This is a genomic window from Ruegeria sp. CDSB013, from assembly GCF_059611165.1.
Window position 1 is genome coordinate 1 of record NZ_JBXWPA010000005.1, and the last position, 113,097, is coordinate 113,097.

At 56.5% G+C, this 113,097-nt stretch carries 115 protein-coding genes, 2 tRNA genes and 1 pseudogene; 84 read left to right on the forward strand and 34 right to left on the reverse strand.

Going from position 1 to position 113,097, the window contains the following annotated elements; genetic code table 11:
* From AC2FJF_RS10235 to AC2FJF_RS10320, 18 genes and pseudogenes are all read left to right on the forward strand, one after another.
* On the forward strand, positions 1-77 hold a 77-nt coding region (locus tag AC2FJF_RS10235; RefSeq protein WP_211198660.1), incomplete at its 5' end, for an EF-Tu C-terminal domain-related protein.
* 562 nt (positions 78-639) lie between these two features.
* The gene (locus tag AC2FJF_RS10240) at positions 640-1,080 is read left to right on the forward strand and encodes a hypothetical protein (protein ID WP_496725235.1); all 441 of its coding nucleotides are present in this window, start codon (positions 640-642) and stop codon (positions 1,078-1,080) included.
* Positions 1,081-1,265: 185 nt separating this feature from the next.
* Positions 1,266-1,580 (forward strand): 30S ribosomal protein S10, encoded by a 315-nt coding sequence (rpsJ, locus tag AC2FJF_RS10245; protein WP_008756422.1) that lies wholly within the window; start codon positions 1,266-1,268, stop codon positions 1,578-1,580.
* A gap of 18 nt (positions 1,581-1,598) precedes the next feature.
* Positions 1,599-2,324: a 50S ribosomal protein L3 gene (gene rplC, locus AC2FJF_RS10250; RefSeq protein ID WP_058272361.1), complete on the forward strand. Its 726-nt coding sequence runs from the start codon at positions 1,599-1,601 to the stop codon at positions 2,322-2,324.
* Complete coding sequence (rplD, locus tag AC2FJF_RS10255; protein ID WP_050605826.1) at positions 2,321-2,938, forward strand: 50S ribosomal protein L4; 618 nt, start codon at positions 2,321-2,323, stop codon at positions 2,936-2,938. Before rplC ends, rplD begins: the two co-directional genes overlap by 4 nt.
* Positions 2,935-3,231 carry a 50S ribosomal protein L23 gene (locus AC2FJF_RS10260; protein WP_058272362.1) on the forward strand — a complete coding sequence of 99 codons (297 nt, stop codon included), beginning with the start codon at positions 2,935-2,937 and terminating at the stop codon, positions 3,229-3,231. Before rplD ends, AC2FJF_RS10260 begins: the two co-directional genes overlap by 4 nt.
* Positions 3,232-3,368: 137 nt before the next feature.
* A complete protein-coding gene (locus AC2FJF_RS10265; protein WP_496725237.1) occupies positions 3,369-4,379 on the forward strand; it encodes an aldose epimerase family protein in 1,011 nt (336 codons plus the stop codon).
* A 270-nt stretch (positions 4,380-4,649) separates the two neighbouring features.
* Positions 4,650-5,684 carry a fatty acid desaturase gene (locus tag AC2FJF_RS10270; protein WP_496725239.1) on the forward strand — a complete coding sequence of 345 codons (1,035 nt, stop codon included), beginning with the start codon at positions 4,650-4,652 and terminating at the stop codon, positions 5,682-5,684.
* Positions 5,685-5,689: 5 nt separating this feature from the next.
* Positions 5,690-5,770, forward strand: a pseudogene (locus AC2FJF_RS10275) (50S ribosomal protein L23); the annotation flags it as partial.
* Between the two features lie 164 nt (positions 5,771-5,934).
* The gene (locus AC2FJF_RS10280) at positions 5,935-7,569 is read left to right on the forward strand and encodes a sulfatase-like hydrolase/transferase (protein ID WP_496725241.1); all 1,635 of its coding nucleotides are present in this window, start codon (positions 5,935-5,937) and stop codon (positions 7,567-7,569) included.
* 226 nt (positions 7,570-7,795) lie between these two features.
* Complete coding sequence (gene rplB / locus AC2FJF_RS10285) at positions 7,796-8,638, forward strand: 50S ribosomal protein L2 (protein ID WP_008757664.1); 843 nt, start codon at positions 7,796-7,798, stop codon at positions 8,636-8,638.
* 3 nt (positions 8,639-8,641) lie between these two features.
* Positions 8,642-8,920: a 30S ribosomal protein S19 gene (gene rpsS, locus AC2FJF_RS10290; protein WP_010437056.1), complete on the forward strand. Its 279-nt coding sequence runs from the start codon at positions 8,642-8,644 to the stop codon at positions 8,918-8,920.
* Between the two features lie 3 nt (positions 8,921-8,923).
* Positions 8,924-9,304, forward strand: coding sequence for a 50S ribosomal protein L22 (gene rplV, locus AC2FJF_RS10295; protein ID WP_039538267.1), 381 nt, complete (start codon positions 8,924-8,926; stop codon positions 9,302-9,304).
* Positions 9,304-10,014, forward strand: a complete 711-nt coding sequence (gene rpsC / locus AC2FJF_RS10300) for a 30S ribosomal protein S3 (RefSeq protein WP_496725243.1) — start codon at positions 9,304-9,306, stop codon at positions 10,012-10,014. The genes rplV and rpsC overlap by 1 nt, the downstream gene beginning before the upstream one ends.
* A 12-nt stretch (positions 10,015-10,026) precedes the next feature.
* A complete protein-coding gene (gene rplP, locus AC2FJF_RS10305; RefSeq protein WP_058272368.1) occupies positions 10,027-10,440 on the forward strand; it encodes a 50S ribosomal protein L16 in 414 nt (137 codons plus the stop codon).
* A 163-nt stretch (positions 10,441-10,603) separates the two neighbouring features.
* Positions 10,604-11,152 carry an amino acid synthesis family protein gene (locus AC2FJF_RS10310; RefSeq protein WP_282120538.1) on the forward strand — a complete coding sequence of 183 codons (549 nt, stop codon included), beginning with the start codon at positions 10,604-10,606 and terminating at the stop codon, positions 11,150-11,152.
* A gap of 49 nt (positions 11,153-11,201) precedes the next feature.
* On the forward strand, positions 11,202-11,822 hold the full coding sequence (locus AC2FJF_RS10315; protein WP_496725571.1) for a 2OG-Fe(II) oxygenase family protein: 621 nt from the start codon (positions 11,202-11,204) through the stop codon (positions 11,820-11,822).
* 257 nt (positions 11,823-12,079) lie between these two features.
* On the forward strand, positions 12,080-12,286 hold the full coding sequence (locus AC2FJF_RS10320) for a cold-shock protein (protein ID WP_010437077.1): 207 nt from the start codon (positions 12,080-12,082) through the stop codon (positions 12,284-12,286).
* 120 nt (positions 12,287-12,406) lie between these two features.
* On the opposite strand, the gene AC2FJF_RS10325 is transcribed toward AC2FJF_RS10320, so the two are convergent.
* Entirely contained in the window at positions 12,407-12,679 is a 273-nt protein-coding gene (locus AC2FJF_RS10325) for a hypothetical protein (protein ID WP_496725246.1), read from the reverse strand.
* A gap of 299 nt (positions 12,680-12,978) precedes the next feature.
* Between AC2FJF_RS10325 and rpmC the strand changes: the two genes are divergently transcribed.
* From rpmC to rpmD, 11 genes are all read left to right on the forward strand, one after another.
* The gene (gene rpmC, locus AC2FJF_RS10330; protein ID WP_037311745.1) at positions 12,979-13,185 is read left to right on the forward strand and encodes a 50S ribosomal protein L29; all 207 of its coding nucleotides are present in this window, start codon (positions 12,979-12,981) and stop codon (positions 13,183-13,185) included.
* A gap of 4 nt (positions 13,186-13,189) precedes the next feature.
* Entirely contained in the window at positions 13,190-13,420 is a 231-nt protein-coding gene (gene rpsQ / locus AC2FJF_RS10335; RefSeq protein WP_058272371.1) for a 30S ribosomal protein S17, read from the forward strand.
* Positions 13,421-13,495: 75 nt separating this feature from the next.
* Positions 13,496-13,864, forward strand: coding sequence for a 50S ribosomal protein L14 (rplN, locus tag AC2FJF_RS10340; protein ID WP_008757934.1), 369 nt, complete (start codon positions 13,496-13,498; stop codon positions 13,862-13,864).
* 2 nt (positions 13,865-13,866) lie between these two features.
* On the forward strand, positions 13,867-14,178 hold the full coding sequence (rplX, locus tag AC2FJF_RS10345) for a 50S ribosomal protein L24 (RefSeq protein WP_058272372.1): 312 nt from the start codon (positions 13,867-13,869) through the stop codon (positions 14,176-14,178).
* Positions 14,171-14,731 carry a 50S ribosomal protein L5 gene (gene rplE / locus AC2FJF_RS10350; RefSeq protein WP_058272373.1) on the forward strand — a complete coding sequence of 187 codons (561 nt, stop codon included), beginning with the start codon at positions 14,171-14,173 and terminating at the stop codon, positions 14,729-14,731. The genes rplX and rplE overlap by 8 nt, the downstream gene beginning before the upstream one ends.
* A 19-nt stretch (positions 14,732-14,750) precedes the next feature.
* The gene (gene rpsN, locus AC2FJF_RS10355; protein ID WP_010437098.1) at positions 14,751-15,056 is read left to right on the forward strand and encodes a 30S ribosomal protein S14; all 306 of its coding nucleotides are present in this window, start codon (positions 14,751-14,753) and stop codon (positions 15,054-15,056) included.
* A 13-nt stretch (positions 15,057-15,069) separates the two neighbouring features.
* Positions 15,070-15,462 carry a 30S ribosomal protein S8 gene (gene rpsH, locus AC2FJF_RS10360; protein ID WP_008757119.1) on the forward strand — a complete coding sequence of 131 codons (393 nt, stop codon included), beginning with the start codon at positions 15,070-15,072 and terminating at the stop codon, positions 15,460-15,462.
* A gap of 12 nt (positions 15,463-15,474) precedes the next feature.
* The gene (rplF, locus tag AC2FJF_RS10365; RefSeq protein ID WP_058272374.1) at positions 15,475-16,008 is read left to right on the forward strand and encodes a 50S ribosomal protein L6; all 534 of its coding nucleotides are present in this window, start codon (positions 15,475-15,477) and stop codon (positions 16,006-16,008) included.
* 11 nt (positions 16,009-16,019) lie between these two features.
* Complete coding sequence (rplR, locus tag AC2FJF_RS10370) at positions 16,020-16,379, forward strand: 50S ribosomal protein L18 (RefSeq protein WP_496725248.1); 360 nt, start codon at positions 16,020-16,022, stop codon at positions 16,377-16,379.
* A gap of 114 nt (positions 16,380-16,493) precedes the next feature.
* Complete coding sequence (rpsE, locus tag AC2FJF_RS10375; RefSeq protein WP_058272455.1) at positions 16,494-17,063, forward strand: 30S ribosomal protein S5; 570 nt, start codon at positions 16,494-16,496, stop codon at positions 17,061-17,063.
* 12 nt (positions 17,064-17,075) lie between these two features.
* Positions 17,076-17,264: a 50S ribosomal protein L30 gene (rpmD, locus tag AC2FJF_RS10380; RefSeq protein WP_008757946.1), complete on the forward strand. Its 189-nt coding sequence runs from the start codon at positions 17,076-17,078 to the stop codon at positions 17,262-17,264.
* 101 nt (positions 17,265-17,365) lie between these two features.
* On the opposite strand, the gene AC2FJF_RS10385 is transcribed toward rpmD, so the two are convergent.
* Positions 17,366-17,797, reverse strand: coding sequence for a MarR family winged helix-turn-helix transcriptional regulator (locus AC2FJF_RS10385; protein WP_496725250.1), 432 nt, complete (start codon positions 17,795-17,797; stop codon positions 17,366-17,368).
* A 77-nt stretch (positions 17,798-17,874) separates the two neighbouring features.
* Here AC2FJF_RS10385 and AC2FJF_RS10390 point away from each other — a divergent pair, with 77 nt between their 5' ends.
* The 21 genes from AC2FJF_RS10390 (at position 17,875) to AC2FJF_RS10490 (ending at position 36,842) form a co-directional block, all read left to right on the forward strand.
* Complete coding sequence (locus AC2FJF_RS10390; protein WP_496725252.1) at positions 17,875-18,243, forward strand: antibiotic biosynthesis monooxygenase family protein; 369 nt, start codon at positions 17,875-17,877, stop codon at positions 18,241-18,243.
* Positions 18,244-18,264: 21 nt separating this feature from the next.
* Entirely contained in the window at positions 18,265-18,711 is a 447-nt protein-coding gene (locus AC2FJF_RS10395; protein WP_496725254.1) for a hypothetical protein, read from the forward strand.
* A 213-nt stretch (positions 18,712-18,924) separates the two neighbouring features.
* On the forward strand, positions 18,925-19,140 hold the full coding sequence (locus AC2FJF_RS10400; protein ID WP_496725256.1) for a DUF1127 domain-containing protein: 216 nt from the start codon (positions 18,925-18,927) through the stop codon (positions 19,138-19,140).
* Positions 19,141-19,318: 178 nt separating this feature from the next.
* A complete protein-coding gene (locus tag AC2FJF_RS10405; protein WP_496725258.1) occupies positions 19,319-20,179 on the forward strand; it encodes a hypothetical protein in 861 nt (286 codons plus the stop codon).
* 142 nt (positions 20,180-20,321) lie between these two features.
* Positions 20,322-20,795, forward strand: a complete 474-nt coding sequence (gene rplO / locus AC2FJF_RS10410) for a 50S ribosomal protein L15 (RefSeq protein ID WP_496725260.1) — start codon at positions 20,322-20,324, stop codon at positions 20,793-20,795.
* Between the two features lie 109 nt (positions 20,796-20,904).
* Positions 20,905-22,269, forward strand: coding sequence for a preprotein translocase subunit SecY (secY, locus tag AC2FJF_RS10415; protein ID WP_058276180.1), 1,365 nt, complete (start codon positions 20,905-20,907; stop codon positions 22,267-22,269).
* Complete coding sequence (locus AC2FJF_RS10420; protein WP_496725262.1) at positions 22,266-22,934, forward strand: adenylate kinase; 669 nt, start codon at positions 22,266-22,268, stop codon at positions 22,932-22,934. Before secY ends, AC2FJF_RS10420 begins: the two co-directional genes overlap by 4 nt.
* 201 nt (positions 22,935-23,135) lie before the next feature.
* Complete coding sequence (gene rpsM / locus AC2FJF_RS10425; protein WP_058272383.1) at positions 23,136-23,504, forward strand: 30S ribosomal protein S13; 369 nt, start codon at positions 23,136-23,138, stop codon at positions 23,502-23,504.
* Between the two features lie 14 nt (positions 23,505-23,518).
* Positions 23,519-23,908, forward strand: coding sequence for a 30S ribosomal protein S11 (gene rpsK, locus AC2FJF_RS10430; protein ID WP_037311698.1), 390 nt, complete (start codon positions 23,519-23,521; stop codon positions 23,906-23,908).
* A gap of 114 nt (positions 23,909-24,022) precedes the next feature.
* Positions 24,023-25,039 carry a DNA-directed RNA polymerase subunit alpha gene (locus AC2FJF_RS10435; protein WP_113791474.1) on the forward strand — a complete coding sequence of 339 codons (1,017 nt, stop codon included), beginning with the start codon at positions 24,023-24,025 and terminating at the stop codon, positions 25,037-25,039.
* A gap of 119 nt (positions 25,040-25,158) precedes the next feature.
* Complete coding sequence (rplQ, locus tag AC2FJF_RS10440; protein WP_058272384.1) at positions 25,159-25,581, forward strand: 50S ribosomal protein L17; 423 nt, start codon at positions 25,159-25,161, stop codon at positions 25,579-25,581.
* 105 nt (positions 25,582-25,686) lie between these two features.
* Positions 25,687-26,796: a TauD/TfdA family dioxygenase gene (locus AC2FJF_RS10445; RefSeq protein WP_496725265.1), complete on the forward strand. Its 1,110-nt coding sequence runs from the start codon at positions 25,687-25,689 to the stop codon at positions 26,794-26,796.
* Positions 26,797-26,875: 79 nt separating this feature from the next.
* Positions 26,876-28,264 carry a trypsin-like peptidase domain-containing protein gene (locus tag AC2FJF_RS10450; protein WP_496725572.1) on the forward strand — a complete coding sequence of 463 codons (1,389 nt, stop codon included), beginning with the start codon at positions 26,876-26,878 and terminating at the stop codon, positions 28,262-28,264.
* 4 nt (positions 28,265-28,268) lie between these two features.
* The gene (locus AC2FJF_RS10455) at positions 28,269-29,582 is read left to right on the forward strand and encodes a replication-associated recombination protein A (RefSeq protein ID WP_496725267.1); all 1,314 of its coding nucleotides are present in this window, start codon (positions 28,269-28,271) and stop codon (positions 29,580-29,582) included.
* Between the two features lie 106 nt (positions 29,583-29,688).
* Positions 29,689-30,732, forward strand: a complete 1,044-nt coding sequence (locus AC2FJF_RS10460) for an RluA family pseudouridine synthase (RefSeq protein WP_496725269.1) — start codon at positions 29,689-29,691, stop codon at positions 30,730-30,732.
* A complete protein-coding gene (locus AC2FJF_RS10465; protein ID WP_496725271.1) occupies positions 30,729-31,400 on the forward strand; it encodes an HAD-IA family hydrolase in 672 nt (223 codons plus the stop codon). Before AC2FJF_RS10460 ends, AC2FJF_RS10465 begins: the two co-directional genes overlap by 4 nt.
* Positions 31,401-31,404: 4 nt before the next feature.
* Positions 31,405-32,112, forward strand: coding sequence for an ATP12 family chaperone protein (locus tag AC2FJF_RS10470; protein WP_496725273.1), 708 nt, complete (start codon positions 31,405-31,407; stop codon positions 32,110-32,112).
* Between the two features lie 208 nt (positions 32,113-32,320).
* Complete coding sequence (locus tag AC2FJF_RS10475) at positions 32,321-33,337, forward strand: amino acid ABC transporter substrate-binding protein (protein WP_282153884.1); 1,017 nt, start codon at positions 32,321-32,323, stop codon at positions 33,335-33,337.
* Between the two features lie 126 nt (positions 33,338-33,463).
* Complete coding sequence (locus tag AC2FJF_RS10480) at positions 33,464-34,732, forward strand: amino acid ABC transporter permease (RefSeq protein ID WP_282153885.1); 1,269 nt, start codon at positions 33,464-33,466, stop codon at positions 34,730-34,732.
* Position 34,733: 1 nt separating this feature from the next.
* Entirely contained in the window at positions 34,734-36,038 is a 1,305-nt protein-coding gene (locus AC2FJF_RS10485; protein ID WP_496725276.1) for an amino acid ABC transporter permease, read from the forward strand.
* 12 nt (positions 36,039-36,050) lie between these two features.
* Positions 36,051-36,842 (forward strand): amino acid ABC transporter ATP-binding protein, encoded by a 792-nt coding sequence (locus tag AC2FJF_RS10490; RefSeq protein ID WP_058272392.1) that lies wholly within the window; start codon positions 36,051-36,053, stop codon positions 36,840-36,842.
* A 48-nt stretch (positions 36,843-36,890) separates the two neighbouring features.
* Here the strand turns inward: AC2FJF_RS10490 and AC2FJF_RS10495 are convergent, their stop codons facing one another.
* The 14 genes from AC2FJF_RS10495 to rpmH all read right to left on the reverse strand — a co-directional run bounded on the left by AC2FJF_RS10495 (position 36,891) and on the right by rpmH (position 49,288).
* Complete coding sequence (locus AC2FJF_RS10495) at positions 36,891-37,388, reverse strand: SixA phosphatase family protein (RefSeq protein WP_496725278.1); 498 nt, start codon at positions 37,386-37,388, stop codon at positions 36,891-36,893.
* Entirely contained in the window at positions 37,385-38,071 is a 687-nt protein-coding gene (locus AC2FJF_RS10500; RefSeq protein WP_496725280.1) for a ferredoxin, read from the reverse strand. The genes AC2FJF_RS10495 and AC2FJF_RS10500 overlap by 4 nt, the downstream gene beginning before the upstream one ends.
* A gap of 18 nt (positions 38,072-38,089) precedes the next feature.
* Positions 38,090-38,953, reverse strand: a complete 864-nt coding sequence (gene argB / locus AC2FJF_RS10505; RefSeq protein WP_496725282.1) for an acetylglutamate kinase — start codon at positions 38,951-38,953, stop codon at positions 38,090-38,092.
* A gap of 105 nt (positions 38,954-39,058) precedes the next feature.
* Positions 39,059-40,462 carry a PepSY-associated TM helix domain-containing protein gene (locus AC2FJF_RS10510; RefSeq protein WP_496725284.1) on the reverse strand — a complete coding sequence of 468 codons (1,404 nt, stop codon included), beginning with the start codon at positions 40,460-40,462 and terminating at the stop codon, positions 39,059-39,061.
* Positions 40,463-40,529: 67 nt separating this feature from the next.
* Positions 40,530-40,898: a DUF2946 domain-containing protein gene (locus AC2FJF_RS10515; RefSeq protein ID WP_496725285.1), complete on the reverse strand. Its 369-nt coding sequence runs from the start codon at positions 40,896-40,898 to the stop codon at positions 40,530-40,532.
* Positions 40,895-41,548 (reverse strand): ribosome biogenesis GTP-binding protein YihA/YsxC, encoded by a 654-nt coding sequence (gene yihA, locus AC2FJF_RS10520; RefSeq protein ID WP_058276193.1) that lies wholly within the window; start codon positions 41,546-41,548, stop codon positions 40,895-40,897. The genes AC2FJF_RS10515 and yihA overlap by 4 nt, the downstream gene beginning before the upstream one ends.
* On the reverse strand, positions 41,545-42,282 hold the full coding sequence (locus tag AC2FJF_RS10525; RefSeq protein ID WP_496725288.1) for an MOSC domain-containing protein: 738 nt from the start codon (positions 42,280-42,282) through the stop codon (positions 41,545-41,547). Before AC2FJF_RS10525 ends, yihA begins: the two co-directional genes overlap by 4 nt.
* Positions 42,279-44,108: a membrane protein insertase YidC gene (yidC, locus tag AC2FJF_RS10530; RefSeq protein ID WP_496725290.1), complete on the reverse strand. Its 1,830-nt coding sequence runs from the start codon at positions 44,106-44,108 to the stop codon at positions 42,279-42,281. The genes AC2FJF_RS10525 and yidC overlap by 4 nt, the downstream gene beginning before the upstream one ends.
* A 123-nt stretch (positions 44,109-44,231) precedes the next feature.
* Positions 44,232-45,719, reverse strand: coding sequence for a putative bifunctional diguanylate cyclase/phosphodiesterase (locus AC2FJF_RS10535; RefSeq protein ID WP_496725292.1), 1,488 nt, complete (start codon positions 45,717-45,719; stop codon positions 44,232-44,234).
* Positions 45,720-45,835: 116 nt separating this feature from the next.
* Positions 45,836-46,729 (reverse strand): tRNA 2-thiocytidine(32) synthetase TtcA, encoded by an 894-nt coding sequence (gene ttcA, locus AC2FJF_RS10540; RefSeq protein WP_496725294.1) that lies wholly within the window; start codon positions 46,727-46,729, stop codon positions 45,836-45,838.
* Positions 46,730-46,773: 44 nt separating this feature from the next.
* A complete protein-coding gene (locus AC2FJF_RS10545; protein WP_496725296.1) occupies positions 46,774-48,390 on the reverse strand; it encodes an acyl-CoA dehydrogenase family protein in 1,617 nt (538 codons plus the stop codon).
* Positions 48,391-48,466: 76 nt separating this feature from the next.
* The gene (gene yidD / locus AC2FJF_RS10550) at positions 48,467-48,706 is read right to left on the reverse strand and encodes a membrane protein insertion efficiency factor YidD (RefSeq protein WP_058272404.1); all 240 of its coding nucleotides are present in this window, start codon (positions 48,704-48,706) and stop codon (positions 48,467-48,469) included.
* On the reverse strand, positions 48,703-49,128 hold the full coding sequence (gene rnpA / locus AC2FJF_RS10555; protein ID WP_496725298.1) for a ribonuclease P protein component: 426 nt from the start codon (positions 49,126-49,128) through the stop codon (positions 48,703-48,705). Before rnpA ends, yidD begins: the two co-directional genes overlap by 4 nt.
* A 25-nt stretch (positions 49,129-49,153) precedes the next feature.
* A complete protein-coding gene (rpmH, locus tag AC2FJF_RS10560; RefSeq protein ID WP_005632162.1) occupies positions 49,154-49,288 on the reverse strand; it encodes a 50S ribosomal protein L34 in 135 nt (44 codons plus the stop codon).
* A 296-nt stretch (positions 49,289-49,584) separates the two neighbouring features.
* Here rpmH and AC2FJF_RS10565 point away from each other — a divergent pair, with 296 nt between their 5' ends.
* From AC2FJF_RS10565 to AC2FJF_RS10590, 6 genes are all read left to right on the forward strand, one after another.
* Positions 49,585-50,316 (forward strand): TVP38/TMEM64 family protein, encoded by a 732-nt coding sequence (locus AC2FJF_RS10565; RefSeq protein WP_496725300.1) that lies wholly within the window; start codon positions 49,585-49,587, stop codon positions 50,314-50,316.
* 4 nt (positions 50,317-50,320) lie between these two features.
* Positions 50,321-51,739 carry a dihydrolipoyl dehydrogenase family protein gene (locus AC2FJF_RS10570; RefSeq protein ID WP_496725302.1) on the forward strand — a complete coding sequence of 473 codons (1,419 nt, stop codon included), beginning with the start codon at positions 50,321-50,323 and terminating at the stop codon, positions 51,737-51,739.
* An 18-nt stretch (positions 51,740-51,757) separates the two neighbouring features.
* The gene (locus AC2FJF_RS10575; protein ID WP_496725304.1) at positions 51,758-53,140 is read left to right on the forward strand and encodes an ATP-binding protein; all 1,383 of its coding nucleotides are present in this window, start codon (positions 51,758-51,760) and stop codon (positions 53,138-53,140) included.
* A gap of 64 nt (positions 53,141-53,204) precedes the next feature.
* Positions 53,205-53,281, forward strand: a tRNA-Arg gene (locus tag AC2FJF_RS10580).
* A gap of 304 nt (positions 53,282-53,585) precedes the next feature.
* Positions 53,586-56,180 carry an AAA family ATPase gene (locus AC2FJF_RS10585; protein ID WP_496725305.1) on the forward strand — a complete coding sequence of 865 codons (2,595 nt, stop codon included), beginning with the start codon at positions 53,586-53,588 and terminating at the stop codon, positions 56,178-56,180.
* A 14-nt stretch (positions 56,181-56,194) separates the two neighbouring features.
* Positions 56,195-57,346 (forward strand): DUF2130 domain-containing protein, encoded by a 1,152-nt coding sequence (locus AC2FJF_RS10590; protein ID WP_496725307.1) that lies wholly within the window; start codon positions 56,195-56,197, stop codon positions 57,344-57,346.
* A gap of 143 nt (positions 57,347-57,489) precedes the next feature.
* Here the strand turns inward: AC2FJF_RS10590 and AC2FJF_RS10595 are convergent, their stop codons facing one another.
* Positions 57,490-58,005 (reverse strand): hypothetical protein, encoded by a 516-nt coding sequence (locus AC2FJF_RS10595; RefSeq protein WP_496725309.1) that lies wholly within the window; start codon positions 58,003-58,005, stop codon positions 57,490-57,492.
* A gap of 211 nt (positions 58,006-58,216) precedes the next feature.
* On the opposite strand from AC2FJF_RS10595, the gene AC2FJF_RS10600 reads away from it, so the two are divergent.
* The 6 genes from AC2FJF_RS10600 to AC2FJF_RS10625 all read left to right on the forward strand — a co-directional run bounded on the left by AC2FJF_RS10600 (position 58,217) and on the right by AC2FJF_RS10625 (position 65,357).
* A complete protein-coding gene (locus AC2FJF_RS10600) occupies positions 58,217-58,441 on the forward strand; it encodes a helix-turn-helix domain-containing protein (RefSeq protein WP_496725311.1) in 225 nt (74 codons plus the stop codon).
* A 176-nt stretch (positions 58,442-58,617) separates the two neighbouring features.
* On the forward strand, positions 58,618-59,391 hold the full coding sequence (locus AC2FJF_RS10605; protein WP_496725313.1) for a TnsA endonuclease N-terminal domain-containing protein: 774 nt from the start codon (positions 58,618-58,620) through the stop codon (positions 59,389-59,391).
* Complete coding sequence (locus AC2FJF_RS10610; protein ID WP_496725315.1) at positions 59,388-61,526, forward strand: TnsB C-terminal domain-containing protein; 2,139 nt, start codon at positions 59,388-59,390, stop codon at positions 61,524-61,526. The genes AC2FJF_RS10605 and AC2FJF_RS10610 overlap by 4 nt, the downstream gene beginning before the upstream one ends.
* Positions 61,519-62,511, forward strand: coding sequence for an ATP-binding protein (locus tag AC2FJF_RS10615; protein ID WP_496725317.1), 993 nt, complete (start codon positions 61,519-61,521; stop codon positions 62,509-62,511). The genes AC2FJF_RS10610 and AC2FJF_RS10615 overlap by 8 nt, the downstream gene beginning before the upstream one ends.
* On the forward strand, positions 62,508-64,313 hold the full coding sequence (locus AC2FJF_RS10620; RefSeq protein WP_496725319.1) for a TniQ family protein: 1,806 nt from the start codon (positions 62,508-62,510) through the stop codon (positions 64,311-64,313). Before AC2FJF_RS10615 ends, AC2FJF_RS10620 begins: the two co-directional genes overlap by 4 nt.
* Before the next feature lie 225 nt (positions 64,314-64,538).
* Positions 64,539-65,357 carry a nucleotidyltransferase domain-containing protein gene (locus AC2FJF_RS10625; RefSeq protein ID WP_496725321.1) on the forward strand — a complete coding sequence of 273 codons (819 nt, stop codon included), beginning with the start codon at positions 64,539-64,541 and terminating at the stop codon, positions 65,355-65,357.
* A gap of 100 nt (positions 65,358-65,457) precedes the next feature.
* On the opposite strand, the gene AC2FJF_RS10630 is transcribed toward AC2FJF_RS10625, so the two are convergent.
* Positions 65,458-65,715, reverse strand: coding sequence for a hypothetical protein (locus tag AC2FJF_RS10630; protein WP_496725323.1), 258 nt, complete (start codon positions 65,713-65,715; stop codon positions 65,458-65,460).
* 710 nt (positions 65,716-66,425) lie between these two features.
* Here AC2FJF_RS10630 and AC2FJF_RS10635 point away from each other — a divergent pair.
* From AC2FJF_RS10635 to AC2FJF_RS10655, 5 genes are all read left to right on the forward strand, one after another.
* Positions 66,426-66,620: a hypothetical protein gene (locus AC2FJF_RS10635; RefSeq protein ID WP_496725325.1), complete on the forward strand. Its 195-nt coding sequence runs from the start codon at positions 66,426-66,428 to the stop codon at positions 66,618-66,620.
* A gap of 345 nt (positions 66,621-66,965) precedes the next feature.
* Positions 66,966-68,987, forward strand: a complete 2,022-nt coding sequence (locus AC2FJF_RS10640; RefSeq protein ID WP_496725327.1) for a hypothetical protein — start codon at positions 66,966-66,968, stop codon at positions 68,985-68,987.
* Positions 68,984-70,231, forward strand: coding sequence for a type 2 periplasmic-binding domain-containing protein (locus tag AC2FJF_RS10645; protein WP_496725329.1), 1,248 nt, complete (start codon positions 68,984-68,986; stop codon positions 70,229-70,231). The genes AC2FJF_RS10640 and AC2FJF_RS10645 overlap by 4 nt, the downstream gene beginning before the upstream one ends.
* Before the next feature lie 107 nt (positions 70,232-70,338).
* Entirely contained in the window at positions 70,339-72,561 is a 2,223-nt protein-coding gene (locus AC2FJF_RS10650; protein WP_496725331.1) for a hypothetical protein, read from the forward strand.
* 30 nt (positions 72,562-72,591) lie between these two features.
* Entirely contained in the window at positions 72,592-75,966 is a 3,375-nt protein-coding gene (locus tag AC2FJF_RS10655; protein WP_496725333.1) for a D-Ala-D-Ala carboxypeptidase family metallohydrolase, read from the forward strand.
* 855 nt (positions 75,967-76,821) lie between these two features.
* Here AC2FJF_RS10655 and AC2FJF_RS10660 read toward each other — a convergent pair.
* The 4 genes from AC2FJF_RS10660 to AC2FJF_RS10675 form a co-directional block, all read right to left on the reverse strand.
* Positions 76,822-77,331 carry a nucleoside/nucleotide kinase family protein gene (locus AC2FJF_RS10660; RefSeq protein WP_496725335.1) on the reverse strand — a complete coding sequence of 170 codons (510 nt, stop codon included), beginning with the start codon at positions 77,329-77,331 and terminating at the stop codon, positions 76,822-76,824.
* A gap of 122 nt (positions 77,332-77,453) precedes the next feature.
* Positions 77,454-78,236, reverse strand: a complete 783-nt coding sequence (locus tag AC2FJF_RS10665; protein WP_496725337.1) for an ATP-binding cassette domain-containing protein — start codon at positions 78,234-78,236, stop codon at positions 77,454-77,456.
* Complete coding sequence (locus tag AC2FJF_RS10670; RefSeq protein ID WP_496725339.1) at positions 78,236-79,306, reverse strand: ABC transporter permease; 1,071 nt, start codon at positions 79,304-79,306, stop codon at positions 78,236-78,238. Before AC2FJF_RS10670 ends, AC2FJF_RS10665 begins: the two co-directional genes overlap by 1 nt.
* A gap of 115 nt (positions 79,307-79,421) precedes the next feature.
* The gene (locus AC2FJF_RS10675) at positions 79,422-80,441 is read right to left on the reverse strand and encodes a sugar ABC transporter substrate-binding protein (protein ID WP_496725341.1); all 1,020 of its coding nucleotides are present in this window, start codon (positions 80,439-80,441) and stop codon (positions 79,422-79,424) included.
* A gap of 186 nt (positions 80,442-80,627) precedes the next feature.
* Here AC2FJF_RS10675 and AC2FJF_RS10680 point away from each other — a divergent pair, with 186 nt between their 5' ends.
* Both AC2FJF_RS10680 and AC2FJF_RS10685 read left to right on the forward strand, forming a co-directional pair.
* A complete protein-coding gene (locus tag AC2FJF_RS10680; RefSeq protein WP_496725343.1) occupies positions 80,628-81,827 on the forward strand; it encodes an ROK family transcriptional regulator in 1,200 nt (399 codons plus the stop codon).
* Positions 81,828-82,249: 422 nt separating this feature from the next.
* Positions 82,250-82,639 carry a hypothetical protein gene (locus tag AC2FJF_RS10685; protein ID WP_496725345.1) on the forward strand — a complete coding sequence of 130 codons (390 nt, stop codon included), beginning with the start codon at positions 82,250-82,252 and terminating at the stop codon, positions 82,637-82,639.
* A 189-nt stretch (positions 82,640-82,828) separates the two neighbouring features.
* Here the strand turns inward: AC2FJF_RS10685 and gph are convergent, their stop codons facing one another.
* On the reverse strand, positions 82,829-83,488 hold the full coding sequence (gene gph, locus AC2FJF_RS10690) for a phosphoglycolate phosphatase (RefSeq protein WP_496725347.1): 660 nt from the start codon (positions 83,486-83,488) through the stop codon (positions 82,829-82,831).
* Between the two features lie 225 nt (positions 83,489-83,713).
* On the opposite strand from gph, the gene hemP reads away from it, so the two are divergent.
* Together hemP and AC2FJF_RS10700 are read left to right on the forward strand one after the other, a co-directional pair.
* The gene (hemP, locus tag AC2FJF_RS10695; RefSeq protein WP_081894606.1) at positions 83,714-83,881 is read left to right on the forward strand and encodes a hemin uptake protein HemP; all 168 of its coding nucleotides are present in this window, start codon (positions 83,714-83,716) and stop codon (positions 83,879-83,881) included.
* On the forward strand, positions 83,878-84,354 hold the full coding sequence (locus AC2FJF_RS10700) for a hypothetical protein (RefSeq protein ID WP_496725349.1): 477 nt from the start codon (positions 83,878-83,880) through the stop codon (positions 84,352-84,354). The genes hemP and AC2FJF_RS10700 overlap by 4 nt, the downstream gene beginning before the upstream one ends.
* Positions 84,355-84,404: 50 nt before the next feature.
* Here AC2FJF_RS10700 and AC2FJF_RS10705 read toward each other — a convergent pair whose 3' ends face one another.
* From AC2FJF_RS10705 to AC2FJF_RS10735, 7 genes are all read right to left on the reverse strand, one after another.
* Positions 84,405-87,470 (reverse strand): aminotransferase class III-fold pyridoxal phosphate-dependent enzyme, encoded by a 3,066-nt coding sequence (locus tag AC2FJF_RS10705; protein WP_496725351.1) that lies wholly within the window; start codon positions 87,468-87,470, stop codon positions 84,405-84,407.
* Between the two features lie 15 nt (positions 87,471-87,485).
* A complete protein-coding gene (locus AC2FJF_RS10710) occupies positions 87,486-88,502 on the reverse strand; it encodes an NAD(P)-dependent oxidoreductase (protein ID WP_496725573.1) in 1,017 nt (338 codons plus the stop codon).
* Entirely contained in the window at positions 88,456-88,845 is a 390-nt protein-coding gene (cueR, locus tag AC2FJF_RS10715) for a Cu(I)-responsive transcriptional regulator (protein WP_496725353.1), read from the reverse strand. The genes AC2FJF_RS10710 and cueR overlap by 47 nt, the downstream gene beginning before the upstream one ends.
* Positions 88,842-91,322, reverse strand: a complete 2,481-nt coding sequence (locus tag AC2FJF_RS10720; protein ID WP_496725355.1) for a heavy metal translocating P-type ATPase — start codon at positions 91,320-91,322, stop codon at positions 88,842-88,844. The genes cueR and AC2FJF_RS10720 overlap by 4 nt, the downstream gene beginning before the upstream one ends.
* A gap of 102 nt (positions 91,323-91,424) precedes the next feature.
* Entirely contained in the window at positions 91,425-91,586 is a 162-nt protein-coding gene (locus AC2FJF_RS10725; RefSeq protein ID WP_496725357.1) for a hypothetical protein, read from the reverse strand.
* A 42-nt stretch (positions 91,587-91,628) separates the two neighbouring features.
* Positions 91,629-92,249: a pyridoxamine 5'-phosphate oxidase family protein gene (locus tag AC2FJF_RS10730; protein WP_496725359.1), complete on the reverse strand. Its 621-nt coding sequence runs from the start codon at positions 92,247-92,249 to the stop codon at positions 91,629-91,631.
* Positions 92,250-92,260: 11 nt separating this feature from the next.
* Positions 92,261-92,725 (reverse strand): nuclear transport factor 2 family protein, encoded by a 465-nt coding sequence (locus AC2FJF_RS10735; RefSeq protein WP_496725361.1) that lies wholly within the window; start codon positions 92,723-92,725, stop codon positions 92,261-92,263.
* Between the two features lie 302 nt (positions 92,726-93,027).
* Between AC2FJF_RS10735 and AC2FJF_RS10740 the strand changes: the two genes are divergently transcribed.
* Together AC2FJF_RS10740 and AC2FJF_RS10745 are read left to right on the forward strand one after the other, a co-directional pair.
* On the forward strand, positions 93,028-93,591 hold the full coding sequence (locus AC2FJF_RS10740) for a TetR/AcrR family transcriptional regulator (protein WP_496725363.1): 564 nt from the start codon (positions 93,028-93,030) through the stop codon (positions 93,589-93,591).
* A gap of 126 nt (positions 93,592-93,717) precedes the next feature.
* Positions 93,718-94,875 carry an acyl-CoA dehydrogenase family protein gene (locus tag AC2FJF_RS10745; RefSeq protein WP_496725365.1) on the forward strand — a complete coding sequence of 386 codons (1,158 nt, stop codon included), beginning with the start codon at positions 93,718-93,720 and terminating at the stop codon, positions 94,873-94,875.
* A 144-nt stretch (positions 94,876-95,019) separates the two neighbouring features.
* Here the strand turns inward: AC2FJF_RS10745 and AC2FJF_RS10750 are convergent, their stop codons facing one another.
* The gene (locus AC2FJF_RS10750; protein WP_496725367.1) at positions 95,020-95,910 is read right to left on the reverse strand and encodes a LysR substrate-binding domain-containing protein; all 891 of its coding nucleotides are present in this window, start codon (positions 95,908-95,910) and stop codon (positions 95,020-95,022) included.
* A 96-nt stretch (positions 95,911-96,006) separates the two neighbouring features.
* Here AC2FJF_RS10750 and AC2FJF_RS10755 point away from each other — a divergent pair, with 96 nt between their 5' ends.
* The 4 genes from AC2FJF_RS10755 to AC2FJF_RS10770 are packed head-to-tail and all read left to right on the forward strand — an operon-like array spanning position 96,007 to position 101,731.
* Positions 96,007-97,173, forward strand: coding sequence for a pyridoxal phosphate-dependent aminotransferase (locus AC2FJF_RS10755; RefSeq protein WP_472722965.1), 1,167 nt, complete (start codon positions 96,007-96,009; stop codon positions 97,171-97,173).
* A gap of 23 nt (positions 97,174-97,196) precedes the next feature.
* Positions 97,197-99,389 carry a dehydrogenase E1 component subunit alpha/beta gene (locus AC2FJF_RS10760; protein WP_496725369.1) on the forward strand — a complete coding sequence of 731 codons (2,193 nt, stop codon included), beginning with the start codon at positions 97,197-97,199 and terminating at the stop codon, positions 99,387-99,389.
* Positions 99,386-100,420: an ACP S-malonyltransferase gene (locus tag AC2FJF_RS10765; protein WP_496725371.1), complete on the forward strand. Its 1,035-nt coding sequence runs from the start codon at positions 99,386-99,388 to the stop codon at positions 100,418-100,420. Before AC2FJF_RS10760 ends, AC2FJF_RS10765 begins: the two co-directional genes overlap by 4 nt.
* A 39-nt stretch (positions 100,421-100,459) precedes the next feature.
* A complete protein-coding gene (locus AC2FJF_RS10770) occupies positions 100,460-101,731 on the forward strand; it encodes an NAD(P)/FAD-dependent oxidoreductase (protein WP_496725373.1) in 1,272 nt (423 codons plus the stop codon).
* Positions 101,732-101,733: 2 nt separating this feature from the next.
* Here AC2FJF_RS10770 and AC2FJF_RS10775 read toward each other — a convergent pair whose 3' ends face one another.
* Positions 101,734-102,435, reverse strand: a complete 702-nt coding sequence (locus AC2FJF_RS10775) for an SDR family oxidoreductase (protein ID WP_496725375.1) — start codon at positions 102,433-102,435, stop codon at positions 101,734-101,736.
* Positions 102,436-102,538: 103 nt separating this feature from the next.
* On the opposite strand from AC2FJF_RS10775, the gene AC2FJF_RS10780 reads away from it, so the two are divergent.
* The gene (locus AC2FJF_RS10780) at positions 102,539-103,390 is read left to right on the forward strand and encodes a LysR substrate-binding domain-containing protein (protein ID WP_496725377.1); all 852 of its coding nucleotides are present in this window, start codon (positions 102,539-102,541) and stop codon (positions 103,388-103,390) included.
* Here AC2FJF_RS10780 and AC2FJF_RS10785 read toward each other — a convergent pair.
* On the reverse strand, positions 103,381-104,265 hold the full coding sequence (locus tag AC2FJF_RS10785; RefSeq protein ID WP_496725379.1) for a LysR family transcriptional regulator: 885 nt from the start codon (positions 104,263-104,265) through the stop codon (positions 103,381-103,383). The two genes, AC2FJF_RS10780 and AC2FJF_RS10785, sit on opposite strands and share 10 nt — an antisense overlap.
* A gap of 94 nt (positions 104,266-104,359) precedes the next feature.
* Between AC2FJF_RS10785 and AC2FJF_RS10790 the strand changes: the two genes are divergently transcribed.
* The 5 genes from AC2FJF_RS10790 (at position 104,360) to AC2FJF_RS10810 (ending at position 111,537) form a co-directional block, all read left to right on the forward strand.
* Complete coding sequence (locus AC2FJF_RS10790; RefSeq protein ID WP_496725381.1) at positions 104,360-107,572, forward strand: reductive dehalogenase; 3,213 nt, start codon at positions 104,360-104,362, stop codon at positions 107,570-107,572.
* 129 nt (positions 107,573-107,701) lie between these two features.
* Positions 107,702-108,568, forward strand: a complete 867-nt coding sequence (locus tag AC2FJF_RS10795) for an FAD binding domain-containing protein (protein ID WP_496725383.1) — start codon at positions 107,702-107,704, stop codon at positions 108,566-108,568.
* A complete protein-coding gene (locus tag AC2FJF_RS10800; protein WP_496725385.1) occupies positions 108,565-109,044 on the forward strand; it encodes a (2Fe-2S)-binding protein in 480 nt (159 codons plus the stop codon). The genes AC2FJF_RS10795 and AC2FJF_RS10800 overlap by 4 nt, the downstream gene beginning before the upstream one ends.
* Entirely contained in the window at positions 109,044-111,299 is a 2,256-nt protein-coding gene (locus AC2FJF_RS10805; RefSeq protein WP_496725386.1) for a xanthine dehydrogenase family protein molybdopterin-binding subunit, read from the forward strand. Before AC2FJF_RS10800 ends, AC2FJF_RS10805 begins: the two co-directional genes overlap by 1 nt.
* Positions 111,292-111,537, forward strand: coding sequence for a MoaD/ThiS family protein (locus AC2FJF_RS10810; RefSeq protein ID WP_496725387.1), 246 nt, complete (start codon positions 111,292-111,294; stop codon positions 111,535-111,537). The genes AC2FJF_RS10805 and AC2FJF_RS10810 overlap by 8 nt, the downstream gene beginning before the upstream one ends.
* On the opposite strand, the gene AC2FJF_RS10815 is transcribed toward AC2FJF_RS10810, so the two are convergent.
* Positions 111,534-112,241 carry a lysophospholipid acyltransferase family protein gene (locus AC2FJF_RS10815; RefSeq protein WP_496725389.1) on the reverse strand — a complete coding sequence of 236 codons (708 nt, stop codon included), beginning with the start codon at positions 112,239-112,241 and terminating at the stop codon, positions 111,534-111,536. The two genes, AC2FJF_RS10810 and AC2FJF_RS10815, sit on opposite strands and share 4 nt — an antisense overlap.
* A 143-nt stretch (positions 112,242-112,384) precedes the next feature.
* On the opposite strand from AC2FJF_RS10815, the gene AC2FJF_RS10820 reads away from it, so the two are divergent.
* Positions 112,385-112,460: transfer RNA gene (locus AC2FJF_RS10820), tRNA-Trp, on the forward strand.
* The last annotated feature ends 637 nt before the right edge of the window (positions 112,461-113,097 follow it).

Genomic DNA, 113,097 nt, shown 5'->3' on the forward strand with positions numbered 1-113,097 from the left:
AAAACGGCCTGCGTTTCGCCATCCGCGAAGGCGGCCGCACCGTCGGCGCCGGCGTCGTGTCGAAAATCGTCGAGTAAGGCGCGCTTGTCGCGCCTGGTTGCGGTAGGCGATTTTCCAAATGAAAATCTGCCGAGAGCAACTCGGTGAAGAACTAAAGAAGGCCGTTCCACAAGGGGCGGCCTTCTTTTTTGAAAAAAATAGGCCTGAAGTGCTAACAAATTTGAGGTCTTTTAAGCCAATGAGTAATCGGTGACGGTGAAGAGATAGTTCGTCGATAAATCTCGAACCCAATTGGTGAGCGAACGAACGTTTTCCCGCATCGGGGCAGATTTTTGGTTCGGACTTTAGGGTTAGGTTGTCTTGGGCGCGCAACTGTGGAAGTACTGATTTTGTCTATTTCACTTTAAAGGCGAAAGTATTGGGATGGGAATTTCGATTGACCGACTATCAATATTGACAATTATTGCGGTTCTCTGTGGGTCAGTGGCAATCGCACAAAGCGAAGGTTTCGAGGACATTCCCAAGTCTGTTAGTTGGGGCGGAGAACTTGGTCTCATTAGAAACAGTACTCTGAAAGTCGCTGATGAGGTTACGGACAATTGTTGGACAAATTCATCGTCGATACGTTCACGAGTTTACTTGACTTATGAAGCAAACGAAATTTTCGTGCCCGACTATGAACCAAAGTTTCTTAACTTCGAAACTGTTGTAACGACGTTGTCCGCATTTGGTTTTCGCACCTCAAACGGTATTTGTGCAATCAGCGCGACATTTGACGTCCAGACTCTGGTCAATTTAACGTTGGGTGGTGCCGAGGGCAAAAGTCGTTACAGTTTCAACTACGCGGCAACTGTTTTTAAACGTTCATCAATATTCACCAATAGCGCAAACGTAAATGCGCCAATCAGTGATTTTTTTGAAGGAGCCGCGTCCGAGTTTGTAGCCCAAACAATCGCGGCTAGACGGTCCAATGAAGTTCTTGAGTACCAGCAAGATTACCCTTCAGAGAACAAAAGGCCGATGTCGGTCGAAGAGTGGGACACGATGATTGAAGCATGGATGGAAAAGGAAAATAACTAAAGGTTACTTTTCGCTTCTGTCCTAGTAGAGAATTCTCTTGCCAACCCCTCCACACCGCTGTATTTCGCGCGAGTTCTCTACACGAACATCGAGGCGGGGTGATTCCCGCCTTTTGGGTTCGAAGAGGGTTGGCGATGCGCGTCCGTCCTCCTCTCAACCTCAACGCCTGATAAAAGGCTGTTAATATGCAAAGCCAAAACATCCGTATTCGGCTGAAGGCATTTGACTATCGCGTTCTGGATGCCAGCACGCAAGAGATCGTCAACACTGCCAAGCGGACCGGCGCGAACGTGCGCGGCCCGATCCCGCTGCCGAACAAGATCGAGAAGTTCACGGTTCTCCGTGGCCCTCACGTTGACAAGAAATCCCGCGACCAGTTCGAGATTCGTACGCACAAGCGTCTGCTCGACATCGTTGATCCGACCCCCCAGACCGTTGACGCGCTGATGAAGCTCGACCTCGCCGCTGGTGTGGACGTCGAGATCAAGCTGCAGTCGTAAGATCGGAGGGTATAGATTATGCGCTCTGGTATTATCGCAAAAAAAGTAGGCATGACCCGCCTGTTCATGGAAGACGGCAAGCAGATCCCTGTGACCGTTCTTCACCTGGACGGCCTGCAGGTCGTTGCACAGCGTACCGCTGACAAAGACGGCTACACCGCCGTTCAGCTGGGCGCAGGTGCTGCCAAGGCAAAACGCACCTCGAAGGCCATGCGCGGTCACTATGCCGCTGCAAAGGTCGAGCCCAAGCGTAAGCTGGCCGAGTTCCGCGTCTCCGAAGATGGCCTGATCGAAGTGGGCGCCGAGATTTCGGCAGAACACTTCCTGGAAGGTCAGAAGGTTGACGTTTCGGGTACCTCGATCGGTAAAGGCTTTGCCGGTGCAATGAAGCGCCACAACTTCGGTGGTCTTCGCGCCTCGCACGGTGTTTCGATCAGCCACCGTTCGCACGGTTCGACTGGCCAGTGTCAGGATCCGGGCAAGGTTTTCAAAGGCAAGAAGATGGCCGGTCACATGGGTGCTGCCCGTGTAACCACCCAGAACCTGGAAGTCGTCAAAACCGACGCCGACCGTGGTCTGGTCTTCATCAAAGGCGCCGTTCCCGGACCGAAATCGGGCTGGGTTACCGTCAAGGACGCCGTCAAGAAGAAAGCACCGGAAGGCCTGCCTTTCCCGGCAGCCGTAAAAGGTGCTGCAACTGAAGCACCTGCGGAAGAAGCTCCCGCGGAAGGTGGTGAAGCATGAAACTTGATGTAATCAAACTGGACGGCGGCAAAGCCGGCAACATCGAGCTGGACGCCGATCTGTTCGGCCTCGAGCCGCGCGCGGACATCCTGCACCGTGTGGTCCGTTGGCAGCGCAACAACGCGCAGGCTGGCACCCACAAGGTCAAGACCCGCTCGGAAGTGTCCTACTCGACCAAGAAGATCTATCGCCAAAAAGGCACCGGTGGCGCACGCCACGGCGCTCGCTCGGCACCGATCTTCCGGGGTGGTGGCGTTTACAAAGGTCCGGTCGTGCGTTCGCATGGTCATGACCTGCCGAAGAAGTTCCGTAAACTCGGTCTGCGCCACGCGCTGTCTGCCAAAATGGCAGCTGGTGAACTGGTTGTGATCGAAAACGCCGAAGCCGAAGGCAAGACCGCTGCACTGGCCAAACAGGTTGCAAACCTGGGCTGGAAACGCGCTCTGGTCATCGACGGGGCGACCGTGAACGAAGGTTTCCTGAAGGCGTCGCGCAACATCGAAGGTCTGGATATCCTGCCGTCGATGGGTGCAAACGTTTATGACATCCTCAAGCGTGACACTCTCGTGCTCACCAAAGCGGCTGTCGAAGCACTGGAGGCTCGTCTGAAATGAGCGCGAAGGCAGAACACTACGACGTGATCCGCAAGCCGATCATCACTGAAAAGTCGACCATGGCGTCTGAGAACGGCGCGATTGTCTTTGAAGTGGCGATCGACAGCAACAAACCGCAGATCAAAGAAGCGGTTGAATCGCTGTTTGGTGTCAAGGTGAAGGCGGTCAACACCACCATCACCAAAGGCAAGGTCAAGCGGTTCCGCGGCCAGTTGGGCAAGCGGAAAGACGTCAAAAAAGCATATGTGACCCTGGAAGAGGGTAACACCATCGACGTAAGCACCGGTCTCTGATCGGACCCGTCTTTGGGAAAAGAACAAAGGGCCCCTGCTGCTGCAGGGGCTCTTTTTTTGTTGGCGCAGCTCGTTTGGCCGCGTTGAACTTGGCCCGAACCTGCGCACAGTGACCTCTAGGCAGTGAGACGGGTGATATGCAGGCTGAACAGCAGGTTCGCGATTTCGGGAAAACCCGGGATGGTCAAATCGTCAGAAGCATCGAAATCGGGCAGGGGGCGCTTTCTGCGCGTATCCTGACTTATGGCGCAACGCTGCAGGATCTGCGTTTGCAGGATTTTGAGCATCCTCTGATATTGGGGTGGCCAGAGATTGCAGGCTATGAAGACAGCACGGCTTACCTAGGAGCCATGGTGGGCCGTTGTGCCAATCGGATCGCGCGTGCGTCTTACAGTCTGGATGGCGCAGGCTACAAGCTGGATCGCAATTATTTGGGTATTCATACGTTGCACGGCGGAACGCAGGGTATGGATTGTCTGGTCTGGGAAGTTTCCAGCGTCACACCGGGCGCGGTCACTTTGCAGCTGACCCTGCCTGATGGCCATATGGGCTTTGGCGGCGACTTGGCAACGACAGTGACCTTCCGAGTCGAGGCCGACGCTACATTGAGTATCGAAATGGAAGCGCGGACAACGTCGGCAAGTCTCTGCAATCTGACCCCGCATATCTACTTCAACCTCGACGGTGGCGCAGACATCCGCAAACACGAACTAATGGTGCGCGCTGAACGCTACACCCCTGTTGACGGGGACCTCATTCCCACAGGTGAAGCGCTTAGCGTTGAGGGCACGCCCTTTGACCTGCGGTCACCGCGACCTTTGGGAGGCTGGGCATACGATCACAATTACTGCCTGTCCGATCAGCGTCTGCCTTGTCGTCCTGTGGCGACGTTGACCGGCCTGTCCTCGGGTCTGACGATGCAGCTAGAGACGACCGAGCCGGGTTTGCAGGTCTATTCCGGTTCGTCTTTGGATGAAGGTCCACGCATTGGCTTGGGCGGCCAACCCTACGGCCCTTATTCTGGCGTCGCTTTGGAACCACAGGTCTGGCCCGATTCAATCAATCAGCAAGGGTTTCCCAGTGCGGTATTGCGCAAGGGCCAAACCTATCGCCATGTTTCACGATACGTGTTTCAGGGCGGGGGGTAAAATCAGGAGGTTCCGTGATCAGTTGGGCCGCCGCAAAACGTCAATAAAGCAAATTTGACCACATAAGAGGGTTACACCATCGACGTGAATACCTATCTCTGATCGGGTCCAACTGTGGATAAGTAAGAAGGCACCCGCGAAAGCGGAGGTTTCCCGAGCAACAACACCAAAGAAAATGAGCGCGACGCAATCGCCTCAGCCAGAATTCGCTTGCTATGCCGGAACGGTAGTCTATGCGGTTTCTACAAACAGAAGTGACATGGCAGGCGTATGACAAAACCCTATCTCTCGACCCCGGACAAACCGGATGTGACCGCCGCGCGGGATTGGGTTTCGACACTTGCCAAATACCGCGAACCGAACCAGTGGCGCAGCTCCTTTGAGCTGGGTGTCAGCATTATCCCCTTTTTCGTTTTATGGGCGCTGTCCTGGATGTCGCTTTCCGTCAGCTATTGGCTGGCTTTTGCGATTGCCGTTCTCAACGCGGCCTTCCTGCTGCGCCTGTTTGCGATCCAGCATGATTGCGGGCACGGAGCGTTCTTCAAGAACCGGTCGGTCAGCGACTGGGTTGGGCGGGTCATCGGTGTTTTGACCCTGACGCCGTATGACGTCTGGCGCCGTACGCATTCCAACCATCACAACAGTTCGGGCAATTTGGACAAACGGGGAATGGGCGATATCCACACGTTGACTGTTGCCGAGTATCAGTCAAAGACGCCCATGAATCGGTTTTGGTATCGCGTGTACCGCAACCCTATCACACTGTTTGTCCTAGGCCCCGGCTATCTGTTCCTGTTCCAAAACCGCCTCCCGCTGGGTTTGACGGGCAGCGTCAGGTTCTGGATCAGCGCGATGGGCACAAATCTTGCCATTCTGGCTGCCCTCGTCGCCGTTTACTATTTTGGCGGCCTGATGCCGGTGCTGCTGATCTTTCTGCCCTCAACCCTGATTGCCGCGACTGCGGGTGTGTGGCTGTTTTACGTGCAGCACCAGTTCGAGGACACACATTGGGATACCGATGAGGACTGGCAATTGCACGAGGCCGCCCTGCACGGAAGCTCGCATTACATCCTGCCGTCCGTGCTGCAGTGGTTCAGCGCCAATATCGGTATCCATCACGTGCACCACCTCTACAGCCGCATTCCGTTCTATCGCCTGACCGAGGTGCTGCGCGATCATGATGAACTGGCTAACAGCAACCAGATGACCATCCGTGAGAGCCTCGCCAACGCGCGCCTGCATCTGTGGGATGAGAAGGGCCGTCGCCTGCTGTCCTTCGCCGAGGCCCGCGCGCTTTATGGGTGAGGGGTAGGTTCCTCGACCAGCTGGGCCGTCGGAAAGGCGTCAAAAAAGCAAATGTGACCCGGGAAGAGGGTAACACCATTAACGTTCTACCGGTCTCTGATCGGATCCGTCTTTGGAGAGAGATAAGGGCCCCCGCGAAGGCGGGGGCCTTTTTTTTTGATTGACGGGGCTCTCTCCTTCAAATTGCTGAATGTTTGACTGGTGGGCTCAAACCGCTATCCTTGAGACGATAGTCAATTGGAGGGATTTGATGCTTTTTCGAACCATTTTTGCCGCGTTGGCTGCTGCAACAACTCTGCATGCACAAGGCCAACCGATTGTACATGACGGCGAGTACAAATTCCTTCGGGCGCAATTCGGTGATCAATGGGACGCGCAGGATCTCGAAGTCGATGCAAAGCTTGCAGCTATTCGATCTGCCAATAATGACCGCCCACCAAACATATTCTTTGTCCTGATAGACGATGTGAGTTTCGGCCTGATGGGCAGTCGGCCAATGAACTATGTGACGGGCTTTGATACCCCGGAAATCAACGATTTTGCCGCAGAGAGCCTTTCTCTTATGCGCATGTATACAGAGCCCTCTTGCACTCCGACGAGAACGGCTTTTTTGACGGGTCGCCACCCGGTTCGTGCTGGGCAGGAAGAAGTGAAAGTTGCCCTGGTTGGCGAAGGACTGTCGGCAGATGAGGTGACGCTGGCTGAGGTTTTAAAGCAATCCGGTTACAATACTGCCCATGTAGGTAAGTGGCATCAGGGAGATATTGAGCAGTCGTTCCCGCACAATCAGGGGTTCGATAACGCCTTTTTTCCTGTCCATCAGCAAGTGCAGCTGAGTTTGATGACACCTGAAGCTGCAGCAGCGAGCAATCTAAACGGTTGGCACCGATCTACCCAGTCCGGTGAATTTGCCGTTGACCAACTGTTTAAACCCTATGGGCTTGTGACGGGGTTGGAGGCTAAGGCGGGAGGATTGGCCCGAGAAGTTGACCTCGCTCCGGGTGAAGAATGGACGCAGGCGCATTACGAACGAATGAATGAACGCTACCAATCCCAAGCCCTGGAGCAGCTCGAACTATTGTCGAAAGAAGACTCTCCCTTCTTCCTGCAATATTGGCCGCTCTATCCGTTGAACTTCACCTATTCCGATCAGCAAACGAGTCGGAATGGTGGCTTCATGGCAGACAAGTTGGAAGTTGTAGATACATGGTTTGGTGAATTGCTGGCCAAGATTGATGACCTCGGTATGTCCGAGAACACGCTGGTCATTTTCATGGCGGACAACGGGATTTTCAAACAATACTCGCCGGATTCGGGGATGATGGAGTTGATATATCGCGGTGGTAAAGCCGAACACCTTGAAGGTGGTGTGCGGGTTGATGCTTTTGTCAGATGGCCAGCCGCCGTCGAAGCCGGAAGCTATGCCGGTGACATTATTCACGTCTCAGATCTATACACCACGCTGGCTCGGATCGCGGGAGGCAGTGAACATATTCCGCGCGATCGTGTGATAGATGGGATAGACCAGACCGCATTGCTTTTGGAGGGCGAAGGGAACTCACGCCGAGACTACGTCTATATCTACGAGGGCCCTGTTCTGCGTTCGATTGTTAAGCAGGAATTCAAAATGCACTTACCGCCGCCCGGTGTGCCCGGCGCTGCAGCGCCGGTTTATAACGTGTTGCGTGACCCTCGTGAATCCACGCCCGATATCGGTGGCTCACTCTGGTCCGGCGCGTCCTTTCAGGATATGATGAAACGGCACCAGAAGATGATCGAAAAGTATCCTCACCTGCCACTGGGCAAAGGTGTGCCCTATGGGGGGATCGAAAACCTGCGGCCCGAGAGTGAAAAGGCCCGCGAAGTGTTTTCAAGCTGGCAGTAGTTGCTGCTTGAGGCGATCGCATGTTTGGAAGATGAAATTCGGGTTTCTTCTATAGACACCCACCCCCAACACTGCTAAACGCTCCCAATCTTACGGCCTCGGATTCGTTCCGGGGCCTCTGATATTTGTAACCGGGGACCTTCGGGGCCCTATACCCTTGGCACCTACGGGGGCCTATCACATAGCGGGGAAATCCCCTGCACTTGCTAAACGGAAGACAGAAAGCATGGCACTCAAGTCGTACAAGCCGACGACGCCGGGCCAGCGCGGGCTGGTGCTGATCGACCGTTCGGAGCTTTGGAAAGGACGTCCGGTCAAGTCTCTCACTGAGGGTTTGACCAAATCGGGCGGCCGGAACAACACCGGACGGATCACTTCACGCCGCCGCGGCGGTGGCGCAAAGCGTCTCTACCGGATCGTTGACTTCAAACGGAATAAATTTGATGTCGCGGCAACCGTTGAACGGATCGAATATGACCCGAACCGGACCGCATTCATCGCACTGGTAAAATACGAAGACGGCGAGCAGGCATATATCCTGGCTCCGCAGCGTCTGGCTGTTGGTGATAAAGTCGTGGCATCCGCCAAGGCCGACATCAAGCCGGGCAACGCAATGCCGTTCTCGGGCATGCCCATTGGTACCATCGTCCACAACATCGAGATGAAGCCTGGTAAAGGCGGTCAGATCGCACGTGCGGCGGGTACTTACGCTCAGTTCGTTGGTCGCGATGGCGGCTACGCTCAGATCCGTCTGAGCTCGGGCGAGCTGCGCATGGTCCGTCAGGAATGCATGGCCACCGTTGGTGCCGTGTCCAACCCCGACAACTCGAACCAGAACCTCGGTAAAGCCGGTCGTATGCGCCACAAAGGCGTTCGTCCGTCGGTTCGTGGTGTTGCAATGAACCCGATCGATCACCCGCACGGTGGTGGTGAAGGTCGTACCTCGGGTGGCCGTACACCGGTTACACCGTGGGGTAAGGACACCAAGGGTAAGCGTACCCGCAACAAGAACAAAGCGTCCCAGAAGCTGATCATCCGCTCGCGGCACGCCAAGAAGAAGGGACGTTAATCTATGTCTCGCTCTGTTTGGAAGGGTCCTTTCGTCGATGCTTACGTGCTGAAAAAAGCCGAAGCAGCGCGCGAGTCGGGCCGCAACGAAGTCATCAAGATTTGGTCGCGTCGTTCCACCATTCTGCCCCAGTTCGTGGGTCTGACCTTTGGTGTGTACAACGGCCATAAGCATATCCCCGTCAACGTCTCGGAAGACATGATCGGTCAGAAGTTCGGTGAGTATTCGCCAACTCGTACCTATTACGGTCACGCCGCTGACAAAAAAGCGAAGCGGAAGTAAGTCATGGGCAAGGAAAAGAACCCCCGCCGCGTGGCTGAAAACGAAGCAATGGCGAAAACGCGCATGCTTCGCACTAGCCCGCAGAAACTGAACCTGGTTGCGCAAATGATCCGCGGCAAGAAAGTCGAGAAGGCTCTGACCGACCTGACTTTCTCGAACAAGCGTGTCGCGCAGGACGTCAAGAAGTGCCTGCAGTCCGCAATCGCCAACGCCGAGAACAACCACAACCTGGACGTTGACGAGCTGATCGTCGCCGAAGCATGGGTTGGCAAGAACCTGGTCATGAAGCGCGGTCGCCCGCGTGCCCGTGGTCGGTTCGGCAAGATTATGAAGCCGTTCTCGGAGATCACCATCAAGGTGCGTCAAGTTGAGGAGCAAGCCTAATGGGTCATAAAGTAAATCCGATCGGCATGCGCCTGCAGGTGAACCGCACCTGGGACAGCCGCTGGTACGCCGACACCAAGGACTACGGTGATCTTCTGCTGGAAGACCTCAAGATCCGTGAGTTCATCAACAAAGAGTGCAAGCAGGCCGGTATTGCCCGTGTGATCATCGAACGTCCGCACAAGAAGTGCCGCGTTACGATCCACACCGCGCGTCCTGGTGTCATCATCGGCAAGAAAGGTGCAGACATTGAAGTTCTGCGCAAAAAGCTTGCTCACATGACTGACAGCGAACTGCACCTGAACATCGTCGAAGTGCGCAAGCCCGAGCTTGACGCGCAGCTGGTTGCCGAGTCCATTGCTCAGCAGCTGGAACGTCGTGTTTCGTTCCGTCGCGCAATGAAGCGTTCGGTTCAGAACGCCATGCGCATGGGCTCTCTGGGTATCCGGGTGAACGTCGCTGGCCGTCTGGGCGGCGCCGAAATCGCACGGACCGAGTGGTACCGCGAAGGCCGTGTGCCTCTGCACACGCTGCGCGCCGACATCGATTACGCACATGCCGAAGCGATGACCCCCTACGGGATCATCGGGATCAAGGTCTGGATCTTCAAAGGTGAGATCATGGAGCACGATCCGCAGGCACGTGACCGTAAAGCACAGGAACTCCAGGACGGCCCTGCACCTCGTGGTGCTGGTGGCGGTCGTCGCTAAGGAGGGAAAGATATGCTTCAACCAAAGCGTACTAAATTCCGCAAGATGCACAAAGGCCGGATCAAGGGTGAAGCCAAGGGCGGCTCTGATCTGAACTTTGGCACCTATGGTCTGAAAGCTCTTGAGCCTGAGCGTGTAACTGCACGCCAGATCGAAGCTGCACGTCGTGCCATGACGCGTCACATGAAGCGTCAGGGCCGTGTCTGGATCCGCATCTTCCCCGACACTCCGGTCACTGCAAAGCCGATCGAAGTTCGTATGGGTAAAGGTAAAGGTTCGGTCGACCGCTGGGCATGCAAAGTCAAGCCTGGCCGCGTAATGTTCGAGATCGACGGCGTCAATGACGACATCGCCCGAGAGGCCCTGCGCCTGGCCGCGATGAAGCTGCCGATCAAGACCCGCGTCGTGATCCGCGAAGACTGGTAAGCGATTGGGCGAAAGCCCTTCGTAACAAGATTAACCCCCGTCGGGACACCGGCGGGGGTTTTCTTTTTCGTCAGCCTATTGTGATCCATCCCATCGTTTCGTGAAAGAAGTCGACGATTGTCCATGGCCCCCATAGGCTAACAATTGTGAATGGGAGGGTCATATGTTTCAGCTGCGCAAGAAGGTATTCATCAAAGAGGTCATAACCACCGACCAATTGGGGCAACTATGTGCTCCGGTCTGCCGGGTTGCAGCTTTGGCAGTCATACAGAACCCACTCGCCGGTAAATTTTCGGAAGACTTGTCCGAGCTGTTTGAAATAGGTGGTGCGCTCGGCGCTGACCTCGCGGCCGAGGCTGTTTCTCAACTCGACGGTTCTCCGATTTCGTACGGTAAAGCAGCGATTGTTGGCGCGAATGGCGATCTCGAACAAGGCGGCGCACTGATCCACCCGAAACTTGGCGCTCCTATGCGTGCTACAGCGGGTGGGGGCGAAGCTGTCATTCCGTCCAATGCCAAACTCGGGGCACCGGGATGTTCAATCGATCTGCCGCTTGGGCACAAGGACAACCCGTGGTCCTTTGACCATTTCGATACCATGACTTTGAATATTCCGGATGCGCCGAAACCGGACGAGATCGTCATGTGTCTGGCCTACGCAGATGGCGGACGCCCGATCCCGCGCTGCGGTTCGGGACCGGTCAAAAACTGAAGGCTGGCCGGGGCTGGTCTTGGGTCAGGGCTTGGGCTATGCCCGACCCATGGCACAGATTGAATCACTCTTCGTTACCCGTCTTTATCGCGCAGCCCTTTCCGAATTCGATCCCAAGATCGATCCCGATGAAATGGAAAACTCCTGTCTTGTTATCGCCGAGGATGATGAGGCCGGGCAGGAATGGTGCGAAGAAAACGGCTATCCCGGCTACACCAGCTATGCCTCGCTGACCGATCTGCCCTGGCGGTTCCCGATCTTTGCCGATCTGGTCAAGGCGTTGGATCAGCATGTGGCAGCCTTTGCCAAGGATCTGGAGTTCGATCTGGGCGAGGGTGAATTGAAGCTCGAAGACCTGTGGATCAACATTCTCCCCGAAGGTGGAATGCACTCCAGCCACCTGCACCCGCACAGCGTGATTTCCGGCACGACCTATGTGGCGATGCCCGAAGGGGCGAGCGCGCTGAAACTGGAAGACCCCCGCTCGGCCCGCATGATGGCGGCACCGACGCGGCTAAAGGGCGGGCGGCGGGATTTGCAGCCGTTCATCTATATGAAGCCGCAGGTGGGGGATGTCCTGCTGTGGGAAAGCTGGCTGCGACATGAGGTGCCGATGAATATGGCCGAGGATGAGCGGATCAGTGTCAGCTTTAACTACAAGTGGGAGTGAGCCGCGGGTCACGACACGGTAATTGTACTAATGTAGCGATTGCGGGACGAATGGGCGGCGCCCCCGCCAATCACTTTTCACTTCGAGTTGTCGAAAAACCTTGCAATATGTGTCGTCATGAACCATGTGAGGCACGCTTACGTTTTTCTTTTTCGACCACTGTCTCCCGAATCTTCGGCGTTCAGTCTCTCGATCCAGACCTACAACGCCGCGCTGTCGCAATTCCGCGGACAGCAATATAATAGGAGACTACGGATATGGCCAATGGCACCGTAAAATGGTTCAACACAACTAAAGGTTTTGGCTTCATCGCACCGGAGACCGGTGGCAAAGACGTGTTTGTACACATCTCTGCTGTTGAGCGCTCGGGTCTGACCGGCCTGGCCGACGACCAGAAAGTAACATTCGACATCGAGCCCGGCCGTGACGGTCGCGAGTCGGCTGTGAACATCGCTCTGGCGTAAGTCACTCAGACTTAGACAGTTGCAGACGCGGTCTCGTGAAAGCGAGGCCGCGTTTTGCGTTTGAAGTTCAATGGTACAAATTACGCGACTAGTATGATGGTTTAGAACGGAAGAAACGATCTAGTTGTCAGATTTGGTATCACTTTGCAGATTTGAAGAACTTCGCGCACGATCATCGTAGCTGTCTTCGTACCAATCCTTTGCCTCGCCCATTAAATTCAGGAATGCCATAGCGGCAATCGCAAGTCCCAGCGCGCCTGGATCACCTTTGTTTGCCACAAAGAGATACCAAGCATACCAAATCAGATAGACGATACTGATCACGTTAATTGCTACAAGAATTTCTAACGTTGTTGGGAGCCCCAAAATTTCAAGTATTGTTGATACACCCATAAGCAAGCCTTCAAATTTGGATATTGGTCAGGAGCACTTCGTACCATAATTGAGTAGGGTATCCAGAGCTCAACTCAAGGTCGCGGAAATTTTGTTTTGGTGGGGGATCGGTGTCATGTTGCGGTGGCTGGAAAGTTGGTATCAAACTTTCCCTTGCCACCCTCTGCTGAACCCCCTATAGAGCGGCATCTTGCGTTCCCCCGGCTGAGTCGGGGGATTCGTATGTCTATCATTCATCCACCAGGTCAAAGGTGACCCTGTAAGGGGCCTTCTGGTGTTTTGAGCAAAGGAAAAAGGCGATGAACGCCCAAGAACTGCGTGACAAGACCCCGGACCAGCTCCGCGAGGAACTGGCCAACCTGAAGAAAGAAAGCTTTAACCTGCGCTTTCAACAGGCAACCGGTCAGCTGGAAAGCACCGCCGGCATCAAAGCGGCCCGCCGCAACGCTGCCCGCGTCAAAACCATCCTGAACGAAAAGGCCGCTGCTGCGGCATCGGAGGAGTAATCCTATGCCCAAGCGTATCCTGTCCGGCACCGTAACCAGCGATGCAAACGCACAAACCGTAACCGTGTCCGTCGAGCGCCGCTTTACGCATCCGGTTCTGAAGAAAACCATCCGTAAGTCCAAGAAATACCGGGCTCACGATGAAAAGAACGCCTTCAAGGTCGGTGACTCTGTTCGCATCATCGAATGCGCGCCGAAATCGAAGACGAAACGTTGGGAAGTTCTGGAAGCGTAAGCTTTCAGGATTTTCCATTTGTCGAAACCCTGGGGGATCTAACCAGACCAGCCCCCACAGGTCGGGAGAAACCACATGATCCAGATGCAGACCAATCTGGATGTCGCTGACAACTCCGGCGCACGCCGAGTTCAGTGCATCAAGGTCCTGGGTGGTTCCAAGCGTAAATACGCCTCCGTCGGCGACATCATTGTCGTCTCGGTGAAGGAAGCCATCCCGCGCGGCCGCGTAAAGAAAGGTGACGTCCGTAAGGCCGTCGTCGTACGCACCGCCAAAGAAGTCCGTCGCGAAGACGGCACCGCGATCCGTTTTGATCGCAACGCCGCCGTCATCCTGAACAACAACAACGAGCCCGTAGGTACACGTATCTTTGGCCCGGTTGTTCGTGAACTGCGTGGCAAGAACTTCATGAAAATCATCTCGCTGGCTCCGGAGGTGCTGTAATCATGGCTGCTAAACTCCGCAAAGGCGACAAGGTCGTCGTGCTGGCCGGCAAGGACAAGGGTAAAGAGGGAACTATCACCTCGGTTAACCCATCTGCCGGAAAAGCTGTTGTTGACGGCATCAACATCGCCATCCGCGCCACTCGTCAGACTCAGAACTCTCAGGGTGGTCGTCTGCCTCAGGCAAACCCGATCGAGTTGTCGAACCTGGCTCTGCTGGACAAGAACGGCAAAGCAACCCGCGTTGGCTTCCGCATGGAAGGTGACAAGAAAGTGCGCTTCGCCAAGACCACGGGGGACGTGATCGATGCTTGATAACGCAACCTACACCCCGCGTCTGAAAGCTCAGTACGCTGAAACCATCCGTGCCGCTCTGAAAGAAGAGTTCGGCTACAAGAACGACATGCAGCTGCCCAAGCTGGACAAAATCGTTCTGAACATCGGTTGTGGTGCCGAAGCGGTCAAAGACTCGAAGAAAGCGAAAGCTGCCGTCGAGGATCTGACTGCAATTGCTGGTCAACAGGCTGTTTCGACCAAGGCGAAGAAGTCGATCGCTGGCTTCCGCGTCCGTGAAGACATGCCGCTGGGCGCGAAAGTGACCCTTCGCGGTGACCGGATGTACGAATTCCTGGATCGTCTGATCACCATCGCGATGCCACGGATTCGTGACTTCCGCGGCGTGAAGCCGTCTTTCGATGGTCAGGGCAACTTTGCCATGGGCATGAAAGAGCACATCGTGTTCCCGGAAATCGACTTCGACAAAGTTGACGAAGTCTGGGGCATGGACATCGTAATTGCCACCACAGCGAAAACCGACGCTGAAGCAAAGGCACTGTTGAAAGCTTTCAACATGCCGTTCAACGCGTAAGCGCCGGGAGGATTGAGACATGGCTAAAAAAGCAATGATCGAACGCGAGAAGAAGCGCGAACGCCTGGTGGCCAAATATGCCGCAAAGCGTGCCGAGCTGAAAGAAATCGCGAATGACGAGAGCAAGCCGATGGAAGAGCGCTTCAAAGCGCGTCTGAAACTGGCGAAACTGCCGCGCAACAGCTCGGCTACTCGTCTGCACAACCGCTGTCAGCTGACCGGTCGTCCCCACGCTTACTACCGTAAGCTGAAGGTCAGCCGTATCGCGCTGCGCGAGCTGGGTTCTGCTGGTCAGATCCCCGGCATGGTGAAATCGAGCTGGTAAGGGAGAGAATGATATGAACGATCCTATCGGCGATATGCTCACCCGTATCCGCAACGCGCAAATGCGTGGCAAGTCCACCGTTTCCACCCCGGCTTCCAAGCTGCGTGGTTGGGTTCTGGACGTGCTGGCGGACGAAGGTTACATCCGTGGCTACGAAGCGACGACCGGTGAAAACGGTCATCCGGCCATCGAAATCAGCCTGAAATACTACGAAGGCACCCCTGTCATTCGCGAACTGAAGCGGGTCTCGAAGCCCGGTCGTCGCGTATACATGGGCGTCAATGACATCCCGCAGGTCCGTCAGGGTCTGGGTGTGTCGATTGTCAGCACTCCGAAAGGTGTGATGTCGGACCAGAACGCACGCTCCAACAATGTTGGTGGCGAAGTGCTCTGCACCGTCTTCTAAGGAGGTCTGTCAATGTCTCGTATTGGTAAACGTCCGGTCGAATTGCCCAGCGGCGTAACTGCCTCGGTTTCCGGCCAGACCATCGAAGTCAAAGGCCCGAAAGGCGCCCGCAGCTTCACTGCGACCGACGACGTTACGCTGTCGGTCGAAGATAACGTGGTTCAGATCAACCCTCGCGGTATGTCCAAGCGCGCGCGCCAGCAGTGGGGCATGAGCCGCACAATGGTCGCAAACTTGGTGACCGGTGTGACCGAAGGCTTCAAGAAAGAGCTGGAGATCCAGGGTGTTGGTTACCGGGCTCAGATGCAGGGCAACACCCTGAAATTGAACCTGGGCTACAGCCATGACGTTGATTTCGTTGCTCCGGAAGGTGTCACCATCACCGCGCCGAAGCAGACCGTGATCATTGTGGAAGGTAACGACCAGCAGCAGGTGGGCGAAGTCGCGGCGAAAATCCGTGAATGGCGCCGTCCCGAGCCCTATAAGGGCAAAGGCATCCGCTATAAGGGCGAGTTCATCTTCCGCAAAGAAGGCAAGAAGAAGTAAGGACGCAAACAATGGCAAACAGCAAAAGAACCCTGTTTCTGAAGCGCCGCCTGCGCGTTCGGAACAAACTTCGCAAGGTCAACGCGGGTCGTCCGCGTTTGTCCGTACACCGTTCGAACAAGAACATCTCTGTTCAGTTGATCGACGACGTACGTGGCGTGACCCTGGCCTCGGCCTCAACCCTGGAAAAAGATCTGGGTGTTGTTGGCAAGAACAACGTCGAAGCGGCCACCAAAGTGGGCGCGGCCATCGCCGAGCGTGCCAAGAAGGCAGGCGTCAAAGAGGCCTATTTCGATCGTGGTGGCTTCCTGTTCCACGGCAAAGTGAAGGCTGTCGCCGACGCTGCGCGTGAAGGTGGTCTGAAGATCTAAGACTTGCGGGCGGGTTTCGATCCGCCCCGATGATCCGGGGGCCTTGGCAATGCCGAGGCCCACTTGGATTGAACAAACGACGCCGCAAGCGTCACCAAAAAAAGGGATGCCAAAATGGCAGAACGTGATAACCGCCGGGGCCGTGGACGTGACCGCGACGAAACTCCGGAATTCGCAGATCGTCTGGTTGCGATCAACCGCGTATCGAAAACCGTAAAAGGTGGTAAGCGCTTTGGCTTCGCCGCTCTGGTGGTCGTAGGCGATCAGAAAGGCCGCGTAGGCTTTGGCAAAGGTAAAGCGAAAGAAGTACCTGAAGCCATCCGCAAAGCGACTGAACAAGCCAAGCGTCAGATGATCCGCGTGCAACTGCGCGAAGGTCGTACCCTGCACCATGACATCGAAGGCCGTCATGGCGCCGGTAAAGTGGTTATGCGCAGCGCACCTGAAGGTACCGGTATCATCGCCGGTGGTCCGATGCGTGCCGTGTTCGAAATGCTGGGCGTGAAGGACGTTGTGTCCAAGTCGCTGGGCTCGCAGAATCCGTACAACATGATCCGCGCCACCATCAACGGCCTGCAGAAAGAGCAGAGCCCGCGTTCGGTTGCCCAGCGTCGTGGCAAAAAGGTTGCTGACATCCTGCCCAAGCGGGACGAAGCACCAGCTGCTGCTGAAGCAGAAGCATAAGGAGAGCGACCCATGGCAAAAACCATCGTCGTCAAGCAAATCGGTTCCCCGATCCGTCGCCCCGCTGAACAGCGCGCAACTCTGATCGGCCTGGGCCTGAACAAGATGCACAAAACCCGCGAGCTTGAGGATACCCCCTCGGTGCGCGGCATGGTCAACAAGATCCCGCATCTGGTTGAGATCATCGAAGAGCGCGGCTAAGCGCCTTGCTTCTAAGAGCTAGAAACGCCTCCGATCAGTTCGGGGGCGTTTTTTTGTCTAAGGGCAGTGTTGACTGTCGCCTCACCCGATGTGGTTTTAGTTCAACTTGTACGTATTCCGCTTATTACCCGCCGCATATAATCCATGAACTGCGCCCGCTCAGGCTCAGTCAGAACTTGCAAGGCTTGGGAATTCACGTTCTGGGCCGACTCATAGGCGCTGTTTCTAAGCGCGACGGCCTTTTCGGTTAACCAGATCAACTGAGCCCTGGCGTCAGCGGGGTTTTTCGTTCTTTTGATCAAGCCGTCGCGCTCCATACGGTTGAGCGTGTTGGCCAGGGTCGCCTGTTCGACGTCAATCTTGGCCAGCAGATCCTTTTGGGTGACTCCGTCTTTGAGCCAAAGCTCCAGTAAGACTGGGAACTGTCCAACAACGATGCCCAAAGGCGCAATGTGGTGTTGCAGCTCTTTCGCGAACAATCGCGCCATGTGATTGACCAGATATCCGGCCGAGTTCTCTTTTTCGAAATCCATGCTTGAGATTTACACTTGAATAGCAAGCTATGCAATAATATATAGCAAGCTATACAAGTGAATGAAGAGGAATCGAAATGGCTCATATCGAAGAGATGGATAAGGTCGTCACACTGGCTGATCAGATGCAGGCCGAGGAAGGCCCCGTGGTGCTGATCAACGTTTTTACGGTGGACGCGAAAGACGAAGAGGCGCTGTTGAAGGCCTGGGCACACGATGCGGACTTCATGAAGTTCCAGCCGGGATACATCTCGACCCAGCTTCATCAGGGGATCGCTGGCAGCTCGACCTTCGTGAATTATGCGATCTGGCAGGACGTCAAAAGCTTTCGCGACGCCTTCACCCACCCAGAGTTCCAGCGTCGAATTGCAGACTATCCCGAAAGCGCCGTGGCACGTCCACATCTTCTAAGAAAACTCACAGTCGAAAACCACTGCGTCGCCTGATGTCAAAAGCGGAGTAGGCACATGATAAAGTCAATTCACCCCATCGCCGGTATAATAGGATTCCTGACAATATTCATGTTCTGGACGTCCACTTTGTACAGCGAGTTGTTTGCGACCCATGCGACTGTCGCGGCCGTAAAGTCCATGATCGTCAGTGGGCTGTTTATCCTTGTGCCCGCAATGGTGATCGTGGGTGCATCCGGCATGTCCCTTGGGCGTCGACGCAAGGACGCGCGGGCGCTTGCCAAGAAAATGCGAATGCCGATCATCGCGATGAACGGCCTGTTGATCCTTGTTCCCGCCGCAATCTATCTCAGCGCAAAAGCAAACGCAGGGGACTTCGATGCCAGTTTTTACTCTGTGCAGGTCGTTGAGTTGCTCGCGGGGGCAGCCAACCTGGCGCTGATGGGGCTGAGTATACGCGACGGCCGGGCGATGACTGCCCGCAGAAGACGTGCGGGAAAGTAGCTGGACCGGGCTTTGACCGTAGCCGCCGTTTCATCGCATGCTATCGGGCTCGCAGCATCGATCCCTGCTGCTCAGCTATTCAATAGATGCATAACGGCTAGACCGAAACTTCGGTTGTTAGCGATATCGCCTGGACCTATCTCAGCCCTGTCCAAACAAGGAACGCAAACAGTATCCGGGGAATTCGCCCCGGGCAGAGAAAGGAAATAAACTATGGCACATACAGCAACATATTCCCGCGACGGCTTTGGCCTGAGCGCCCGCATCGCGAACTTTTTCCAGCGCGTCAAAGAGGCAAATGCCCTGCGTGCTCAGTATGATCAGACTTATTCTGAATTGCAGAGTCTGACAGATCGTGAACTGGACGACATCGGAGTCCGCCGCTGTGATATAAAGGACATCGCTCGGGACCACGTTTATTGTTCGTGATCTTCCCGACAACCTGACCAAGAGACGCCTGAGGGCGTCTCTTTTGATTCCGGGGTGCTCTTGGCACAGTCGACAGGAAATTAGCTCCAACCGTTGCGACCCTGCGGGAAATGGGCCAAACACGCAGTTGGGCGCCTGTCGGAGCCGCAACCAAGAACAACATGAAGGGTCGGATCCGGTGAAAGAGTATCAGGTTGGCATGCTTTGGATTGAAGGCCCTCTCAGCTTTCTCGAGCAGTTGTGCATCAAATCATTCCTGGATGTCGGTCAACATGTTCGCCTCTATACTTACGGGCCGGTCACAAACATCCCCGAGGGTGTCGAAGTGCGTGACGCGCGGGAGGTACTGGCGGATGATGAGGTGATCCTACACAAGCGCACGGGCAGTCCCGCGCTGCATTCCGACAAGTTTCGCGTGCAGATGCTGGCGAAAGTGCCGGACATAATCTGGGCCGATACCGACGCGTATTGCGTCAAACCCTTTACAACTGAAAACGGTCATTTGCATGGTTGGCTAGCCGCGCACGAAATCAACGGTGGGGTGTTGGCTTTGCCTGCGGACAGCGCAACGCTGTATGATTTGATCGATTACACCAATCACCCTTGTCGCATTCCGCATTGGCTGTCGCCCAAGCAACGGCGGCCGCTTATTGACATGGCCTTGGCTGGTGAAACGCCGCACGCAAGCGATATGCCGTGGGGCATTTGGGGCCCACGCGCCCTGACCTGGCTTTTGCGGGACAATAATGAGGCTCGATTTTCCCAACCCCAGGACGTTTTGTACCCTGTAACATACAAGGATCGGCGGGCAATGATGCGGCCCAACGGAAATGCCGAGCGGTTCCTTACTGAGAACACCATGTCGATCCATTTCTACGGACGGCGCATGCGTTCGTTCATACGCAATAGGTTCAATGGAATCCCGCATCCGGAAAGTATGGTTGGCCGGTTGGTCGAAAAGCATGAGATCGACCCGCACGCAGCGCCCTTGCAGACAAAAGCCGCAACAGACGTCCTTGTCGATGTGCCTGACGAATGACGTCTAGGGGCTGTGGGCTTGCCAACTTGTCCCAACAGTCCTATACGCCTGCGGTGGCTTTGCGCCATACGAATCAAAACCAAGAAATGCCGTGTCTGACCCATCACGCTTCGCGGGTCATTTCCGGCTTAGGAGAAGCGAAATGAAACTGAACGAATTGCGCGACAATCCTGGCGCCACACCGAAACGCACCCGCGTTGGTCGTGGTCCGGGTTCCGGCAAAGGTAAAATGGGTGGCCGTGGTATCAAAGGCCAGAAATCCCGTTCGGGTGTGGCCATCAATGGTTATGAAGGCGGCCAGATGCCTTTGTACCAGCGTCTGCCCAAGCGTGGCTTCAACAAGCCGAACCGCAAGGCATTCGCCGTTATCAACCTGGGCCTGATCCAGAAATTCGTCGACGCCGGCAAGCTGGACGCCAAAGCTGCGATCACCGAGGACGCACTGGTTGCATCCGGTCTGGTCCGTCGCAAACTGGACGGTATCCGAGTTCTGGCAAAGGGCGAAATCAGCGCGAAAGTGAACCTGGAAGTCACCGGTGCTTCGAAAGCTGCTGTTGAAGCAGTTGAGAAAGCGGGCGGCTCACTTACGGTCACAAAAGCTGCTGCGGCAGAGTAAGCGCTTGTGAGCGGGCCAAGACCCGCTTACATAGACCTCAGAGTTTTCCAAGACGCCGCCCGAGCCGGAAAACGGTTCCGGGCGGTGTTTTCATAAGAGAGACCGATTTATGGTATCAGCAGCAGAACAAATGGCAGCCAACACGAGCTGGTCTGCCCTTGGTAAAGCCACCGATCTGCGCAACCGCATCCTGTTCACGCTTGCATTGCTGATCGTCTATCGTTTGGGCACCTTTATTCCGGTGCCGGGGATCGACGGACAAGCACTGCGCGAGTTCATGGAGCAAGCGGGGCAGGGCATCGGCGGCATGGTTTCGATGTTCACCGGCGGGGCGCTGGGGCGGATGGGTATCTTTGCCCTCGGCATCATGCCTTACATTTCAGCCTCGATCATCGTGCAACTGCTGACATCCATGGTTCCCGCGCTCGAACAGCTCAAGAAAGAGGGCGAGCAGGGGCGCAAGAAAATCAACCAGTACACCCGTTTCGGCACCGTGGCCTTGGCCACTGTTCAGGCCTATGGTCTGGCGGTTTCTCTGGAATCGGGCGATCTGGCCACCGACCCTGGGCTTTTCTTCCGCATGTCGACCATGATCACTCTGGTTGGCGGTACGATGTTCCTGATGTGGCTGGGTGAACAGATCACCGCGCGCGGCATCGGCAACGGTATCTCTCTGATCATCTTCGTCGGCATTATTGCCGAGGTTCCGGCCGCTCTGGCGCAGTTCTTTGCGTCGGGTCGCTCGGGTGCAATCAGCCCCGCCGTGATCATCGGTGTGATTGTCATGGTTATCGTGGTCATCACCTTCGTGGTGTTCATGGAACGCGCGCTGCGCAAGATCCACATTCAATACCCGCGCCGCCAGGCCGGCATGAAGGTATACGAGGGCGGCTCCAGCCACCTGCCAGTCAAGGTGAACCCGGCGGGTGTTATCCCGGCGATCTTTGCCAGCTCGTTGCTGTTGCTGCCGGTGACGATCTCGACCTTCTCGTCGGGTGCCACAAACGGGCCGGTCATGTCTTGGCTGCTGGCCAACTTTGGCCCCGGTCAGCCGCTGTATCTGCTGTTCTTCGCGTCGATGATCGTATTCTTCGCCTATTTCTACACGTTCAACGTCTCGTTCAAACCGGATGATGTTGCGGACAACCTGAAAAAGCAGAATGGTTTTGTGCCTGGCATTCGCCCCGGCAAGAAAACCGCCGAGTATCTGGAATACGTGGTCAACCGCGTGCTGGTTCTGGGTTCGGCCTATCTGGCGCTGGTATGTTTGCTGCCTGAAATTCTGCGGAACCAATTCGCCATCCCGTTCTACTTCGGCGGCACCTCGGTTCTGATTATCGTCTCTGTGACCATGGACACGATCCAGCAAGTCCAGAGCCATTTGCTGGCGCATCAATACGAAGGGCTTATCGAAAAGTCCCAGCTGCGCGGTAAAAGCAAGAAACGCGGCAGGAAGGGACCCGCTCGTCGATGAACATCATTTTGTTGGGCCCGCCGGGTGCGGGCAAAGGAACGCAAGCGCGTCACCTGGTTGAAACGCGCGGCATGGTGCAACTGAGCACCGGTGACATGCTACGAGAAGCCAAGGACAGCGGGACCGAAATGGGCAACCGCGTGGCCGAGGTGATGGCCAAGGGTGAGCTGGTAACCGACGAGATCGTCATCGGCCTGATCCGTGAAAAGCTGGAACAGGGTACCAAGGGCGGTTTCATCTTCGACGGTTTTCCGCGCACGCTGGCGCAGGCTGACGCGTTGGGAGATCTGCTGAACAGCACCGGCGAAACGCTGGACGCGGTCATCGCGATGGAAGTCAACGATGACGCGCTGGTCGAACGGATCACCGCACGCTCGACCTGTGGTGGTTGCGGCGAGGTCTACAATGACGTCACCAAGCCGATCCCGGCGGACGGAAAATGCACCAACTGCGGCAAGGAAAACGACTTCAAACGCCGCGCAGATGATAATGAGGAAAGCCTCAAGACCCGTCTGATGGAGTACTACAAAAAGACCTCGATGCTGATCGGCTATTACTATGCCAAGGGCAACCTGTCCTGGGTTGACGGCCTGGGTGAAATTGACGCCGTTCAAAACGAGATTTCGCAGGTTTTGGATGGTGGCGTCGACGTCGGAAACGGCTGATCCATTTCTGCCCTTGACCTGAGCGGGAAAAGCCCATATCGACCCCCATCCCTAACGGGAATCACGACCGCATGCGGGATTCGTTCCGGATGCCCCGACCACCTCGAATAATACTGGATCCTCTGGCGTCACTGCCAAGATCGAGTGTTGTGAAAAAAGGTTCCGGAGCTACGGAACCGCAACAAAAAAGGAAAGTGACACGTGGCACGTATTGCCGGCGTAAACATCCCGACTGCAAAGCGGGTACCTATCGCCCTCACATATATCACCGGTATCGGAAACACCTCGGCCAAAGCAATCTGCGAAGCCGTAGGCATCGACGCGACCCGTCGCGTTAATGAACTGTCCGACGCCGAAGTTCTGGCCATCCGCGAACATATCGACGCAAACTTCACCGTTGAAGGTGACCTGCGCCGCGAAGTTCAGATGAACGTCAAGCGCCTGATGGACCTGGGCTGCTACCGCGGTCTGCGTCACCGTCGTAACCTGCCCGTTCGCGGTCAGCGTACCCATACCAATGCTCGTACCCGCAAAGGCCCCGCAAAGGCCATTGCCGGTAAGAAGAAATAAGGAGGGTCTGACTGATGGCACGCGAAAAGACTCGTACCAAGAAAAAAGAGCGCAAGAATATCGCATCGGGCGTCGCCCATGTGAATTCGACCTTCAACAACACCAAGATCCTGATCTCGGACGTGCAAGGCAACGCCATTGCATGGTCGTCGGCAGGAACTATGGGTTTCAAAGGGTCGCGTAAATCGACACCCTACGCCGCTCAGATGGCTGCAGAAGATGCAGGCAAGAAGGCGCAGGATCACGGTGTCAAGACGCTGGAAGTCGAAGTTCAGGGCCCCGGCTCTGGTCGTGAATCGGCTCTGCGCGCGCTGGCTGCTGTGGGCTTCAACATCACGTCGATCCGTGACGTGACACCGATTGCTCACAACGGTTGCCGCCCGCCGAAGCGCCGCCGCGTCTAAGCGATTTTGAATTGAGCTGGGGCTGTGTTTTCGCACGGCCCCAGCACGTCATTTTGAACCTCGGGCGTCTGCACCTTGTTGGTCATGGGGCGCGGACAGGAATGGAGGGATTACATGATCCATAAGAATTGGGCTGAATTGATCAAGCCGACACAGCTGGAAGGCAAGCCGGGCAACGACCCCGCGCGTCAGGCAACCTTGGTTGCTGAACCGCTGGAGCGTGGCTTTGGTCTGACCTTGGGCAACGCGCTGCGCCGCGTTCTGATGAGCTCGCTGCAAGGTGCGGCCATCACCAGCGTCCAGATCGACAACGTATTGCACGAGTTCTCGAGCGTCGCTGGCGTGCGCGAAGACGTCACCGACATCATCCTGAATCTCAAGCAGGTCGCCCTGCGCATGGAAGTCGAAGGCCCCAAGCGCCTGTCGATCAATGCCAAAGGCCCAGCAGTCGTCACCGCGGGTGACATCAGCGAAAGCGCTGGTATCGAGGTTCTGAACCGCGATCACGTTATCTGCCACCTGGACGATGGCGCCGACCTGTTCATGGAACTGACCGTCAACACCGGTAAGGGCTATGTTTCGGCTGAGAAGAACAAGCCGGAAGACGCGCCTATCGGCCTGATCCCGATTGACGCGATCTATTCGCCGGTCAAAAAGGTTGCCTATGACGTTCAGCCGACTCGTGAAGGTCAGGTTCTGGACTATGACAAGCTGACCCTGAAGATCGAAACCGATGGTTCGATCACGCCGGAAGACGCGCTGGCCTTTGCCGCACGCATCCTGCAGGATCAGCTGTCGATCTTCGTCAATTTCGACGAGCCCGAAGCGGCTGGTCGCCAGGACGAAGACGATGGTCTGGAGTTCAACCCGCTGCTGCTGAAGAAAGTAGACGAGTTGGAGCTGTCGGTCCGTTCGGCAAACTGCCTGAAGAACGACAACATCGTTTACATCGGCGATCTGATCCAGAAGACCGAAGCCGAGATGCTGCGCACCCCGAACTTCGGCCGCAAGTCGCTGAACGAGATCAAGGAAGTGCTGTCCGGCATGGGTCTGCACCTTGGCATGGATGTCGAGGATTGGCCGCCCGACAACATCGAAGATCTGGCGAAGAAATTCGAAGACGCGTTCTAAGCGCGTCTTCCCCAATGCCTGGGCTTTCCGGGGACAATACGGGCACTTCCGCCCCAAGGAGAGCCGGTGACACGCATCGCCGGCCAGACAAAGCAAAACGCTGAAGAAGGAACTAGAAAATGCGTCACGCACGTGGTTACCGCCGCCTTAACCGTACTCATGAGCACCGTAAGGCTCTGTTTGCAAACATGGCTGGCTCGCTCATCGAACATGAGCAGATCAAAACAACTCTGCCCAAGGCAAAAGAACTGCGCCCGATCATCGAAAAGCTGGTCACTCTGGGCAAGCGCGGCGACCTGCACGCCCGCCGTCAGGCCGCATCGCAGCTGAAAGAAGACAAAGACGTCGCAAAGCTGTTCGAAATCCTGGGCCCCCGCTACGCCGAGCGTCAGGGCGGATATGTCCGTATCCTGAAAGCTGGCTTCCGCTATGGCGACATGGCACCGATGGCGATCATCGAATTCGTTGACCGTGATCTGGACGCCAAAGGCGCGGCTGACAAAGCCCGCGTTGCCGCCGAAGAGGCCGCAGACGAAGAATAAGAAAGCCCGGCTTTCTGAATTCAAACCCCCGCGTTTCGGACGCGGGGTTTTTTTCTTTTTGGTCTCTTGGTGTCGCGGTTAGAGCATTTTCGGCGATATCCGTTGATGAATCCCCGAACCTCACGGATCATGCTGCACGATGAGCGTGGAGGACGGATGATGGCAATCCCAACTAAATTACCGAACGAACTCACGGGACCGTCTGTGTGGACCGGTCAGGACATGCGTACGCGTCGGAGTGAATGGATCATTGATCTGACGGCGGACGACGTCGAGGATCTTGAGCAAGCTGCCCGTCACTACCTGAGCCTCGAAAGAGATATCGGTGAGATCACAAAACCCGCTTTCCCTTTAAAACGGTTTGACCGGCATCTGGCAAGCCTGCGAGAGAAGCTGATCAACGGGATCGGTTTCGAAGTGATCCGTGGCCTTCCGGTGCAGAATTATACGCAAGAGGTCGCGGCCACGATTTTCTGCGGTGTCGGTGCTCATCTGGGCTCGGCCCGGTCACAAAACGCGCAGGGACACATTCTGGGGCATGTGCGCGACATCGGTGCAGATGCGAACGATCCGAATACCCGGATCTATCAAACGCATGAGCGCCAGACATTTCACACCGACAGCGCCGATATCGTCGGCCTGCTGTGCCTGCGCGAGGCTAAGGAGGGCGGAGATTCGCTGCTGGTCAGTGCCGAGACGATCTTTAATAGGATGCGGTCAGAATGCCCGGAAATGCTGGAACGGTTGTTTGACCCAATAGCGACCGACCGACGAGGGGAAGTGCCGGACGGCATGGAACCTTTTATGTCGATCCCGCCGTTCTCCTGGCACGATGGTAAGCTGACGGTGTTCTACCAAAGGCAGTATATCGACAGTGCGCAACGATTTCCTGAAGCGATGCGGCTGACACCGGATCACATTGAGGCGCTGGACCGGTTTGATGCGCTGGCGAATGATCCCGACCTCTGTCTTTCCATGCGGCTGCAACCGGGTGACATGCAGTTCGTGTACAACCATTCGCAACTGCACGACCGGACCTGGTTCGTGGACTGGCCTGACCCGGCAGAGCGCCGCCATTTGCTGAGGCTTTGGCTGTCGCCCGAAGGAGATCGCGAATTGCCCGAAGTCTTCAGGCAGCGTTATGGCACGATTGAAGTGGGCCAGCGCGGCGGGATCATCACGGAAGGCACGCGGCTGCACGCTCCGTTGGATTGACGCCTCCAACGCGCTGAACGGATGCTTGCATTACGGCCCGTGTAGACGCATATCCGATAGGCGATTAACCGACGGATGGATCATGCGGAAAGTTCTCTGTTCTCTGATGCTGGCGACACTTGCAGTGTCAGCAAATGCTGAAACAAAGGTGCCAACATCGCAGGCCGAAATCAGCCTTGGTTTCGCCCCGGTGGTGAAACAGGCCTCTCCGGCGGTCGTTAACATCTATGCCAAGATTGTTCGCCAGGGGCGGGCGAATCCTTTCTTCTCGGATCCGTTTTTTGAAGAGTTCTTCGGTCGGGGGTTCTCTGAACCGCGTCCACATGTGCAGAATTCACTGGGCTCTGGCGTCATTCTGTCAGAAGACGGTTATGTGGTGTCGAACTATCACGTTGTTGGCACGGCTACCGAAATCCGCGTGGTTACAACTGATCGGCGCGAGTATTCGGCGCAAGTGGTGCTGGGCGACAAGGAAAGCGATATTGCCATCCTGCGGTTGGAAGACGCCAAGGTTTTGCCGCATCTGAACTTCCGCGATTCCGACCAGATCGAAGTAGGAGAACTGGCGCTTGCGATCGGTAATCCGTTTGGTGTGGGACAAACCGTATCTTCCGGGATCATCTCTGGATTGGCGCGGACCGGGACGGCCACCGGCAACGCGCGTGGGTACTTTATTCAAACCGACGCCGCGATCAATCCGGGCAATTCCGGCGGGGCGCTGATCGACGTGAATGGTGATCTGATCGGGATTAACACCTCGATCCTGACGCGATCAGGCGGCTCCAACGGTATCGGGTTTGCGATCCCGGCAAATCTGGTGGCCGAATTTTTGCGCCAGGCCAAGGCCGGGAATGACAGCTTTGTCAGCCCTTGGGCCGGGGTCGCTGGTCAGCACATGAGTGCGGACATCGCCGAATCTCTGGGGTTGGTATTCCCTATGGGTGTTGTGATCTCGGACCTGCACGCCCTGAGTCCGCTGGGTGAGGCAGGGCTGCGCGTGGGGGATGTGGTGACCCATGTGGATGGGGATGAGGTGAATTCCCCAGCCGAGATGAAGTTCCGCATGTCCGTCGCCGGCGTTGGTGGCACTTCGGTGCTGACCCGGCTGCGGGGTCAGGACAGTGCGGATATCGAGGTTGCCCTGATCAAGGTCCCGGAAACTCCACCGGCTGATGAAACCGTTCTGAACGATGACACCGTGATGCCGGGCCTGAAGGTGTCGCGCATCAACCCGGCGATCATTACCCAGATGGGGCTGTTGCTGTCGCAAACTGGCGTGGTGATTGTGGATGCAGACCGGTACGGTGGACGATCTGGATTGCGCGCGGGTGATGTAGTCATAAGCATCAACGGAACGGAAGTTCGACATCCTAAAGACGTGGTGGATGCGATGACTGATCCGGGGCGCAGATTGAATTTGGATGTTCTGCGGGGCGGACGGGCCGTATCTCTGCGGTTCCGGCTGTAACCGCATGAGCGACCTGTTCGATACCCGGGCGAGCGAGCCTGCACCATCCCCGCACCGCCCGTTGGCGGACCGGCTGCGCCCGCAGTCGTTGGCCGAGGTCATCGGACAACAGCAGGTACTGGGCCCGGATGCTCCGCTGGGGGTCATGCTGGCCTCGGGCAGTCTGTCCAGTTTGGTTTTTTGGGGCCCGCCGGGCGTTGGGAAAACCACCATTGCACGCTTGCTGGCGCAGGAAACCGATCTGCATTTCGTTCAGATCAGTGCGATTTTTACTGGCGTGCCGGACCTGAAGAAAGTGTTTGAGGCGGCCAAGATCCGTCGGCAGAACGGGCAGGGCACGTTGCTGTTTGTCGATGAGATTCACCGCTTCAACAAAGCGCAGCAGGACGGGTTCCTGCCGCACATGGAGGATGGGACGATCCTGCTGGTCGGGGCCACGACCGAGAACCCGTCCTTTGAACTGAACGCCGCTGTGCTTAGCCGAGCACAGGTTCTTGTCCTTGAACGGCTCAGCCTCGCCGACCTTGAACGTCTGACACAGCGCGCAGAGAAAGAGCTGGACCGCGCCCTGCCGCTGACGGGCAATGCCCGCGAAGCTCTGCAGGAGATGGCGGATGGCGACGGGCGCGCGCTGTTGAATCTGATCGAACAGGTTGCGGCTTGGAAGGTGGATGCACCGCTGGACCCTGATGCGTTGTCGACAAGATTGATGCGCCGCGCGGCCAAATACGACAAATCCGGGGACGAGCATTACAATTTGATCTCGGCCCTGCATAAGTCAGTGCGCGGATCTGACCCGGATGCGGCGCTTTACTGGTTTGCGCGGATGCTGACGGGTGGGGAGGATCCGCGCTATCTGGCGCGGCGGATCACGCGGATGGCGGTCGAAGACATTGGTCTTGCCGATCCGCAGGCGCAGACGATCTGCCTGCACGCGTGGGAAACTTACGAACGCTTGGGTAGCCCCGAGGGTGAATTGGCCATAGCGCAGGCGCTGGTCTATCTGGCCTTGGCCCCAAAATCGAACGGTGCCTATGTCGGGTACAAGGCGGCGATGCGATTGGCCAAGCAGTCAGGCAGCGAACCTCCGCCAAAACACATCCTGAACGCGCCGACATCGTTGATGAAAGATCAGGGCTATGGAACGGGCTATGCCTATGATCATGACGCCGAAGATGGCTTTTCGGGTCAAAACTATTTTCCCGACGGAATGGAACGGCCCGAGTTGTATCAACCCGTGGAACGTGGTTTTGAGCGGGAACTAAAAAAGCGGCTGGATTACTTTGCCAAGCTTCGTTCGCAGCGGAACAGATCCTAGCGCTGGCTTGACTCTTGCCGTGCGGCACGCCACAGACGCGCATGTTTTCTAAGGCACCTGAGGGCACGCAATCCGCGCGGAACCGCCGCGTGAAGGGGATATCGGTATGAGTGGCGTACAATTGATCACCGTGGCAGAGGGGGATGGCGACCAGCGGCTGGATCGGTGGCTGCGCCGCCTGTTCCCGCATGTCAGCCAGGGCCGCATCGAAAAGATGTGCCGCAAAGGTGAGGTGCGCGTGGAAGGCGGGCGGGTCAAAGCCTCCACCCGGCTTGGTGTCGGGCAGGTCGTGCGCGTGCCACCCTTGCCGGATGCTGATCACAAGCCGGTTGCAGTCAAACGAGGCATCTCGGATGCCGACGCCAAGATGATCCAGTCTTGCGTGATCTATCGCGACGATCATGTTCTGGCCCTGAACAAGCCACAAGGTCTTCCAGTGCAGGGCGGCAGCGGCCAGACCCGCCACGTTGACGGTCTGTCCGAGGCGTTGCGCTTTGGCTATGACGAAAATCCGCGCCTCGTGCACCGCTTGGACAAGGACACATCGGGTGTATTGCTGATGGCCCGCACCCGCGAGGCCGCCAAGGGGCTGACAGCTGCCTTCCGGCATCGCGATACACGCAAGATCTATTGGGCGCTGGTTGCTGGCGTGCCGACCCCGTATCTGGGCGAGATCAAGACCGGACTGGTCAAGGCATCCGGTCACGGTAAACAGGGCGAGGGCGAGAAGATGATCGCCGTGCATCTGAACGAAATCAACGACACGCCGGGCGCGAAACGGGCGCATACGCTGTATGCAACGCTGTATCGCGTGGCAGGGCGCGCCTCGTGGGTGGCGATGGAGCCGATCACCGGCCGTACGCACCAGCTGCGGGTACACATGGCGGCAATCGGTCACCCAATCGTTGGCGATGGCAAATACGGTGGCTCGGGGCAGGAAAATCTGGGCGACGGTTGGGGCGCGCAACTGGGCGGGGTCATCAGCAAGAAGCTGCACCTGCACGCGCGGCAGGCCTCTTTCCAACATCCGGTCACGCGCAAGACCATAACCATTAAAGCTCCGTTGCCTGAGCATATGAAACACAGCTGGGACACGTTCGGCTGGACCGAGGATCTGGCCGCAGAAGACCCGTTCGGGGAACTGCAATGAGCGCACCCTTGCGTTTGGTGCTTTTCGATGTGGACGGAACCCTTGTCGACAGCCAGAGCAGCATTGTTGCGGCGATGACCGCCAGTTTTGGGGCCCTGTCACTGACGGTCCCCGACCGCACGGCGATTTTGTCCATCGTCGGTCTGTCCTTGCCCAATGCCATGGCCCAACTGGCGCCCGAGCAGAGCGAAACGGTTCAACACAATCTGGTTGAGGGCTACAAACAGGCCTATCACGCAAACCGTCTGGAGCAGGGGGCCGCAAGCTCACCGCTCTATCCCCGTGCGAGGGACGTAATCGAAACCCTGCATGCCATCCCCGAGGTGCTGCTGGGTGTGGCCACCGGAAAATCCCAACGCGGCCTGGATGCCTTGATCGAAGCACATGATCTGGAGCGCTATTTCGTGACTCGGCAGGTTGCGGACCATCACCCCTCGAAACCGCATCCGTCGATGATCGACGCGGCCCGTTCTGAAACCGGCGTTGATGCGGAAGATACGGTGATGATTGGCGATACCCGGTTCGACATGGATATGGCGCGGGCTGCCGGAGTAACAGGGATCGGCGTATCCTGGGGATATCATGACCGATCAGCCCTGAACGGCGCGGCCTGCATAATTGAAACTTTCGACCAGTTGCCCCGTGCGCTGGATAATATCTGGACCTGAAGACATGAGCGACTGGAAACCCAAGCGATTTTGGACCGCAAGCACGGTTGCCCAAGCGGAAGACGGATACACCGTCGAACTGGACGGTCGCCGGGTCAAGACACCGGCCAAGGCCGCATTGATCCTGCCGACGCAGGCAATGGCCGACGCGGTTGCTGCAGAATGGGATGCGCAGGAAAAAGAGGTCGATCCGACCCTGATGCCGTTTACCCGGTCTGCAAATGCGGCCATCGACAAAGTGCGTCATCAGCACGCCGAGGTTGCGAACATGCTGGCCGATTACGGCGATTCGGATTTGTTGTGTTACCGGGCGACACACCCGCAAACGTTGCAGCAGCGACAGGCAGATCAGTGGGACCCGGCCCTGGATTGGGCAGCTGAAACCCTAGCCGCGCGATTGGTTCCTGTGGTTGGTGTGCTGCATCAGCCACAGTCTGCAGAAGCGCTCAGCACACTTAGAGGCCGCGTACACGAATTCAACGACTTCCAGCTCGCCGCCTTTCACGATCTGGTCAGCCTGTCCGGCTCACTGGTACTGGGATTTGCCGCCGCCATGGACTGGCGCGCGGCGGACGAAATCTGGGACATCTCAAGGCTCGACGAGGCCTGGCAATCCGAACAATGGGGCCACGATGACGAGGCGCACGCGGTTGCCGAGATCAAAAAAGCTGCGTTTCTACACGCTAAACGGTTCATTGAAATCTCTATCTGAGCCTATTGGGCATTAATTTTTGACACAGATCCGGTCATCGCTGAATTGACTCATCGTTTTCCCTGATCCGACCCTTGACGTTTGTTTATGAATGCGAGCAAACTCATGCCCACTAAAGGGGAGACACCTTTGGAGTAACCTTTCTGGTGCCAGAGGTGCCGGACAGAGCCGTCCCGGAATAGGGGCGGGTAAACAGGAAGAGGTAAAAATGAAAAAATCCGTAATTTTGGGCGTGGCCACAGTTGCCGGTCTGGCTGCTGCGGCAGCGACAGCGGGCACTGTTGACGACGTCAAAGCGCGCGGCAAGCTGAACTGTGGCGTGTCCTCCGGACTGGCCGGCTTTTCGCTGCCTGACGCGAATGGCGAATGGCAAGGTTTTGACGTCGCAGTCTGCCGTGCCGTCGCTGCGGCCGTTCTGGGCGATTCCAGCGCTGTCGAGTTTGTGCCGACCACTGGTAAGACGCGCTTTACTGCGCTGGCTTCGGGTGAGATCGACATGCTTGCACGTAACACCACATGGACCTTCAGCCGCGATGTCGACCTGAAGTTCGAATTTGCTGGCGTCAACTACTATGACGGCCAGGGCTTCATGGTTCCAAAAGCACTGGGCGTAAGCTCGGCCAAAGAACTGGACGGCGCGACCGTCTGCATCCAAACCGGCACCACCACCGAGCTGAACCTGGCCGATTTCTTCCGTGCCAACAACATCAGCTACGAGCCGGTTCCGATCGAAACCAACGCCGAAGCGCAACAGCAGTATCTGGCTGGCGCATGTGACGTTTACACCACCGACGCATCGGGCCTGGCTGCAACCCGCGCCACGTTTGAAAACCCCGGTGATCACGTCCTGCTGCCTGAAATCATCTCGAAAGAGCCGCTGGGCCCGCTGGTCCGTCATGGCGATCACGAGTGGGGCGACGTTGTCCGCTGGACTCTGAACGCACTGGTTTCGGCTGAAGAGCTGGGCGTGACCTCGGCAAACATCGACGAGCTGAGCGCTGGCACCGACAACCCGGAAGTAAACCGTCTGCTGGGTACCGAAGGTACTCTGGGCGAGATGCTGGGTCTGAACGCAGATTGGGCAGCAAACGCCATCAAAGCGGGTGGTAACTACGGCGAAGTGTTTGCCAAGAACATCGGTGAAGAAACTCCGATTGGTCTTGCGCGCGGCCTGAATGCCCAGTGGACCGATGGTGGTCTGCTGTATTCGCCGCCGTTCCGCTAAAATCCACGGGAAAGGGCGCGGGGCAACCTGCGCCCTTTTTCCATAAATAAGAAACACTCCCGGATGGATTGAGCGAAGATCAACTTCGCCGGCAAAAAACGGGATGCACGGGGAAATACATAGGTCATGACGACTCTCACTGACCCGCCGAAGGAGCAGTTCCGGCTGTCCATGCTCCTTTACGATACGCGGTACCGATCAGCGACCATTCAGGTCATTGCATTGATTGGTTTCATGCTTCTGGCAGCCTGGATCATCTCAAATACCATTCAAAACCTTGAAGGGTTGGGAAAACCGGTCGAATTCGGTTTTTTTGCAGAATCCGCAAGTTATGACATTAACCAGCGATTGCTGGAATACACCTCACAGGACAGCCATCTTCGCGCCGCCTTCATCGGTTTGCTGAACACGCTGGTTGTTGCGGTTCTCGGGTGTATCACGGCGACGATAGTCGGCGTTTTTGTCGGCGTGCTGCGTCTGTCGAACAACTGGTTGGTCGCGCGTATCATGACCTTCTATGTCGAGATTTTCCGTAACGTGCCTGTCCTGCTGTGGATCGTTCTGGCCATGGCCATTTTGATCGAAGGCTTGCCCGCACCTAATGCGTTCCGAGGTGATAACCCCACGGCAACGATGGATCTGTTCAACACCGTCGCCGTTACCAATCGGGGTGTGTATATCCCGGAGTTCCTGTTCTCGCGTAGTTTGGGCGATATCCACTTGTTCGGAACATCAAGCCTTCGGTTTGATATTTCGCTGGATCTTGTCGCGTTTCTGGTCGTTCTGGGTGGCAGCATCTTTACCATGCGCAAAGTGTCCGCCTGGGCCGCCGCCACACAGGAATCAACCGGCGATCGTCCTAAGATCTGGCATATCCAGCTGGGCATTCTGTTCGTCCCGATGATCATCCTGATGACTGCACTGGGCTTACACCTTGGATACCCGGAATTGAAAGGATTCAATTTCAAAGGCGGCACGCATATGCGCAACTCTCTGATCGCGCTATGGCTGGCTTTGTCGCTATATACGGCGGCCTTCATTGCCGAGATCGTACGCGCCGGCATTCTGGCTATTTCCAAGGGTCAGACCGAAGCTGCGTCTGCGCTGGGCTTGCGTCCGGGTCGCACCATGCGGCTGGTTATCCTGCCTCAGGCGCTGCGGGTGATCATCCCGCCGATGATCTCGAACTATCTGAACCTGACCAAGAACTCGTCGCTGGCGATTGCGGTCGGATACATGGACATCACGGGGACTCTGGGTGGCATCACCATGAACCAGACCGGCCGCGAGCTGGAATGCGTTCTGCTGCTGATGCTGGTCTATCTGGCCATCTCGCTGAGTATTTCGGCGGTGATGAACTGGTACAACAACCGTGTCAAACTGGTGGAGCGGTAATATGAGTGATGTTTCATTTGTCCGCACGGAAATGTTGCCGGAACAAGCCCCGCCAGCGTCCGAAGTCGGAGCAATAGGGTGGATCAGGCACAATCTCTTCTCAGGCTGGTTTAACTCGATCCTGACGTTGGTTTCGCTTTACGCGATCTGGTACGTGTTGTCGGGCGTTCTGCCTTGGATCTTTCAGTCTGTCTGGAACGCCAACTCGCTGAACGAATGCCGCGAGATCATGATTGCCACCTGGGGTTCAACCCATGGCCATGCCTGCTGGGCGGTGATCAATGACCGCTGGTTGCAGTTGCTGTTCGGGTTCTACCCGAGCCACCTGTACTGGCGTCCGATTGTATCGCTGATCCTGCTGTTGGTCGCATTGGCGCCGGTCCTGTACTCGGATCGTGTGCCGTCCAAGATGCTGATCGTCACTGCGATCTATCCATTCTTGATGCCTTTCCTGATGTGGGGCGGCACCATTTGGGGACCGATCGCGGCAGCGTTGGGGTTTGTTGTCGGTTGGGGTGTCTACACCCTTGTTAGCAAACAACTGAGCGGTCTGTTTGGCATGATAGCGGGTGTCGCAGCGTCGGTTATCTGGTGGCTGTTTCTGTCCAGCTATTTCGTCGGTGCGCTGGACTCGATCCTGCCAATCGGTATCGAAGCCGTACAAAGCCGTCAGTTCGGTGGCTTCATGCTGGCGATCTTGCTGGGTGTCGTGGCCATTGGTGTCTCGTTGCCGATCGGAATTGTACTGGCGCTAGGCCGTCAGTCCGACCTGATGATCGTCAAGTACCTGTGCGTGGGCTTTATCGAGTTCATCCGCGGTGTGCCGCTGATCACGCTGTTGTTCGTGGCCTCGCTGCTGCTGAACCTGTTCCTGCCGCCGGGCACCAACTTTGACATCATCCTGCGGGTGATGATCATGATGACCCTGTTCTCGGCTGCCTATATGGCCGAGGTGATCCGGGGTGGTCTGGCTGCCCTGCCACGGGGTCAGTATGAAGGTGCCGACAGTCTCGGCCTGAACTACTGGCAAGCACAGCGACTGATCATCATGCCGCAAGCCCTGAAAATCTCAATTCCGGGCATCGTGAGCACATTCATCGGGATCTTCAAGGATACGACACTGGTGTCGATCATCGGATTGTTCGACGTGATCGGACTGGCATCTGCCATCCGCGCCGACACCGCCTGGAACGGCATCTACTGGGAACTGTTCGCGTTCATCGCGGCGCTGTTCTTCGTCGTCTGCTTCTCTATGTCCCGTTATTCCATGTATCTGGAGCGCAAGCTTCAGACTGGCCACCATTAAGGAGTTCAACATATGTCTGAACTTGCAATTGATCGTCAAATCGATCGCTCGAAGATGCAGGTGAGCGATGAGGTCGCCATCGAAATCAACAATATGAACAAGTGGTACGGATCTTTCCACGTGCTGCGCGACATCAATCTGACCGTCAATCAGGGCGAGCGGATCGTGATCGCGGGGCCTTCCGGTTCCGGAAAGTCCACACTGATCCGTTGCTTGAACGCGCTGGAGGAACACCAGCAGGGCACGATCATGGTGGATGGGACCGAGCTGTCGAATGACCTCAAGAACATCGACAAGATCCGGTCCGAGGTTGGCATGGTGTTCCAGCACTTTAACCTGTTCCCGCATCTGACCATTCTGGAGAACTGCACGCTGGCCCCGATCTGGGTGCGCAAGACGCCCAAGAAAGAGGCCGAAGAGCGCGCGATGCACTTCCTGGAAAAGGTGAAAATCCCCGAGCAGGCGGATAAGTATCCCGGTCAGCTTTCAGGTGGTCAGCAGCAGCGTGTGGCGATTGCCCGCTCGCTGTGCATGATGCCGCGTATCATGTTGTTCGATGAACCGACATCGGCGCTGGACCCCGAGATGATCAAAGAGGTGCTCGACACCATGATCGAGCTGGCCGAGGAAGGCATGACCATGCTGTGCGTCACGCACGAGATGGGCTTTGCTCGTCAGGTCGCCAACCGCGTGATCTTTATGGATGCCGGTCAGATCGTGGAACAGAACGAACCGGAAGAGTTCTTCAACAACCCGCAGAGCGAGCGGACCAAGCTGTTCCTCAGCCAGATTCTTGGGCACTGAACCCGGTTACCAATTCAGGAAAAGGCGGGGCTTTGGCCTCGCCTTTTTCTATTCCAGCAACTCGCGTGGAATAACAAACCCCTGCACATCGCCGCTGTGCCACCGGACGTCGGACCAATCCCCGATGTCAAAGCGGATCACAGTCGTTGCACAGGTCGGGTAGTCGTAGAACCGGGCGTGATCCGGCGGGTGCTTAACGATTTGGTTCGCAAAACCGGCAATGCCGGGATTGTGGCCCAGCATCAAAACGGTCTGTTTCGTCGCGTCCGATAATTCAAGCAGCATATCTGCGGGGTCCGCATGGTAAAGCGTTCGGTGAAAGCAAACGCTATCTGCCTTCAGGCCCATCCTTTCCCACGTCTCGCGGGTTCTGGCCGAGCTTGAGCTGAGAACTTCATCCGGCAACCAGTCGTTTTCACGCAGCCACGTCGCAATCGCCGGGGCCGACCTGCGCCCGCGCTTGTTCAGCGGGCGATCATGATCTTCAAGGGCCGGGCTGTCCCAACTGGATTTCGCGTGGCGTGTCAGGATCAGTGTGCGTGTCATGATGGGTGAAAGGCACTCATGTGATGCGCGGATTGTTCGGGATCACGCGCGGCACCCGAGCTGAGAGGACAGGATAGCCGCACAAGACAACCGCCGGTCATGCAGGTTTGCCCTTCAGGAGTGGACAGGTGTCCATGGCAGGTCGACACATCATAAAAGTCCCGACTGTTCAAAGCGCCCACGGGACATGTCTGGGCGCAGGGGGCGGCGCAGGTGGTGCAGGGGGACGAGCCAGGTGGTGCGGGTATGGGAAACTCACTGCTGAAATGCAGCGCGCCCCGGAATGAGATCATCATGCCGACCTCATCGTGCACCAAAGCGCCCACCGGGCTGCTGAACGTGCGTCCCGATTTCAATGCCCAGTCGATAAAGGGCGTATAGGGCGGACCGCCAAATGGAAAATAGGCGGTGGCGGATAAGTCCTGCGCCATTTGCCCCACCACACGCAGCGACCAACGGTCAACCGGGTCATCACCTTGCCATTCAGGCGAGGATTTCAGGGTGGGCCAGAACGCAGCTCCTGCGCCTAACAGGATCAGCGTGCCGCCTTCCAACTGCTTGGCGTCTGTAACGCGAGGGTGCAGCGCGCCCATGATGATCAGGCTAACGTCCTGTGCAGCCTTTTCGATATCAGCATAGCTATGCGCTGCCGGGTCAGAGGAGGGGGGATGGCGTTTGGTCATGTCTCCTCCGCCAAAGGCTCAGTCCGGTCGGATCAGCGATCCGGCACCGTGTTCTGTATAAAGTTCAAGCAAGACGGCATTGGGCGCGCGTCCGTCAAGGATAACCACGGCACGGACCCCGCTGTGCAGCGCGTCCAGAGCCGTCTCGGTCTTGGGTATCATGCCGCCCGCAATGGTGCCGTCCAGCGTCATCTCTCGGATTTGACCCGCCTTCAGTTCGGTCACGACGTCCCCGGCGGCATTCTTAACACCCGAGACATCGGTCAACAGTAGCAGTCGATCGGCCTTTAGCGCGGATGCAATAGCACCAGCGGCAGTATCCCCATTGACGTTGAAGGTTTCCCCGTTCCGGCCCGCACCCAGCGGGGCGATGACAGGAATTACATCATGGGCAAACAGGTCATGCAGGATTTTCGGGTTCATCTCTGCCGGGCTTCCGACAAAACCCAGGGATTCATCGGTCTGATCACAAGTCATCAACTGCGCATCCTTGCCCGACAGGCCCACGGCCGAGCCGCCCTGGCCATTGATCGCCTGCACGATGCGCTTGTTCACGAGGCCGGACAGCACCATCTCAACCACTTCAACGGTTGCTTTGTCGGTGACACGCTTGCCGTTCACGAATTCGGACTGGATATCCAGCTTATCCAGCATCGCGTTGATCATTGGACCGCCGCCGTGCACGATAACCGGGTTCACCCCGACCTGACGCATCAGGACGACATCGCGTGCGAAGCTTTCCATGGCTTCGTCACTGCCCATGGCGTGGCCGCCAAGTTTAATGACGACAATAGCGCCGTCGTAGCGTTGCAGGTATGGCAGTGCGCTGTTCAGCGTTGCGGCGGTGGCGATCCAGTCCCGGTTCATGTCTCTTGTCTTCATGGCTGCAGTCCCTCTGGGAACCCGTGTTAGGGCCTTTGCGCAGTTCTGCCAAGACCGGATCGCGCATAGGGCCGCGCCGGTTGCCCGGATGCGGCTGTCTGTGTGTCAGCTTATCGCGCGTTTCATCGCCGGGATGTTGCTGATCAGCAGCAGATCGACGGCCAGCACAGCCAGCAAGGTCAGGCCCACCAGCGGGAACGCCATCGCGGTGAACAAGCCGATCAGGACGGTCCCTTTCCACAATGGCAGTTCCGCTGGCATTGGCGGTGCAGCCAGACGTCCGGCCCGCTGAGGCCGGCGTTTTATCCACATTACAACGCCTGAGACGCAGACAAAGATGACCGACAGGCAGAACACCAGGTTCAGGACAAAGTTCCACATGCCCATCAGACCCATGTGAAACGGGATCCCAATAGCCATGGATTTTCCCATCAACGAGTAATCCTCATACCGGACATCCGCCAGAATCTTGCCGGTAAATTGATCCACGTGGACAGTGCGGTCGTTCACCGGATCGGTCGAGTCGCTGCTCATGCTGTCGCGGTTCAGGGTCCAGACACCATCCTCGCCGCTGGGATAGGCCACACGGAACCGGCCTGTCATGTCCAAAGCGGTGCCAAGGGCCACAAGCGCGTCGATATCGACCTGTGTGCTTTGTGGGACACCGCCTGTCCCGGCCTCGGACCCAGAGGCGGGCATGGGCGTTTGTTCCAACGCCCATGGGACGTCATTATGGTGGCCGTGGTTCATGCTGGCGTGGATGTCATCGGACAGGGGGACATTGTCCCATTTTTCGGCCGGAAAGCTGCTCCAGGGTTGGACGATCATGCCGCCCCAGACGCCCGCCCAGGAGAGGCCCGAGATCAGGAACACCACCAACAGCCCGGACATCCAGAACCCAATCACAGCGTGCAGCGACCGCCACAACGCGCGGCCGCGTGCGCGCAGATTGGGGACAAAGGCAGACAAGGTGTTTCCACGCGGCCACCACATGTAAAGACCGGTAAAGACCAAAAGCAGGCTCAGCCCCGCTGCGATTTCAATAATGCGGTCTCCGGTCGTACCAATCAGCAGGGTCGAATGGATGTTGTCGGCCAGATCATACCATCCGGCGCGGCGATCCCAGACCTGCAGAACCTCTCCGCCGTAAGGATCGACGGCGACAAGACGCTGACCTTCGTCGGTTTTGATGCGAAACACAGTGGCCAAATTATCGGCTTTTGGGCCGATCCATTCGACGACCGTGCCGGGCACCTCATCAAGCGCGATAAGGGCCTGTTGTGAGGCCGGTAGCGCTTGCCCGTGGACGTCCAAAGCGATTTTTTCGCCGTCGCGACCGTCGAACTGGGTGATGAACATCATCATTAGTCCGGTTACTGCCAGAATGATCAGGAACGGGATGACGAAGATCCCGGCATAAAAGTGCCACCGCCAGGCGGCGAAATAGAATTTTTGCGCAGCAATGTTCTGCGCCCGGGTATCCCCCAGGTTTTGGCTGTCCAGTGCCATTTTTGTTCTCCGGATTCGATTACTGCCCCGCGCAGCGCGCGCACGGGTTAAAAAGTGTTGAGGTGAATCAGGAAAAGAAGGGTGGCCCCCGCGCATCATAGCGGGCGTAGAACCCGGCACTGCGATGGGTGAAATCACGATGGATCCAGCGTGGCTGGATTTTCGCCGTAAAAGGGATAATCTCGCCGACTGACGGCAGGTGTGTATCCGCCGTCAGGCCCGCGAATGGGCACATTGCGCGCGAATCCGTGTCGTCGTGCACAGGATCGCCGGGGTTCAGGTCAACCCATTGTTCGACTGTTCCATCGCCAGTACAGATCACCAGCAGCACTTTCCCATCAGTGCCCATCGCGGGCATCCAGCCCTGCGGGATCGTTCCGGTCAGCACAATTGCCAGCAACGTAAGGATTGGGAAAATGCGGCCGATCCGGATCATTCCAGATGTGCGATGATCGAACGAAGGGTTGGAATACCGTCACCCTTTTCGGACGACGTCAGCACGATTTCCGGATATGCCGCCGGGTGTTTGGACAATGCGCCGCGTACCTGATCCAACACCTTCTGCCGGTCATTGGCCTTGACCTTGTCCGCCTTGGTCATCACGCATTGAAAAGTAACAGCGCTGGAATCCAGCAGCTTCATGATCTCCGCATCGACCGGCTTCACCCCATGGCGCGAGTCAATCAGGACAAAGGCCCGTCGCAAAGTCTGGCGGCCGCTTAGATACTGTTTCAACAGCCGTTGCCATTTTTCAACGACCTTCACCGGGGCGTTGGCGTAGCCATACCCGGGCAGGTCAACCAGATAGAGCTCGGGTCCTTGGGTGAAAAAGTTGATCTCTTGCGTGCGGCCCGGAGTGTTGGACGCGCGTGCCAGACCTTTGGTGCCGGTCAGCGCATTGATCAGGCTGGACTTGCCTACGTTCGAACGTCCGGCAAAGCAGACCTCAAGCCGGTCAGGGGTCGGCAGGCCGTTCATCGCGACCACGCCTTTGACAAACTCGGATTGTCCCGCAAACAATTTGCGGCCGCGTTCCAGCGCAAACTTGTCCGGGTCTTCGACCAGTGGGAAGGGTAGGGTGCTCATAACGCGTGAACCTTATCGCCAACTGAAATTGCGCCACCTCGGACAACCTCGGCGTAAACGCCGAAATCCTGATGGCCCCAACTGTTCAATGTGCCCAGGATATCCGCATCGCGCACGCCGGTTTTCGGATTTGCCGTTGTCGCCAAACATCGTCGGATGCGTTCTTTGACATGGAACACGGCCTCACCGATCTGTACCTCGCGACCCAGCCAGTCGAATTCTTCCCACAAGGGCAGGCCATCGAACCAGATGTTGCCACGCCAGCGCTGGATCGACAGATCGCTGCCAAGTTTTTGCCCGACCGCGCGGTGCGATGCCATATTGCACAGGCTGATCGAAGGGTAATCGCTGTCGGTCATGCCGCGACCCGGCACTCGGATGATCCGGGCTGACGCCGACCGATCCGCAGGCATCAACGGCTGGACCCAGTCCAGAAAGGCCTGCTGTTCCCGGTCCGGATCAAAGGTCAGATCCGGACGATCCGGATGTGTCAGAGTTATCGTGTCGCCGTTTAGCCGGGCCGAGATAGCCATAAGTTGCGGTGCTTTCGCCCCGCGACTGAAATTGGCGCAAGGCACCCATTGAGAGCCGTCCGCTTTCGACGCCTCATGCGCGACCGCCCAAACGCGATCCCCGGGCATGGTCTGCCCGGGGGTCACTGAAACAGTCTGGAGGGCCTCGCGACCATGACTTTTGATCGGATGCCGCCAGATATGGGTTACCTCAGCATTCATTTGTCGTCCGTTTTGGGCGTCCGCTTGAAGCCGGATTTGATGTTGCCGAACACGTCAGGCTTATAACCCTGACTGCGCATGATCAGGTATTGCTGCGTGAACGTGATCGTGTTGTTCGCGATCCAGTAAACGACCAGCCCGCTTGCAAAGCTGCCCAACATGAACATGAACACCCAAGGCATCCAGGCAAAGATCATCGCCTGAGTCGGGTCAGTTGGCGCCGGGTTCAGCTTTTGCTGCAACCACATCGAGATCCCCAATAGCAACGGCAGGATACCGATGAAGATCAGCGCCATGAAGGTTTCGGGCTGCGGACCGGCAAAGGGCAGCAATCCAAACAGGTTCATGATCGAGGTCGGATCAGGTGCGCTGAGGTCCTGGAACGGGCCAAACCAAGGGGCCTGACGTAGTTCGATGGTGACGAAGATCACCTTGTACAGTGAGAAGAAGATCGGGATCTGCAAAAGGATCGGCAAACAGCCCGCAGCCGGGTTTACCTTTTCCTTCTTGTACAGCTCCATCATGCCCTGCTGCATCTTTTGGCGATCGTCGCCTGCGGCTTCTTTCATGGCCTCCATCTGCGGCTGAAGCTCTTTCATCTTCGCCATCGAGACGTAGGATTTGTACGCCAGCGGGAATAGGATCGCCTTGATGATCAGCGTCAGGCCAATGATCGACCAACCCATGTTGCCGATCAGGGCATTGATGTTGTGCAGCAGCCAGAAAATTGGCTTGGTCAGGAAGTAGAACCAGCCCCAGTCGATGCTGTCGACGAACTTCTGTACACCGTCAGCCTGATACTCGCGGATGGTTTCCCATTCTTTGGCACCCGCGAACAGTTGGGTGGTGACTTCTTCAGTTGCGCCGGGCGCGACAGTCAGCGTCGGCAGAACCGTTTCGGTCTGATAAATCTTGCGGCGGGCGTCATATTTAGCCGCAGCCTTGAATGCCGATCCCTCTGCAGGGATCAGAGTGGTCATCCAGTAGTGATCGGTAAAGCCGACCCAGCCACCTTCCTTGACCTGAAAGACTTCGGCTTGCGCACGCTCATTCGGGTCAATGTCAAAGTCGCGCACATCGCCATAGTCGATCTCGTCCAGAACGCCGTCAGCCATGACCATAACGCCTTCATGTAGGATGAAGAAGTTTTTCAGATCGGGCAGGTCGCCGTCTTCGCCAATGCCGTGACGGGCCAGGATGCCATATGGGGCCATGCCGACCTCGGCCTGGGTATTGTTCTCAACCGACTGGGTGACGGTGAACATGTAGTCCTGGTCAACCTCAATAGTGCGGCGGAAGGTCAGGCCCTTGCTGTTGTCCCATTTCAGAGTGACCGGGGTATCGACCCCCAGGGTTTCGCCGTCTTCGACGGTCCACAGCGTATTAGGGCCGGGGACGTCAGCGCCGGCGACGCCTGCGCCCGGTGCCCAACCGTACAAGGCATAGTAAGCCGATTCCGAACCAACGGGCGACAGCAGCTCGACAATGGGCGCGCCTTCTTCGATCGAAACTTTGTAATCTTTCAGGAACAGCTCATCGATACGACCGCCGGACAGGGACAGGCTGCCTTTCAGGCGCGGTGTTTCAATCTCGACCCGAGGTGCTTGGGCGTCGGGCTCGATCTCGGTGGCGTCTGCGGTTGCTTCACCAACTGTATTGGTGCCAGCAGCGCTTGGGGTCTGAACCTCTGTACCATCAGTCGCGCTGATCTCGGCAGATTCCGGTGCGGTCGTCGGCTCGGGCGGTGGAAACAGCACGAACCAAACCAGGATCACGAGAAAGCTGAGCGCGGTTGCGAGGATGAGGTTCTTGTTCTGATCGTCCATCGGGGACAGCCACCTTAAGCAGTGAAAGACACCCGCTGGGTTCAACAGAGTGCGGGCCCAAAGGTCAAGCGGAATCGCCCTGTAATTCATCACCGATTGGGGTTCTGTGGCGTTAATTCGCGCCTAAGGACGTGCCTGACGCCCGATTTTTGGCATTCCGTTGAGTTTGTTTTGATGTGCGGCCATCCAGTCCAACGTCTTTTCAAACGGCATGGGCTTGCCAATTCCAAACCCCTGCACGTGGTCGCAGCCCAGTTGCGCCATCAGGGCATGCTCGCCTTGTGTCTCGACCCCCTCGGCCAGTGTTTCGACATTCAGCCGTTCCGCCATGGTCAAAATCGCGCTGACCAACTGTTGCTGGCTTGCGTCCCGATCCGCCTTTGCCACGAAGGACCGATCGATTTTAATGCGTGAAACGTCAAAGCGCTTGATCGACGCAATGGAGGCGTGGCCAGTGCCGAAATCATCGAGGTCAATGCAGCAGCCAAGCTTGGACATGCTTATCACGTTGCGGGTGATTACGTCATCGGGCCGCCTGGAAAACACTGTTTCAAGAATCTCGACGGTCAATCTGTCGGGCGTCAGGTCATTTTGATCCAGCTCCCATTTCAGACGGTCGATCAACGCCGGGTCGCGCAGCTCTTCTGACGAGAAATTCACGCCAATCCGGGGCACAACGACACCGGCAAGGTTCCACTGGCGCATGGCGGCGAAAGCGTGATGGCGCATCACCTGACCCAAGCGTTCCATCAGATCGGCTTGTTCTGCAAAAGGCAGGAAAACCGGCGGTCCCAGCACGCCTTTCTGTGGGTGTTCCCAACGGGCAAGCGCCTCGAACCCGGTAACGTGGCCGGTGTCGGTGGAAATCTGCGGCTGAAACCATGGGCGGATTTCGCCACTATCCAAGGCCGCAATAAACTCGTTGCGCAGGTTGGCACGCACGCGTGCCCGCCGCTGCGTTTCAGATGAAAAGGCGCGGATGGTTGCAGGACCGTTCCTTTGTGCTTCGGCCAAGGCCGCGTTGGCGGCATCGATCCACTCGGCAAAGGTGATGTCGGGCAAAGTGGATTGCAGACAAAACCCGATTGAACATGACATGTAAACGCTGGTGCCATTTAGCATGATTGGCTCATCGACGGCGGCCTGAATGCGCCCCGACATCTGAATGCAGGCCTCCAGATCCAGATTCTGCGCGGCGTGCAGGCCGATTGCGATCTTGCCCTGGTCCAGCCCAGTGGCAATGTCATGTGAGCGTATGACCGAAAGTACCCGGCTGCGGAATTGGTCAGCCATTACGTTCCCGGCCGCATTTCCGTGCAGATCAAGACATTCAGAAAACCCGTCCAATTCAACAATCATACAGGAGGCTTCGTGGCCAGTGCGCTGATTTTCCGCAAACAGCGTTTCCATCTGGGCCGCAAACCTGTCGAGAGGAAGGAGGCCGTTACCGTCTTTTTCCTGATTGCTGGCCTTGTGCGCGGTCGATACCGCGGCGAACACAAGCGGCAGGGTAAGTGCCACGACAACCAATGCCCGCTCACCACCAATCCAATACGCGGCCAGACTGATCGCAGGCGCGAAGGCCAAGGCGGGCGGGCCGCTTAGTACCATGGCAAGAGAGTCAAAAATTCTGCTGACTGAGATATGTTTCCACATCGGATCTTCGGGCCTCTACCTTGCGTTTGAAACGCTCAGGTCGACCCTAGGAAACCAATCTGAGTCACTCGTTAACGGAGCTGAGGAATTTCGTCCGAATTTTCGTCATTTTCATTTGGACTGAGTGCAAGGTTTTGAAAATCAAACAATTTTGGGTCCAAAAGATGCGACGGACGCGCATTTGTCAGGGCCCGGAACATCACTTGACGGCGTCCGGGGCTGTTCTTTTCCCACTGATCCAAAATCTGTTTGACCTGCTGACGTTGCAACCCATCCTGACTGCCGCAGAGGTCGCAGGGGATAATCGGATAGTTCATCGAGGTCGCGAATTTCTCGCAATCGGCCTCAGCCACATGGGCGAGGGGGCGGAAGACGAACAAATCGCCTTCTTCGTTCACCAGCTTGGGCGGCATGGTGGCCAGTCGCCCGCCGTGAAACAGGTTCATGAAGAACGTCTCGAGGATATCGTCGCGGTGGTGGCCTAGTACGACGGCCGAGCATCCCTCTTCCCGGGCAATGCGATACAGGTTGCCTCGGCGCAGGCGCGAACACAGGGCGCAAAAGGTGCGGCCCTGTGGAACTTTGTCCTTCACGATGGAATAGGTATCCTGATATTCAATCCGATGCGGAACACCCATGCGTTCCAGAAACTCAGGCAGGACAGTGGCCGGAAACCCGGGCTGGCCTTGGTCTAGGTTGCAGGCCAACAGATCAACCGGCAGCAGACCGCGCCATTTCAGCTCATAGAGAACCGCCAACAGGGTATAGCTGTCTTTGCCGCCCGAAAGACAGACCAGCCAGCGGGGTGGTTTGCCGTCTTTGTCATGCGCCGAAGCGTTCACCATCCCGTACTGCTCAATGGCCTCACGGGTCTGGCGCACGATGCGTTTGCGCAACTTTTTGAACTCGGTGGTCGAGGGCGCGCCAGCAAAGAGCGGGTGGATATCGTCAGCTTCGTCAAACATGCGCAGCCCCTACAGCAGTTGAGGCAACCGGGCAAGTGGCCGGGTCAGCCCAGGCGCGCCAGCAAGGCGTCCGTGTCCAACCCGGACACGGATCCGGGGATGCGGCCGCTGTTGCCCAAAAGCCTTGTGGCGATGAACCCGTCTGCAACGGCCGCGGGTGCGCGACGCAATAGCTGAGCTGCTGTCAGCAGCAATGCAGTTCGTTCGGCAAACCAACGGGCTTCACTCTCAGGCGGCAGCCCGGACCACCGATCACGATGCGCCTTGAGTGCGGCATCATAGCCGCGGTCGACACCCGTTGCTATATCCAGTTCGGCCTGCAGGACCTCAGCGGCTAGCGGTTCGCGAGACAGGCTGCGCAAAATGTCGAGACAGATCACATTGCCCGACCCCTCCCAAATACCGTTCAGCGGGGCTTCGCGATACAGCAGGGGCAGGGGCGTGTCTTCGACATAGCCCATGCCACCCAGCACCTCAATCGCCTCTACCACTACGGCCGGGCACCGCTTGTTATTCAGGAACTTGGCCAGGGCGACACCGATACGGGCAAAGGCCTTGTCTTCGGTTGACTGGCCGTCGAAGGCCTGCGCGACGCGCATCCCCAGCGTCAACGCGCCCTCCCAGTCCAACACGAGATCCGCCAGAACAGCGCGCATCAGAGGTTGGTCGATCAACCGGCGCTGAAAAGCGCTGCGATGGGTGACCCAATGATGCGCCTCGATGAGTGCTGCGCGCATCAGGCCTGCCGGGGCCACGGCCGTATCCAGCCGGGTGTGATGGACCATCTCGATAATTGTTCGAACACCCGCGCCTTCGTCCCCCAATTGGTGAGCTAAGGCATCGTGATATTCGATTTCGGACGAGGCGTTGGATCTGTTGCCCAGCTTGTCTTTTAGACGCATCAGATGAATGGCGTTGCGTTCACCGTCCAGCCAGCGGGGGACGAGGAAACAGGTCAGCCCACCGGGCGCTTGTGCCAGCGTCAGAAAACCGTCCGACATGGGGGCGGAGCAGAACCACTTGTGCCCGCGCAGACGCCAGTGCTCTCCGTCCCGGGTGGCGATGGTGGTATTGGCGCGCACGTCCGAGCCGCCCTGTTTTTCGGTCATTGCCATGCCCAGAGTGGCGCTGGATTTTTGTTCGACCGGTTTCGTCGCCGGATCATAGCTGCGCGCCATGAGCTTAGGCCGCCACTCGGAGGCGATCTGTTCATTTGCAGCAAGAGCCGGGATTGCCGCGTAGGTCATGGTCAATGGGCAGCAATGGCCGGGCTCAACCTGGCTGGCCAGGTACATCATCGCGGCGTGGGTCGTGTGGCCGCCGGGCTGACCGTCCCAGGCCAAGGCGGCATAGCCGGCAGATTGGCTGATCTGCATCATCTCATGATAGGCGGGATGAAATCGTACTTCGTCCAGGCGCCTACCGCCCTGATCGAACAATCGAAGTTCGGGGAGGTGCCGATTGGCCTCACGCCCCAGCTCACGGGTTTTCACACGTCCCAAGGTATCTCCATATGCCGCCAGAGGCGCTTCGCGACCGCCCGAGAAATGCACGGCGTTTCGCAGGACGGGATCTGAAGACCAGAGGTTAGAATCCCCGCGCACAGGCGGCTGATTCAATACGTCATGTGTCGGCAGGGAATGGCGGGCGTCGGATGTCATCTGAACCTCGGGCAGTACGAGTTCAAGTGTTCAGCGCATGTCCGAATGGGTCAAGGCTGACGGAGGGTCATAAGGATCAGCTGTCGTCTTCCTTGTGGTTGGGTACGGGGTCATACCCATCACCGCCCCAGGGATGGCATCGGCCAATCCGCCGTGCCGCCAGCCAGCTTCCCTTGATGGCCCCATGCTTTTCCAGTGCTTCCAGCGCATAGGCCGAGCAGGTGGGCTGGTATCGGCAATTGAAGCCAACCCAAGGGCTGAATACAAGCCGATAGGCCCTGACGGGCATAGCCAGGATATGAGAGAAGAGAGTCATTTCCGCGAGTTGTGTACTTTGCGAAGCGCATAGCGCAGATCGTCCAGAAGTGCCTCATAGGGTCGCGCGGCTGTGGTTTCGGCCCGACCAATCAGGACGTAATCCCACCCGTCATTGCCATTGACGGGCAGAACAGCCCGGGCGGCCTCGCGCAACCTGCGTTTGGCGCGGTTGCGTGCTACGGCATTGCCAACCTTTTTGGAACAGGTAAAGCCAACCCGAATTCCTGCTGCTTCATCCGGGGTACGTTTGCGAGCCTGCACCATCATCGAGGATGTGCCCTGCCTGCGGGCACGCGCTGCCTTAAGGAATTCAGATCGTTTCCTGAGAACGGTCAAAGATTCAGGCGCGCAAACGGACGCCGCCGGGGGCGTTTCCCCGGGCTGGTTCTTACCATCCACGAGGGCCTCCGGCGGCGTCATGTTCAAAACCTGATCGGTGAGCGGTTTACGCGCTCAGCGACTTGCGACCGCGTGCGCGGCGCGAGTTCAGGATTTTGCGGCCGGCCTTAGTGGCCATGCGCGCGCGGAAACCGTGGCGGCGTTTGCGAACCAGGTTCGAAGGCTGATAGGTGCGTTTCATCGCTCCGTCTCCAATCTATGCGGTCGGGTGCAGCGCGGATTCGCCTGCCCGTGGTGTTCGAAGCCCGTCCTCTACTGGGTAGTGGGTGGTAAGTCAAACCCCTAGGTGGGGGTTTTCGCGGCTTTTGCAACAATTCTGTAATCGGGTCGGGCAAAAGGTTTCAAAACAGCGGGATTATCGCCCCAAACCCTCACATTCCCTACCAAAAACATCAAGGCAGCGTGAGCCCCCTGTTGCGAGGGCCGCAAGCAGCGCATGTTGGGGTCAGAATGAAACGTAGTAAACCGGACAGCCTCATGAGCGAAACGACTCAGGCGCCGCGCAACGGATTGGCGCGGCATATTCCATTGCTGGTGATTCTCGCCGTCGCTGCGGTGGGATTCTTCACACTGGGCGACTACCTGACTTTTGAGACCCTGCGCGACAATCGTGAGGCGCTATTGGCCTGGCGTGACGCCAACTACTGGGCGATGGCGGCAGCTTTCGTTGGCATTTACATTGTCATCGTCGCGTTTTCGCTGCCGGGTGCCGCAGTGGCGTCAATGACCGGCGGGTTTCTTTTTGGCTTGTTCGCCGGAACCGTGTTCAACGTGTTTGCGGCAACCATCGGAGCCTCTGCAATCTTTCTGGCGGCGCGCTGGGGGTTGGGCGAATCCTTGACCAAACGGCTTGAGTCCTCGGAAGGGACGATCAAGAAACTGAAAGACGGGTTACGCGAGAATGAGATCTCGGTGCTGTTTCTATTGCGTCTTGTTCCCGTTGTGCCGTTTTTTGTGGCCAACTTGGTGCCTGCACTGGTTGGCGTGAGGTTCCGCAATTTCCTGATCACCACCGCGCTGGGCATTATCCCGGGCGGTATCGTCTACACTTGGATCGGTGTCGGGCTGGGTGGTGTGTTCGATCGGGGCGAAACACCTGATGTATCGCTGTTATGGGAACCATTTGTGATTGGCCCGATCATCGGTTTGTGTGTGCTGGCCACGTTGCCAATTGTCATCAAATCCCTGCGTGGCCGAAAGGACGGCTGAAATCATGCGAGAATTGAAAACCGATATCCTGGTGATTGGCGCCGGGTCCGGGGGGCTGTCAGTCGCTGCGGGCGCCAGCCAGATGGGGGCCGATGTGATCTTGCTGGAAGGTCACAAGATGGGTGGCGATTGCCTCAACTTCGGCTGTGTCCCTTCCAAGGCCCTGATTGCCAGCGGCAAGGCAGCTTACGGCCAGGCACATTCTGCCGCGCTGGGCGTGGTTGACGTGGTACCGCAGGTCGACTACGCCGCCGCCAAGGACCACGTTCACGATGTGATCGCTCAGATCGAGCCGATGGACAGCCAGGAACGGTTTGAAGGTTTTGGCGTGAATGTGATCCGGGAATTCGGCAGCTTCGCCTCTCCGACACAAGTGCAGGCGGGCGACAATCTGATCACTGCACGGCGCGTCGTGATCGCGACGGGCTCGTCACCGTTGGTACCGCCGATTCCGGGATTGGATCAGGTGCCGTTCTTCACCAACGAGACGATCTTTGACCTGCGCGACAGGCCCGAACATCTTTTGATCATCGGTGGCGGACCGATCGGGATGGAGATGGCGCAAGCGCATGTCCGGCTGGGCTGTAAGGTCACGGTTGTCGAAGGCCTGAAGGCGCTAGGCAAGGATGACCCCGAGGCCGCCGCGGTCGTTTTGGACAGCTTGCGCGCCGAAGGGGTGGTTGTCCATGAAGAGGCTATGGTCGCCCAGATTCGCGACAACAAAGGGGCCATAGAAATTGTGACCGAGACGGGTGAGATCTATTCGGGGTCTCATCTGTTGCTGGCGGTTGGGCGTAAGGCCAACACAGACCGTTTGAACCTAAAGGCTGCCGGGATTGAACCAACCCGCAACGGGATCAAGGTCGATGACGCGCTGCGCACGACGAATCGCAGAGTTTACGCCATTGGCGACGTCGCTGGTGGTCTGCAATTCACTCATGTCGCTGGATATCACGCGGGCATCATCATCCGTTCCGCTTTGTTTGCTTTACCGTCAAAGGCAAAAACCGCACATATCCCTTGGGCGACCTACACCGACCCGGAATTGGCGCAGGTGGGCCTAACCGAGGCTCAGGCCCGCAAACACCATGGTGACAAGGTCGAAATCGCGCGCTTTGACTATCACCATAACGACCGGGCAATCTCTGAGCGGAAAACCAAAGGGTTCATTAAGGTCGTGGTCGTAAAGGGTCGGCCTGTGGGGGCCACAATCGTCGGGCATCAGGCCGGAGAGCTGATCAACTTGTGGTCGCTTGCGTTGGCCAATAACCTGAAGATGGGTCAGATCGCTGCGATGGTTTCGCCCTATCCGACGATCGGAGAGCTTAACAAACGGGTGGCGGGTGCCTATTTCTCGCCAAGGCTGTTTGAGAATCAGATGGTTAAACGAGTGGTCAGGTTCGTCCAGCGCTGGATGCCCTAACCAGGAAGGGAGAACAGATTGAATTCGCTGTCGGGCCGATTTCTGATCCTGACGACGGTCTTCGTGATGTTGGCCGAGATTTTGATCTTTGTTCCTTCCATCGCGCGCTTTCGCGAAGACTTTCTGCTGAACCGGCTTGAACGCGCGCAGATCGCGTCATTGGCGTTGTTGGCTGACGATATGCTGGCCGAAGACCTCGAGACCGAGCTGCTGGCCAACGCCGGTGTCTATAACGTCGTGTTGCGTCGCGATGAGGTGCGCCAGCTTATGCTGTCTTCGCCGATTCCGGAACAGATCACCAAGACCTACGATCTGCGCGACGCAGGGCCTTGGGTGTTGATCCGCGACGCGCTGGCGCGACTGTTCACGACAGAGAACGAAGTCATCCGCGTTATTGGCGAGCCGGTCAAAGGGGCAGGACTGCTGATTGAAGTCACCATAGACAGCATGCCACTGCGAATGGCGATGACCGATTATGGCCTGCGCATTTTGGGGCTGTCTTTCGTAATTTCCATTATCACCGCGTTCTTTTTGTTCTTGGCCGTGCGCGTTGTTCTGGTGAAACCGATCAAAAGTGTTGTTGGTTATATGCAGCGTTATGCAGGGGCACCCGAAGACGCGAGGGGAATCATCTCCCCCAACTCCAAAGTGACAGAACTGCGCGAGGCTGAAGAAGCGTTGCAGCAGCTGCAGACCGAACTGACTCAGGCCCTGAAGCAACGTGAACGCCTGGCGCAACTGGGCGGCGCGGTGGCCAAGGTGAGCCACGATCTTCGGAACATACTGACTTCGGCACAGCTGTTTACCGACCGGATCGAAACCAGCGATGATCCCTTGGTAAGGCGTATGGCGCCCAAGCTGGTGAATTCGATCACACGGGCGGTGTCACTGTGCGAAAGCACGCTGGCCTTCGGGCGCGCGGAAGAGCCCGCGCCAACCCTGACAATGGTACCCTTGCACGATATCGCGGCTGATGTCGTGGCCAGCGAACAGCTGGCTGTTGCGGATGCCTGCGTCGAGATCGTGAACGACGTGCCCAAAGACCTTGTGGCCCGGGCAGACCCTGAGCAGATTTTCCGTGTCATGATGAATCTTGTGCGCAATGCGCGTCAGGCCCTAGTGGCATCCGGGAAGCCGGGAAACATCACGATCGCCGGCTGCGAGTATAAAGACGATTGGTGTGTTGAGATCAGGGATAACGGACCTGGATTGCCGCCCAAAGCACGCGAGAACCTGTTTACGCCATTTCAGGGCGGGGTGCGTAAGGGAGGCTCTGGGCTGGGGCTTGCCATCTCGCAGGAACTGGTGCGTGGGCACGGCGGGGACCTGATATTGGCCCATAGCGGGCCCGAGGGGACGACCTTTGAAATCAGGCTTCCGCGGGGCGATGGGACTTTTTGAAAACTTTTTGAAGAATCGACTTGCGTGTCCCGAACACCGGGTCTAAATACCGCCTCACCAACGCGGACCGATAGCTCAGCTGGATAGAGTACTTGACTACGAATCAAGGGGTCGGGGGTTCGAATCCTCCTCGGTCCGCCACTGGTTTACTTGTCAGGCGACACATAGTTCTGCCACCAGCGACAGAACCTTTCCCTTTTCGCCTCACTTCCTTCATCCAGCACCTGAACCGATTTCATTGATCCTGACTTCCTTTTGGGAAAATCAGGGCTGATTTGCAGATCAGACGCCGAAGGCGCCTGTTCCTGCTGATCTGCCACGTGGCGAACGCGGATGGGGGCGAGGCAATGCTATTCGACAATAGTGGTGCGGCCCGCAGGTGTAGCCGAGGACACGGTTTTGTCTAATAGGGTTGCCCGAGGGGGAAGGCAGCGCCTTACCCCTGATGGCCAGGGGCGTTTGGCTTGTCCAAATCCCGCTGGCCCAAAGCCAAGAGTGGCTGGTCAAGCGACGCCGTCACTATCTGACGGCAAGCCAGCTTAATCTGTTTCAGTCAAAGGGTGAGGAGCTACCATTCGTTGCGATTGCATTTCCAGTTTCTGGAGAAGCAATGCGGGTTTTGATCTCGATTCACGCGGAAGAAAACAGCGCGAAAAGTCTGGACGTCGAACACCTTTGGATTGATAAATTCATAACTGATTCAAAAAAATACTTGATTAAACGAAGGAATTTTTTGAGCGCTATGAACACGCCAGCCACTACCAAGCCCACGTTGAAAATATCGGCCACACACATTGGCCCGATCATGTCGTTGGATGCACCGCTCTCCAAAAACAAACAAAACTTGATCTTTGCAAGGAACGGGACTGGCAAATCATTTCTCGCACGTTCTCTTCGCCTCTTGGATGAAGATTCGTTAGAAGGAGTTACACCCAAAGAGATGCCTGAACTCCTTGTCTCAGAAGAAGCGCCCTCTAAGCAGGGCACGTTCCAGCTCTACGAGGATCAGGATTGCATCGGTAGCTTTGGCTTGAACTGTCTTAGTCAGTCTGTGAGCTTTTCGGCCCCGCGCTACATTTTCCACGTGTTTTCAGAGGACTATGTTGACTTTCACTTGAGGCAGAAATCCTTCGAGTTAGACGGTGAAATCAAACATGAAATAATCGTTGGTCAAGAGAACCTAACGCTGGATGCGAAAGAAAGCGAAGTTGCTTCGAAGAAAGAAAATCTGGAAGTAGCCCGAAGGAACTTTGATGAGGTCTTCGCGGCGCAAAAAAAGAAGCTGCAGGATGATTTTAGCATAAACGCTTCTTTAGGCGGATTTAAGTCTCTGACCAGTAACGCGTTTCTCGATCAATCTCAATCTTCAGATGAGCAACAACCAAAGACTTCGGTTGAGCTGCTCGCGGACTTCAACAAGTTTAAGTCGCTTCCAAATGATCCTAAAATGCCATTGGCAACCGAGCTGGATGGGCTTGGCTTGGACTGGGTTGCAATCAGTTCTTCCTTAGCAAAGATCACGAGTCCATCGAGTGTAGCGGAGGAAGTGAAGTCCAAGATAGCAGCCGATCCAAGCTTTTTTCGTTCGGGCCTAAAGCTTGCAACTATTAGCGCGAACGCCTGTCCTTTCTGTACGCAAAGTTTGACAGAAGCTGCACTGCTAGCTCTGTCAATGTACAAAGAGTATTTTGAGGATGCTGAGGCAAAGGAAAAAGACACCCTTGTACTACTTGAACGAAGCGTAAAGACTGCTCGCTCGAAGCTGACAGTCTGGAGGACCCGATACCTGACGGCAAAATCGAACTTTGATGAGTTGAAGGCCTTCTTTCCATCGGTCCAAGACAAAAATGTAGAAGACGAAAGCGCTGTACTCGACGTCATAGATGCCACTCTTGTATCGATAGAAAAAGCTTTGGCGTCTAAGCAGTTGGATTTGTCATCCGACCAAACGATACCTATAGAGAACGCCGCATCTGAATATGATCGGCTAGTAGGAATTTGTGGACGCAATAGCAGGCTTTTCGCAGACTTAGATAGCCTAGTGAATAATTCCTCCAGCGAGCGGAAATCAATTCAGAATGACGCGTGCAAAGCGTTCTCAATTGAATTTGGCAAGAATAAATCGGCAGATATCGACGCCATCATGCTTCTCAGTCAGCAGGCTCTAGAGCTGCAAAACGAGATCGACGAGCTCCGGCGTACACAGGGAGATAAAGCGGACGCGCGAACTCGGGTGGCGGAAACTTTCACACTGCTCTTGGAGCGGTTCTTTGGGACCAAGTACACATTTGATGCCCTAAAATTCAAAGTCTTACGTGAAAAGAAAAGCATGGCACGCGGAGGCGATAGGACCCTGAGCGATGGCGAGAAGTCAGTTATGGCATTTTGCTATTTCATTGCGCAGAGCCATTTGAAAGTAGACAGCAATGACGACTACTCACGGCTGTATTTTGTCTTTGATGATCCAGTAACTTCGATGTCGTCCGACTACGTTTATTCAATTGTTCAAACATTAAAACTCTTGAGGATCAGCGCGGCGGGCGAAATTGAGTTTAACCCTAAATCGGGGAATCCAAGACCTCGAATGCTGGTCCTGACCCATAACAACTATTTCTACAATGTTGCTAGTAGCAACGGTGCGATACCCAAATCTGGCCTGTTCCAACTTGTGCCTGGGACAACTCAACATACGTTGGCCAGTCAGAAGGGGTTTGCTACTCCGCATCAACAACAACTCAAACATGTTTATGATGTTAGTATTGGGAAAGCAGAGCCCGATTTTATGACGCCAAACTCAATCCGGTCGGTCGTCGAGAGCATGTGGAAGTTTTGCCGGCCAGATGTAGTTGATTTTGGTGCGTTTTTTGAATTTCTGATAGATGAATGTGAGATTGAATTGAAAAGCGTACTCATCAACGACTTGTCACATGGCGGGAAATTTGATGATCAACCACACAAATCAGACGACATCGTTGAAGCTGCGCGAGAGGCTATCGCTGTCGTGGAGTGGTTTGCAGAGGGTCAACTCAAGCACCTCTAGGAGTGTTTCAAGCAATGTCTGAATTGAAAATCCAGTGTCCGAATTGTTCCTATGAAATTGAGCTTACCGAGCAGTTGGCGGGCCCAATGTTGGCGGATCTGCGAGCATCGTTCAATGACGAACTGGCCAAGCGAGAAGAGCAAGCTTCTAAGGCACTGGCTATTGCGCAGGCGCAGGCCAAAGAGGCTGCACAGGATGAAATAGCGGCTGAGCAAGCGGCTTTGAAGGAGCGTCTAGATGCCCAGGACAAAAAGCTGAGAAATGCTCAGGCGGCTCAAACTGCTGCGATAAAGCGCGAACAAGAGCTTAAAGACAAGGAAGCTGAAATGGATTTGACGCTTCAAAAAATGCTCGCAGCAGAACGACCAGTGTTGGCTGAGAAACTGACTCGCGAGGCGGATGAAAAAGCAGCATTGAAACTCGCAGAGCAAGCGCAAGTTATGGAGGGTATGAAACGACAAATCGAAGCCCTTAAGCAAAAGTCCGAACAAGGTTCAATGCAGACCCAAGGGGAAGCAGCTGAGGTTGTCCTTGAAGAAACTTTAGCGGCTACATTTCCAATGGATAGTTTTGTGCCGGTTGCAAAGGGAGTCAGCGGAGCGGATCTTCGCCAAGATGTAGCGGGACCGAATGGTGTCGCGGGTAGTATCCTTTGGGAAAGTAAACGTACTAAAAATTGGACCGCCGGTTGGCTCGCCAAGCTGCGCGACGACCAGAGGACGTCGGGATGCGAAATTGCGGTTATCACGTCCCAAGCGCTACCCGAAGGCATTGAAAGTTTCGGAATGGTAGATGGCATTTGGATCTGTGCGCCACGCTATGCGGTACCGTTAGCGTCATCCTTGAGACAAGGCTTGATTGATGTGGCGGGGGTAAAAGGCCGCGCTATGGGGCAAGAAACCAAAATGGAGATGATCTACGACTACTTGACTGGCAAGCAATTCAAACAGCGTGTCGATGCGATTGTTGAGCGTTTCGAGGACATGCAAGACAACCTACGCAAAGAACGCGTGTTCATGGAAAAGCAATGGGCGTTGCGGGCAAAACAGATTGATCTGGTAATTGCATCTACAGTCGGGATGCACGGTGACTTACAAGGAATTGCGGGACGTTCAATGCCCGAAATTGAGAGTGTTCAAGCCCTTCTGATCGGCAAAGATGACTAGAACCATACCCGCAATTCAGGTGTGAAGATTGTCTGGTATAAAGATTTAAGCCTGCTAGATTTTACCGCCTTAGATGTTCGCTGAGGGCCGAACCAAGAATTTTCTAGGTCAGCTAGAATGCCCCTGAGACGCATGCGAAAAACCTACGGCGGCCGTGATGACTTTGAGAGTTTTCTCGGTCGACCTTTATAATCCACAATCAGCTTTTCATCCTCGAGCAGATGTAGCGCCGTTTTCCAATGGATTTTGAATTCTCGCGCCACCCTGTTGATTATCTGGGTCTCTATCCAGATACGGCGCAGCTTGTGTTTTGGTACTTTAGGTCTGCGAACCCCGCGTTGCACCTCAAAGCCGCGGTCTCTAAAGAGTTTGGACAGCGTCGCAGGTTTCATCCCGTTTGCGTTGGCAATATCTGAACAGGTTTTTCCCCTTTCATATTGCCTATAGAGGCGTTGAACATAGTCGACGCCAAGCAAATCCAAGAGCCGACGCACAACCAACGGGCTAATTCCGAGCCGCTCAGCAAATTCCCTATGGGTTTTGCTAAGTTTGAGTAGAGCGAGGAGTTTGCGGCGCAGGTATGGCTGCCACGCATTTGGCGTCTCTCGCAGGAAAATAGTCGGAACTCTGCCGCATTTTATTTCGACTACTGTGTTCAAGCCTTATCCAGTTTCTTCAAGGTCATAGATCTTTGTTTGCATCCGTTGGCGCAAAGCCGTTGGCGTTACAGCAGCTTAACTGATGACGGCCTGACATTGCATTGAATTTTTGAGGCGTAAATACGTAAATATCAGAAATTAAACAATAAAAATGACACCTGTAAAGTCATTTGTTAGGTTTCGTTAACTGGAATCAGTCGGAACAATTGACATGACAGGGAATTTGATTGTCGATCTCGCCAAACACGAGCAGATCAAGTGTGACCTTCGGCTAAAGGGCAGTTCACTGGCTAAGCTGAGCCGAGATATCGGCCGTTCCATCAGCTCAGTGTCTACTGTGTCACAAGGATACAGGCGCTCTGACTACGTCCAGAAAGCCATAGCAGAGAAGCTTGGGACAACGTCCGAGGCTCTGTGGCCGGAACGTTACGAATAACGGAGGTGCCTGCAGATGAATTAGCAACAGCAATAATAGGAAGAAAGGGTAAGGCCCCGAGGGCGGCAACCCACGAGGCCTTTGAAATCAGTATCGATACGCAACCGATACACCTTCTTCCCCCGCCATGATCGCAAAGTCAACAGTTTCGTCGTCGCTATTGGCGATGAGGTGGCTTGGCTTTGCCCAAGGAACACCAAAAGAAGGTGGAGAAGCACGATCGCCCAAGCTGGTCGGCGCTCCAAATCAAAGACATGAAAGATGAAGAGTTCACATTAACGGGCGAGATGTCGCCTGAGCGTAGCCTTGCAACACGGGGTATTCCAAGGAGGTCGACGCATAGCTCCAGAGGCGGAGCTGTTATGCAATTGCCTGGGCAAAACCGCCCGAGGATCGTTCAATATGAAAGTAAGCTGGAAGAACGGGTGTTTTTCCTGGTGCTGGCTAATCCTGCAGTGGCAAACTTGTGGGAGCAGCCACAATTCATCAGCTACCGCGATCAATCCGGCAATCGCAAAACCCACTTCATTGACTTTTTGGTTGAGCTAAAAAGCGGTCGTCGATTGGCCATAGCGGTGAAGCCGTGGAAGGTAGTGTTGGAGAAGAATTTCTTACGCGAGCTTCAGCAGATTCGCGCGGCTATGAGCAAGGACTTTGCCGATGACATTGTGTTAGTGACGGAGCGCGATTTCACCCGCGCAGAGGCCCTCAACGCACAACGTTTTGTCGAGTTCTCAAGAGCGCGAGATTTGGAGCATCAAGCCCATCTCAAGTCCGTCATCCGTGACGTTTGTTTTCCAGTAACGGTTGACGAGCTTTGCCAGTTGTTGAGGCTCGGTGACGCAGGGTTCAGGAGCATTGTGATAGCCATCTATGAAGACGTTCTTACGGCCGACAGGAAGCAACTGATTGATCTCGACACATTGCTTGCGAAGGGAGGTGCAAAATGAACCTGCCTTTCAGAGTGAGTGTCTTTGGCCTTCTGACAGTCGATGGTCGGAAGTACAAATTAGACCGGAAAACCAACTTTGGTTACCACTTCGAAGATTTTGAAGGGACCGGTCGAGATCTGTCTCTCACATTTGACGAATTTGCCGACATTCTACAAAGGCCCGATGTGACTTTTGATCCTGGGTATTTTTTACCGGAGCGTCAGGACGTGCGAATGAGTGCGGGTGTTGAGGCAATTGCAAGCCTGCCGGAGGACGTGAGATCCGAAGTGGTGTGGCGCTTCTCCTGGGTCGACGGGTTTTATCAGTTCGAGCGTGATGATGAGGCAAAGCGGACAGATCTCTCACTTCAGAGCGTCATTCCTTCCATCGAGGCCCATGTGAACAAACAGGCGCGGGCTGCCCAAAGCAATTGGCAGAACCCGAGGGCCGGAAAGAAAAACGTCTTCCGCGATCCTCCCTGCCCACGGACTTTGAGAGAATGGGTGAAGCGTTTCGAAATTGCAGGCGGCTCTCTACTTGGATTGATCCCGGGCACACATAGGTCCGGCAATCGAACCGCGCGGTTCTGCCTGGAATCTTCGCGATTGCTGGGCGAATGCCTCGAAGCCTATTTGACCCAGAAAAGACTAACCAAGAAGAACGTCGCTGATGTGTGCCGAGACCGGTTTAAGGCCGTAAACGAGCAACGAATGGTGGAGGGCAAGCCCGAACTCACAATCCCGTCGCGGCGCAAAGTTGAGCGCGCACTTTCTGAGCTTGACCCTTATTTCACATGCGTCCAAAGGCACGGCGTCGACTACGCCAATCGCAAGTACGCGCTCTATGAGGAGGGTGTCACTGCGAGCTATCCGATGGAGCGTGTTGAGATAGATGAATGGTGCGTTGATCTGATCACGATATTGGCCGAGCGCGGAGCACTGGACCATTTGAGTCCCGAAGAGCTCGCAAAGCTGAACCGTGGGCGTCGCTGGCTCTATCTCGCGATCGACTGTGCCACGCGATGTGTGGTGGGGATGAGACTGGCGGAAAAGCCGAATTGCCAAGACGCCATGGCTCTGTTGTCCGACATCACACGTGACAAAACGGACCTTGCGATAGCGGCTGGCTGTAAGTCGACCTGGCATCACCATGGCGGTTTAAGTTCCCTGGTAACCGATTTGGGCGTTGCATTTGTGGACGATGCGTTTCGAAGTGCTGTCTTTGATGCGCATGGGGTTGTTGAGACGCCACGCGGAGGGCTACCGCGTTTGCGAGGGCGCGTGGAGCGGATCTTTCGAACCTTTGGGACGGCCCTGATGCCGCTTCTCGCGGGTCGCACTTTTTCCGATCCTAAAGAGCGAGGAGACTATCCTTCAGAAAAGATGGCCTCTCTTTCAGATGATGTGCTGATGGAAATCCTCATCCGCTTTGTTGTAGACGTGTATCACAACATGCCGCACCGCGGGCTGAACGGCGAAACACCCAACAATTGCTGGAAACGCCTCGCCGAGAAAATGGGCGTTGTCACCAAGCTCGCAGAAACCACCAGGCGTCGAGCTTTCGGTTTAAAGTACAAACGGTGTGTCACAGGCAAGGGTGTTGAGTTGTTTGGCATCGACTACACCTGCCAAGCACTGCGTGAGTTTTATTTGCACGACCGTCGCCGTCACGTTCACATCAAAGTTGACCTGAACGACCTTGGTTGGATCATGGTTAAGATCGGAAAAAAGTGGCTTGCAGCGTGTGCTCTGCAGAAATGTTTCGATGGAGTAACTTATGAACAGTGGGAAGCGACCGCGCGTCAGCTGCGGCTGAAACACAAGGCTGAGGCCGTGCTTCAGGAGAAGATCATCTCTGACGCATTGCATGCCATCATCCAAAAGAACTCAGAAGAAGAGCGCCGGTTCGGAGCCGTTCTCAAGCGTCAGACACCTACTGGGCTTAGACGGGCCAGAGAAGATCTGTTCCAGGGTTTGAGCATCCAAACGGATGATCCTGAAAGCTTTGACCTTCCGCCAGAGCCAGATCTATTCGGCCATGTCATCCCGTCATCGGACGAAGGAGAAGATACCACCGAGGTTACAGCTGATCAGGGGCAAAGCCCCACTGGGGATCGTCCCAGAACTTCGAAATGGAGGATTGAGGATGACTGATCTCCCCTGCGACCCATCTGATGAGATTGACGTCCAGATTGCGCGTCTTCGAGATATGTTCGTTTCACACCAGGTATTCCACGATTTCAAACTTCTTTTTGATCGCCATCTCCGCCGAAGACGAGCGGCTATCCGATTGGGCAGCCGAAGCGAGGCGCGTGGTCTTGCACTGATCGGGGCGTCAGGCTGTGGGAAATCCACTCTCGTAGACCGCTTGTTTGACAATCATACTGACCTGATCCTGCCAACGGAGGGCTTGGACGTGGCGGAAGTGATCCGGCTATTGGTGCCGTCACCAGCGACGCTAAAGAATGTTGGCACGACGATCCTGTCCAGTCTGGGATATCCGCTCACTCGTGACAAGTCGGTGGGCATCATATGGACGCAGGTGCGTCAGTTTCTCCAAATGCGAAGGACCCTGTTTGTGCATCTGGACGAGGCTCAGGACCTCTACATCAGCAAAGGCGTCAAAACCCGCAATGACGTGGTGAACACCCTGAAGTCTCTGATGAACGATAAGGATTGGCCGGTTGGACTCGTTCTGTCTGGCACGCCCGATCTGATCGAGATGATCAATTCGGATGTTCAGCTTAAAAGGCGCATAGATGTTGTGCACCTGGGTGCAGTGAGTTGGATTTCCCACGAACCCGAGATCACAGAGATCTTTACTGAGTTCGTTGGGAAATCTGGTCTGATACCTTCCATCGAACTTCAACAGAGAGAGTTTCTCAAGCGGCTGGTCCATGCAGGTGGCAATGAGTTTGGATTGTTCATCGAAATGTGTCTGAGCGGGATAGAAGAGGCGCTCTATGACGGGGAAACCCAACTCCGACTTGGACACTTTGCAGAGGCATTCCGTCGAAAGTCGGGGTGTATCCCTGCATTCAACCCGTTCCTTGCCCAAGACTACCTGAGCATTGATGTCAGAACCATTATGGGCTGGTTGGATCCTGATGACCCTTCGCCGGATGGAGGATTGTCATGACAGCACTACTCGCTCTGACTTTGACTCATCATCACATGGAAACCCCTGCCTCTTATGTCGCCCGCCTGTCACGCCGCAATCGCAGTATTCCGAGGGAGTTCTGTTCAGATCTGGGTCTGGGATGGCCCCATATCTGTTCGGCCCATCCGGATCAGCTGGAGCGACTGTCTCAACTCGCTGGGGTGCCACTTGAGGCGTTGGAATTGGCGGCATCCAGATTGGTTGGCCCTTGTCGGTACCGCGTCGGGTATTCCTTTGCCACCACAGGTTCCTTCCGTCGGGCTACCACCCGAATTTGTCCGAAGTGTATTGTGGATGTCATTGATAGGTCGGGCCCTGAGAACGCGTTTCAACTTGTTGAGTGGTTGGTGCTTCCGATTGGGACCTGCGCAAGACACGGCGTTCCGCTGCTCCAGCTTCCCAACGCGTCATACGTACATCGCACCTATGATGTGGTTGAACAAGTAACGCGTCACCAAGATGTGATCTTTGAAGCCGCTCAAGACGCAACATCGCTTGGGCGATCCTCGTTTGAAACCTACCTGAGCCGCCGTATCGAGTTTGGGGTTGCCGGTGACTGGTTGGACTCGCTGGAGCTAACGCATCTTCATCAGGCCGCTCTGACATTAGGTATGGCGATTGCAATGGATCGCGGCGTCGGCCGCTCGGATTTGGACTTCGAACAAGAGCGTACTGCCATGTCGGCCGGATTCGAGATTCTGAAGAGTGGGCCGGAAGCCCTGAAATCTGAGTTGGAGCGTGCCAGGCGCCGGTCTTCCTACAAGCGGTCATATTTTACGACCGATATGGGCGAATTCTATACCTGGCTGAAAGAAACTGAAGAGGACCCAGCGACAGCAGTGCTCAGGTCTTGCGTGCAGGATTTCGTTCGGGAGAATTATCCGCTGCAGACCGGTGCGAAAGTTCTGGGTACGGAAATCACAGCACCCAAACTCATCACGCTTGAACGCGCGCGGGAGCTACATGGGGTCGGAGAGGTTCGGGTGCGAGGCATTCTCGCCCATCTTCGCGGTATAAATGCGAGCGACCTGTCATACATGAAAGATGTCAGCCATGAGGATCTGGCTGCCGTGCTCGACTTCTGGTCTGGGTTGCAGAATACCAAATCCACCGCGGTCCAGCTGAATATCCATCCGGTCCATGTTAAGGCACTGATCCGGCACAATGTTCTGGAAGCCTATCGTTTTGGAACGTCTTTGCGCTATGTGCCATCGTCTTCGGTACAGACCTTGCTGACTAGGCTTGAAGGCTTACGCATTGCCTCTCGGGCACGTCATAGGCTGGCCCTCTCGGAGTACAGCCGACAGAGCAGGGTGGCCCTGGCTCGCGTTGTCGCCGATTGGGCAGCAGGCCGACTGACCGGCGTTTGGAGAGATCCGGACGTAGAGGGGTTGGCTGGAATCCTTATCGACTGCGCTGAGATCCTGGAGAAATCGGAGCGCGTGTTTTCTGGCGATCTGTCGCTTCTGGATGCGGCGGCGCGCTTGAGAATTAGCATCGGCTCAATCCGGCTATTGCGAGATGGTGGATACCTGAATCAGATAAAACTGCGAAATCCGGACACGCAGCATTATCGTTGCTACATCACTGAAAAGAGTATTCAGACTTTTGAAAAATCCTACGTAACGCTGGGCCAAATGGCAGAGCAGTTTGAGATCGCGGCGATCCATTTGGCTCCAGCGCTGGACCGAAGGGATGTTGAGACAATCCCCTGTGAAGCTGGGTTTGTTCGTGCTTACCCGAACGAGACACGGGATGTGGTTCGGGAACTGGCGAACTGAGTAACGAGTTAATCTGGTCTGATGATCTCAACGGATATTAGAACCAGTGCGCGCGGCGGAGTTGGCCAGATGCTCTGCCGCGCATGCTCACCAATAATAGTGGGGTTTGGGACATGATAATGCCGCCTCCGATGGCCATAGTTCCGCGGTTGCTTGCCTAGTTCCTGTTGACAAAAACTGTGTTGTACCTTCCCAGATGGCTGTCTTGACACTGCGAGAAACACGATGACCCGTCCAACTTTCACCTCTAGCGTTTCGCCTGAGATCGAGCAGGTCATCCAATCTAAGCTTACCGCTTTAGAAGCGGATTATGATGTCCGAGTGCTGTTCGCCATTGAAAGCGGCAGCCGTGCTTGGGGTTTCCCGTCCCCCGACAGTGATTACGATGTACGCTTCATCTACGTACATCGGCCAGACTGGTATCTGAGCATTGAACCCGGCCGCGATGTCCTCGAACTGCCAATCGAGGGCGATTGGGACATAAACGGTTGGGATATTCGTAAAGCACTTGGTTTGTTGATCAAACCTAACCCTGTGATGTTGGAGTGGTTATCCAGTCCTATCAGGTACAGATGGAATGATACGATATGTGAACGGCTGATTGCCTTCGCAGCCAAGACGACCTTCGTTGAATCCTGTCTGCACCACTATCGCAACCTGGCACAGAAACAGTGGGACAAGCATGTTGGTGAGAGCCTGGATGTGAGCTTCAAAACGTATTTCTACATCCTGAGACCCGCTTTGGCGATCTCGTGGATCCGGCAGATACCCGACACGCCACCGCCCATGAACCTGCATGATCTCATGAAAGATCAGGACCTGTCTCCCAACCTAGTAGGGCACATTGACAGGCTTTTGACTTTAAAAAGCAAAACCAAGGAAATGGGTCGTGGACAGCGCATAGCGGTCATTGATGAATTCATACACGATCAAATGGCGTGGGCATCCGTAGTGAAAAAGAACGAAGATCGCCACGACCTCATGACCGAGGGCAATAACTTGCTGCGGCACATCGTGAGAAAAGAAGCGGGACTTGGTTTGTGATCTAACGATGGCCGCAACGGGCCAAACTGCTTCGGTCGTCTCAACGGCCACCTGAGTCAAAGTGCGCGGCGGAGTGATGTGATGCTTCCGCCGCACATTCTCACCAATAGTAGTGGTGGGGTTTGCGCCCATCGGGCCAGACTAGGTCGTCAGGATCAGCGCCTTTCAGGATGCCGAACGCAAGAGACTTGGATTTGCGTCTCGTTGGACGCGTGTGAAAGGTGATGTCGTGACAGCGTGGCCAATTGCCGAGCCAGCGGACATCATCCGGGTCTTTTCCGAGACGACGGCTCAGACCTAGGCGTGAGTACCCGTTCCCAAGCACGGTACGGGGACGTTTGCGTTTGTAATGGGCCATGTCATTGGCCTTTCATGCAGTTTCTGAACTACATGGCACCCTCCATCGGTTGGCTCGTTGGTTTTGGGCTGGGCTCGGATAGACGGCGGAAAACGCAGCCGGTCTGAATATCGGACTGGGCGAACAAGATCAATGGGGCGGGAAAAAGCCGCTCAATGTGGTGTTAGGTGATTGAGCCGGTAGGCTGTGGACGGACGGTCCACTCAACCAGAGATCGCTTCACATAACACCCGTTCAGTGATGTTCATATTTTGTTACGGGAGCGCCAAACATCCTTGGGCTGCGAAATTCCGGACGCTGCGACGGACCGGCAGCGCCCCGGCTGGCGCCAAACTTCTAACTGTCGTCACCCTCACTCTTGGCGAGTGACCTGTTGCCACCATTCCCGTTGGGTCGAGCTGCTTGGGGAGCAATCGGCGGATTGCAGCCTGAAGCGAACATAGTTCTGAATTTAATTTTTTTGAAAGCAAACGTTTATTGAGGTAGATGCAATTCGTCCCTTGTGGGCGAGAACTTCTGTTCACGGCTTTTTTAGCCGATTGCGAGACCGGAGATCGACATGGTAATGCGTTTTGACCGAACCGCGAGCTTTGCAGCCGTTGAGAGTTTATTATCCAATGACCGTGGCCTGTCCAAGCATAACACTAGTTTTCTATTGAGATCTCGAATGGATTTTCACTAACCAAATATATGGCGTAACCGGCTCCAAAATGAGCGACATCATCGGCGAAGCTGATGCGATTATTGGAACTAGACGTCGCGATGCCAGTTTGCAGCTATTCACCGATGGTCTGACCTGGAAGGCACTTGCGAACGCCATGCGTAAGCCAATTCAACGACAAAAAGTGATGGTCGTATTACCCGGATTTACACAAAGGAGATGCATTAATACCTTGGATCAATAACCTGGACGAGCCATCCCTTTGCCCAAACGGCTCCAATTGCCTCAAAGCACATGGCTTCTATCCATTTAATAACAATGCAATATAAATCTCGATCGAAGTGAAACAAACTGACCCCACACCGGTTTCAATTCCTGGCGCCCAGTCAAAAGTTGAAAGAATCAGTATTATTTACTATCATACGTAATATTAACTTTTCCGATTTGACGGAGATTTTGTTGTGAAATTAGCTTTGGTATTTGTCGTTTTGCTCGCTTTGCTGTTTGCAGCATCCCCTTCTTCGCTGCATTCACAGGTTGGGTGCGACCCTTCGCGCGAATCGTGCCGATAAGATAGCGATGTAACATCATGTCTACGGACGGTATGCACGACGTTGTCGCGCTGATTTTTGGCGTCGGCATAATCATTGCGTTTTCTCATGAACGTTTTAACCGGATTTCCTACGAGACCGGCAAGCGTCTTGATCGGTTGGTCTTGTTCCTGACGCCGGATAAACTGCGCGCGCGTCGACAGGTTACATATGCCTATTTCATCTACACGCTTTCGCTGATCATCCTCTATCTGATCCTGTGCGCCTATGCCGAGGTTCTGTTGCCCCTGATCGGCGGCCAAAGCCTGTTGCCCGAGATTGGGGCCAGCACGTTGCCGACCGAGGCGTCGACAAGCACGGCCCCTGTGTCAGACGCCTCATCCGAACCGACCACGGGTTTTGCGCCGATGGGAACGTCAGCGGTCGAATTCTGGATAGAAAGCCTTAAACCCGCCGTGAGTTCCGAGCCCGCGGACGCCAGGTCAGGCATCAATATCGCGCCGGAAGTGTCCATGGGACTGGCCCTTATCATGGTAGGGCTGGCACCATCCATTAAGGCGCTGGTTCGCGTGGATGAATGGCTGCGCATGTTTGCGCATCGCGTTGCAGGAATTCCGACCTGGGTCATCGACACCTCGGACGCATTGCGGTCGAACGCCAAGGTTCTGCGGTTCTTCACGGATGGCGAAGAAGATTACTCCAGCGAATATTTGATTTCGGAACCCGAGCGCAAACGGGTCATGGACCTGCACGTCAAGGCCAAGCCCTTTCTGGGCAATTTGGATGATTTCATCCTGAATATCGAAGTCATCCTTGTGGCGTCGGCCTGGTTTCTGGATGAAAAGCTGCGGATCACGGGGGCTGGTGACAAAAACCGTTTCGAGGAAATCGAAAATGAACTGCGCCGCCGCAAGAACGAGTTGTTCAGTTCCGCGAACAACCCCGATCTTTCCTATGAAGACTGGGATGCGATGGCCACCGCTGCGGATGAGTTGGCCAGCGATTTCTGCGTGCTGATTGCCCTTTACGACGAACAGGACGTTATTCAACCCTATGATCAACGCCCTGCTCCCACCGAAAGCCAGCGCCGCGCGCGGGCCAGACTGCGGCAATTTGTAGACGTCCTTTACAAAAACAAGACCGAACCGCTGATGCAGCGTCGGGGCAACAATCTGGCACTGTTCTGGACGCTGGCAATCGTGCTGATCTGGACGATCGCCTGGGCCGTACTGTGGCCGGGGCGTGCGGAATTCAACCTGACATGGGGCTTGCTCAGCAGCGATACATATCTCAGGATCAGGCTGTATTCAGTCAACGCATTCAACACCTACTGCATCGCCACAATCGTTGCGATCACCATTCGCTGGGTCCGCATGACTTCGGTCGCTGAGGACGGCCAGCGAAAGTGGGAAAACATGCGCTATCCCAACCACTGGACGCGATGGCTGCCGCAGGCCCTGGGCCTGTTTTTGATTGCCTTCCTGGTTTCTACGGCATTGAACATCGCGGTGCAGATATGGCTCACGGAAACCCGAACCACCGAAGCAGAAGCCTGGCGCATGACATTCGAAGAGTTCATGACCTCGATCCGCTGGCGGTTTGAATACATGGGTCCGATTTCCTTCCGGGCGGCCTGTCTGGCGGTGCTTGTGATTGTACTTTTGGATGCAAGGCAACGATTGTGGACGGATGCCGGGCGGTACGAGCAGAGACAGCGCAAGGGGCGTCCCTCTAGCGACCAGCTGAAATCGAATGCTAAAATCTGGCGTCAGCTGTCGTTTCTGGACAGTCTGGCCTGGGTCGCGATGGGTGTGATTATGATGCTGATCATAACCCCTGTCATGCGCTATCTGTCTTTTCTGGCAGCTTCTCAGGATTATCCGCGGCCGTTCGATCATATTGACGCCGGGCTAATGATCTGGGCGACGCTTTATACCGTTGTTCTGGCGGCTTTGGTGATGTTCTGCCTGTCCGAGGTTCTGACCCGTCGTGCGTTCTATCGTGCCCCGAAAGAGACCGCAGACGGCATACCTTCTGACGTTGTGGGGGCTGAGAAATGAAAGCCATTGCCCGGATCACCCTGCTGAGCCTGATCTGCCTACCTGCGCTTGCGGTTGGACAAGATACCCAACCTGAGGCCGTTGAAAACGAGGATCGAAACGTCATCATGGGCGCGCGCACCGATGTGCCGCCCTTTATCTGGAAAGACAAAAAGAGCCAAAAATACCGCGGGCTGTTCTGGGATATCTGTGTCGAGGCACTCGTGCGTTCAGATCGCCCGTTCGACACCGTGCCAATCTCGGCCGGGCAAAGGGCGGACCTTTTTTCCAAAGGCAGTTACTGCACAAATGAGAAAGAAAAATACGATTCATGCACTGCCGAGATCGGGACAGTGGACCTGTTATGCGATCCGACCACTGTGAACCTGAAACGGATGCAGACGTTCACGGAAATAGATGCCGACCAAACAGGTGAAAGCCTGCACCGGTTTGTGTTTTCTCCCATCCTTTATCTGGCAAACGGGTCGTATTTCCAGTTGGGGTATCCCAGAAGGGTTTATCGGGAAAAGCTTGCGAAAGAACTGGAACGTCGATGCGATCAGTTTCCGGGGTTGGACCCTGTCTTTTGTGGCAAGCGCGAAAACCCCACCGGCCTGGAATGGCTTCGCCGACCCGATCAGTCGTTGTTTGACAAGAAGCCAAGTATAGACTGGAAAACCGCCTGCGATGCTATCCTGAACGCCATGACAACAAATCTGGAGTTGCCGGAATCTACCGAAGATCAGAAGCGCAAAGTTTGGCCTCCGCAAATCTGGCCAGAGCCGGACCCGGTAGAGCCTGAGTTCGAAATTTGGGGGTACCTCGACGGGTCGACCATCGGACCATCAGTTGTCAAAGCCGCCGAACTGGCGCCTTCGTCCGTCGGCATTTGCACCCAAGCTTTTGACTCACATACCTTGGCGACCGAGGCGTTCTGCAACGGCAAGATTTACCGCTATTTCGGAGATGTCGATCTGGTTCGGGCAGCGGTCGACACCTATCGCGCCAACAACACGGACAATGACTGCCTCGCAGATGAAACGCCATCTTCCCGCGGGACTTATGAACCCTATGCCTTGGTTCTTTCCAACGAAAACAGCGGCTTCCCCGAGGATTTCACGCTGGCGCTATATTCCATGTTCACCGACGGCACGATTGCCCAGATGTTCAACGGGCGGTTCGGGGAAAGACGGCAATCTCAATACTTAGAAACATTGTTCAGAATTAACAGCATACCAACCGGCAACGTGAATCCCGAGGAATAGAACGGCAAAGTTCTCGCTATCTATCTGGCTGTTTTGAATAAAAAACCTGCTGCCTCGTAGGGACAATGAATTTTCCCGGACCGCCACGGTCCTCGTTCTGCATTTTGATGACCGGAGAAAGAATTGTGCCTGGTGCTATAGACAAAAAGTTCATTACAGCGCGCGGTGTCCGCAAGGACTGGGTCGATTTGAGGGATCAACCGTTTGTGCCCGGCCTGTCCATCCTTTTGGACAGTGTGTCACTTGACCAGAACCTAACGGATCCCATCCCTGGCACGGATTTGAGGCAGCCGATCTTTGGCGTCCGCAATCAAAAGCACACACAGCGTTGCGTCGGATATTCGCTGGCCGCTTTGATCGACATTCAACGCTGTTTGCAACTGCTGCGCCGCTCCGACGGACAGGCCAAGTTGGATCAGAAAAAGGATACACTTCGCACGGATATCGCCAGCGCTGACATGCTGTACCGGATGGCTTATTTCCATGACCGTTACCCGGACAACAACGAGCAGCAGGAAGTCGCGGGCATACGCTCGCTCCGTTCTGCCGTAAAGGGGTTCTACCATCACGGTGCCTGTCTGGACTGGCCCATGGACACTCAAGCCACTGAAGAAAGCAGGTGGCAAAGCACAAGCTATTTCCCGCAAAGCAAAAACAATCAAACCTATTACCCGTCTGTCGCCCAGGCGAAAAAGGCGCGTGAAATCGGGTTAGGGGCCTATTTTCGCCTCGCATCATCGCTCAACCACTATCATTCGGCGCTCAACCAGGCCGAGGCTGTATTGGTCTCGACCCAAATCCATGACGGCTGGCTGAACGTGACAGCAGCCAACGGAGGCATCATCCCTTGGCCCCCCAAGGAAAGCTTGATTGGATATCATGCGGTGGTTCTGACAGGATATGACAGCAACGGGTTTCATGTTTTGAACTCTTGGGGTTCGGACTGGGGCGGGTACCGTGGACAAGCGGGCATCGCACTTTGGTCGTACGCGGATTGGGCAAAAAACATCATTGACGCTTGGGTTCTGCGGCTTGGTGTGCCTGCACCAAAGGCCTTTGACGTCTCTATCGGCGAACAAGGGTTAAACGGGCTGTACCAACCCATTCAATCCGGTTCGACGCCCTGCTTCGAATTGGTCGGCCATTTCATGCATCTGGACGATGGTCTGCACGTATCGACAGGATCCTATCCCTCGTTCGCTTCCAGTTGGGGAAAAACCTGCGACTACCTGAAAAGTACCTTGACACCCAAGCGGACAAAGGCCGCGAAATCAGAGCACCCGTATAAGGGTGTGCTGGTCTGGATACCTGGCAGTCTGGAAGGGATAAAACCTGCCTTCAATGCGGCTGCGGCGCGCAAGCGTGCGATTAAAAAGCTGAATCTGTATCCCTATTCCATCTTCTGGTGCAACAGTTTCGCAGAAACCTCGCTGGAGGTTTTTGACGTCCTCTTTGACGACTGCGAGCAACAGGCCGGAGAACGCGCTCAGCATCTGGACGCGCTGATTGAAGAGCGCGTGCGCGGCATCGGCCGGGCCTTTTGGCGGGAAATCGAAACCAGCGCAAAGAAAACCTTGCGCGGCCCCACCGAACACCCGACCGAACCACAGAAAACCGACGATCATTGGCCGGGCTATGTAACCTGCTTTCTGCGCGGACTGATGGAGTTGAAGGACGAAACGCAGTGCGAAATTCATCTGGTCTGTGAAGGCGCCGGCGCGTTGGTCGTTCACGAAATGCTGTTGATGATTGCCGAGGACAGAAAAAGACCGGCTGAACGGCAGCTTCTTCCTAGCCACGATGCCTCGGCCCTTTTCGATACGCTGCATCTGGTTCATCCGGTTATCGGTCTCGGGCGTGCCAACCGGTATCTGACACCCTGCCTTGAGGCGATGAACGGCGGACAGACCGGCAAGCACCGATCGCCCAGTCGGTCGCAAACGCCAACGGTCACACCGCGGGTCGATTTGTCCGACAAGCAACTGTCGGACATCCGGGGCCGGATTTACGTGCCCGCCCCGAGCCTTGAGAAGAACCTGCGCTTTGGCCGTTACAGCAAGCCGCTGCTGCATCTGGTGGCGCACGTCTTTGAAGACCCCAACTATATCCTGTCGGAAACCGGCACTGTTCAGCGCGGTCAGCATCGTGATTTTCTGGGTGCCGCCAATATTGCGGGTAGTCAGGATTTTCCGGCCCAATCGGCGATTTTCCAGCTCAACCGCATATCGAACCAATCCGAAACCGGCGATCCGGTAACGCAATCGGACCTGATGCGGGACCCCACAATTACCGAAAGCATTTTTCAAACCATCCGGGACTGCCGCAGGTAGCCCGGTGTATCAGCAGGGAGGACGCTGAGAATGGCAAAAATTTCCGTTGAACAACTAATGGCGATAATGGCCGACCCGTCGATTGAAGAAAGCGAACTGGCCCAGTATTTCACCGTGGATCAGGAAGCCTCGGGCGCCTTTGCGCCGCAGTTGAAGATCAACCCGTCCACGGTTCAGATTCCGCGCAGCGCGGATGCCGATCAGCGCACGGCGGCTTTAATGAATTCCGCCAACTGGTTCGCCCGTCTTCGTCGACAATCCCGGTTCCGCAAGGCGCTGTCCAAGGGGTATGACGGGCCGATCATTGTTTCAGAAGGAGACAGCTGGTTTCAGTACCCGCTTTTGCTGAAGGACACGATTGATCACCTGATGGACGACTATGCCGTGTTTTCGCTGGGCGCGGCGGGCGATTTGCTCAAGCGGATGGCGGACAAAAGCGAATATGTCTCGGCCCTGCGCGAAACGGGGGCGGAAATTCTGCTGTTGTCCGGTGGCGGCAATGATCTGGTTGCCGGCGGCGCGCTGGCCTCTCATCTGGAAGAGTTCGATCCCGCGCTGCAGCCCGAAGACTATCTGCTGCCGTCCTTCCATCGCCTGCTGGACGATGCGTTGCAACATTATGGCCGCATGTTCCGCGAGGTGCAGACCAAATTCCCGCATGTTTCGATACTGTGCCACGGTTACGACTATCCGGTGCCGAACAAGGACCGGTGGTTGGGCAAACCGATGGAAAGCCGGGGCATTCGCAGCAGGTCTTTGCAAAAGGCCATCGCAGCGCGGATGATGGACAATTTCAACCGTCGTCTGCGACGGCTGGCAAATGCGATGCCGCATGTCACCTATCTGGATTGCAGAGGTGTAGTGGGCGATCATCGCTGGCATGACGGCCTGCACCCAACCGACGAAGGCTATGGCGACGTGGCAAAGAAGTTCCGCCGCGAGATCGAGGTGCTCGCCAATTCCCGCAGCGGCCCGTCGATGATCATCAGCGGCCCGTTCGGCAGGGCGTCGGAACTGTCGCGCGCGATGGCAGCGCCGCCGGTCATTGCCGGTGGTCAACCAAATGGTATGTCGCTGCATGTCGGGTTGAATACGGTCGATCCCAATCACTATGACGGGTGGGACGGCCAGTTGACGGCCTGCGAAGCGGATGCGCAAGCAATGGAGGCGCTTGCAACAACCGAAGGCTTTGCCCCGACCCATCTGCTGACTTCAGATGCGACGCGGGAAAACGTGACCGAACAGATCCGCCGCGCTGCGCGTGACCTGAAAGGCGGCGACATGTTCCTGATGACGGTTTCGGGCCACGGCGGTCGCCTTCCTGATTTCAATCAGGACGAAGATCACGATGGCGACGTCAAGATGGATGAAACGCTGTGCCTCTATGACTTCCAATTGGCCGATGACGAGCTTTACATGCTGTGGTCGGAATTCCGGGCGGGCGTGCGGGTTCTGATGGTGCCCGACACCTGCCATTCGGGATCGATGGTCAGGTTTGGCCCGGCCGGTCCTTCCATGTTGTTCGGACGCCAGATCGACGCACCGCTTGGGGTGCGCGCGATGCCTCTTAACGTGGAAGACCGGGTCTGGCGCGCGAATGAGGCTGTCTACCGCGAGGCGTCGCGGTCTTACTCGGCCCTCAAGGAAAGCGTGATGACAAATCCGCTGTCGACGCCGGTCAAGGCATCGGTTCTTAATCTGGGTGCCTGTAAGGACGAGCAGTTTGCCATGGACGGCGCACACTATGGCGCATTTACCGGCGCATTGCTGAAAGTCTGGAACAACGGTCGGTTCCCAGGGGATTACCGTGCGTTCCGGGCTGAAATCGACGCCGAAATCGACAGCCCGAGCCAGACACCACAACTGTTCGAAAAACTTGTGTCCGACCCCGACTTTACCGGCGACAGGCCCTTTACCCTGCGTCCCGGAGGGGCCGCAAGTGTCGCGCATTCCCCAACAGCGCCGGTCACTATGGCCGAGGATGAAGTTGAAGGTGACGGTGAAGAAGCTGATCAGATTGATCAGGCACTGGCCGACGCAATCCTGTCCGCCAAACATCGCGGTGCGGGGTTCCGGGATTCACAGGCGGCGCTGACATGGTCCGAATATGCCGATTTCGACGCCTTCATACGATCCCTTGGCCTCAGGCATTTTTCCACCGACGAGTTTCTGATTCTGGGTGGTGCCCACAGAACGCCCGGCGGCAATTGTCAGGGCAAGAACACTTACCCGCCACGCGCGCTGTGGACAAATATCGCGGAAACGGCCCGCGTGCTGGAACATCTGCGCGAACGTCTGGGCAAGCCCATCGTGATAACCAATGCCTATCGGGGACCGGCCTATAACGCCTGCATCGGTGGCGCCAGCGGCAGCCAGCACATGAAGTTCACCGCGCTTGATTTTCAGGTTCGGGGTATGTCGGCCCCGGATGTGGCGCAGGCGCTGCGTGTGTTGCGCGACCGAGAGCATTTGTTCAAAGGCGGGATTGGGCGCTATAACAGCTTCACTCATGTCGACACACGCGGGAACAATGCCACCTGGCCACCCGCCTTCCGCAACAGCGCCTTGCCCGCCGCAACCTCGATGGCACCCGCAGGGCCGCGGAACCTGACCGAGCGTCTGGCCATGCTGAACAGCCTTGAACTAGCTCCGATGCGTGGAAGACGGTCCAAAACCGCAAGCTCAGCATTTGCTGATCCGGTTGTCCGGTCCTCTAACGCCTTTGACCCCAGTTCCGAGCTTGCAGAAAAGCAGCAAACCCTTGCGGCCGCTGTCAGCGCGTCCAGCGTCATTTCCTTTGTCGAAAACCTGACGCCGGGCCAGAAAGAGGACGTACTGCTGTCAACGCTGTTTGCGCAGCGTGCTGCGGACAGTCAGTTTGATCCGGTCAATCAGCGCGAGGCATGGTTTGCCCGGTATATGGAGATACTGAGCCTACTTGGCTGGGTCCGAGAAGAAGCACCCTTTACCACTAGTCAAAAAATGCAGGGGAGTGGCAGCTTTGACAAAGTGATCCTTTCCACTCTGGCCCAGGTCGCAACGGGAAATCAGTTTGAGATTGTCAAAAGCGCGATCGAGGCCCTGCGCGGTTTGTCGAATGATGATGGAAAGATCAAACTGTTCGACCTAGAAACCTCGCAAACGAAGGGTGGCAATTTTCAGATTGGTGCCGCTGAGGCGGCCGGGGATGTGATCAACATTGCGCTTGGGGCCTTCAACTTCACTTATAAAGATCAAAAGCAGAATATTCTCTTTGTAGCCTGGGGTAGCAATGAGCTCGACTACTGGCTGGCCGCGCAAAACCTGTCGCTGAGCACAACGATCTACGATGCCGTGCGCGAACTGGTAAAGACCCGGCTTGCAGATACACGCAAAACCTTGATCGCAGATATCCCGTTAAGCTAAGTCTGAGCTTGCAGCTAAACTACGATCTTTCTGTGTGGTGATCCCTGACACAATCTTGCCCGGCTTCTTGCCGGGCTCTTTTTTGGCGAACAACTATCTCCAAAACCTCGAACTAAAAGGCATCCAAAGCAACAAGACGTCCTGGTCTCATTTTGAAGCGGTCATTTATTAGCATCGCGGCATTTCGCACTTTGTACTCACTGCCGACCTAAGCCGCAGCGTTAGTGAAATGCTGCTGTCTTTGTTGGGTCAGAAATGTTTGACGTTTGGGTCAGAATTGAATGACGCAAATTACCCATTTGTTGAGGTTTTGCGAGTCAATTGAGTCAGAAATAAGTGACGTTCCACATTTCCTGTTGAACGTCACACGAACCTGACCCAACCGTCACAGTTGGACCAGAAAAGTAGTGAATGTTTGACATCGGAAGGCACCCCCGATGTTGGACATCAATTGATTTTGGCCTTCGCGTCTTAAACTGACTCAAGTTTCCCATTTTAATACTCCCGCAGAGAATTTCGTTTGATCTGGCTTCCCTTTTGGAAAATCAGGGCTGATTTGCAGATCAGACAGCGAAGCTGCCTTTTTCTGCTGATCTGCCACGTGGCGAACGCGGGAGGGGGCGAGGCAATGCTATTCGACAGGGGTGGTGCGGACCGGAGGCGCAGCCGAGGACACGGCCCTGTCTATTAGGGTTGCCCGAGGGGGAGGGCTGCGCCCTCACCCTGACGGCCAGGGGTGTTTGGCTTGTCCAAATCCCGCTGACCTAAGAAAGGAAAGCGTTAGTACCAGCAGATCGCTTTTGCGTCGGTTGTGTCTGATCAAAACGCGTAACGCATACCGAATTCGGTGTAATTCTAGTTCAATGTCAGGTCGGCTTTTTTGCTTTCTCTGAAGACAAGTTCAGCATTCGGCAGATCGATATTTGTCGCGCGTTGCAGGGCGGCTTTTGGGTCAAACCCATGCTTGATCCAGCGGTTTTGCAGCCTCCTTTCAATCTCCTCCAAAGTCGGACTGATAAAAACCGTTGCGGCATAGACATCCGACAATTTTCTCCACGGGTCGCTTTTCATCAGAAGGTAGTTTCCCTCAACGACTATAGTCGGAGTTTCTGGGTGAACAGCAATCGCGTTGGCAATGGCCAGATCCATTTGGCGGTCGAATTTGGGGTGAAAGGACTCTTGTTGTGTAGACTGCAGTCCTCTGATTGCATTGCAAAACCCAAATCCGTCGAAGGTTTCAGGCGCGCCTTTTCTCGCTAGCAGACCACGCGACTCAAGTACGCGATTGTCCAGATGATAGCCGTCCATGGGTACCAGCGAGGCTAACGGAACCGCAGAACATTGTTGTGCGTTCAGCGTTTGCACAACGGTTTCTGCCAGATTCGACTTTCCGGATGCAGGGGGGCCGGCGATTGCGACAATCGTCCGAACCCCAACCTGCCTCCGGGAGGAGATCAGGTCGCACACGCGCTTTGCGTCCTGCTCGATCACGCGGCGTCTTCTTTTGGTGGTTCTTTGGCGCCGGTCATAAAGGCCACGGCGTCGGACATCGTGTAATCCTTGGGATCAATGGTGCAGAGCCTTTTGCCCAGCCGATGCACATGGATGCGATCCGCGACTTCGAAGACATGTGGCATGTTGTGACTGATCAGGATGATTGGAATGCCACGTGCGCGTACGTCTTGGATGAGTTCAAGCACCTTGCGGCTCTCTTTCACGCCCAAAGCTGCTGTGGGCTCGTCCATGATGATAAACTTGGTCGCAAAGGCGGCTGCGCGCGCAACGGCAACGCCTTGGCGCTGGCCGCCGGACAACGTCTCTATCGCCTGGTTGATCGACTGCACGGTCATCAGGCCAAGCTCGGTTAATTTTTCGCGGGCGAACTTCTCCATAGCTGGCCGGTCGAGCTGACGCATGTATTTGCCCATGAAACCCTTTTTGCGGATCTCGCGCCCCATGAACATGTTGTCCGCAATTGAAAGGGCAGGAGACATGGCAAGCTGCTGATAGACGATTTCGATACCCATATTGCGGGCGTCGATTGGAGAGCTAAAGTTTACCTTCTTCCCTTCGATCAGAATCTCGCCCTCATCCGGGATGGTGGCCCCGCAAATCGCCTTGACGATGGAAGATTTACCCGCACCGTTGTCCCCGATAACTGCAAGGATTTCTCCTTGTCGCAGTTCAAAGTCGGAATGGTCGATGGCGGTGACGTGGCCATATCGCTTCACGATCCTGCGCCCTTGGACGACTGGAGTTGTGTCTGACATTAGCCCGATACCTTTCTGATCCACTGGTCGACTGCGACCGCTGCGATGATGAGAAGACCGATCAACAGGAAGGTCCACTGTGCATCTGCGCCCAGAAGCCTCAGCCCCAGAGTAAACACGCCAACGATCAGAGCTCCGAACAACGATCCCAGAATGGATCCTCGCCCGCCGAACAATGAGATGCCCCCGATCACAACCGCGGTGATACTTTCAATGTTGGCCAATTGGCCGGAGGTCGGCGAGACCGACCCGATGCGCCCAATCAAAGCCCAGCCCGCAAAGGCGCAGATCAATCCGGACAGCATGTAGACGGACATCAGAGTTCTGTGGACGTTGACACCGGAGAGCTCGGCAGCCTCTGGATCGTCTCCGACCGCATAGACATGCCGCCCCCAGGCCGTGTGTTTGAGTGCATATGCCAACACAAAAATCAGGACGAGCATGAAAACGACGCCAACTGTAAAGGTCGCTCCACCAATGCTGAACTTGGTTCCAAAAAACTGAAGGAACGGCGCGTTTGCCTCAATATCCTGACTGCGAATGGTTTCGTTCGCAGAATACAGGAAGTTTGTAGCCAGAACGATTTGCCACATTCCAAGCGTGACGATAAATGGCGGGAGCTTAACTCGGCTGACAAGCCACCCGTTAAGGGCTCCGATCAAAGTTCCGACTGCAAGCCCGCACATAACGGCAATTGGCACTGGAATACCGTACCGAAACGTAAACTGCCCCATGATGACGGAAGAAAAAACCATGATCGCACCGACGCTCAGATCAATTCCGGCCGTCAGAATAACAAGGCTTTGCGCGGCAGCCACGATGCCCACAATCTGGACCTGTTGAAGGATCAAAGTCATTGCGAACGGAGAGAAGAACTTTGAGCCCAGAAGCAGGCCAAAAATCAACATTGCACTGACTAAGACAATAAGAGGCACAAAGGATGGATTGACGTGAAGAAGATGCTGCAACTTCCCCAGAACGCCACGCCGATGGTCCTCAAAAGCCGCAACAGTTTCTGTTCTGCTAGCAGCGGATTCAAATTCCTGGGCGCTTTGGTTTGCTTCGGACATATCTCCCCCTTTTCGCGGGCGGCGTAACGCCCACGAGATCAGTGTACAGGAAGTTTCGGTTTGCTGGTGAAAGGAGTGATGAGGCGCTCTCATGCGCCTCATTCATTAGGTCTTTTTAGCCCCAGCAGAGTTCTAAGCCTTCGGCGACCGAGATCGAATCCACGCCATCAACAGGTTGGTCCGTGATGAGCGCGACTCCGGTATCGTAGAAGTCTTTTCCGGGCGTGTTTTCAGGCTTTACGCCTTCTTCAGCCCACTTTTTGATAGCCTCGACGCCAAGCGAAGCCATCAAAAGCGGATACTGCTGGCTTGTGGCACCAATAACTCCGGCCTGCACATTTTGTACACCGGGGCAGCCACCGTCGACCGAAACGATCAGCACATCGTTTTCACGTCCAATAGATTTCAATGCCTCATAGGCACCTGCCGCCGCCGGCTCGTTGATCGTGTGAACCACGTTGATCGTCGAGTCCTTGGCCAGAAGGTTTTCCATGGCACGGCGCCCACCTTCTTCGTTGCCGTCGGTCACGTCACTGCCGACCAATCGAGCATCAGATTCATCGCCGATGACATTGGGGTCTGCCAGGTCCACACCGAAGCCGTCGAGGAAGCCCTGATTGCGAAGAACGTCCACGGTTGGCTGACTGACGTTCAGATCAAGCGTCGCAATTTTGGCGTCAGCCACTGCGTCGCCCATCTTTGCCTTCGCCCATTGTCCGATCAACAGGCCAGCTTTGTAGTTGTCTGTCGCAAAGGTTGCGTCAGCGGAATCAATCGGGCTTAGCGGCGTGTCCAGAGCGATAACCAACAGGCCAGCGTCACGCGCCTGCTGAACAGCGGGGACAATCGAGCTTGTGTCCGAGGCCGTCAGGAGAATTCCCTTTGCGCCGTCGAGAATACAAGTTTCAATGGCCTGAACTTGAGTTTCATGGTCGCCGTCGATTTTACCGGCAAAGGCCTTCAAGGTCATGCCAAGCTCTTCGGCCTTGGCCGTTGCGCCTTCCTTCATCTTTACAAAGAATGGATTGGTATCTGTCTTCGTGATCAGACAAACGGTTTCTTCGGCTGCGTGAGCAGATGCAGCAGCTACCGTAAGCGCGGTAGCAGATGCGGCAATCTTGAATAGATTTTTCATGTAGTCCTCCCAGAAAATTGTTGATGCCCCGCATGGCAGGCCAACGAGACTCGCCCTCATCCTCCAATGAAGGTCTATTTCAAGAAACTGTGATTCTAGTCTTTCTGTCAATAAATAAATAAAGTTTATTTATTAATTTACTGGAGTACCTTTTCATAAGAAAACAAGGTGTTTATGTTCAGGCTTATGGAGAGAGAAGCGCTCAACACACTGACCGGTGGGGTAAGTCAAAGCGGGGTTCGCGATCACAACGAGCGTCTGATTTTGACAGTTTTACAACGGCATGGGCCCGCCGCAGGCGCCGACGTCGCGCGATTAACGGGCTTGTCTCCTCAGACTGTATCAATCATTCTGCGCAAGCTAGAAAAGGACGCGATTCTCAAGCGTGGTACTCCACTGCGCGGGAAGGTTGGAAAGCCCTCAACCCCTATGGAATTAAACCCGGAAGGCATCTTGTCGGTTGGGATGAAGATCGGGCGGCGTAGCGCCGATCTGCTCTTGATCGACTTTACTGGCACGCCGCGCCGCCAACTTTCCACGACTTATGACTATCCGCTACCAGAAGTCATTTTCGGTTTTTTGGAGTCTGGTTTGGAAACGCTTCTGTCCCACGAGCCTCAGAGGCTTCGTGATCGTGTTTGTGGGATCGGGATCGGGACTCCATTTGAACTTTGGAAATGGCACGATCTGTCTGGGCTTGCTGCAAAAAAATTTAGGTCTTGGAGAAACGTGAATTTCTTTTCCGAGGTCGCCAAGTTCAGCGATTTGCCGGTTTTTGTGGTCAACGACGCGACAGCCGCCTGTCACGCAGAGCATCTCTATGGACGTGGGGCAGAATACCGTGACTACTTCTACTTTTTTATTGGCTCAATGATCGGCGGCGGTGTTGCATTGAACGGCACCGTGTTCGAAGGCAACCAAGGCAATGCCGGTGCATTGGGCGCCATGCGCACGACCGGTCCTTTGGGTGAAAGCCAACAACTGATCGACACGGGGTCGCTGTTTTTGCTCGAGGACCGATTGATCGAAGCGGGTGTCGACCCGGGGATTCTATGGGAGAAGCCGCAGGACTGGAGCAGCATTTCTCGCTATGTCGAGCCGTGGATTGGCACCACGGCGCAAGAATTAGCTAAGGCCGCTCTTTCAATCTGTGCTGTCATCGACTTTGAGGCCATTTTCATCGATGGCGCGTTCCCGCCTGAGGTTCGGGAAGAACTGGTGTCTAGGGTTCGCCGTTACTTAGTCAATCAAGACAAACGCGGCTTGATTCCTCCGGTCGTTGAGGTCGCTGCGGTTGGGGAAAACGCTCGCGGCATTGGGGCGGCTAGCAGCCCAATTTTCCGCCAATTTCTATTGAATACCAATGCTGGGCTTTCTGGGATGTAGAGGAAGCTCGTCGTCGTCAAACTTCCTGATCAAGAAAGAATCGCGGATCCTGCTCAAGGAGGCGGCCTTTGATGGGCCGCTTTGGCGAGGTTGCAGCGCAGTATAGAAAAAGCAGCGGAGGACCGGATTGGGCCGTCTGCGTGATCAGCTGTCGGCGAGGCAGGAGCCTGCGCTGAAAAGGCACCGAGGTCCGTAATGAGCCCATAGTGTTCGCGTCTGTTATTTTGCGTTTTGGCAATGGTAGTGTGTGAGCAGTCTGATAGTGATGATGTTTATTAACCAACTCGCATTCACGGTCGATTGGACACGCGAGCTCTACAAGGATCTCGTGCAACGAAGCACCCTGAAGGTTGCGAGTTGAGTTCATGGTACAGATCGCGGCTTGCGCCTGAACCAACTGGCAGGCGACCGAACGAGGCTCTTTGACGTTCAAAATCAAAAATCGCCGCAGCCATATGGATCGCAAGACAAACCTTGCACGGCCTGGTCTGAACTGGGCCGAAGCCAGCAGCGTTGATGGCGAGCAATTCAAGCTTGAAGCGTTCTGCCGGCTCGCAATCTCACCGGACCCGAAGAACACACCGTTTTTTCAGTTTATCGAAAACCCATTGCTGAATTTGGCGCAATCCAGCGTCACCCTGATCGGCCTGCGGACGAGGATTGTTTTCCAAGGAAGGTCTGTCCAATTTTTCTTGGCAGGCAGCGCATGGAGTAGAGTTTTCGCCGGCCAGATGGATGATTCTTGGGTTCAGACGCGTGCCAAAATGTGCATTTTCGGTTATTTGGCATTTTTTTGTCATAAAAATGGATGAAAATTCAATTAGTTATCTCTGCCTACGGGAAACCCCCAATTTCTGAATGCAGGTCGATTCGTTAGGGTTAATGCATCCAAAGAATTACTGCGGACAATACCACTTTTCCCCGATGAGGGGCTGGCTACTTACCCCCTCGGCCGGCCCCTCAACCGCCTTCCCAAATCCCCCTGCCAGCAAATTTCTCCGCTATCCCTGCAATGCCTCCAGGACGAGTGCGGGTAGTTTGTGCGCGTCATCATAGCTGAACCTGTGTGGGATCTCTTCCACCGGAGTTTTTCGGTAGCCTTCCGAAAACAAAAGAAAGGGCACGTTTGCACGACGCGCAGTTTCGGCATCCACTTCGCTGTCTCCGACATAGAGCCGGGGTCCAGCGTTGGCGACCGCGTTGAAGCTTGCCTCAAGGTGCGCGGGGTCTGGTTTGCGAACGGGTAGTGTGTCGCCGCCAAACACTGTTTCGAAGTGATGCGCCAGATCCAGTGCGTCCAGAATATGACGTGCGGGCGCCTCAGGTTTGTTTGTGCATACGCCCAGAACGCAGCCCAATTCGCGCAGTTGCGTCAGAGCTTGCGGGACGCCTGGGTAAGGGATTGTTTTGTCGCTGGAGGCGGCAGAGTAATGGGCGAGTGTGAGTTCGGTCAATTCGCTATGCTGTTCGATCGGCAGGTCGTGATGGCGGATCATGCGTTCGACCAGTTTTGGCAGGCCGTTGCCCACAAATTGTTTGATCGTGCTTTCCGGCAACGGGGCGATGCCGATATCCAGCAATGTCCGGTTGGCGGCCGCTGCAATGTCCGGAAGACTGTCCACCAGCGTTCCGTCCAGGTCGAACATGATTGTTGCCGTCATCGGTTTCCCCGTCGGTTAATGCGTGTGAGCCAGACCTAACCTGCATGAAATCCTTGCGCAATCACCCCACATTCGCGGTTTCCATCGAATAGGGTTGACATACCTGACTAAATTAATCAGATTAACGGAAAGACCCCCTCAGCCAACCCAGTTCGGGTCAGCCAAGTTGTTGAAAGCGCGAACAAATTAAGGCCCTTTGCCCGAGAACCTACTGGAGTTGTCCTGATGAATGTGCAGACCCCGAATCCCAGCCAGTCCTATGCGGTGTCCATGCTTCCGGCACATAAGGCCGAAGATCTGACCAAGGGTGGCAACCTGGCCCATATCGAACTGGGCGATCAACTTTATACCTTGCGTATCACACGCGCCGGCAAGCTGATCCTGACGAAATGAGCACGCATTCCTCTCGCGGTGGCGCTGCGGTTGGGCGTCTGTCCGACCTTAGCCCAATCGAAGCCGGTGCTGTGATGTATCTGCGATTATGGAGCGAAAGTCCCGAGGCCCGTGCGGATGCTGCAAGCGATTTCGAAATTGCGCTTGGTCTGGATCAGGGGCGGGCGGCGATGATGACGCTGGATCGGCTGTGCGGGCTGTGTGCCCACCACAGCCGCCGTCCGTTGGTGCGGCATGGGCTTGGCTGTTCCTGCCTTGGTGCAGACGAAAACTGTTTTGCCCAGATGATCGCTGCCGCCTCGGAAGGGGCGCGTGAAGACGCGATGATGATGGCAACGCTGATCGTTCGACCAGACTTTGCCCCGGCACTGGCGTCACTGTCCGAAGAGATGGGTATGGTGCTGCGCCGGATGACCGCGTCAGTGCCCTTGCCAACAACCGGGCACAAAACCCCCTCGGCCATGCTGCACTAAGCGGCTGGCGACTTCAAAACCCCGGCCTGTCAGAGCCGGGGTTTTTTGTTTCAGCAACACCCACAGCCCGCGTGGTGGTGGTCATGATCGCAGACCGAGGTGGGGGCGTAATCGCCGACCTCGGATAGGACCTCGCGTAAAGCCCCTAGGATCATGTCGACATCTTCAGCCTCAATCGTCAAAGGCGGGCGAATTTTCAGGATGTTGTCCTTGGGTCCTTCGCTGCCGATCAGGATACGGTGATCGCGCATCCGGTTTTTGATATAATTGCAGATTTCGGTGCCTTCGGATCCGTCCGGATTGATCAGTTCCACGCCCAGAAACAAGCCCATACCGCGCACGTCACCGACACAGGCGAAATCAGCCTCGATCTGACGGAGCCCATCCATCAGCTGCCCACCCATGACACGGGCGTTATCTTGCAAGCCTTCGTCATCGACGATGTCCAGCACCTCTTTGCCGATCCGGCAGGACAGGGTGGAGCCGCCAAAAGTCGAAAAGAACTCGATGCCGTTGTTGAAACTGTCGGCGATGGCTTTGGTAGTGACCAGTACGCCCAGCGGATGGCCGTTGCCGATGGGTTTCCCCATGACAACGATATCCGGCAGCGCGCCTTGGTGTTCAAAGCCGAAGTAGTATTGGCCCAGACGCCCCAGCCCGGTCTGCACCTCATCAGCAATACAAACCCCGCCGGCCGCACGGATTTTGTCGTAAACGGCTGGCAGATACCCTTTGGGTGGGATGATCTGGCCGCCAACCGAGGGGAAGGTCTCGGCGATGAAGCCAGCCAACCCTTGGCCTCGGTCCAACAACGCAGCAATTGCCGGGTCAATCAGATCGGCAAACTTCTGTGCCCGATCAGGATCATCACGCTTGAACGAGCCACGATAGTCGTCCGCGACTTCCACCAACTCGACCCAATCGGCCTGACCATTTCCTCCCGGTTTGTTGAACTTGTAGGCAGAGATCGCCACCGCCGCATTCGTATTGCCGTGGTACCCGTGGTCAGGCGTTACGATGCCTTTGGCCCCGGTATGCGCGCGCGCCAGACGCAAGGCCAGCTCGTTGGCCTCGGTGCCCGAGTTGACGAAAAAGCACACCTCGAAATGATCCGGTAGCTTGGACAGGATTTTGTCAGCGAAGGCTGTCTGCGCCGGGTGCAGGTAGCGAGTGTTCGAATTCATCCGCTTAAGCTGATCTGCCGCGACCACTTGAATGCGCGGATGAGCGTGACCCACATGGGGGACGTTGTTATAGGCGTCCAGATAGGGGCGCCCCCATTCGTCGAACAGGTGATGTTTCCAACCGCGGACCAGCATGACCGGGTCGTCATAGGTCAAGGATAGGTTGCCGCCGAAATGGTCATGCCGACCTTGCAGGATCGCTTGCTTGTCGGTCGGGCGATAGAACACCTTGTCGTCCGGCAGATTCAACAACGCTGCCGGATTTGGACAGACGGCGTGCCACAGCTCCATTTCGTCAGGATCACCAACGCCGGGCCAGTCGTTTTGCATGCCATTGGTTGTCAGGGCCAGTTGAAAGTGCACATGCGGAGCCCAGCCGCCGTTTTGCGTAGCATCCCCCAATCGCGCAAAAGCCGCGCCCTGCGCCACAGGATCGCCCGGTTTCAGTCGGTCGCAGACTTCGGGGTCGAGATGACCGTAGAGTGTATAGAATGGATCGCCCTCGGGTGTTTCATGATGCAGGATCACGACGCCGCCATAATCCAGATGCGTATCGCGGTTTTCGACTGCTTCGACCCGGCCGCTCATGGGGGCATGCAGCACGGTTCCGGCTGGGGCGAATACGTCCACGGCCAAATGCACCGTTCGCCTGTCAGACGCCTTCCACGGCCCTTTGCGAAACGCTGGCTCGGCATAGATTAGGCGGGGTTCGTTGTAGTAGCCCAGCCAAAGACCTTCTTCGAACTCTTCACCCACGCGCGCGGCTTCGTCTAGCGGCATGAGGAACGGGTTCTGTGGCCATGTTGAATTTTCGACCGACAGCGATCCCATCGGAACATCGCTCAGGTCCTGTTCGAACATCTGGGCGAATTGACCGCGATGTTCGGACAGATAGGCGTGGATACGTTCGGCCCCGTCGGTCACCGGCAACCCGCAGGCGGCGCGCAGCCGGGCGGGCATCAAGCCGCCATTCACCGTATCGTTCTCTAGGAAGCGCCATGAAGGGGCCTGACTGATGGTCACATAAGGGTCGTCCGGATTGTCCGCCGCCATCAGGGTCGAGTTTATCACGGACACGGCCAGCCGCATCCGCAGCAGCGGCCAGATCAGATCGACCTCGTCAGCACGCAGACGATTGGCGGCGTGATAGCCGCGGACCAACGCCGTCAATGCCCGCTCGGGTTTTGGGTGATCCAGGACGATATACGCCCCGGCAATCGCCAGATCGCAGATACGCGGTGCGGCGCACATGTCGCCCAGGTCGATCAAGCCAGAGACGGTTTGCCGCTGACCCAGTTCACCGTCGACCAATATGTTGTAGTCGTTGGCATCATTGTGGATCGCTTGCTTCGGCAGGCCCGCCAGAGAGCCCGAGATCGCATCGAATTCAACGCAAATCTCTGACAACATCGCCTGCCGCGCAGGGTCGGCAATGGCATCCAACTTGTCCGAAATCCAGCCCGCCTGTGTCAGGTCCCATTTGAAATCCGCGCGGTGTAACCCGTCGTGAGTAAACTGTTCCAGTGCCCGGTCGGTTGCGCCTAGAACGCGGCCCAGTTTCAGGATCAGTTCCTCGGATTTCGGCGCTGCCTTGGCATAGCATTGGCCAGGCAGGCATTCGAGCAACCAAACCAGTCGCGGCTGCCCATCCTGATCAGAGATTTCCGGGAGCAGCGTACCGTTGATATCCGGAAAAACACTGGGAAAGGGCAGTCCCGGTGCCTCGGCAGCGATGTGTTTCAGCGCCTTGATCTGCAGGTCAATGAACTCTGCCTCGCAACCCGCGCGCATGACTTTCAGTACGTAGTCCTGACCATTGGTGGCCCTGACCAGAAAGTTGAGGTCATATTCGCCGTCCAGCCGGTTCAGTTTGGCCTCAAGCCCCCAATGGATGCGCAGGGCGTGGGCCCAGAATTCGGTCAACTCGGTCATCAGTGCGACGGTCCTTTAATCCAGCGCGCGCAGGCGTTTGATCAGCGAGGATGTGTCCCAGCGTCCGCCGCCCAGTTTCTGAACGTCCTTGTAAAACTGATCGACCAGAGCGGTCACAGGCAGTGAAGCCCCCGTTTCATTGGCCGTATCCAGACAGATGCCAAGATCCTTACGCATCCAGTCCACCGCAAACCCATGTTCGAAATGGTCATCCAGCATTGTCTCATATCGGTTTGCCATCTGCCAACTGCCTGCCGCGCCCTGACTGATAACTTCAACGACTGCGCGGCCATCAAGGCCCGCCTTCTCGGCAAAGTGCAGCGCTTCGCTGAGGCCCTGCACCAGACCGGCAATAGCGATCTGGTTGCACATCTTGGTCATCTGACCTGCACCGCTGTCGCCGATACGACGGCATATCTTGGAATAGACCTGCATAATCGGTTCAGCCGCGTCATACGCCGCCTGATCCCCACCGCACATAATCGACAGAACCGCATTTTCTGCCCCTGCCTGACCGCCCGAGATCGGAGCGTCCACAAAAGCAATACCTTGCGTTTGTCCAGCTTGGTACAGCTCGCGCGTCACCATGGCGGAAACAGTGGTGTGATCGATAAAGATCGCGCCGTCGGACATGCCGCTGAACGCGCCGTCTTCACCTGTACAGACCATCCGCAGGTCGTCGTCATTACCAACGCAGGCCATGACAAATTCCGCACCCTGAGCGGCCTCGCGCGGTGTGGCCGCCATTGCGCCACCATGTTGGGCGACCCAGGCCTCTGCCTTGGCGGCGGTGCGATTATACACGGTGACTTCATGCCCGGCGGCCTGCAAGTGACCGGCCATGGGATAGCCCATGACACCTAGACCCAGAAACGCGACTTTTGCCATTTGGAGATCCTCTCTGCTGTCCGGTGTCCGTCTTTTTCGGCGGGCCGGATTGTTCAGCAGAGACAAAGCAAAGCTGAGTCCAAAGGGCAACCCCGCGTCACGATTTGCCGCCCAAATCCTGCAGGATCGGGCAATCGGGCCGATCGTCGCCTGCGCAAGCGTCGATCAGATGGCTGAGAGTGTCCCGCATGGCTTCCAGATCCGCGATCTTTGCTTCGATCTGGACCATATGCGCGCGCGCGACTTTTTTGACATCGGCACTGGCACGGGTTTCATCCTCATAAAGCGCCATCAATGTGCGGCAATCCTCGATCGTGAAACCCAAGGCGCGGGCGCGGCCCAAAAAAGTCAGTTTGTGCACGTCCTGACTGCGAAATCTGCGGTATCCGTTGTCATCGCGTAGCGGTTTCACCAAGCCGATATCTTCATAGTACCGAATTGTTTTTGCGGGCAGACCTGTCTGGTTTGAAACATCGCCGATATTCATGAGGTCACCGTTTGTGTTGAATGGTCTTGCGGGGCGTCAGGCAGGCTGGCGCGGACGCGTCGCAGGCGCAGCGCATTCGAGACGACAAAGACGCTGGACAATGCCATGGCCCCTGCGGCAAGGGCCGGGGACAGAAGGTGGCCGCCAAACGGGTAAAGAACTCCCGCAGCAACCGGGATAAGCAGGATGTTGTAACCAAACGCCCAGCCTAGGTTCTGCTTGATGTTGCGCATGGTTCTGCGGCTGATCTCGACCGCGTTTGCGACACCGCGCAGATCACCCGACATCAGCACGACATCCGCAGTTTCAATCGCTACGTCTGTGCCGGTTCCGATGGCGATGCCGATATCCGCCGAAGCCAGTGCCGGGGCATCGTTGATGCCATCCCCGACAAAGGCCAGTGCACCAAACGTGTCGCGCAGCGCATTGATCGCGGCAAGCTTACCATCGGGCAGCACTTCGGCTGTGACATGATCAATGCCCAGCTTGTCCGCCAGCGCCTGCGCCGTCCGGGCGTTGTCGCCTGTCACCATCGCCAAAGTTAGCCCCATTTCGTGCAACCGCCCAAGCGCCTGCACAGTGCCGGGCTTGATCGGGTCCGCGACCGCAAGCATTGCAGCGGCCTGGCCGTCGATGGCTACAAACAAAGGGGTTGCGCCTTCTTCGGCGCGCTGGTTGGCCTCGGCCATCAGGTCTCTAACGGTTATGTCGTTCTGCTCCATCAATCTGGCCGAACCGATCAGCAGCTTATGCCCCTCGACCACAGCCCGAACACCCAGCCCTGTGAGCGAGTCAAATTCGGATACCTCAGGCAATTCAGATGGTCCGGCACGAGTGATGGCAGTGGCAACGGGATGCTCTGACCGTGCCTCTACGGCGGCCGCCAAACGCAGAACACTGTCGCGGTCAAAGCCGTTTGCGGTCGTAACGCTCTCCAGTTCCGGCCGGCCCAGCGTGAGTGTCCCGGTCTTGTCCAGCGCGACCACCTTGGCTTGCTGCAACTGCTGCAACGCATCGCCTTTGCGGAACAGCACGCCCAATTCTGCCGCGCGGCCGGTGCCGACCATGATTGAGGTTGGTGTCGCAAGGCCCATGGCGCAGGGGCAGGCGATAATCAGAACCGAGACGCCGGCGACCAGCGCCAAAGGCAAAGCCGGTTCCGGGCCGACGAACAACCAAATGGCGATCGTCAGCAGCGCCACGGCCATCACAATGGGCACAAATCGCGCAGTAATACGGTCGACCAGCCCTTGGATCGGTAGCTTCGCCCCCTGCGCCTGTTCGACCATGTGGATGACCTGCGCCAGCACCGTGTCGGCACCAACGCGCGTCGCGCGCACCCGCAGCGCTCCGGTGCCATTCACCGTACCGCCAACGACCTGATCCGATGGCGACTTGCCCACCGGCACCGGTTCGCCGGTGATCATGCTTTCATCCACATAAGAGGTGCCGTCCAGAACCTCGGCATCCACGGGAACCCGTTCGCCCGGGCGGATCTGCAGGGTATCGCCTACTGTTATGTCAGCGATGGGCCTGTCTATGAAGTTCCCGTCCTGTTCGACCCGTGCCGTTTTGGGCTGCAACCCGACCAGCTTGCGGATTGCGGCCCCGGTCCGGCCTTTGGCGCGCGCTTCCATGACCCGGCCCAGCAGTATGAGAACCACGATGACCGAGGCGGCCTCGAAATACACATTGGCGCTACCCTGCGGCAGGATCTGCGGGGCGAAGGTTGCGGTGACGGAAAACAAATAGGCGGCCCCCGTTCCCAAAGCGACCAGTGCATTCATATCGGGCGATCCGCGCATCAGTGACGGGATCCCTTTGGTATAGAACGCGCGCCCCGGGCCAAACAGTATGGCTGAGGTCAGTGCGAACTGGATGAGGTGGCTGGTTTGCGTGCCGATCGTGACCTGGACCCAATGATGGAAGGCTGGGATCATATGCCCGCCCATTTCCAGAATGAATACAGGCAGAGTCAATACCGCTGCGAAGATCGTCGCGCGGGTCAGCGCATGCGCTTCGTCGGATTTCGTGTGGTCTGTTTGGTCAGCCGTCATGCTGTCTGCCACGCGCGCAGGGTATCCGACTGCCTCAGACAAACTGGCCAGCTTTTGCGGATCGGTGGCACCATCGATAAACGTGACCACGGCGGTTTCGGTCGCAAGGTTAACTTGTGCGTCGACGACCGCAGGATCAGCAGTCAGCGCTTTTTCGATCTTTGCCACGCACGAGGCGCAGGTCATCCCGCCAATTTTCAGGGTCGTCTGCTTGCTGGCCGCCGGATACCCGGCGTTGCTCAGGGCGTCAGTCAGTGCGTTGATCGGCCCGGTATGTGTGACCTGCGCCGTTTCGGTCGCGAAGTTGACCGAGGCATCGGTCACTTCTGGCACCGATTGTAACGCGGCTTCTACACGCCCCACGCAGGAGGCGCAGGACATGCCCGAGATTTTGAATTGTGTTGTTTGCGGTGTAGCCATGTGACTCGTCCCGATGTCTGATCTGCCCTCCAAATGGGGGTTCCAGTCACGGGAAGGTCAAGGGGTATCGCGGATTTTCTTTTTGCAACCCGCGTGTCGGCGTCACCTGTTCGCAAACATTTCTAGCAAGAGAGAGTTGTAGGTATCCGGCGGCGGCGATCTGACGGCCTCGGGGGAGGCGAAGAACGCAAGCGACACTGCGGCCGTGGTCAGCGCGATGCCTACAAGAATGAAACCGGCCATATTCAATGAAAATCGCGACATGGGTAAAGTCCTGGTTCGAGAGGTTCATCATGCGCTGTTGGGTCAGGGCCGTTTTGCCAGCTCTTGCTTCAACCTGTCGTTTTCGGCCTGAAGTTGCGCCAATTGCTGCCCTAGCGAGTTCAGATGTGGACGAAGCTCCGCCTCGGTAAAGCGGGGCGTGATGTGGCGCGGGCAGTTCCAGTCCAGCGCTTCGACCCGGATGATGACGGCGCGTTCAGCCGGGGCATCGGCACCGTCAGGATAAAGGCTGGTTGAGGCATCTTCGCCCTCGGTGAACGCGACCCGGCCAAGAATTTTCAGTCGCCGCCGATTGGCGTAATCCATCAGGATCATTGCAATCCGGTCATTACCATCCAGGTTACCACGCGAGATATACTGTTTGTTGCCCGAAAAGTCGGCATAACCGATTGTCTGCGGTCCCAGAACTTTGAGAAACCCGGTCGGTCCGCCACGGTATTGCACATATGGCCAACCCGTTTCGGACACGGTGGATTGATAGAACCCATCCCGCGCTTCGATAAAGGCCTTTTCAGGCTCGCCGATTTCATGACCTTGCTGCGGGCCACTTTCGATGAATTTGGCATAGGTCTTGGCAGATCCCATCCGTTCCTGATGGGCTCGGACGGCAGGTGTGAAGGTCAGTTCGGAAAAGGCGCGGGGCATGAGTATTCCTTTCAAAGTCCCAGATCGGACAGGCTGGGGTGATCGTCGGGACGGGGGCCTTGCGGCCAGAAAAACAGACGTTCGGTTTCCGCAATCGGCAGGTCGTTCAGCGACGCGTGCCGTTCGGCCATTCGACCATCTTCGGCAAATTGCCAGTTTTCGTTGCCATAAGACCGGAACCACTGGCCGCTGTCGTCACGCCATTCATAAGCATAACGAACCGCAATGCGGTCACCGGAATAGGCCCACAACTCTTTGGTCAACCGATAGTCCAGTTCCTTGTGCCACTTGCGTGTCAGAAAGGCATGGATGTCTGCATGGCCGCTTAGGAATTCTGCCCGATTTCTCCACTGGCTGTCTTCGGTATAGGCCGGGGTCACGACATCCGCATCACGGCTGTTCCAGGCGTTTTCTGCCAATCGCACTTTTTGCGTTGCGGTTTCCAGGGTGAACGGGGGCAGCGGAGGACGGTTCATGCGCGGGTCTTTCAGGTCAGAGAAGCCGCCATCAAGGCGATGGTCAAAAGAAGGGGGATGTACTGGTGCGAGAGAGGTCTGGTGCGGGGTCTCATATGTTCGCTCCTAAATTTACTGATCGGTACACTGTGCCGTGAATGTGTACAGATCGGTAACCTTTTTCAAGTGTTGAGTTGGATTTATTTGAACTAACATTTTTCGTCTCCTAAGGAGAGTAAGTGAAAACAGCAGGTTAGGTTGTGTCTGTTGCAGCCATCGCTGCAGTGTATTATGTACCGATCAGTACATACAGGAGCTGACAGATGCGCCCGAACAAACGTGACGAGCTGGTCCGCAAGGCATTGCAGGTCTTTTATCGTGACGGATTTCACGCCACCGGCATGGACAAGTTAGTGGTAGAGACGGGCGTGTCGAAAACGTCGATGTACAAACATTTCCGTACCAAGGAAGAGCTGATCCTGGCGGCGCTGCGGCTGCGAAACGATAATTTTCGCGAATGGTTCATGTCACGGATTGATGCACTTGCCGATACGCCTGCCGAACGGTTGATCGCCAGTTTCGATGCGCTGGGCGAATGGTTCCAGGAGGACAGCTTTCGCGGATGCATGTTCATCAAAGCGGGCGCAGAGTATCAGGAACAAGATCACCCAATCCATGCGCAGGCAGCCGAACACAAGCATCTGATGCTCGAGTTTCTCACCGATTTGGCCCGCAAGGCAGGCGCACGTAATCCCGATGCATTGGGATGCCAGCTGCTGCTCTTGCAAGAGGGCGCAATCGTAACGGCCGTTCTGGTAAAAAGCTGCGATCCTGCGCGAGATGCAAAGGCAGCGGCACAGGTTCTGCTGGATAATGCCCTGGCTTGACCGGGTTTAAACCTGTGAACGTAAGGTCTTGTACGAAAAAGACGTTGCGTAGCAATCCGGTGGATGGGTTGGTTTGCGCGGTGCCCAACGCTACCCTGATCGAAATTCGAATTGGGAGAAGCCTACATGTCGCTATTCAAGTCAACCGCCAACTGGGTCACTGACGAACATCAGATGTTTGCCGAAATGGCAAACCGGTTCATGGACGACGAACTTGTGCCCAATATCGAACGCTGGAACCAAAACGGCATGGTCGATCGCGAGTTCTGGAACAAGGCAGGGGAAATGGGGCTGATGGCCGGCGCTATTGCCGAGGAATATGGTGGCGTAGGCGGCGGGATCGGATTTGACGCGGTCACGTTGTACGGCCAATCCGCACGCGGCGATGCAGGCTGGGGATTTGGGATTCAGTCTATCGTTATCCATTACCTGAACGCATACGGCAGCGAGGATCAAAAACACAAATGGCTGCCCCGTCTGGCATCCGGTGAGATGGTCGGCGCTTTGGCCATGACTGAGCCCGGAACAGGCTCGGACGTTCAGTCCGTTCGCACCACCGCAGACATGGATGGAAATTCCTATCGCCTGAACGGATCCAAGATCTTTATCACCAACGGCCAATCCGCCGATTTGATCCTGGTGGCCGCAAAGACGGATAAATCGCAGGGATCCAAGGGCGTATCGCTGATCGCCGTAGAAACCGAAGGCGCAGAAGGGTTTCGTCGCGGCCGTAACCTCAAGAAATTGGGGATGAAGGCCAACGATACGGCCGAGCTGTTTTTTGAAGACGTCAAGGTTCCCATGACCAACCTGATCGGACCCGAGGAAGGTCAGGGCTTCTATCAGATGATGAAGCAATTGCCGTGGGAACGCCTGACCATCGGTATCATGGCGCTGGGTGCGATCGACTTCGCGATTGCCGAGACCGTGCGTTATACGCAGGAACGCAAGGCCTTTGGACAGCGCGTTATGGATTTTCAGAACACGCGGTTCAAACTGGCCGAGTGCAAAACCAAGGCCGAGGTTCTGCGCAGTTTCGTCAATGACTGCATCGCACAACTTGAGGCGGGCACGTTGGATGCGGCGACGGCCTCGATGGTGAAATACTGGGGTTCGGAAGTGCAGAACGAGATCATGCACGAATGCCTTCAGTTGTTCGGTGGTTACGGGTTCATGATGGAATACCCGATCGCCCGGCTTTATGCGGATGCGCGGGTGCAGATGATCTATGGCGGCACCAACGAGATCATGAAAGAATTGATCGCCCGCTCACTGGATAAGTAACGCACCCAAAGGGCTCCCGCCTGTCGTCAACGTTTTTGGAAAACGTCTCCTCCCGTTGGGCCGGGCAGGTGCGGGCGCAGCCCGCACCTGCCCGGCCCCTCTGCCGTCCGCAGGACGCAAAGCCGGAGGCTGCGCAGTTTGGGATCAGAATTGGCCAACCTGACCTTGCAGCCATATCCGAAACGACCGTAGCGGTTCGGATTCCGGTCGTGACTGTGGCCAGACCAAAAAGAATTGCCCAAGGCTGATGCGGGGTCCGTTCCATGCGGGAACCAACCTTTCGGTTTTCAGTTCGTCTTCGATCAGATAGCTGGGCAATAGCGCCGCTCCCAGCCCGTGGATCGTGGCCTGCACCATGGTCGAGAACTGATCGAACAGCATTCCCCGCATCCCTGATACGTCACGCCCTTGTGCCGCAAACCATCGCTCCCAAGCGTCCGGTCGAGTCTCTAGATGTAGCAGGGGAGCCGTCATTAGCCAGCCCAAGTCCTGCTCCTGATCGGGCAACAGGTCCTGCGCGCAGACCGGAACCACATCTTCACGCATGATCGGCAGGTAGTTGACGCCCGGCCAGTTCTTTTGGCCGAAGTGGATGGCGGCATCAAAATGTTCGGTCTCGAAATCAAACGGCTTGAGGCATGTGCTCAGGTTTAGGGTTACTTCCGGGTGGCGACGGGCAAAATCCTGCAGGCGCGGCGCCAGCCAGTGCATTCCAAAGGCGGGCAGGATGGACAGGTTCAGCGACCCGCCTGTTGGGTTGGCCTTCAGTTTCAGTGACGCTTGCGCAATTTGGTTTAGCGCTGTGCGCGCCACCTGAACATAATCTTTCGCGGCGGGGGTCAGGTGCAATCGCATCTGGTTTCGCTGAATGAGCGCAACGCCCAGTTGGTCCTCCATGGACTTCAACTGTCGGCTGATCGCGCTTTGGGTCAATGACAGCTCCTCGGCTGCAGCCGAGGCACTGCCGAGGCGATCAACCGCCTCCAGTGCCAGAAGTGAGGGGATCGAGGGTAGAAACCGACGGGGCGCAATCATATTACAAATCCTCATACCTTTCACACGGAATATCACTGGCAATTGCCGTGCACCAGCCCGATACAGAGGCGTGGAATCCAATGTGGATGTGGATCAATGACCCTAACGACCAGTATTCAAGAGTTTCAGCCCGCCGACCGGCTGGACGGTATTGAGCTGTCAGAGATCGTTCGCATTTCCGAACAGGCCGCGCGCCTTCGGGCGCAGGGTGTCGACGTGATTGCGCTCAGCACTGGCGAGCCTGATTTCCCAACGCCGTCGCATGTTGTTGAGGCGGCCCACCGCGCAGCTATTGACGGGCAGACGCGATACCCCGCAACGGCAGGAACGCCCACTTTGCGATCAGCGATCGCGACTGAGGCTGGCGCGCATCCCGAGAACGTAGTCGTTTCGACGGGTGCCAAGCAGGTTTTGTCCTGCGCAATGATGGCAACTCTGAACCCCGGCGATGAAGTGATTATGGCTGCGCCATTCTGGACAAGCTATGCGGATATGGTCAGTTTGGCTGGCGGTGTCCCCGTAGTCGTCAGCTGTCCGGCGACGCAGAAATTCAAACTGACGCCGGATCAGTTGGAAGCCGCGATCACCCCGCGCTCGCGTTGGCTGCTGCTGAATTCCCCGTCCAATCCAACTGGCGCGGTCTATTCCAAGGCGGAATTGCAGGCGCTGGGCGCGGTATTGCAAAACTATCCTCAAGTCTGGGTGATTTCTGACGAGATTTATCAACACCTGTCTTTTGTGCCTTTCACGCCCTTTGTGCAGGCCGTTCCCGAATTAGCGGAACGAACGTTGATCGTAAACGGCGTGTCCAAGGCCTATTCCATGACAGGCTGGCGCATCGGGTGGGGAATTGGCCCTGCTGAGTTGATCAAGGCGATGGTGGCTGTGCAGGGGCAAATCACGTCGGGGGCGTGTTCGATTGCCCAGGCTGCAGCATTGGAGGCCATCACCGGGCCGCAAGGCTTGCTGGCAGAACGCCGTCGGGCAATGCGAGCGCGCCGCGATCTCGTCGCCGAAGGGCTAAACGCCGCTGGTCTGGAATGTGCCGTGCCGGATGGCGCGTTTTACGTCTTTCCCAAAACTCATGCGAAAATGGCCACAGACCATGAATTCTGTCGCTTTCTGCTGGATGAGGCGGGTGTGGCGCTGGTGCCAGGGCGTGCGTTTGGGATGCCGGGGCATTTGCGGCTTTCTTTTGCCTATGCCACTGAAAGCCTGCAAGAAGGTATGCGCCGTATCGCGGACGCTACCGACAAGTTGTAACCAATAAGACCGGAAGACACCCAATGGACCGCGCCCAGATCGTTCACGAGAATTTCCTGACCCGGGTCGCCAATCGCGACTTTCCCGACGGAGCAAAGCCGCGGCAGGGTCTGAGCAATACCGATGCGGTGTCGCTTTTCCGGTCACAGGTCCTTAGCCGAGCGTTGGACAGGACCAGCCGGGCCATGCAGAAGGCGGGGCAGGGGTTTTACACCATCGGATCATCCGGCCACGAAGGGATGGCCGCCGTGGCGCATGCCTTGCGCCCGACCGATATCGCCTTTCTTCACTACCGGGACGCGGCGTTCCAGATCGCGCGGGCTGAGCAGGTGTCGGGCCAGCAGATCGCGTGGGACATGCTGCTGAGTTTTGCCTGTTCGAAAGAGGATCCGACCTCGGGCGGGAGGCATAAGGTACTGGGGTCCAAAGCGTTGACGATCCCACCGCAGACCTCGACTATCGCTAGCCACTTGCCCAAGGCGGTGGGCGCTGCGTATTCGCTAGGTGCCGCGCGGAGACACGATCCTGAACACCGTGACCTGCCCTTGGACGGGATTGCGATGTGTTCCTTCGGAGATGCCTCGGCCAATCATTCTACAGCGCAGGGCGCGATCAACACCGCAGGCTGGACCAGCGTGCAGTCGACGCCTTTGCCGCTGTTGTTTGTGTGTGAGGATAACGGGATCGGAATCTCGGTCAAAACGCCCAAGGGTTGGATACAGGCGTCGATGGAGCATCGCCCCGGGATCAAGTACTTTCAGGCCAACGGTCTGGATATCTACGAGACCTACGCAGTGTCCAAGGAAGCCGCCGAGTATGTCCGCTCCCGCCGCAAACCTGCCTTCCTGCACCTGAAAACCGTCCGCCTTTACGGACACGCAGGCGCAGATGTGCCGACTACATACCTACCAAAATCCGAAGTGGAGGCGGACGAGGCCAACGATCCCCTGCTGCACTCGGTGCGCTTGCTGGAACAGGCCGGGGCGTTGGCGCCGGAACAGGCGTTGAAAATCTACGAAGATACCTGCGCCCGCACGGACCGCATCGCGGCGGAGGCCGCAACCCGTCCGCACCTGACTACGGCGTCCGAGGTCATGGCCAGCCTGATCCCGCCAAAACGGATCTGTAAGCCCACTTACGGTCCCAGTACCGAAGCGCGTGCCAAGGCCTTTGGCGGCGACATGCGGGCAATGGATGATCCGCAATCCATGAGCCGTCTGATCAACTGGGCGCTGACCGATCTGATGCTGGAGCACGGCGAGATCGTCTGCATGGGCGAAGATGTCGGCCGCAAGGGCGGCGTCTATGGCGTGACCCAGAAACTGCAGCAACGCTTTGGCCCGGACCGGGTGATCGACACGCTGTTGGATGAGCAGTCCATTCTGGGACTGGCCATCGGCATGGGGCATAACGGGTTCATTCCGATCCCCGAAATCCAGTTTCTGGCCTATCTGCACAATGCCGAGGACCAGATCAGGGGCGAGGCCGCGACCCTGCCCTTTTTCTCGAACGGGCAGTACACCAACCCGATGGTTCTACGCATCGCGGGGCTTGGGTATCAGAAAGGGTTCGGCGGCCATTTCCACAATGACAACTCGCTGGCTGTCCTGCGCGACATTCCGGGCGTGATCATTGCCTGCCCGTCGACAGGCGCAGATGCGGCTAAGATGCTGCGCGAATGCGTTCGTTTGGCGCGCGAAGAACAGCGGGTGGTGGTCTTTCTGGAACCGATTGCCCTCTATCCGATGCGCGATCTGCACGATGCACAGGACGCAGGCTGGATGACGACGTATCCGTCGCCTGGCCAGAGTATCGCGCTGGGTAAGGTTGGCGTGCATGGCGAGGGTAAAGATCTGGCCATCGTCACTTATGGCAACGGGCATTATCTGTCGAAACAGGCTCGGCCCGAGTTGGAGGCCGCAGGCGTGAAAACCCGTATCATCGACATGCGCTGGCTGGCACCTCTCCCGATTGAGGCTCTGCGTCAGGCCACAAAGGGTTGCAAACACGTCCTTATCGTCGACGAGTGTCGCCGGACCGGCAGCCAGTCCGAGGCGCTGATGACCTTTTTCACCGAAAACAGTCCCTCTACCCCTAGCGCGCGCGTCGTGGCCGAAGATTGTTTTATCGCCACTGGCCCCGCTTATGCTGCTCCGCTGCCGTCGAAAGAGGGGATTGTCGCCGCTGCGCTAAAACTGACGGGGGGCCGCTCATGACCCGCACAGCAGTCGTCATCTGCCCTGGTCGGGGTACATACAACAAGCCCGAGCTTGGCTATCTGCATCGCCATCACGCGCAGCAGAATGCGATGTTTCGGGGCTTCGACGCGATACGTGCGGAAGCAGGGCAAGAGGCCGTTACCGCATTGGATGGCGCGGCGCGGTTCACAGTTTCCAAGTATTCAAAAGGCGATATTGCCTCACCGCTCATCTACGCAGCTTCGCTGGCGGACGCGCAATCGCTGGCCGATGATATCGAGGTGGTCGCGGTCACCGGGAACTCGATGGGGTGGTATATTGCGCTGGCCGCTGCCGGGGCGTTGTCGCCTGACCGCGGGTTTCGCTTAGTGAACACGATGGGAACACTGATGCAGGATCACCTGATCGGTGGCCAACTGGTTTATCCCTTTGCCGACGACGGTTGGGCGAACGACGCTGTTCGCAAGGCAGAGCTGCTGGCGGATGTGAAACGCATCAATGCGATGGACGGTCACGACCTTGCTTTGTCCATTGATCTGGGCGGAATGCTGGTTCTGGCAGGCAATGAAATGGGGCTGAAGGCGTTCGAGGCGTCGCAACCCACGGTGCAGGACCGTTTCCCGATGCGCCTGCCAAACCATGCCGCGTTTCACACATCCTTGCAGGCACCGGTCGCTGCCGAAGGGCGTGCGCGCTTGGGCGCGAATTTGTTCGGACAGCCTGAACGCCCCCTAATCGACGGCCGTGGAAAGATCTGGTGGCCGGGTGCCACGGATACGCTGGCGCTTTGGGATTATACCCTGGGTCACCAAGTGACCGAACCCTATGACTTTACCCGTGCGATCCAGACCGCCGCGCAAGAGTTCGCGCCCGATATGTTCATTGTTACCGGCCCCGGCGCAACCTTAGGTGGCGCAGTGGCGCAATCCCTTGTTCTGGCGAACTGGCGTGGCATGGGTAACAAGGCTGATTTTCAAGCGAAACAGGATGCGCAACCCTTCCTGATCGCCATGGGGCGCGAGGATCAAAGAGCGCTTGCAACCGGCTGACGCTGCCCTGATGATCCGCGCAATTTCAAGGAGCGCGAAGTGAGCGACCACAACCAGTCCCTTTGGCTGAACACATGCCGTGAACATGTCGAACCCGGTGTTTCGACCGGTGATATCACTGTTGATCTGGCGGTGATCGGTGGTGGGTACACCGGCTGTTCTGCGGCCCTGACTGCAGCCAAGGCTGGTGCCTCGGTCTGTCTGCTTGAGGCGCATGACATCGGTCACGGCGGATCGGGCCGCAATGTCGGGCTGGCGAATGCGGGACTTTGGTTGCCGCCCGTTGAGATTCGCGCGCATCTGGGTGACATGGTTGGGGATCGGCTGGTTGACCTTCTGGCTGCTGCTCCATCAGAGGTGTTCAGCCTGATCGACCAACTTGGGATAGACTGCGAACCTGTGCGCAACGGAACTTTGCACTGTGCGCATTCGGCTGCGGGTCTTCGGGATCTGCAGGCGCGCCATGCGCAACTCAGCGCTGCTGGCGCACCGGTTGAGTTGCTGTCTGCAGAACTGACAGCGCAGCGCACCGGCAGCGCGGCCTTTGGTGGCGCCCTATTCGATCCGCGCGCCGGAACCATCCAGCCATTGGCATATGTGCGTGGATTGGCCCGTGCCGGGGTCGAGGCTGGCGCGTCAGTTTCCACGCAAGATCCGGTTCTGTCCATGCAGCAGATGGATGGAATCTGGGAGGTGAAGACTGCTCGGCGCACAGTGCGCGCCAAATGGGTCATTCAGGCGACCAATGCCTATCACTGTGATCTGACCGCATCGGCCCCCGCCTATGTGCCGGTCTATTATTTCCAATATGCCACGGCCCCATTGTCCGACAATCTGCGCGCTAGCGTTTTGCCGGGGGATGAGGGGTGCTGGGACACAGACCTGATCATGACCTCGTTCCGAATGGATCAAGAGGGGCGGTTTATCATCGGTGCCATGGGTGATCTGGATCAGGCAGGCGGCGGGATTCACAAGAGCTGGATCAAGCGCAAACTGGCACAGCTGTATCCGCAACTGGCCGATCAGCCATTGGTCGAAGGGTGGCATGGCCGCATCGCTATGACGTCGGACCACATCCCGAAGATTACGCAGATCGGTCCCAACGCTCTGTCCGTTCATGGATTTTCGGGGCGTGGGATCGGACCAGGCACCGTCTTTGGCCGCCTTATTGCCCAAAGTCTGTTGCAGGACGACCCAAGTATTTTGCCGGTGCCCGCAGTCCCCGAGTATCAGGAAAAGTGGAAAGGGCTACGCCGCGCCTATTTTGAAACCGGCGCGGCGCTGACCCATTTTGTCAAAGCGCGGTTCTGACCTCAGACCGCACGGGTGATGCCGCCATCCACCCGGATGTTCTGACCGGTGATATAGCCGCCGCCTTCTGACGCAAGCATTGCCACGACCGAGGCGATCTCGTCATAGCTGCGTCCATAGCGGCCCATCGGGATGCGTGCGCGGAACTCCTCTTTCTCTGGCAGGCTGTCGATGAACCCTGGCAGGACGTTGTTCATCCGGATGTTGTCGGCCGCGTAATGATCCGAGAACAGCTTGGTGAAAGCGGCCAAACCTGCGCGGAACACGCCCGAGGTTGGGAAGACAGGGTCGGGCTCGAACGCCGCAAAAGTAGAGATGTTGATGATCGACCCGCCACCTTGTTTCTGCATGATCGGCGTCACCAGCCGGGTTGGTTTGACGGCGTTTAGGAAATAGACGTCCATACCGGTGTGCCAATCCTCGTCCGTCAGCTCCAGCACTGGCGCGCGCGGTCCGTGACCGGCCGAGTTGACCAGCACGTCGATGCGCCCCCAATGGGACATCGCGGTATCGACCAGTTTTTGCAAATCATCCGTCGACTGGTTTGACCCGGTCACGCCAACACCACCCAATTCGTGCGCCAGTGCCTCACCCTTGCCCGAAGACGACAGGATGCCGACCTTAAATCCATCTGCGGCCAGACGTCGGGCTGAATCTGCGCCCATTCCGCTGCCGCCCGCTGTTATCAGCGCCACTTTGGTCATGTGATTTCTCCATTCATTGATGGCATGAAGATGCGCTTTGGCGATCTGATTGACCAATCAGTTCTGCTGGCCTTATGATGTAGAAAAACTACAGGGTGCTACGATGGTGGCTCTTCCCCCTCTGAACGCCTTGCGGGCTTTCGAAGCTTCGGCGCGGCATCTGAACTTTCGCTTGGCTGCCGAGGACCTGGGCGTCACTCAAGGTGCCGTCGCCCAGCAGGTACGCGGGCTTGAGGCACGATTGGCTGTGACGCTCTTTGACCGCCTGCCGCGTGGCCTTGCGCTGACCGAGGCTGGGCGCAGACTCCATGCGCCCTTGCGCCGGGCCTTCCGTCTGATCGAAGAGGCCGTCGAGGATCTTTCTGGGGACAGACAAATTACTATATCTGTCACGCCCAGCTTTGCCTCGAAATGGCTGGTTCCACGACTCCCGGACTTTACGCGGCACCACCCTGATATTGCCGTGCAGGTCGACGCGCGGGAACGGCTGGCGGATTTCCAGGGGGACGGTGTCGACATTGCTGTTCGGCAAGGGCGTGCGCCGTTTGGATCCGGGGTGGTCGCAGTGCCTCTGTTTTCCACAACTTTCATTCCGGTTTGCGGTCCTGAGATGGCGGCCAGAATTGCGCATCCTGCTCACCTGACAAAGCACACTCTGCTGAACGACACCCATGGGCTGTGGCCATTGTTTCTGCAGCGTGCAGGGATCACGGGCAAGCCGAAGATGATGAGTTTCAGCCAGACCAGCCTTGCCATCGACGCAGCCGTGTCGGGCCAGGGTGTTGCGCTTGCTAACGAACCGCTTGTTTCTGCCCAGTTGGCCGCCGGTCAGTTGGTGCGCCCGATCCCGGACGAGCTGGTCGAGGACTTGGGCTTTTACATCGTAACACCCAAACAGCCACGCCAACCCGCGCTGGTCGCAGTGATGAAAGACTGGTTGCTGTCTCAATCCTGAAGCGTCGCTGCGATGGCTTCGATCCTGTCACGCAACCAGCGATGTGCCGGGTCGTTGGAAGATCTTTGGTGCCAGACCATGTAGATAGAGACAGGGTCGCACGCGAAGGGCAGAGGTGCACAATCCAACGCATGTAGCGGCCCGTGTTTCATCAACGCCGTATCAGTTGAAATCAGGTCGCCGCCTTTCACAAATGAGGTAATGGCATTGAAATGCGGCAGGGTAACCGTCGGTGGCCTGATCTGGTTTTGATCGACACCCCGCATAACAGCGCGCGAGCTGCGGCCATCCGCAAAACGAACTTCGACATGTTCGGTTTCACAATAGGTTTCCCAACTGTCCGGAGGAGATCGTCGCGCGCCATCGTAATAGATCATCAGCGGGCTGCTGAGGATGCGTTTTTGAAAGATGTCCGGTCCATCCGGCGGCAAAGGCGTCAGCATCAATTGACACCGATCGCTGCGCAGCAGCTCAGGGTCTGGAACACCTGATGGGATAAACCCCAACCCCAGCCGCACGCCTTCGGTCCGAACCTTTTGCAGCAATTGCGGGAAAATCAATTCCCTCGGCATGTCGTTTGTGGCGATGTGAAAGACCATCTCTTCGGACAGCGGGTCGAACGGGCGATCCTCGGTCAGCGCCCGCATATTGTCCAGAACCTGCTGAACAGGATCTTTCAGGGACAAGGCGCGCTCAGTAGGGGTCAGACCCTGCCCTGATCTGATGAATAACGGATCGCCCAGAACCACCCGAAGTTTGGACAGGGTGTGGCTGATGGCCGATTGTGTCACGCCAAGCCGATCTGCGGCCTTGGACACCGAGTTTTCTTCGAGAATGGTCAGAAAGACCCTCAGGACTTTTCCATCCAGATCCATGAAATCTATTTTGCTCATACCGCTTATGATTATTCATGAATGGATTTACTGTCCACGCCGCATTAGGTGAGACCTAGACATCAGGAGGCGCACGATGGGGATCCGCTTTTTCTCGGACAAGAACCGGCCGGTCCACATGGGGCCTTATCCGTTGGAGCGGTTGGCACGTCAGAGCGTTGTGCCGGACCTGTCTGCCGTGCCGCCGATGCCTGAACTCAGTTTTCACCGGCCGGAACAGCCTGAAAGCATCGTCAACGCCATGGGTGAGTTTCAGGCGATGATGGACGCTATTCGTGATGGATTCGCGAATGCTGTGCCCTCTGAAATCCCGGCCGATCCGACCACGCGCGCCCATCACTTTAAGGCTTTTGGCTATTTCAATGACGCGTCGATGATGGGGTGCGGGCCTTTGCCTGCCGAGGCGATGCTGCCCCAGCCGCGTCATAACCCCGACATTGATCGTCTGGCCCATGCGCTGAAGACCCGGCAGACTAAAACGCTGGCGTCGGGCATCGACGTCATCATGGCCGACCTGAAGGAAAGCATGGAGGCCGCGCCCAAGTCGATGGACACCCACCGCCACGCCATCGTCTTTGTCTATGAACACAACCGTGATCCAGACTCGGACGAGCCTGGTTCAGATTGGATCATGGACGCGCAGGACCACCGTTCCTGTTTGCTGGCGACCGAAAATGCGGTGGTGATTGCCAACTATATCCGGTTGTTGGGGTTCGATGCGCGGGCACATACCGCGATGTCCTCTGAAGTTGATCTAGGAAAACTGGCGGTGGCGGCTGGGTTGGCCTCGGTCGAGGATGGCGATGTTGTCGTGCCGTGGCTGGGCAAGCGGTTTGGTCTGGCAGCTGTTACGACAGAGATGGAGATTGCGCATGATCAACCGCTGCAACCCATGGCGCAGCAACCTTGGTTTCGTACACAAGGTCCGGCGTGGTGGCTGGGAACGGGGTTCGCCAAGAACGCGCTGAACAGGGATGCTTACGCCAAACGACGCTACGTGGACGGGGCGCATCCGTTCGAGAAACTTAAGCGCGTCGAAGACCCAACGACCTACATCGACGAAGAAAACGTGGCCCGCGTTCCCAAACGCGCCGACATGTTTGCCCGCGCACAATTCGGGGATATGGGCAAACCGCTGCAGGATGCAGCCAGGGGGGGGCACTATGTGCGCAAGGCCGCCCCCAGTTTCGCCCAGCGCCGCTCATTGGGCGCATTTGTGCTATTGCAGGATGGCGACAGCGCAGATGGCTCGCGCCCGACCGATGCCGCCCGAAATGCCGCGAATATCAAGGCCGCGACCTATTTCATTGGAGGCGATGCCGTGGGCCTCAGCCGTTGCCCGGAATGGGCGTGGTACTCTCACGACGCGACCGGAGAAGAGATCAACCCGCCCCATGATCAAGCCATCAGCGTGATCATCGATCAAGGCTATGAAACCATGGAGGGGTCCAGTGGCGACGACTGGATCGCAGTTGCCCAGTCGATGCGCGCCTATCTGCGGTTTTCGCTGTTGGGCGGTGTAATCGCGCAGCAGATCCGCAACCTGGGTTACAAAGCCAAGGCGCATACGGTCATGGATGGCGAGGTGCTTCAGCCGCCGCTTTTGCTTCTGTCCGGATTGGGCGAGGTCAGCCGGATTGGTGAGGTCATCCTGAACCCCTATCTCGGGCCCCGGCTCAAGTCTGGCGCGGTGACGACCGACATGCCGATAGAGCACGACAAACCGATTGATTTTGGCCTGCAGACTTTCTGCGAAAGCTGCAACAAATGCGCGCGCGAATGCCCTTCAGGGGCAATCACCGCAGGGCCAAAACTCATGTTCAACGGCTATGAGATCTGGAAATCCGACAGTCAGAAATGTGCGACCTATCGCGTGACCACCCCCGGCGGAGCGATGTGCGGGCGTTGCATGAAGACGTGCCCGTGGAACCTTGAGGGTATCTTCAAGGAACGCCCGTTCCGCTGGGCCGCGATAAACATCCCGAAAGCCGCGCCGGCATTGGCGAAACTGGACGATGCCGTGGGTAATGGCGGATTGAACGACACCAAGAAATGGTGGTGGGATATCGAATTGCAAACGGACGGAGCCTATCGTCCGACGAAACATCCGCTGAACCGGCGTGACCTGCAAACGGATCTGGACCTGAAGTACGACGATCAGACATTAGCCGTCTACCCTGCCTATCTGGCCCCCCATCCGTGGCCATATCCCTTTGCGATGGACCGCGAGGCCGGGATTGCGGCCTATCAGGCGATGGTGTCAGCCGAAGAATACAAAAACCGCAAGGCAGCAGGGGATACATCGATCGTGCATCGTTACTCGATCGCGGGCGATGCGCCGGTGATGCGGGTTGCGCTGACCAAGGTCGACAAGATGACGGCGGATGTGACTAAGTATGAATTCTCGGCCCTGAATGGTGCGCCTTTACCGGATTGGACTGCCGGGGCGCATCTGGATGTGCTGGTCGCGCCTGAGTTTCTGCGTCAGTATTCTATGTCGGGGGACCCATCGGACGGGTCAGTCTATCAGATCGGCGTTCTGCGCGAGGATGAAGGTCGTGGTGGTTCGGCCCTGTTGCATCGAATCTTCAGTGAGGGGCGCAAGGTCTTCATCTCGAAACCGATCAACCATTTCGAACTGGATGAGAGCGCAACAAAGACTTTTTTGATGGGCGGCGGGATCGGCATCACCCCGATGATTGCATTTGCTCATCGGTTGCACAGCTTGGGCAAGCCGTTCGCGTTACACTATTCCGCCAGCACCCGCGCTGGGGCTGGGTACCTGGACGATCTGGCGGCGATGCCCTGGGCCGACCATGTGCATTTTCATTTCTCAGATGAAGGAACACGCGCCGATCTGGATGCCGTCTTGTCGGGGTATCAGGAAGGGTGGCACGTCTATACCTGCGGACCGGATCGCTACATGGACGGTGTCATACAAGCGGCCGACAGGCAGGGATTTCCCGAAGAGGCGCGGCACCTGGAGTATTTCTCAGTTCCGGAACAGCCGGAATATGAAAACCATCCCTTCACGTTGAAGCTGGCAAAGTCGGGCAGGGAACTGACCGTCCCGGAAGGCAAAGATGCCGCTCAGGTATTGAACGAGGCGGGCATTCACGTGGATGTTAAATGCGCCGACGGTATATGTGGCGTCTGCAAATGCGGCGTGGTTTCCGGCGATATTGAGCACCGTGATTTCGTTCTGTCCAACAAACAGCGCGAGGGCGCGATCATCTTGTGTCAAAGCCGTGCGGCTGAACCTGACGGTGTGATCGAACTCGACCTCTGATCTGAGGTCTGAAAACGACTTCGATAAACACAAAAATTGGTCGTTCCAGCCATGGACGCCGTGGGGTAGCTGCACTAACGTCCCCTGCGAACCCCAGTGAATCCTGATCAACAGGTGCGAGGTATTTTCATGGATTATCACAGCCCCGCCAGCTTTGCCGAGGCGTCGGCTCTGGCCGCGAATGCGACGGGCATTACCCGATTTCTTGCAGGAGGCACCGATGTACTGGTGCAGCTGCGCTCGGAACTGGTGACACCCGACACGCTGATCGACATCAAAAAGATTGATGGCGTGAGCGACATCAACAGCAATGCCGATGGCAGCTGGACGCTGGGAGTCGCTGCCACCGGTGCAGAAATGAGCGAGCACCCCGAACTGGGCCGGGATTGGCCCGGTGTGGTCGAGGCGATGGACCTGATCGGATCAACCCAAGTGCAGGGGCGCGCAACGCTGACCGGGAACCTGTGTAATGGCTCTCCTGCGGCGGATTCCGTGCCTGCCATGGTCGCCGCCGGAGTTACCGTTACCGTGACAGGCCCGGGTGGCGATCGCGAAGTTGCTGTCGAAGATATCCCGACCGGCCCTGGCAAGACATCGCTGGCCAAGGGTGAGCTGGTCTCGGCCGTGCACATTCCCGCACGGGGTGAGGATGGCGGCGACGCCTATCTGCGGTTCATACCACGCACCGAGATGGATATTGCTGTTGTCGGCGTAGGGGTGAACCTGCGTTTGGACGGCGACACTGTTACCGAAGCCCGCGTGTCGCTGGGTGCTGTCGCCCCGACCGTTCTACTGGTTGAAGACTGCGCGAAGGCCATCATCGGCAGTACGTTGAACGATGCCGCGCTTGATGCGCTGGCTGCTGCGGCATCCGCTGCATGCAACCCGATTGACGACAAGCGCGGCACCATCGCGTTCCGCACCGAGGTCGCTGGCGTTCTTGCCAAGCGCGCCGCGAAAATCGCCTATGCCCGTGCGAAGGGAGAACAAGCATGAGCAAGTTCCACGTATCTACCACTGTAAATGGCGACACTGTCGAATACCTGTGCGATCCGCGGGAGACCCTGCTGGACTGTTTGCGCGACAAACTGAACCTGACCGGCGCGAAAGAGGGCTGCGGGACCGGTGACTGCGGTGCGTGCTCGGTCTCAGTTGATGGCCGGCTGGTCTGCTCATGCCTGATGCTGGGGGTTGAAGCAGATGGTAAGACTATCGAGACCGTCGAAGGCATCGCGGATGGTGACGATCTGCACCCGCTGCAGCAGAAGTTCATCGAACATGCAGCGCTGCAGTGCGGTATCTGCACTCCGGGTATTCTGGTCGCGGCCAAGTCTCTGTTGGAAAAGAACCCCAACCCGACCGAAGAAGAAACCCGGTACTGGCTGGCGGGCAACCTTTGCCGCTGCACCGGTTATGACAAAATCATTCGCGCCGTCATGGAAACGGCAGAAGAACTGCGGGAGGCTTCGTAATGGCACTCGACGATCGCAAATCTGAATTCACTTTTGTTGGCACCCGCCCGAACCGCCCTGATGGGTTGGACAAGGTCACGGGCCGCGCCAAGTTCGGGGCCGATATGTCGGCACCTGGTATGATGCACGGCGCAATCCTACGCTCGCCCCATGCCCATGCGCGGATCGTGAAAATCGACACCTCGAAGGCCGAGGCGCATAAGGACGTTAAAGCCGTCGTGACCCGCGCGGATTTTGCAGACGTCCCGTTCAAACCGGGACTGGAGGGCGAATTCTGGAATGTTCTGGAAAACGTCATGGCAGGCGAAAAGGCTCTGTATGACGGCCACGCTGTAGCAGCCATTGCGGCCACTTCGGCACTGGCAGCGCGCGATGCGCTCAAGCTGATCGAGGTCGAATACGAGGTGTTGCCCCACGTCACCGATGTGGACAAGGCGATGGCCTCTGATGCGCCTGTCATTCGCGAAGGTGCCGCAGACTATTCGGTTCCGGAAGGCATGCACCCGAACGTCGTTCGCTACCATGAAAGTGGGCACGGTGATGTCGAAGCCGGTTTTGCTGAGGCCGATCTGGTCATCGAAGACAGCTTTGTCACTGAGGCGACCCATCAGGGTTACATCGAACCGCATGCCTGTTTGGGTATGTTGGGTAACGATGGCAAGGGTGAGCTGTGGTGCACGACCCAAGGCCACTGGATCGCGCAGAAAACCTGTGCAGCGCTGCTGGGTATCGAAACCTCGCAACTGCGCGTCACGGCATCCGAGATTGGTGGTGGCTTCGGCGGTAAGACGACCGTCTTTATCGAACCCGTTGCCCTGGCGCTGAGCCGCAAGGCCAACCGTCCGGTCAAGCTCGTGATGACCCGGTCCGAGGTGTTCCGGGCCACTGGACCGACTTCCTCGGCGTCGATGGACATCAAGATTGGGATGAAGAAGGACGGCACGATTTCCGCAGCCCAAGGCGTATTCCGCCTACAAGGCGGTGCATTTCCGGGCGCGCCCGGCGATATGACCGCCATGTGCGCCTTTGCGCCCTACAACCTGACCAATGTCAAGCAGATTGGCTATGACGTGATGGCCAACCGGCCGAAACAGGCTGCCTATCGTGCACCCGGTGCGCCGATGGGGGCTTTTGCGGTTGAGTCGGTGATTGACGAGCTGTGTAAGAAGCTGGGCCTCGACCCGGTTGATGTGCGCCTGAAAAACGCGGCACACGAGGGCACCAAAGCCAGCTATGGCCCGCGCTATGAGCGCATCGGTCTGGTTGAGACGCTGGAAGCCGCAAAGGCGCATCCGCATTACTCAGCCCCGCTGAAGCCAGGGCAGGGGCGCGGCATCTCTTGCGGGTTCTGGTTTAACCACGGTGGTGAAACTTCGGTCTCGCTATCTCTGTCCGAGGACGGTTCGGCCCAGTTGATGGTCGGTACGCCGGACATCGGCGGCTCGCGCGCTTCAATGGCGCTGATGGCGGCTGAGGTGCTGGGCATTCCCTACGAAAACATCCGGGTGACCATCGCCGATACAGCGACGCTTGGGTACAACGACGTCAGCCACGGCTCTCGCGTGACGTACGCCTCCGGTCTGGCGACCATCAAAGCAGCCAAACACGCAGTCGAAAAACTGTGCGAACGTGCGGCGGCCAGCTGGGGAATTCCGACGGACGCAGTCAAATGGGAAAACGGCTGTGCGGTGCCCTCGGGCCCCAATGCCGGTGATTTCGATCCGCGGCCGTTGGCCGATATCACGGCGCATATGGGTTCGACCGGCGGTCCGATCTCAGGCCACTTTGAGGCGACCCCGGAAGGCGCAGGCGTGTCGTTTGGCACTCATATCGTTGATGCCGAGGTTGATCCGGAAACCGGCAAGACCTCGATCACCCGCTACACGGTCATCCAGGATGCCGGGAAGGCGATCCACCCGACCTATGTGGAAGGGCAGTATCAGGGCGGTGCCGCGCAAGGCATCGGCTGGGCGCTGAACGAAGAGTATATCTACGGCGATGACGGTCGCCTGCAGAACTCGATCTTCCTCGACTACCGGATTCCTGTCGCCAGTGACCTGCCAATGATCGACACCGTGATTGTCGAAGTACCCAACCCCGGTCATCCCTTCGGTGTACGAGGCGTCGGCGAGACCGGCATCGTGCCGCCTCTGGCCGCCATTGCCAACGCCGTGTCCCATGCGGCTGGCGTGCGCATGCGTCAGTTACCGATGTCACCGCCGCGCATTCTGGCCGCGCTCAAGGACGATGGTTGAGGTTCATCTCTGGTCCGGCCTCCGGTCATTGACCGGGGGCCAGCAGGTCGTCGAGGTTGAAGCCAAGACGACCGGAGAACTGTTACGCGCATTGGTGCTGGCCCATCCACAGCTTCAAGGTCCTATTGATGCCGGGGTGTCTATCGCAATTGATGGCCGCGTTATCGCCACAGGGTTGACCGAGCCAATCCCTGAAGGCAGCGAAGTTTACCTGATGCAGCGGTTAAGGGGCGGTTAGGCCTCTGGCGACCACGGTTCGCGCCCGACCATGCGGTCGGCCTCGGCAGTGATATCGTTCATATGCTGCTCAAGGCTTTGGCGCAGCTCTTCGATTTGCTCTTCTGATGCTTTGCGCGGCACGGTCTCAGTCCACTCGCGGCATAGAAAGACTCCCGTGTTCCGCCAGGGGCGGGGCATCAGCAGACGATCCCATGTACCCGCTTCGCTGCCATATTGTGCAGAAAAGGTGATCCCGAAGATTCGTTTGCCAGACGTGCGCGCCCAAACCAATGGCACCGTGGAAAGCACACGCTCGGGTCCACGTGGCCCGTCAGCTGCGATGCCGATGGAAACCCCTTGTTTTATCTTGCCGATCACTTCTCGCGAAACGGCGACGTTGCTCTTGTGTTTGCTGGCCATGGCGATGGTGTCCATGCCGAATAGTTTCTGCACCCGACCTACCATGCTGCCGGCCCGCGCAGACGAAGTGATTGAACAGATGCGCCCTTTGTCCAGCGGGAAGAAATACGGCGACTGCGCCAGCCTTTGGTGCCACAGCACCACGATCACCGGCTCACCTTGTTCGGCCAGTTGGTCCAGTTCTTCGTATCCGATGCGCTTCCATTTGGTGTTGCGATTGACCATCCGGATATAACTTGCGATGCGGCGCGCGGCCCAGTTCAAAACGGCTTCGCTGTCGGCGATCTTTTTGCGGATACTCACGGATTGGGTCCCTCGTACTGACCAAACCGTGTCTTATAGAACTAAACGCTGCACGCAACTTGTTTGTCGGATGCATTAGTCGCGCGGAATCTAAAAAAGCCTCTTGAGTCCGCTGCGCGGCTGGCATATTTGAAGCGCACCTTAGGGGTATAGCTCAGTTGGTAGAGCGACGGTCTCCAAAACCGTAGGTCGCGGGTTCGAACCCTGCTGCCCCTGCCATTTCCTCATTGATCTGCGGCCGTTTCATCGTAAAGAACGAAACCCAAGCTAGGTATCCTGCAATTATTTGGGGTGTAATCTGAGGCTGCAGGGACCCGGTCACAAGACGCGATTCTTAACTTTTCGAACAACGCAACTGCCAGGCATTGATTGCTAGAAAAATATGAACTCGTCGACCGAGAGCATACTGACCAATCGACCGTTGTTTGAGCCCTGGTCCGAGGGCGACTTTGTGATGATGTCTTCGAAGTTCGGCCCGTACAGTCTCATAAGCCGAGCTCGCTCCATTTCGCAAAGCAAATAGAACAGCCCTCCGCGTTTGCCCTTTAGGGACTCTGGCACGGTGAGCGCTGCGACGCTCTTAGAATATTTTGACTGCTGCTCTATCTTGGCCACCGGCATTCGCCTTTTTTGCGACCGTATCAACTGAAAGGAAATATGGCAAATATGTGGCGTAGAAAACTTTGCCGGTGTTGCATACGGGAATTTTGAGACCCGGGGGGGTTCTAAAGGCGGCTGAATCTGACCGATCCATTTTCTACAACCAACCGGCTTTACGCCGCATGCGAATGTACGAGTCTTCAAAAGACGCCCATTTCGGTGATGAAGTCTGCGTGGGCCATCATATTCTTCTCCA

Bases quoted from the DNA above. Each gene is read 5' to 3' on its own strand.
- rpsJ (WP_008756422.1), top strand. From the start codon at position 1,266: ATGCAAAGCCAAAACATCCGTATTCGGCTGAAGGCATTTGACTATCGC.
- rplC (WP_058272361.1), top strand. From the start codon at position 1,599: ATGCGCTCTGGTATTATCGCAAAAAAAGTAGGCATGACCCGCCTGTTC.
- rplD (WP_050605826.1), top strand. From the start codon at position 2,321: ATGAAACTTGATGTAATCAAACTGGACGGCGGCAAAGCCGGCAACATC.
- AC2FJF_RS10260 (WP_058272362.1), top strand. From the start codon at position 2,935: ATGAGCGCGAAGGCAGAACACTACGACGTGATCCGCAAGCCGATCATC.
- AC2FJF_RS10265 (WP_496725237.1), top strand. From the start codon at position 3,369: ATGCAGGCTGAACAGCAGGTTCGCGATTTCGGGAAAACCCGGGATGGT.
- AC2FJF_RS10270 (WP_496725239.1), top strand. From the start codon at position 4,650: ATGACAAAACCCTATCTCTCGACCCCGGACAAACCGGATGTGACCGCC.
- AC2FJF_RS10280 (WP_496725241.1), top strand. From the start codon at position 5,935: ATGCTTTTTCGAACCATTTTTGCCGCGTTGGCTGCTGCAACAACTCTG.
- rplB (WP_008757664.1), top strand. From the start codon at position 7,796: ATGGCACTCAAGTCGTACAAGCCGACGACGCCGGGCCAGCGCGGGCTG.
- rpsS (WP_010437056.1), top strand. From the start codon at position 8,642: ATGTCTCGCTCTGTTTGGAAGGGTCCTTTCGTCGATGCTTACGTGCTG.
- rplV (WP_039538267.1), top strand. From the start codon at position 8,924: ATGGGCAAGGAAAAGAACCCCCGCCGCGTGGCTGAAAACGAAGCAATG.
- rpsC (WP_496725243.1), top strand. From the start codon at position 9,304: ATGGGTCATAAAGTAAATCCGATCGGCATGCGCCTGCAGGTGAACCGC.
- rplP (WP_058272368.1), top strand. From the start codon at position 10,027: ATGCTTCAACCAAAGCGTACTAAATTCCGCAAGATGCACAAAGGCCGG.
- AC2FJF_RS10310 (WP_282120538.1), top strand. From the start codon at position 10,604: ATGTTTCAGCTGCGCAAGAAGGTATTCATCAAAGAGGTCATAACCACC.
- AC2FJF_RS10315 (WP_496725571.1), top strand. From the start codon at position 11,202: ATGGCACAGATTGAATCACTCTTCGTTACCCGTCTTTATCGCGCAGCC.
- AC2FJF_RS10320 (WP_010437077.1), top strand. From the start codon at position 12,080: ATGGCCAATGGCACCGTAAAATGGTTCAACACAACTAAAGGTTTTGGC.
- AC2FJF_RS10325 (WP_496725246.1), bottom strand. From the start codon at position 12,679: ATGGGTGTATCAACAATACTTGAAATTTTGGGGCTCCCAACAACGTTA.
- rpmC (WP_037311745.1), top strand. From the start codon at position 12,979: ATGAACGCCCAAGAACTGCGTGACAAGACCCCGGACCAGCTCCGCGAG.
- rpsQ (WP_058272371.1), top strand. From the start codon at position 13,190: ATGCCCAAGCGTATCCTGTCCGGCACCGTAACCAGCGATGCAAACGCA.
- rplN (WP_008757934.1), top strand. From the start codon at position 13,496: ATGATCCAGATGCAGACCAATCTGGATGTCGCTGACAACTCCGGCGCA.
- rplX (WP_058272372.1), top strand. From the start codon at position 13,867: ATGGCTGCTAAACTCCGCAAAGGCGACAAGGTCGTCGTGCTGGCCGGC.
- rplE (WP_058272373.1), top strand. From the start codon at position 14,171: ATGCTTGATAACGCAACCTACACCCCGCGTCTGAAAGCTCAGTACGCT.
- rpsN (WP_010437098.1), top strand. From the start codon at position 14,751: ATGGCTAAAAAAGCAATGATCGAACGCGAGAAGAAGCGCGAACGCCTG.
- rpsH (WP_008757119.1), top strand. From the start codon at position 15,070: ATGAACGATCCTATCGGCGATATGCTCACCCGTATCCGCAACGCGCAA.
- rplF (WP_058272374.1), top strand. From the start codon at position 15,475: ATGTCTCGTATTGGTAAACGTCCGGTCGAATTGCCCAGCGGCGTAACT.
- rplR (WP_496725248.1), top strand. From the start codon at position 16,020: ATGGCAAACAGCAAAAGAACCCTGTTTCTGAAGCGCCGCCTGCGCGTT.
- rpsE (WP_058272455.1), top strand. From the start codon at position 16,494: ATGGCAGAACGTGATAACCGCCGGGGCCGTGGACGTGACCGCGACGAA.
- rpmD (WP_008757946.1), top strand. From the start codon at position 17,076: ATGGCAAAAACCATCGTCGTCAAGCAAATCGGTTCCCCGATCCGTCGC.
- AC2FJF_RS10385 (WP_496725250.1), bottom strand. From the start codon at position 17,797: ATGGATTTCGAAAAAGAGAACTCGGCCGGATATCTGGTCAATCACATG.
- AC2FJF_RS10390 (WP_496725252.1), top strand. From the start codon at position 17,875: ATGGCTCATATCGAAGAGATGGATAAGGTCGTCACACTGGCTGATCAG.
- AC2FJF_RS10395 (WP_496725254.1), top strand. From the start codon at position 18,265: ATGATAAAGTCAATTCACCCCATCGCCGGTATAATAGGATTCCTGACA.
- AC2FJF_RS10400 (WP_496725256.1), top strand. From the start codon at position 18,925: ATGGCACATACAGCAACATATTCCCGCGACGGCTTTGGCCTGAGCGCC.
- rplO (WP_496725260.1), top strand. From the start codon at position 20,322: ATGAAACTGAACGAATTGCGCGACAATCCTGGCGCCACACCGAAACGC.
- secY (WP_058276180.1), top strand. From the start codon at position 20,905: ATGGTATCAGCAGCAGAACAAATGGCAGCCAACACGAGCTGGTCTGCC.
- AC2FJF_RS10420 (WP_496725262.1), top strand. From the start codon at position 22,266: ATGAACATCATTTTGTTGGGCCCGCCGGGTGCGGGCAAAGGAACGCAA.
- rpsK (WP_037311698.1), top strand. From the start codon at position 23,519: ATGGCACGCGAAAAGACTCGTACCAAGAAAAAAGAGCGCAAGAATATC.
- AC2FJF_RS10435 (WP_113791474.1), top strand. From the start codon at position 24,023: ATGATCCATAAGAATTGGGCTGAATTGATCAAGCCGACACAGCTGGAA.
- rplQ (WP_058272384.1), top strand. From the start codon at position 25,159: ATGCGTCACGCACGTGGTTACCGCCGCCTTAACCGTACTCATGAGCAC.
- AC2FJF_RS10445 (WP_496725265.1), top strand. From the start codon at position 25,687: ATGAATCCCCGAACCTCACGGATCATGCTGCACGATGAGCGTGGAGGA.
- AC2FJF_RS10455 (WP_496725267.1), top strand. From the start codon at position 28,269: ATGAGCGACCTGTTCGATACCCGGGCGAGCGAGCCTGCACCATCCCCG.
- AC2FJF_RS10460 (WP_496725269.1), top strand. From the start codon at position 29,689: ATGAGTGGCGTACAATTGATCACCGTGGCAGAGGGGGATGGCGACCAG.
- AC2FJF_RS10465 (WP_496725271.1), top strand. From the start codon at position 30,729: ATGAGCGCACCCTTGCGTTTGGTGCTTTTCGATGTGGACGGAACCCTT.
- AC2FJF_RS10470 (WP_496725273.1), top strand. From the start codon at position 31,405: ATGAGCGACTGGAAACCCAAGCGATTTTGGACCGCAAGCACGGTTGCC.
- AC2FJF_RS10475 (WP_282153884.1), top strand. From the start codon at position 32,321: ATGAAAAAATCCGTAATTTTGGGCGTGGCCACAGTTGCCGGTCTGGCT.
- AC2FJF_RS10480 (WP_282153885.1), top strand. From the start codon at position 33,464: ATGACGACTCTCACTGACCCGCCGAAGGAGCAGTTCCGGCTGTCCATG.
- AC2FJF_RS10485 (WP_496725276.1), top strand. From the start codon at position 34,734: ATGAGTGATGTTTCATTTGTCCGCACGGAAATGTTGCCGGAACAAGCC.
- AC2FJF_RS10490 (WP_058272392.1), top strand. From the start codon at position 36,051: ATGTCTGAACTTGCAATTGATCGTCAAATCGATCGCTCGAAGATGCAG.
- AC2FJF_RS10495 (WP_496725278.1), bottom strand. From the start codon at position 37,388: ATGACACGCACACTGATCCTGACACGCCACGCGAAATCCAGTTGGGAC.
- AC2FJF_RS10500 (WP_496725280.1), bottom strand. From the start codon at position 38,071: ATGACCAAACGCCATCCCCCCTCCTCTGACCCGGCAGCGCATAGCTAT.
- argB (WP_496725282.1), bottom strand. From the start codon at position 38,953: ATGAAGACAAGAGACATGAACCGGGACTGGATCGCCACCGCCGCAACG.
- AC2FJF_RS10510 (WP_496725284.1), bottom strand. From the start codon at position 40,462: ATGGCACTGGACAGCCAAAACCTGGGGGATACCCGGGCGCAGAACATT.
- AC2FJF_RS10515 (WP_496725285.1), bottom strand. From the start codon at position 40,898: ATGATCCGGATCGGCCGCATTTTCCCAATCCTTACGTTGCTGGCAATT.
- yihA (WP_058276193.1), bottom strand. From the start codon at position 41,548: ATGAGCACCCTACCCTTCCCACTGGTCGAAGACCCGGACAAGTTTGCG.
- AC2FJF_RS10525 (WP_496725288.1), bottom strand. From the start codon at position 42,282: ATGAATGCTGAGGTAACCCATATCTGGCGGCATCCGATCAAAAGTCAT.
- yidC (WP_496725290.1), bottom strand. From the start codon at position 44,108: ATGGACGATCAGAACAAGAACCTCATCCTCGCAACCGCGCTCAGCTTT.
- AC2FJF_RS10535 (WP_496725292.1), bottom strand. From the start codon at position 45,719: ATGGTACTAAGCGGCCCGCCCGCCTTGGCCTTCGCGCCTGCGATCAGT.
- ttcA (WP_496725294.1), bottom strand. From the start codon at position 46,729: ATGTTTGACGAAGCTGACGATATCCACCCGCTCTTTGCTGGCGCGCCC.
- AC2FJF_RS10545 (WP_496725296.1), bottom strand. From the start codon at position 48,390: ATGACATCCGACGCCCGCCATTCCCTGCCGACACATGACGTATTGAAT.
- yidD (WP_058272404.1), bottom strand. From the start codon at position 48,706: ATGACTCTCTTCTCTCATATCCTGGCTATGCCCGTCAGGGCCTATCGG.
- rnpA (WP_496725298.1), bottom strand. From the start codon at position 49,128: ATGACGCCGCCGGAGGCCCTCGTGGATGGTAAGAACCAGCCCGGGGAA.
- rpmH (WP_005632162.1), bottom strand. From the start codon at position 49,288: ATGAAACGCACCTATCAGCCTTCGAACCTGGTTCGCAAACGCCGCCAC.
- AC2FJF_RS10565 (WP_496725300.1), top strand. From the start codon at position 49,585: ATGAGCGAAACGACTCAGGCGCCGCGCAACGGATTGGCGCGGCATATT.
- AC2FJF_RS10570 (WP_496725302.1), top strand. From the start codon at position 50,321: ATGCGAGAATTGAAAACCGATATCCTGGTGATTGGCGCCGGGTCCGGG.
- AC2FJF_RS10585 (WP_496725305.1), top strand. From the start codon at position 53,586: ATGGCCAGGGGCGTTTGGCTTGTCCAAATCCCGCTGGCCCAAAGCCAA.
- AC2FJF_RS10590 (WP_496725307.1), top strand. From the start codon at position 56,195: ATGTCTGAATTGAAAATCCAGTGTCCGAATTGTTCCTATGAAATTGAG.
- AC2FJF_RS10600 (WP_496725311.1), top strand. From the start codon at position 58,217: ATGACAGGGAATTTGATTGTCGATCTCGCCAAACACGAGCAGATCAAG.
- AC2FJF_RS10610 (WP_496725315.1), top strand. From the start codon at position 59,388: ATGAACCTGCCTTTCAGAGTGAGTGTCTTTGGCCTTCTGACAGTCGAT.
- AC2FJF_RS10615 (WP_496725317.1), top strand. From the start codon at position 61,519: ATGACTGATCTCCCCTGCGACCCATCTGATGAGATTGACGTCCAGATT.
- AC2FJF_RS10620 (WP_496725319.1), top strand. From the start codon at position 62,508: ATGACAGCACTACTCGCTCTGACTTTGACTCATCATCACATGGAAACC.
- AC2FJF_RS10625 (WP_496725321.1), top strand. From the start codon at position 64,539: ATGACCCGTCCAACTTTCACCTCTAGCGTTTCGCCTGAGATCGAGCAG.
- AC2FJF_RS10630 (WP_496725323.1), bottom strand. From the start codon at position 65,715: ATGGCCCATTACAAACGCAAACGTCCCCGTACCGTGCTTGGGAACGGG.
- AC2FJF_RS10635 (WP_496725325.1), top strand. From the start codon at position 66,426: ATGAGCGACATCATCGGCGAAGCTGATGCGATTATTGGAACTAGACGT.
- AC2FJF_RS10640 (WP_496725327.1), top strand. From the start codon at position 66,966: ATGTCTACGGACGGTATGCACGACGTTGTCGCGCTGATTTTTGGCGTC.
- AC2FJF_RS10645 (WP_496725329.1), top strand. From the start codon at position 68,984: ATGAAAGCCATTGCCCGGATCACCCTGCTGAGCCTGATCTGCCTACCT.
- AC2FJF_RS10650 (WP_496725331.1), top strand. From the start codon at position 70,339: ATGACCGGAGAAAGAATTGTGCCTGGTGCTATAGACAAAAAGTTCATT.
- AC2FJF_RS10655 (WP_496725333.1), top strand. From the start codon at position 72,592: ATGGCAAAAATTTCCGTTGAACAACTAATGGCGATAATGGCCGACCCG.
- AC2FJF_RS10665 (WP_496725337.1), bottom strand. From the start codon at position 78,236: ATGTCAGACACAACTCCAGTCGTCCAAGGGCGCAGGATCGTGAAGCGA.
- AC2FJF_RS10670 (WP_496725339.1), bottom strand. From the start codon at position 79,306: ATGTCCGAAGCAAACCAAAGCGCCCAGGAATTTGAATCCGCTGCTAGC.
- AC2FJF_RS10675 (WP_496725341.1), bottom strand. From the start codon at position 80,441: ATGAAAAATCTATTCAAGATTGCCGCATCTGCTACCGCGCTTACGGTA.
- AC2FJF_RS10680 (WP_496725343.1), top strand. From the start codon at position 80,628: ATGGAGAGAGAAGCGCTCAACACACTGACCGGTGGGGTAAGTCAAAGC.
- gph (WP_496725347.1), bottom strand. From the start codon at position 83,488: ATGACGGCAACAATCATGTTCGACCTGGACGGAACGCTGGTGGACAGT.
- hemP (WP_081894606.1), top strand. From the start codon at position 83,714: ATGAATGTGCAGACCCCGAATCCCAGCCAGTCCTATGCGGTGTCCATG.
- AC2FJF_RS10700 (WP_496725349.1), top strand. From the start codon at position 83,878: ATGAGCACGCATTCCTCTCGCGGTGGCGCTGCGGTTGGGCGTCTGTCC.
- AC2FJF_RS10705 (WP_496725351.1), bottom strand. From the start codon at position 87,470: ATGACCGAGTTGACCGAATTCTGGGCCCACGCCCTGCGCATCCATTGG.
- cueR (WP_496725353.1), bottom strand. From the start codon at position 88,845: ATGAATATCGGCGATGTTTCAAACCAGACAGGTCTGCCCGCAAAAACA.
- AC2FJF_RS10720 (WP_496725355.1), bottom strand. From the start codon at position 91,322: ATGGCTACACCGCAAACAACACAATTCAAAATCTCGGGCATGTCCTGC.
- AC2FJF_RS10725 (WP_496725357.1), bottom strand. From the start codon at position 91,586: ATGTCGCGATTTTCATTGAATATGGCCGGTTTCATTCTTGTAGGCATC.
- AC2FJF_RS10730 (WP_496725359.1), bottom strand. From the start codon at position 92,249: ATGCCCCGCGCCTTTTCCGAACTGACCTTCACACCTGCCGTCCGAGCC.
- AC2FJF_RS10735 (WP_496725361.1), bottom strand. From the start codon at position 92,725: ATGAACCGTCCTCCGCTGCCCCCGTTCACCCTGGAAACCGCAACGCAA.
- AC2FJF_RS10740 (WP_496725363.1), top strand. From the start codon at position 93,028: ATGCGCCCGAACAAACGTGACGAGCTGGTCCGCAAGGCATTGCAGGTC.
- AC2FJF_RS10745 (WP_496725365.1), top strand. From the start codon at position 93,718: ATGTCGCTATTCAAGTCAACCGCCAACTGGGTCACTGACGAACATCAG.
- AC2FJF_RS10750 (WP_496725367.1), bottom strand. From the start codon at position 95,910: ATGATTGCGCCCCGTCGGTTTCTACCCTCGATCCCCTCACTTCTGGCA.
- AC2FJF_RS10755 (WP_472722965.1), top strand. From the start codon at position 96,007: ATGACCCTAACGACCAGTATTCAAGAGTTTCAGCCCGCCGACCGGCTG.
- AC2FJF_RS10760 (WP_496725369.1), top strand. From the start codon at position 97,197: ATGGACCGCGCCCAGATCGTTCACGAGAATTTCCTGACCCGGGTCGCC.
- AC2FJF_RS10765 (WP_496725371.1), top strand. From the start codon at position 99,386: ATGACCCGCACAGCAGTCGTCATCTGCCCTGGTCGGGGTACATACAAC.
- AC2FJF_RS10775 (WP_496725375.1), bottom strand. From the start codon at position 102,435: ATGACCAAAGTGGCGCTGATAACAGCGGGCGGCAGCGGAATGGGCGCA.
- AC2FJF_RS10780 (WP_496725377.1), top strand. From the start codon at position 102,539: ATGGTGGCTCTTCCCCCTCTGAACGCCTTGCGGGCTTTCGAAGCTTCG.
- AC2FJF_RS10785 (WP_496725379.1), bottom strand. From the start codon at position 104,265: ATGGATCTGGATGGAAAAGTCCTGAGGGTCTTTCTGACCATTCTCGAA.
- AC2FJF_RS10790 (WP_496725381.1), top strand. From the start codon at position 104,360: ATGGGGATCCGCTTTTTCTCGGACAAGAACCGGCCGGTCCACATGGGG.
- AC2FJF_RS10795 (WP_496725383.1), top strand. From the start codon at position 107,702: ATGGATTATCACAGCCCCGCCAGCTTTGCCGAGGCGTCGGCTCTGGCC.
- AC2FJF_RS10800 (WP_496725385.1), top strand. From the start codon at position 108,565: ATGAGCAAGTTCCACGTATCTACCACTGTAAATGGCGACACTGTCGAA.
- AC2FJF_RS10805 (WP_496725386.1), top strand. From the start codon at position 109,044: ATGGCACTCGACGATCGCAAATCTGAATTCACTTTTGTTGGCACCCGC.
- AC2FJF_RS10810 (WP_496725387.1), top strand. From the start codon at position 111,292: ATGGTTGAGGTTCATCTCTGGTCCGGCCTCCGGTCATTGACCGGGGGC.